Source organism: Paraburkholderia sp. IMGN_8, from assembly GCF_038050405.1.
Lineage (GTDB): Bacteria > Pseudomonadota > Gammaproteobacteria > Burkholderiales > Burkholderiaceae > Paraburkholderia.
In genome coordinates, this window is the sequence record NZ_CP150901.1 from 2,872,403 (window position 1) to 2,987,745 (window position 115,343).

The following is a 115,343-nucleotide window of genomic DNA, read 5'->3' on the forward strand; positions in this document are numbered from 1 at the left end:
GTTGGCGCCGCCGTGCTTCGGGCCGCGCAGCGCGCCGATCGCACCGGTAATCGCCGAGTAGATGTCCGATCCCGTACCCGCGATCACGCGGCCGGTGAAGGTCGACGCGTTGAATTCATGCTCGGCGTACAGGTTCAGCGACACGTGCATCGCGTCGACCCACGCCTTCGACGGCTCCACGCCGTGCAGCAGGTGCAGGAAGTGGCCGCCGATCGAATCGTCGTCGGTTTCGACTTCGATGCGCTTGCCGTTGTGCGAGTAGTGATACCAGTACAGCAGCATCGAACCGAGCGAGGCCATCAGCTTGTCGGCGATATCGCGCGCGCCCGGCAGGTTGTGGTCGTCCTTCTCGGGCAGCACCGTGCCGAGCACCGACACGCCGGTGCGCATCACGTCCATCGGATGCGCGGCGGCCGGAATCCATTCGAGCGCGGCTTTGACGTTCGCGGGCAGGCCACGCAGCGCCTTGAGCTTGGTCTTGTAGGCGGTCAGTTCGGCCTGGGTCGGCAGCTTTTCGTGCACCAGCAGATACGCGATCTCTTCGAATTCGCAGGTGCTCGCGATATCGAGAATGTCGTAGCCGCGATAGTGCAAATCGTTGCCGGTCTTGCCGACCGTGCACAGCGCAGTGTTGCCCGCCGTCACGCCTGACAGGGCGACGGATTTCTTCGGTTTGAATGCGCCGGCGGTCGGCGTGCTGTTGTCTGCTTCGCTCATGTTTTTGTCTCCAACTGCGGGGGTTACTTTTCGCGGTCTGCCACGCGTCGAGCTTGTCTTCGCACGCGTGCTAGCCAAGGTATTGGGTACAGGCCGGCGCGCGGCCTCATGGTGTCCTGTGAAACGGATGCTTATAACGCAAAGAACGGGCCATGCGCGGCAGCTCGAGCTAAGTGCCTGATTTAACAAAAAATTGCTCCGGGATCATGGCCGCATGATATTTCATAAGTGAAATCTCGATTTCGAATTAGAAACAGTTACGCGCATAATAGGCGAACGCCTGAACCCTTCCAGACCTCTTCCTGAACTGTCAGCGAGCCGCCTGCCGTGAGCACCCCACCCTTCGACCCCGCGCAGCGCCCCCGGATCTGGGCCGTCAGTATCAGCCGGTTGCGCGATCTGTTTTTCGACATCGCCGGCGAGTACGTCGAACGCGCGGACCTGCGCATCGTCTCGCACGGCTTCGAGGATGCCGTGCATGAGATCGACGTCGTGGGCGCGGGGCGTCCGGATGTCGTGATTGCCGGCGGTTCGAACGGCGCGTACCTGAAAACACGCGTCTCGGTTCCGGTCGTGCTGATCAACCCGACCGGCTTCGACGTGATGCACGCCCTCGCGCGAGCACGGCGCGACGGCGCGTCAGTGGCCCTCGTCACGCACGGCGACACGCCCGACGAAGTACGGCGCTTCACCGCCGCGTACGGAATCGATGTCGTGTTCGCTTCGTATCAGTCGGCGCAAGACGCGGAGAGTGTCGTCCTCGATCTGCGCGATCGGGGTATCGACGTCATTGTCGGCCCCGGACTCGTGACCGATCTTGCCGCCAGCGCCGGCATGGGCGCGGTGTTTCTTTATTCGCGTGCGTCGGTGCGTGCCGCGTTCGATACAGCGCTCGAAGTCGCGCAGGCAACCCGTCGCGAAACGGTTCGCCGTCAACGGCTCGACAATCTGCTGCAGCATCTGCGCGATGGCGTCGTCGCGCTCGATGCGCAAGGGCGCGTCGAGGCGATGAACCAGCGTCTGGCTGCCGTGCTCGGCATCGACGCGGCGAAGGCGGTGGGCCGCTCCCTGCTCGAACTGGCACCCGATCTCGCAGGCGCGCTGCCGGACTCGGACGACGACACGTTCGTTTCTGTCCGCGGCGTGAGCTATGCCGTGCATCGCGGGCCGCTTGCGGGCAACGGCGCGGCGGCCGGCACGGTGCTGACGTTTCAGGAATCGCGCGCGGTCGAACGGCTCGACCGCACGTTGCGCTCGCGTCAGCGCGTGCAGCAGTTCACGGCGCGTTACCGGCTCGAGGATATCGTCGGCGCATGCGCGTCGATCGAGCGGGTGCGCACGCTCGTGCAACGCTACGCAAAGTCCGACGCTACCGTGCTGATTCTCGGCGAGAGCGGAACCGGCAAGGAAATGGTCGCGCAGAGCATGCATCAGCTCAGTTCGCGGCGCGACTTTGCGTTCGTCGCGATCAATTGCGGCGCGTTTCCTGAGGCATTGCTCGAGAGCGAGTTGTTCGGCTATGAAGAAGGCGCGTTCACTGGCGCACGCAAAGGCGGCAAGGCGGGGCTGATCGAAGTGGCGCATCGCGGCACGCTGTTTCTCGACGAAATCGCTGAAATGCCGTTGTCGTTGCAAAGCCGTCTGCTGCGTGTATTGCAGGAGCGCGAAGTCGTGCGGCTCGGCTCAACGGAGCCGACGCGAGTCGACATTCGTGTCGTCGCGGCGACGCATCGCGCGTTGACCGAGGGCATCGAGGCGGGCCGGTTCCGCGCGGATCTCTACTACCGGCTCAACATCCTGAGCATTGCCCTGCCCCCGCTGCGTGAGCGGCCAACCGATCTGCAACCGCTTGCCGTCGAACTGCTGTTACAGGCCGCGACACGCGAGCCGCGGCTTGCCGCTCGCATCGCCGACGCGGATGCCGCTGCCCGTGTCCTTGCCGGTATCGGCGAGCCGTTGCGACGTTATGCGTGGCCAGGCAACGTGCGTGAACTGCAGAACGTGATCGAACGGATCGCGGTTGAACTGGCCGATGCGGATCCTGACGAGGCAGGAGAAACCGTCCTTACGGGCGACGTGCTGCGCACTGTGGCACCTGAAATCTTCGAATCGTCCGCGCGCATCGAGCAAGCGGCACTGACGTTGCGCGAGCGCAGCCGTCATGTGGAGGCGGATGAAATCCGCGCGGCGTTGGCTGCGTGCGACGGCGATCGCGACGCGGTCTGCAAGGCGCTCGGCATCAGCAAGACGACATTGTGGCGGAAGTTGAACGCGGCGCAGTAGTAGCGACATTACGTGTATTGCACACGGGTCACTTCTGATCCGCAGGACGTGCAGCCCCGAGCCCCTCCAGCAGCGGCCGAAGCGCATCGAGTTCCGAGCCGAACCCGGCCCAATCTCCCGCCTTCAGTCTCTCGATCGCACGGTCATAATGAGCAAGCGCCTCGCGGGCGCGCGCGTCCGGCGTGCCCCGGGCCGTACCTTGAGCCGGCGCCGTCGGAGCGGTTTCCTTGAAGAGCGCAGCCAACGCTTCACCCAGGGTCTCCTCCATCACCACACGGTCGCCATAGGCGGCAATCACCCGCTTCAACTCGGGCAACTGACCGGACGCCGCGCGTAAGTAGAGCGGCGAGATGTAGAGAATCGAGTTCTCGATGGGCACGACCAGAAGATGGCCGCGAATGACGCGCGAGCCCATCTGGTTCCACAACGAAATCTGCTGCGAGATCTCGGTATTCTGCTGGATGCGCGCTTCGATCTGGAACGGCCCATAGACCAGCTTGTCCTTCGGAAACGCGTAGACGATCAGCTTGCCGTACTCGGGTGGATCGCAACGCGCCGCCAACCAGGCGATCATATTTTCACGCTGGCTAGGCACCATCGGCAGCATGAGGACGAACTCGGCGCGCGGCGCCCCAGGCAGCCGCATGATCATGTAGTAAGGCGTCATCGTCGTGGGGGCACTGCCACCGTCGATGCCGCCCAGTCCCCGCGGAAACTGCCAGAGATCCTCGCGGTTATAGAAAACCTCCGGCGCATCCATGTGATACGCGCGGTAGAGTTGCGCCTGAATCAGGAACAGATCTTCGGGGTAGCGGATATGCTGTTGCAGGTCCTGCGGCATCGCTTGCAAAGGCTTGAATAGGCCCGGGAAAATGCGCCGGTATGTCCGCAGGATCGGATCTTGAGGATCGCTAACGTAAAAATCAACCGTGCCGTTGTACGCATCGACCACCACTTTGACCGCGTTGCGGATGTAATTGGCGCCGTCGCCGATACCGGGCTGGGAGTAAGGAAACCAGTGGCTGATCGTATACGCGTCCTGCATCCAGAAAAGGCGTCCGTTGCTCGCGACGATATAGGGGTCGTGGTCGAGGCTAAGGAACGGGGCGATCGTGCGCACCCGGTCCTGAATGTTCCGGTGAAGCAGGATCCGGCTATCGTCCGTGATGTAGCCGGTCAGCAGGATGTTGGGGTCGTCGAGCTGCCAGGCGAAGAGGCTGCGTCGCGCCGTGCTGCCGATAGCGACACCGTCGCGCCCGCTGTAAGCGGTGTAGACGTTGTCCTTTCCCTTGGGGTAGTCGAACTCGGGTACGCTGCCCTTCACGATGACGTAGCCCTGCCCGCCCTCGCCGAAATAGAGGCGCGGCTCGTGGATGGCGGGGCCGCCATCGGCGGCAGGCGGAATATCCCGCAGATAGAGTGACGGTAAACCTTCCGTGGATTTCTCGGTGACCGGCGACATCACGACGCCGTTGCCGTGGGTAAACAGCAGATGCAGGTTCACCCAGGTCTGCGCGTTGGCCGGAAGCATCGCCGGCTCCAGTTCGCGCGCCGACAACATCACTTGCCGGTAACCGGCGTCGAGCCGGTAGCGGTCGATGTCCACCGCGAAGAATTTGTAGTAAGTCCTGATCTCCTGTAACTGCGCGTAGGTATCCATCAGCGGCTGCACATCCCACAGGCGGATGTTGTCGATGGTCGCGCGATTAGTCTGCAGCGAGGCGAGATTCAGCCCCTCCTCGGCCGCAAACGGCTTGACTTCGATTCGCGCAAGGCCGTAGGCCTGTCGCGTCAGCGCGATATTGTGCTCGATATAGGGCGTCTCCAGCTGTAGCTCGCTCGGCTTGACATAGAAGCGCTGGAACAGCGCCGGGTAGATCACAGCAAACGCAAACGAACTGCCGAACACCAGCACCGCCGCGGCAGCAGGCAATCGATAACTCCGCAGGCGCACATTGGCCCACAAGGCGACGGCCGCCGCAGTAGCCAGGCCGACGAGCATCCATAAGACCGGCAAATCGACGTGGAGATCGGTATAGCCTGCGCCGACCACGACGCCGTTATCGTCGTAGAGCAGCAAAAAGCGGTCGAGCCAATAAGACCAGGCCTTCAGTAAAAAGAACAGGCCGAGCAGTGCCGAACCATGAGCGGTAGCGGCGGGCGAGAGTCCCCGCGATGGCTGTTCGAGCACGATGTCGCCACGCGCGCCGTAGATGATGCCTGCAACGACCACGCAGGCGAACAGCACCCGCAACAGCCAGTTCTTGAGCACGAGATAGGCGGGCAGCGAGAAGAGATAGAAGCCGATGTCCTTGTCGAAGATCGGATCGCGCTCGCCAAAGGGCACCTGACGAAGGAAGCGAAGCGCCACGTCCCAGTTCGACATTTCGCTAGCGGCGATCACCAGCCCGATGAGGACGGCGCCGCCCGCGATGATCGAGCGCCACGGAATACCCGGCGCAACCTGGTCGGCCAGTTCGCTGATGATCTCGTGCGTGCGCGACGAAAAGGCTGCGCCCGCTAGCGAGGGTTTGAAGCTGAAGCGCCGCGCGTAACGATGCGCGACAAACGCCGACATCCATATCGCACCCGCCGAGGCAGCGAACACGGCGGCAAACAGCCACGCCTTGGCGGAAAAGACCGTCCAGAACACGTCGACATAGCCGATCGAAGAAAACCACAACCAGTCGACCAGGATGCCGGTGATGCGCCCGACAACGATCAGGCTGGCGATGACGACCGCAGCCGCGATGCCATAGCGTCTCCAGCGCACGCCGGATCTCACTTGCGACCGCATCGATCCTCCCTTGCTGGCTCACCGCACCTTGCCAGCGCCGACCGAACCATTGTGCACCGCCGGTAGCAACCGGTACAGCCGGGATGGACCCTCGCTACCGCCACGCCGAATGCCGTCGCCGCCGCTCAGCAGAGTGTATAAATAAAGCGCCAGGCTGCGGAAACGACAGCACCGGCTTACAGGATCGATGCGAGGGTCGATGCGCGATGGGCTAGCGGCAATCGGAGGTAGCGATGACCGATCTCTATCATCAGATCACGATCGAAGCGCCAGCGGACCAGGTCTTCGCCGCGCTGGCCACCCAGGAAGGGCTGAGGGCGTGGTGGACCGAAGACAGCGTCGTCGACGCGCGTCCCGGCGGCATGGCCGAATTCGGTTTCATGGAACGCAGCGTGGTTTTCCGCATGCGTTTCGACGAGCTGGATCCGCCGCACCGGCTGGTGTGGTCGTGCCTCGGCGGACCGCCGGAGTGGGTCGGCACCGCCATCAGTTTCGAACTGGCCGCGCTCGACGCCGGCAAGACCCAAGTCTCTTTCCTGCACGCCGACGCCCACTCGGCGGCCAAGGCAATCGCGGAACGCAACACGACCTGGGGATGCCTGATGCGCCAGCTCAAGCACCATCTTGAAGGCATGCCTTTCAATCCGGTGTTCAAGGTGTCGGCGCAATAACGTTGTGCGCCGCAACGGAACCGCGGCGCACGATATCACTTTTTGCAACAGGAGCCATGATGGAACGCTCAATGCATGCCATCCGCTTTCCGGGCGAGAGCGATGAGTACCGGGCGGCGCGCAACCGCCTGCTCGAGGCCGAAGCCGATCTGCGCAGACAGACTGAACAGGTCGCCGCATTGCGGCGAAGTCTGCCGGACGGTGGCCTGTTGAAGGAGGATTACGTTTTCGACGAGGCCAGCCCGGGAGCCGCAGGCCGGGTCAAACTTTCGGAACTGTTCCGCGACGGTAAGGACACGCTGATTCTCTACAGCTTCATGTATGGCCCGGACATGAAGCAGGCCTGCCCGTCCTGCACGGCGATCCTCGATGGATTGAACGGTGTCGTGCCGCACGCGCTTGAACGCACGAATATCGCCGTCGTGGCCAGGTCGCCAGTCGAACGCATCAGCAGTTACGCCCGCGAACGCGGCTGGAACCGACTGCGGCTACTCTCGTCAGCCAACAACAGCTACAACGCGGACTACCAGGGCGAGACAGCCGAAGGCAATCAGAGGCCGGCACTCAACGTATTCGTGCGGCGCGACGGCGCGATCCGGCATTTCTACTGCACCGAGCTGCTCTTCACCACACCCGACCCCGGGCAGGATGCCCGGCATGTCGATACGATCTGGCCGCTCTGGAATCTTTTCGACATGACACCGGAAGGACGCGGTACCGACTGGCGTCCGGCGCTGGCTTATGGGTCCAGCTAAAACTAGCGGCATCAGGCGACGCGCCAAAGTACCGCGCGTTGCCTGAATTCAGACCGAGGGGCAATGTGTGCCCCAAGCCGCAAGCAATTTCTGAGCGGTCCTTCAGTGTTCTCTCAATCGACTCGGCGTTTTTTTCGGCCAGTCTGCATCCGGCGATCCGTTTGATCCGTAAACGTCGTTGAGGACTCGCCGCTTCCCCGTGAAGTGACTTTGTTCTTCGTTGAAGGACGGTCTGTCTTTGTGACTGCGATTCACGTTGACGCATCGCCAAGGGTGTCCTTGCTGTCAGTTTTATGCTCAGAAAGAGTCTCAAGATGCGATGGCAACTACCACAGGAAGCACTCGTTTCGAATGACCGCCGCACTGCTACACTACCTCTTACCCCTATCGTGCGCGGCCAACCTGCAGAGAACGCGATGCACATGCAAGGAGATGCAGCGGCCGACGGCGACCGTATGGCGGATAGCGCCGAAGTCCGACGTCGCGACGAATTGAACCGGCTTCTGCTCCTGACCGGCGAAGGCGACCAGGCCGCATTCGCCACGCTCTATCAGCGCACCTCTGCAAAGCTGTTCGGAATCTGCGTGAAGATGCTGCGCGATCGCAGTGAAGCCGAGGACGTGCTTCAGGACGTCTATGTCACGGTATGGCGCCGCGCCGCGATCTTCGACCCGGGACTGGCCGGCGCCGTCACCTGGCTCGCGGCGATCGCGCGCAACCGGGCGATCGACCGCTTGCGCCGCCGCCGTGAGGAATCGATGGATGAGTCAACGGAAGAGGAAATCGTCGACGAAACGCCTTCACCGGCCGCGATGGCCGAGCGCAGCCAGGAGCGGCGGCGTCTGGAGCATTGTCTGGAGTTGCTGCCTGCCGAGCACGGCAAGATCGTGCGGGACGCATTTTTCACGGGCGCGACGTACGCCGAGCTGGCGGAGCGCCTGAGCGTGCCGCTGGGTACCATGAAAAGCTGGATCCGGCGTAGCCTGATCCAGCTCAGAGCGTGCCTCGATCAATGAATACGCCATTACACGACCCCGACGACCTGCGGTGTGCCGAGTACGCACTGGGCGTGCTCGACGCTGCTGAGCGCAAGCAGATCGAAGAGGCCATGCAGCACGATCCTCAGTGGGCGGCGAACGTGGCTCGCTGGCAGAACCGCCTGATGTCGCTGAGCGAGGATATGGGCGAGATGACGGCGCCTCCGCAGGTGTGGGCGCGCATCCAGTCCGAACTGGGGTTCGCCCGGTCCGCGCCGCGTGGGTCACGCGTCAGGCTATGGGACAACATTCGTTTGTGGCGCCTCATCGGCATCGGTTCGAGCGTCGCGGCGGTGGCGCTCGCCATCGTGTCCGTGGTGTCCGTGGTGCCTTTCGGGCAGGCACCCGTTACGGTGCCGGGCAATCGTGACTACATGGTCGCAAGCCTCGTCCGGCAAGGCGGCGGTGCAGGATGGACCGCCACCGTCGATGTTCAGCGTGCCCGCATGGTGATCGTTCCCGCAGGCGGCGTACCGGCGGCGGCCGACCGTTCCACCGAACTATGGATCATCCCGCCAGGCGCGCGACCCATCTCGCTTGGCGTCATTGCCGCAGACCGGCCGACTATCGTGTCGCTGCCACAGGACCGGCTCGCACAGTTGAATCCTCGTACGATCCTGGCTGTGTCGCTGGAACCGCATGGCGGGTCGCCTACCGGACAACCGACCGGGCCGGTACTGGCGAAAGGGCTCGTCGGCGGGACGTGAGCTGTTCCTGCCGCCATGTTCTTCGCGTGTATCCGTATTTAATCGAAGCGCGTGCATCCGCTGGTCCGTTTGACCCGTATCTTCGATTGCTTCCAGTCCGGAAGCGTCGATCTTTCGGGGAGAACCGAAATGCAATCCTGCAACGATATGAAGACCATCGGCGCGATGCTCGCGCTCGCACTGACCTTGGGCGTGGCGACGCCGGCCGCTACGGCCGGATCGATGTCCACGGATAACACCGTGGAAGTCGGCGGTGCGCCGATGTACCCATCAAAAAATATCATCGATAACGCGGTGAAATCGAAGGACCACACAACCCTGGTTGCGGCCGTCAAGGCCGGCGGTCTCGTGGATACGCTCTCTAGCAAGGGGCCATTTACGGTCTTCGCACCGACCAACGAAGCATTCGCGGCATTGCCGGCCGGGACGGTCGAAACGCTGCTCAAACCCGAGAACAAGACGACCCTGGTGAAGGTGCTCACGTATCACGTCGTGCCGGGCCGGGTCACCGCACACGACCTCGCCATGGCAGTCGAACAAGGGGGCGGCAAGGCAAGCCTGAAAACGGTCGAGGGCGATTCGCTTATCGTCAGCAAGGACGGCAAAGGTTGGGCCATCACCGATGACAAAGGGGATGTCGCCCATGTGACGATTGGCGACGTCATGCAATCCAACGGTGTGATTCATGTCGTCGACACGGTGCTGATGCCTTGACGTCCGTGTGAAAATCTCGGGGCACCGAAACGTAAGTGGCGTCATCATGATCGCGGGCCGCGCGCAACCGGCCCGCGACGATCATCGCGACTCGAAGACGCCCTGCCCCGCGGGCGCGGCACACACGGCGCGACTCGCCTCTGCCTCGGGCATGACCGCCTCCGGTTGCGTGCTCACGGCCAAGGTCGCAAGCGGCAAGCGAACCACGAATTCGGAGCCCGTGCCCGGACCGTTGGAGAACGCCTCGACAGTACCGCCGTGGTCCGCGACGATATCGCGGACCACCGACAAACCGAGCCCGAGACCGTTCACGGCAAGCGCGTGGCCCGCGAGACCGCGAGCGTACGGCTTGAAGATCGTCGCGAGTTCGCCGGGCGCGATGCCGATGCCGTTGTCGCGCACGCTGATGTAGCAGTAGCGCCCGGCGCGCGCCGCCATCACCTTCACGGAATCCGTGGCCGCGGAATATTTGAGCGCGTTCAACATCAGGTTGACGAACACCTGAGTCAGCTTGCCGAAGTCACCTTGCACCAGCAGCGGCGCGCTGCTTGCCGTCAGATGAATCGGCGCATGCGCAGGCACGCCCAATTCGGCGACCTGACTGCAATGCGCAAGAAGGTCGTCGACATCCACGCATGTAGGATGTGCAGCTTGCGTATCCGGCAACGGATGCATCGGCGCCTCGTCGGCTTGCTCATGTGTGCTCGCATGCTGAGCGTGGGCCGGCGCCATCAATTGCTCGGCTAACTGACCCAGCAGGCTCGCTTGCCGCGATAGCAGAAGCGCGTATCGAGAGAGCTGCTCGTCGTGGCCGTAGTGAGCGTTCAGCAGACGAGCGAGCAGGCCGAGTGGCGTGATCGCGTTGCGGATCTCATGGCCGATCATCGGCCCGATGGCGGGTTGGTTCGCTTCGTCGTCAGTGTCAGTCTGGTCGCGAGCGGTCGCGATCCGGGGGCATGAAGTTTCCGCGGTCTCCGGGCCGCCTTGTTTGTGCGGCCGTTCTGCGCGTTCGGCACGCTGCGGCTCCACCATCGCATCATGCAAGCGTTCGATTTCGCGAGTCTGCGCGGTGCGAAGCTGCTGCACGCAGTAGGTGCACATCCCGATGATCGGACAAGCGGCCAGCCGATGCTTCAATGCCGCTTCATAGTCGAGCAATGCGGCCCAATCGGTGGTTTCGTTGCAGACAGCGTCGCCGGCTACCCTCAGCCCTTCGAAGCCGCGCCCGAGCGCGTCGTTGATCGCCGCGGACCACAAGCTGACCGTGGCGCCGCCGTCGAATCCGCTTTTAGGGCGGGCGTAGAGTTGCGCGCCATCGAGAATCTGCAATTGGCCCGATGCGACGTATTCAGCGAGCGCGGGTGCCGTCCGCGTGAGCATATAGCGAGCTTTGTCCGGTCCCAGCAGCGCCGGCGCGACCCACACGCCTACTTCGCGATTGGCGAGTCCCGCATGCAGGAATTCCGCCGTGACGCTGAGTAGTTCGCTACGCGATTCGTAGAAGTGACACAGATGAGTGCCCCATGAGATAGGGCCAAGCGCGGCAAAACCGCTTTTACGAGATCCGGTGGTCATCGTTTCCCTGAAAGTGCGTGGGTCAAGAACCACAGTCGCGCTAGTCGGCACGTTTGCCTGCGCGCTCGAATATGAATATCACGGCACCTCGCGCGCAAGTTCGTCAATCCTGAAGACAGGGGACGAAACAGCCGCAGTCGGTTCGTGATGCTGAATCAGCAGGAAATCAAGGTACGTGAGGGGAATATTTAAAAACATACTTGTTTTCCCTAGCCGCATCTTTGCTGCTAAAACGCATGTTTGTCATACGCGTGTCATGGTGGCGAAGGGTGGCACTGGGTGACGACGTCGACGCCGAACGTCCACACGCCTGAGCTGGCACCGGGTGAAAACGGCTGACCGGGGGCCGGCACGCACCGAATGCCAATCAAACGTGCGAGGGCGCGTTGTACGGGACACGAGAGTCAGCGCGCCTATTGCAACATGACTGGCGCGATAGACTTCACCGCTCGTAACGGATGCCCGCTAGTGCGTCCTGGAGCTTGCCGAGCCCTGCGCATACGTCCTGGGTGCCATCGAACAGCAACGCTTGCAGATGGTTGCTCAGGATTTGCGTCAGGTCGTGGTATCGCGGCGCAGCCGGGCATGGACAAGCCTGAATCCCGCCGGTCTTGGCGAGCTGATCCATCACCGCAATGACGCGATTGCGCTGCAATACGTAGCGATCTTCCGCGACCGAGTGACGGGCGTTACCCGCAGCGCCGTGGAGAACAAAATACTTCATCAATTCTGGCGAAGTCAGCGTTTCGACCGCGTTCCATGCCCACGTTGCCGCGACTTCCCCGTTTCTCGACGGAATCGCCAGGAGCGCGCCGCCGAGCGGCGAAACCGGCGTCATGCCGGGCGCAAACGTCGGATGCAATTGCAGCCCGATGCGACCGCCTTTCTGCAACAGCGCGTGGCTGTCGAGCATGCCGTACCGATTCGACCAGTGGTAGCACATGGCCGCGTGCCCGGAGCCGAATATCTGGGCGTTGCGCACCCAGTGAACGCTGCGCACCTGAACGGGCGAATAGGGAATCAACTCTCGAAGATATTCGATGACGCGCCTGCCGGCTTCACTATCGACCTGCAGAACATCCTCCTCGACCGAAAGCGCCCCTTGCGCCCCGAGAATCTGCAGAAACGATTCGGCCAGCGGCAAGCCCGGTGCCGCGTTCCACGAGATACCCGCACGATTCTGGCTCGGCCGCTGCAAGCGGCGCGCGCAGTGAACGACCTCCTCGAAGCTGCTGGGAGGGCTGAGGCCTTCGGCCTCGAACAGGTCCTGGCGGTACCAGAGAAAATCGAGAGTCGGTTGCAGCGGAATCGCGTACAACTGTCCGTTGCTCCATCCGGCGCGCCAAACTGCGTCGCAGAAGTCCGCGCCGGAAAACCGTCCGCCTGCTTTTAACGCCTGTAGTTCGAGCAAGTGTCCGTCCCCGGACAATTCGGCCAGCCACGGAAACGGAATGGCGACGATTAGCGGAGCCAGCGCCTGGACGCGAGGCTCGCCTGCCAGCGCGTCATTGAGCGCCTGACGGTACGCGTCCTGCGGATACGTCATCACACGCAGGCGAACCCCCAGGAAGCGTTCGATGTCGGTGCGATTGTGCTTGACGATGTCGAAAACCGGATCCTCATAGGCGACGAGCGTCAATTCAATCGCATCGTTGAAACCCTGGGCCGCGGCGCGCGGCCATGCAATGCCCTGCGCGGGCGCGAGGCTCGCTGCGTCAAAACGATCGAACGAACCGGTATCGCTGACTCCCATGATGAGGCGGATAGTCTGCTCGGTGATGCTGTCGAGGCGCTCGAGCAGCGCAGCGGACGGGATCACCGCGGCGCGGCTGCCGGTGCCGGAACGGGGGCGAAATTGCAGCCAACCTTTGGCTTTCAGAGCGAACACGGCGCGGCGCGCACTCGTGCGAGGCAAGCCGGACAGATCGGCCAGCGCAGTGATCGTGGTGTGCCTGTCGCTCAGATGGCTCTGCAGCAGCGCGCCAAGCACCGGCCACATGGCCTGCGCATCGTCGCCGAGTTCGCTGCGCAGTATCTCCGATAGCTTGTCGATGACGGCGATCGCGGCACGGCGATCATGGGTATGCATGGCAAGGCTCTCCCGCAACTGTCCGGATAGCCGGGGGATGGCTTTATCCGCTCGCAACATAATACGATAACCTGTTGATTAATATGCAAATAACCATAATGGATATTTCCGCGCACTAGTTCGGCGACGGCTCCGTCATAGGATGCAGACACGCAGCGGTTCTACGGCCGCACGCGGACAAAAACGAACCGGAGACGACGCATGAGACGAGTGGCACGCTTAACAGCCGCATGGGCCGTGCTGGCATTCAGCCTGCACGCGGTAGCCGATACGCGATTCGTGGTGGTAACGCACGCGCCCGACGCGGACCCGTTCTGGAATGTGGTCAAGAGCGGTATCCGGGACGCCGAGAAGGATTTCGGCGTGGCGGCGGACTATCGCAATCCTCCCAACGGCGATCTCGCCGACATGACTCACCTGCTCGACCAGGCCGGCGCCCGCCGCTATGACGGCGTGGCGACGACGATCGCCGATCTCGACGTGGTCAAGCGCCCAGTAAAAGCGATCGTGGCCAAGGGCGTGCCGGTCATCACGTTTAACTCGGGGACGGCGAAGCAAAGCGACGAGTTGGGTGCGCTGCTGCACGTCGGCCAGCCCGAGTACGAGGCCGGCAAGGAGGCCGGTCAACGGGCGAAGGCGGCAGGCGTCAATAGCTTCCTGTGCGTCAACAACAACGTAACCAACCCGGAGTCGTTCGAGCGTTGCAGGGGATTTGCTGAAGCCATCGGCGCGGACTTCAGGAAGTCGACCCTCGATTCCGGCAACGACCCGACCGAAGTCGAGAGCAGGGTGTTCGCAACGTTGCACAAACGGCCCGGGACGCAGGCTGTGCTGACACTAGGGCCGACGTCAGCCGTGCCCGCGTTGCGCGCGGTCCAGAAGCTCGGGTTGACAGGGAAGATCTATTTCGCGACGTTCGACCTGACGCCCGAAGTCGACAAGGCGATCGAGGGAGGCACAGTCGCATTCGCGATCGACCAGCAGCCGTACCTGCAGGGCTATATCCCTATCGCGCTCCTCGCGATCATGAAGCGGGACAACTCTCGCGACGTCGGCAACGCATGCGCCACGCTCGCCGCCGACCCGAAGTTCAAGCAGCGTCTTGCGACCTACGGCCTCACGCCGCATTTCGGGCCACGCGGCGTGGATACCGGTCCCGGCTTCGTCACGCGCGAGAACGTGCGGCTGGTCGAAAAATACGCAGGACAGTATCGCTGACAGGACGCACCGCCGCGACGACGGTCAGGCTGGGCCGCGCGACGGCATGAAATCCAGCCGTGGATGATCAGGAGGATCACGCATGTTTCAACTTGCAGTATGTGCGGAAATGGTTTTCCGCGACCTGCCGTTCGTCGAGCGCGTCAGAAAGATTGCCAGGATGGGCTTCCAGGTCGAGATCTGGGATTGGACGAGGCACGACATCGACGCGCTGCTCGGTACGGGGGCAACGTTTTCGTCGATGACAGGTTACGTCGAAGGCGATCTGATCACGGCAGACGGGGCACAAGCGCTGCTGCGTACCGCCGCGCAATCCATCGAGGTCGCGGCGCGACTGCGCTGCCCGCGCCTGAATCTGCACGGTACCGGACTGGACGGGACCGGCATGCCCGTGAAGCCGACACCGGTCGTATCGGGCGCGATGTGGCTTGCCGCGCAGCGCACGCTGGCGAAGGTGGCCGACCTCGGGCAGCGTGCAGGCGTCACTTTCTGCCTCGAGAACCTCAACACCGAGGTAGACCATCCTGGGGTGCCGTTTGCGCGTGCAGCCGATACGCTCGCGCTGGTTGAAGCGGTAGATAACCCGCATCTTCGGCTCAATCTGGATCTCTATCACGCGCAAATCGGCGAAGGCAACCTGATCGAACTGGTTCGCCGCGCACTCCCCTTCGTTGGCGAAATCCAGGTTGCCGATGTTCCCGGACGCTGCGAACCTGGCACCGGCGAGATTAATTACCCGGCGATCGCGCGGGCGCTGGCGGAGGCCGGCTACCGAGGCACGGTCGCGCTGGAGGCCTGGGCGAGCGGAAACGACGAACAGGCCTTGCAGCGATTCCGTGACGCCTTCCCGGCGCACGCGGGCGTCACCGCCTGAATTGGCAGCCTGATCACAGGTTGACGCAACCATCTTAAACATAGGATTACGTATGAATAAGCAGAAACCCGTTCGTGTAGGTCTTATCGGTGCCGGCGCCATTGGTTCATTTCACGGCGAGAGCATTGCCCGTCGACTCCACAATGCGCAGCTCGCGGCGATTGCCGACCCCTCGCTCGGCGCAGCCCAGCGGCTTGCAGAACGACTCGATTGCCCCGTTGCGCTGACGCAAGCCGAAGCAATCATCACGAATCCGGATATCGATGCGGTGGTCATCGCCGCGCCAGCCCGCTTTCACGCCGGCCTCGTCGTGTCGGCCGCACGAGCGGGAAAAGCCGTGTTCTGTGAAAAACCGATGGCGTTGACACTCGACGAAGCCGACATGGCGATCGAGGCCGCCCGTGCGGCGGGCGTCCCGCTGCAGGTCGGCTTCAACCGGCGCTACGACAAGGCGTGGGCCGAAGCGCGCGAGACCATCGTCTCGGGCGGGCTGGGAACCCCGCAACTGCTGCGCTCGCTGACCCGCGATCCGGGTCTTGCCGATCCCGCGCGCGTTCCGGTGTGGGCGATTTTCTTCGAAACGCTGATTCACGATTTCGACACCCTGAGATTTCTGAACCCAGGCGCCGAAGTCACTGAGGTTTATGCCGTCGCGGACGCACTCGTTCGGCCCGATTTCAAGGAACGCGGCCTGCGTGATACCGCTCTTGTCAGCATGAAGTTCGACAACGGCGCGATGGCCACTGCGGAAGCAAATTTCCATGCGGTCTACGGATACGACGTTCGCGGCGAGGTTTTCGGTTCCGGCGGGATGGTAACGATGGGAGACGTCCGGCGGTCGAACATGGCCCGGTTCGCGGCGGATGGCGTGTGCAGTGCCACCACCCGGCTCAACGTCGACCTCTTTCACGACGGATACACGGCCCAGCTTGCGTCCTTCATGGAAGCGGTGAAATCCGGAGTGGTCCACGGGCCAGGTGGAGAGGATGCGCGCGCCGCGTTGGCGATCGCGCTTGCATGCGTGCATTCAGTCGACGAAGGACGACCGGTACGCCTCGCAGAAATTTTCGAATCGCCGCCCGTTTTGGCGCCGTACGGCGTCGCGTGATTGTGAAACTCCGTCATCGGTTAAACACCTGATCCACGACCAACCGGCCACTTTCCCTGAGGATCGGCACAGGTAATTGGGCAGCCCATATCTGGCGACAGTTGTCGCCAGATGCACGCGCCAGACACCACACTTTTTGACATGTTATGATGCGAATCATTCTCATTTACAAAGACGCCGCATCAGTCGATCTGGCGCGGACGGTGGCCCATGGCGGCAGAAAAATCGCTCTCGCACCACGAGATGCAGGTGCTCTACAGCAATCATCACGGCTGGCTTCACGCATGGCTGCGCAAGAAGCTCGGCTGCGCGCATCGCGCGGCCGACCTCGCGCACGACACGTTCGTGCGCCTGCTCGCACGCGATGAGCCGCTTGCTCTGGAGGAACCGCGCGCCTTCCTGACCACCGTCGCGCAACGCGTGATGGCCAACTACTGGCGGCGCGAACAGATCGAGCGCGCCTACCTCGACGCGCTCGCACTCGTTCCGGAAGCGCTCGCACCCTCTCCCGAAGAACGCGCGCTACTGCTCGAAGCGCTGTGCGAAATCGACAGTCTGCTGGAGCGCTTGCCGCTCGCCGTCAAGCGCGCTTTCCTGCTCGCTCAGCTCGACGGCCTGGGTCATGCGGAAATCGCCGCGCAACTGAAAATTTCCATCTCCACCGTGAAACGTCATCTGGTCCGCGCAGGTGCGCAGTGTTTCTTCGCACTGAGCGCGACCTGACGCATGAACGCCAACGCAAGACCCGATATTCCGCAACACATCGCGCTGCGTGCCGTCGAGTGGTGGATGGAACTGCAGTCCGGTGAAAACACGCGTGAGCAGAAGCTTGCGCTCGCACGCTGGCGCGCCGAGCATGCCGACCACGAACGGGCATGGCAGCATATTCGCAGCGTCAGCAATCGCTTCAAGGACCTGACCGGCACCGCCGATGCAACCGGGGCAGCCGCCGCGCGCGCCGCGCTGACGCGCTCAAGGCCGGCAACGCGCCGTGCCAACGTCAAAGCACTGGCGATGCTGTTGTTCACCGGGGGCGCGGCATGGATCGCCGGCGAACACGTGCCGTGGCGCGCATGGAGCGCGGACGTGCGCACCGCCGTCGGCGAGCGCCGCACCCTCACACTGGCCGACGGTACGCGCGTCACACTGAACACCGACAGCGCCATCGAGATTCGTTTCAGCAGTACCGAGCGGCGCGTGCACCTCCTCAGAGGTGAAATCATGGTCGCGACCGGTCACAGCGATGCTGGCGGACCGCTGCGTCCGTTCGTCGTAGAGACTGCGCAAGGCAGGCTGCAACCGCTAGGCACGCGTTTCGCCGTCAGACAGCAAAGCGCGCTCAGCCGGATCGACGTATTCGAAGGCGCTGTGCGGATCAATCCATTCGACGCCCACGGCGCCGCGCCGATAATGCATGCCGGCGAACGTGCGCGGTTTACGCGCGACGAGGTCAGCGCGATGGAAGCGATCAGCGAGAACGACGCGGCGTGGGCGGACGGCCTGATCGTCGCGAGCGGCATGCGTCTCGCCGATTTTCTGAACGAACTCGACCGCTATCGCCCGGGGTATCTGAGCTGCGATCCCGCCGTGGCCGGCTTGCGGCTCTCGGGTACGTTTCCGCTCGCCGACACCGATCGCGTACTGGAAACCGTGGCCGGAACCTTGCCGGTCGAACTCGTATTCATCACGCGCTACTGGGTCACGGTGCGCGCGGCGCAGTCATAAATTGGGTCTGCGCTACCGGCGCTAAAAAAATCTTCGTCTGCTGTGAGCTGTTTTCGATTCTCGCGTGACATGGGAGATGAGAGCAACACATCGTCTATCTTCCTGCGAGCTTTGAACATGGGACAGTATCGAAAGACCGGCGTCAGCCAAGGTAGCCGTGGCGGCCGCGGCGCGCCACTCGCGCGGCCGCCGGCACACATCGCGCGGCATATCGCAACGGCCGCACTGATTTCGGCAGGACTGCCGTTCAATGTCGCGTTCGCCGCCGATGCGCCGCCCGCTGCCGAGGTGTCGACACGCAAGAGCTACGACATTCCGGCGGGACCGCTCGAAGCCACGCTCAATCGTTTCGGCCGCGAAACCGGGCTGCTGCTGTCGTTTCCGGCGGCGCTCACGGCCGGCCGCACGAGCGAAGGCCTGCACGGCGATTACGACGTACCGCAAGCCTTCAATCGAATCCTGCGCGGAACCGGACTTGGCGCCGTTCAACAGCCCAACGGCAGCTATACGCTGATCCAGCACGCTGAAGCGGCAGCGGATGACAGCGCCCACGACGCCACGCTTCCCGCCGTCACCGTGAGCACCACGGCGTGGAAAGCCGCTGGCTACCAGCCGGCCGCCGAAGCGATGGTGATGCGCTCGGACACGCCGCTGCTCGACACGGCGCAAGCCGTCAATATCGTGCCGGCGCAGGTGCTGCGCGATCAGCGTCCGCGGAATCTCGACGACGCGCTCGCGAATGTCAGCGGCATCGTGCAGGGCAATACGCTGGCCGGCACGCAGGACACCATCCTGAAACGCGGCTTCGGCGGCAATCGCGACGGCTCGATCATGCACAACGGCATGCCGCTCGTGCAGGGACGCGGCCTCAATGCGGCCGCCGACAGCGTCGAAGTGCTCAAGGGGCCGTCTTCTTTGCTGTACGGAATCATGGATCCGGGCGGGGTCGTCAACGTGGTGAGCAAGCAGCCCTTGCTCAAGCCCTACCACGCGATCTCCGTGCTCGGTTCGACCTACGGACACGGCCGCAACGGCAGCGGCGCGACGCTCGATACGACCGGGCCGATCGGCGATTCGGGCCTCGCTTACCGGCTGGTCGTCGGCCAGTCCGAAGAACAGTACTGGCGCAACTTCGGCGAGAGCCGCGAAACGCTCGTGGCGCCGTCGCTCGCGTGGTATGGACGCGATACGCAGGTCGTGGTGTCGTATGAGTATCGCAAGTTTCTCTATCCGTTCGACCGCGGCACGGCCCTCGATCCGAAGACCAACAAGCCGCTCGCGATCTCGAGCCGCGAGCGGCTCGACGAACCGTTCAACGAGATGGACGGCGAATCGCACCTGGCGCAGATCAGCATCGATCATCAGATCAACGCTAACTGGAAGGCGCACGTCGGCTATAGCTACAACCGCGAGACTTACGACGCGAACCAGTTGCGCGTGCAGGGCGTGAACAGCACGACCGGCGTCCTGTCGCGCAGCAACGACGCGACCCACGGCGCGCTCAGCACGGACAGCTACGGGATCGCCTATGTGGACGGCCACTTCAACGTGGCCGGTATGCGCAACGACCTGCAGGTCGGTATCGACGACGAATACCGGCGCATCTATCGCAAGGATCTGCTGCGCCAGGCCACGAAATACACCTTCAACTATTTCAATCCCGTGTACGGCCGGGAGAGTCCGTCGAGCACGGTGTCGGCGAGCGACAGCGATCAGACCGACACGCTGCACGACAGATCGCTGTTCTTTCAGGACAGTTTGCATCTCACCGACAAGTGGATTCTGATCGGCGGCGCGCGTTTTCTCAGCTACAACCAGATCGCCGGGCGCGGCCGGCCGTTCGTCGCGAACACCGATATCAACGGCACCAAATGGCTGCCGCGCGCCGGCGTGGTCTACAAATGGACCGACACGGTGTCGCTATACGGCAGCTATACGCAGTCGCTCAAGCCGACCTCGACGATCGCACCGCTCGCCTCCGGGGTGGTGATCGACTCGTCGGTGCAGCCTGAAGAAGCCACGTCGTGGGAACTCGGCGCCAAAGTGGCGATGCCGGGCGGTCTGAGCGGCACGCTGGCGCTCTTCAATATCGACAAGAAGAACGTGCTGGTGCAGCAGTACAACGACACCACCAAGCAGACCGACTGGCGCACCGCCGGCAAGGCGCGCTCGCGAGGCGTCGAGCTCGATGTGGCCGGCCAGATCGGCCAGCATTGGAGCGTGATCGCCAGCTACGCCTACATCGATGCGAAGACCACGCAAGATCCGCTGTACGCGGGCAATCGCCTGTGGAACGCGGCGCAGAACACGGCATCGCTCGCGGCGGTGTACGACTTCGGCACGATATTCGGCGGCGACCAGTTGCGCGTGGGCGCGGGCGCGCATTACGTGGGCTCGCGCCCCGGCGATTCGGCCAACAGCTTCACGTTGCCCGCGTACACCGTGGCCGATGCATTCGCTACCTACGATACGAAGCTCGGCAACCGCCGGCTCTCGTTCCAGCTCAACGTGAAGAACCTCTTCAATAATACCTACTACCCATCGAGCGTCAACAAGTACTTCGTGTCGATTGGCGACGCACGCCAGGTATCCCTGCTCTCGACGCTCGAGTTTTAATGCGCGGCAGGATTGCGCGCGGCAGCGCTTTTGATCGATCAACGTGAGACCAAACCCCTATGAAGCTTCTGAATCGCCGGACTGAAACTGAAATCAAACCCATCCGGAAGCGCCGCGCGTTGTTGACCGCAGCCGGCCTCGGCGCGTGGCTGGCCTGCACGGCGCCCGTCGCACAGGCCGCGTCGAGCGGAGCCGGCGCGGGCAGGAAAGTCGTCATGGTCGTGCAACTGAACGGCCCCAACCTGGCCGTCGACCAGAAGATCGCCGCGCATCTCGGCGCGCGAGGCTACAGCGTGCGCATGCTGGATCAGGCGCAACCGCCTGAGGCAATCGGCGACGCCGATCTCGTCGTGATCTCGTCGACGGTTTCGTCCAAGCAGGTGCCGAGCGGCTGGCGCTATCTCGCCAAACCGTTGCTGACGTGGGAAAACGATCTGCTCGACGACTTCGCAATGACCGGCAAGCGGCACGACGTCGACTTCGGCGAAGCGGAGAAGGAACGCTATCTGTGGCTCGTCAATGCGCCCCATCCGATCGCGGCGGGTTTGCCCGCCGGCGTCACCAACGTCTACGGCAAACAGGCCGCGATGAGTTGGGGCAAGCCCGGACTCGGCGCAACCGTCATTGCGACGCTTTATGGCCAACCGGAGAAGGCAGCAATTTTTGCCTACGAGAAAGGCGCGACGATGGACTACGAATCACTGGCCCCGGCACGGCGCGTCATGTTCTTCCTGAACAACGACACCTTCGGCAACCTGTCGGCGGCTGGCAGCAGTCTGTTCGATGCGGCAGTGGATTGGGCTGCCGGGCTGAGTTGATCCACGCTCGAGCACGCAGCGTCGTGCGCTGAAGCGGCTTCGTCGCTGTTCGCGCCGGGCTTGTATAATCTGCCGCGCCCGCCGACTGTACGATCCCTATCCGTGACCCTCGCCCCGCCTGCCCTCACTTTCCGCAACGCCCTCTTCGCGATGCTCGGCATCGGCCTCGTCAACATGCTGGTCGCACTCGACCAGACGGTCGTCAGCACGGCGCTGCCATCGATCGTCGCGGAACTGCATGGCTTCGAGTACTACGCATGGATTGCGAGCGCGTACCTGCTGGCCTCGGTCGTGACGGTGCCCGTGTTCGGCCGGCTCGGCGACTATTTCGGCCGCAAGCGCTTCGTCATCGCGGCGGTCGTCACGTTCACCGCCGCATCCGTGCTGTGCGGCCTTGCCAACAACATGCTGTTCCTCGCGATCGCGCGAGGTCTGCAAGGCGTCGGCGGCGGAATGATGGTGGGCACCGCCTTCGCCTCGATACCCGACCTCTTTCCCGATCCCCGCGCGCGGGTTCGATGGCAGGTGGTGATGGCGGCGGCGTACGGGATCGGCACCGCGGCGGGACCGTCGCTGGGCGGCTGGATAAGCGAGCATTGGGGTTGGCGCGCCACCTTCCTGATCAACCTGCCGGTGGGTGCCGCCGCGTTCTATTTCATCTGGGCGCATCTGCCGAACTTTCATCGTCCTCGCGAAGGCGAGGTGCGTATCGACTGGCTCGGCGCCGGACTTGTCGCGCTCGCGCTGGGCGGCCTGCAGACATTCATCGAGGCGGTGCCGAAGGATGGCCTGACGACCGGCAACCTCGTGCTCGCAACGTGCGTGGTGGCCGCCGCGATTGCGTTGCTGATCTGCGAAAAACGCGCCACGCATCCGATCATTCCGCTCGACCTGTTCAGGGATGCGCAACTGGTCACGCTATTCGCGCTGTCGCTGCTGTCCGGCTTCGTGATGTTTTCGCTGATTTTTTTCGCGCCGCTTCTGTTGCAGGGCGGGTTCGGCTTGTCACCGCAACAAGCCGGTCTGCTCGCCACACCGATTGCAGCGTGTATCGCGATCGGCAGCCTGGTGAATACGCGCATCGTCATTCATCTGCGCCGGCCCACGAAAATACTGTCGACCGGGTTTGCGCTGCTGCTGTTCGCCTCCATCGGCCTGGCATTTGCCAATGCATCGACCCGGCATCTCTGGATCGAGCTGCCGATGGCCGCGGTAGGCATCGGACTCGGATTCATCCTCAACAACCTGAACGTGTTCGGGCAGGAAATTGCCGGGCGCGAACGCTTCGGCATCACAACGGCGCTATTGCAGTCCACCCGCATGGTGGGCGGAATGCTCGGCACGAGCATCGTGGCCACGGTCGTCTCGCATCACTACAGCAACGTGGTGACGCGCACCATGAGTGTGCTTGGCGAACCGGTGGCCGCGCAGTGGCTGCCGCGCTTTGTCGATTTGCGAATCCTCATCGACGAAGCGTTGAGAGCAAAGCTGGTCGCCGATATGAAGCCGTCCGGACTGAACCCGTTGGTCTTCATCGACGCCGCACGCGATGCGCTGGTTCAGTCGATTCATATCGGCGTCTGGTTGACCGCGGTTGCGTCGCTGGCGGCGGCGCTCCTTGTGCAAAGGATTTCGCACGTCGTGTTTCGCCGCAGTTGAGCACTTGAGCCCACGTCTGGGCCCGAATCACCGCTCAACGCTGCCAGGGCAGGAAACGTCATTGTCAAGGAGTCTGAAGCGTTCCATCCTTCAGCCGTGTTTGTGTCCAAGTGGTCACGGCGTTTTCGCACGGATATTTGGCGGCCTCGGCTTCGTCGATGTCCACGCCCAAACCCGGTTTGTCGTTGGCGTAAACGTATCCGTTCCTGAACTCAGGAAGGCCGGGAAATACATCCAGCAAAGCTGCCCTCGGCCCTTTGAGTTCCTGGATCACGAAGTTGGGCGGCTCGGTTCCGGACCATTCCTGCACGCCGAAATTGCGTGAAGCGAGATCGATGTGGATGTTCGCTGCATGCGCCAGCGGCGACATGTCGCCCGGACCATGCCACGCCGTCCTGACGCCGAATTGCTCGGCAAAAATTTGCAGCTTGCGTCCCGCCGTGATGCCGCCGATCTGGCTAAGGTGAACCCGGATAAAGTCGATCAAGCGCTCGGTGATCAGAAATCGCCATTCGGACGGATTGTTGAAGAGCTCGCCCTGCGCCAAAGGCGTGGTCGTCTTCGCCCGTAACTGACGCATCCAGTCGCCTTCTTCGAGCGCGATCGCGTCTTCGAGAAAGAACAGGTCGAACTGTTCCAACTCGCACGCGAAACGGATCGCGTCAACCGGCTTAAGACGTTCATGCGCGTCGTGGCACAAGGCAACATCGAAACCTATCTTGCTGCGAATGCCGTCGAACAGCTTGAGCGTTTCCCGCATGTATTTTCTGCTGTCGAGATAGACGCCGTCCGGGGCACCGTGGGGCGCACCCGACGGCGCCTTGCCATAGCCTCCTCCGCCGTAGCCGCCGCTCTGGCAGCGGATGTGGATGATGCCCTGCTCGCGATATTTCTGGATGTTCTCGCACAACTCGTTCAGGTCGCGGCCATCCGCATGGCGATAGATGGGCACACCCTCGCGGCACTTGCCGCCGAAGAGCTGGTAGAGCGGCATGTTCGCCATCTTGCCCTTGATGTCCCACAACGCCATATCGACGCCGGAGATCGCATTGTTCTCGATCGGACCGTTGCGCCAGTAAGCGTTCTGATGCATCAGTTGCCATAGTTCTTCGATCGCCTCGGCGTCCCGGCCGATCAGCAGCGGCCGCAGATATTCCTCGATCAGACACTTGACCGCGACATGCCGGTAGGCGAACGTCGCGCATCCGAGGCCGTACAAACCGTCCTGGCTGGTCTCCACCTTGACGACAATCAGGTTGATGCCTTCCGGCGCGGTCAGGATGACTTTTACATCGGTAATAAGGGTTGCCATTTTCTGTCTGCCAAAATCGAATCAATGAATTAGACGCCGCTTGTGTGGTTCTTCGTCAGAACGTGATCTGCACTTTCATCTGCGCGCTGCGATCCGCCGCAAGATCGAATGCCTCGATCGCGCGCTCGACAGGCAGCGTGGCGGTGATGATCGGCTTCACGTCAATGCGGCCTTCCTTGATGAGCCTTGCGGCCAGGGCATATTCGCCATGAAAGCGAAACGCGCCCTGCAGGCGGATTTCCTTGCCGACCAGCGCGTTGATCGGAATCGGCACGTCGCCGGTGACGCCGACCTGCACGATGGTGCCGCGCGGACGCAACGCCGGGATCACGTCCTTCAGCACAGCCGCCGCGCCGGTACATTCAATCGCGACATCGAAATAGCCCTTCTCCGCAGTGAATTCGTCCGCCTTCAGACCCCGCTCCATCGAGACGTTGAGCGTGCGACTGGCGCCCATTTCCGTGGCTTTCGCGAGCGGCGCGTCGTGGATGTCGGTGGCTACCACTTCGAGCGCGCCGGCATAGCGGGCGGCCGCCACCACCAGCGCGCCGATCGGGCCAGAACCAGTCACCAGCACACGCTTGCCGGTCACAGAACCGGCCTGACTGACCGCATGCAACGCGACAGCCAAAGGTTCAGCGCAGGCCGCCTCGCCAAGCGAGACCGCGGTCCCGACAGGTTCGCATTGATATTCCTCGGCCGCGATCAGTTCGCGAAACGCGCCTTGACTGTGCGGGACTCGCATTGCGCTGCCGTAGAACCACATGTCCGCGCAATGCTGCTGTTCTCCTGCCAGACAGAACTTGCAATGTCCGCACGGGCGGCTCGGATTCAGCGCAATGCGATCGCCGGGTTTGACGCGGGAGACCTTGCCGCCGACAGCCTCGACTGTCCCCGCGACTTCATGACCGAGCACGATCGGTTGCTTCACGCGTACCACACCGAAGCCGCCATGCAGGTAATAGTGCAGGTCGGACCCGCAGATTCCGCCGGCGCCGATGCGAACCAGCACCTGGTTCTCCCCGATGTCCGCCACATCGACGGACTCTATCCGCAAATCCTTTTCTGCGTGCAATACGCAGGCGCGCGCTTCCATGAAAAACTCCTGTTTCAATAATTTCGTTGGAGCCAAAGACCTCGCTGCTTCACGCGGCTCATTCGGGCAGCACGATGCGTTCGATCTTGCCGACGATAAACACATAAGACAGCGCGCCGATCAGCGCCAGTGAACCGATAAATACCAGCGCTGATTCGAAGTGTCCGTCCTTGACCAGCACGCCGATCATGATCGGCACGGCGACGGCCGAGAGATTGCCCATGAAGTTGAACATGCCGCCGGTGAGGCCGATCAGGCTCTTCGGCGCGAGCGCTGAGACAAACGCCCAGGTGATCGACGCCATGCCGTTACCGAAGAACGCCAGTGACATGAAGAGAATGATGGCGGTCTGGTCCTGAACATAGTTGGCGCCGACGATCGACGTGGCGAGCACGAGGCCGGTAATGACGGGCACCTTGCGCGCAAAGCCGACCGAGAACCCGCGTCTAAGCAAAAAGTCCGACAGAAACCCTGAACAGAGAATCCCGACATAGGCCGCGAGGAACGGAACCGATGCCATGAAACCCATTTTGATGGTCGTCATCCCGCGATACTTGACGAGATAGGTTGGGAACCATGTGAGGAAGAACCACAGGATCGACGACAGGCAAAACTGGCCGATGAACACGCCCCAGATATTGCGGTTCTTCAGCACATGTTTGAAATCGGCCCAACCGCCGTTCCTCGCGCTGCCCTGCTCGCCGACATCGACCAGAGCGCCGCCCTGGCGGATGTAATCGAGTTCGGCGGCGTCAGCTTTGCTGTCCTTCGGATCGCGGTAGAAAATGAACCACACAATGCTATACACGACACCTGCTGCGCCCGTGAAGAACAGCATGCCGCGCCAGCCGAACGTGGCCTGAACATAGACGAGCAGCGGCATGAAAAACGCGATGCCGACGTACTGCCCAGAGGTGTAGAACGCAATCGCAGTCGCTCGCTCACGCTCGGGAAACCACGTTGTGACGACACGGTTATTGGTCGGATACGAAGGCGCTTCGAACGTGCCGAGCAACACCCGCAAGCCGAAAAGCATCGAGAAGCCATTCACGGCCGCCTGCAGGCAGGTCGCCACAGACCATCCGCACAGCAGGATCGCATACAGGAGGCGCGGCTTCACGCGATCGACAAGCATCCCGCCTGGAATCTGCAGAATCGCGTACGACCAGCCGAACGCCGAGAAAATCAGCCCGAGTTGCACAGGACTCAGATTCAGGTCGCGTCCGAGCAGCGGAGCCGCCAGCGAAAGATTGCTGCGGTCCATGTAGTTGACCGCGATGCCGAGGAACAGTAGGAAACCGACAACGAAACGTCTTTTCGTGGCTTTGGCCGCGACCGCGGATCGCGCCTGCCCGTTGCTCAAGGTGGATGTGCTTTGGAATTTCATCAGCGGTCCCTTTGATTTGCTTGCCTGCCGCACAGGCAGGCGGCTGCCAGTCCTGCCCGGCTTGATGCGCCGGGAACGCAGGACTGGCGCGGGCAATTCGTTGAGCCTTACGTGCGACGCAGCGAGAGCGATCCTTCACGCTTCGCCTGCTCCTCCGAATACGCGGGCACGGTGATCATCAGGATGACCGAGAGCAGCAGAGCGCCCGCCATGAAGATGTATGAAACGGCGGGGCTGCCGGTCGCGCCGTTCAGATAGCCGACCACCCACGAACCGCAGAACGCGCCGAGCGCTCCGCACGCGTTGATAAGGCCAATCGCGCCGCCCAGCACGTTGCTAGGAATCAGCTCCGGCACGAGCGCGAAGAACGGACCATACGGTGCATACATCGTCGCACCCGCCACCACCAGCAGCGCAAACGAAATCCAGAAGTGCGACCCGCCGATCAGATACGAAGCCACGAATGCGATGGTCCCGATCAGCAGCAGCGGCCAGACGAACAGCTTGCGATTGCGCGTCTTATCCGAAAGCCAGGACGCGAGCAACATCAGAATGATCGCGGCAAGATACGGAACGGCGGCCAGCCAGCCGACCGACACGATATCGATCGTCGAAGCGGCCTTGAGAATCGACGGCAGCCACATGATGAAGCCGTACACGCCGACGCTCCACAGCGCGTGAATCGCGCAGCACTTCAGCACGATCGACGAACGGAACGCCGCCTTGTAATCGCGCACCGGCGCGATGTGCGCCTGCTCGGCCTTCAGACGCGCGTCGAGTTCGGTCTTTTCGGCGGCGGTCATCCAGGGCGCGTCGGCCGGCCGATCCTTCACCGTGAACCACCAGACCACCGCCCATGCGAGCGCCGGCAAGCCTTCAAGGACGAACATCTCGCGCCATCCGAAACTGTGCACCAGATAGCCCGATACCACCGACATCCACAGCACCGTCACCGGATTGCCGAGAATCAGGAACGTGTTGGCGCGCGAGCGTTCGCTGCGCGTGAACCATCGGCTGATGTACATCAGCATCGACGGCATCACGGCCGCCTCCACCACGCCAAGCACGAAGCGCAAGGCCATCAGCATCGGAATGTTGCTGACCATGCCGGTTGCCGCGGCGCACAGTCCCCACAGGATCAGGCTGAAGAAGATCAGCTTCTTCACGCTGTTGCGCTGCGCGTAGATCGCGCCGGGCACCTGGAACAGGCAGTAGCCGAGAAAGAACAGCGAGCCGATCAGCGACGACGTGCCGTGCGTGATGCCGAGATCCCTGTCGATTCCGGCCGCCGCGGCGAAGCCGTAGTTCGCACGATCGAGATAGGCGAGGCTGTAAGTGATGAAGATGATGGGCATCAGATACCACCATCTTTGGGTTGCTACGGGTTTGACGCTTTCCATGATGTCTCCAGATCGGTGCGGCGTACGGACTATCTGATGCGAGTGGCTGTTTGTTTTGCTCTACTCGCGTGGACCTGCATTTAAAGAACGGCCAGCCAGCCGCCGTCGACGTAGATAATCTGGCCGTTCACATAGCTCGACGCCTGCGAAGCCAGATACACCGCCGTGCCGACGAGTTCTTCCGGCTTGCCCCAGCGTTGCGAAGGATTGCTGCTCTTGACCCAGGCGTCGAAAGCGGCGTTTTCGATCAGCGGCTTGTTCATGTCGGTCAGGATGTAGCCCGGAGCGATCGCGTTCGCCTGAATGTTCGACGCCGCCCACTCGGCGCTCATCGCGCGGGTCAGCATCTTGACGCCGCCCTTCGCCGCCGTATAGGCGCCTACGGTCGCGCGCGCGGCTTCGCTCGTGAGCGAGCCGATGTTAATGATCTTGCCGCCGGTGCCGCGCGCAATCATCCGTCGTGCGGCTTGCTTCGCAACGATGAATGCACTCGTCAGGTTCGTATCGATCACACGCTGCCAGTCGTTCAGTTCGAGTTCGACGAGCGGCTTGCGAAACTGGATACCGGCGTTGTTGATCACGATATCGATCTGCACACCGTCCTTGTCCCATTGCGCGAATGCGTCGACGACAGCCCGTTCGTCGGTGACGTCGAACGCGCGGCCTTGTGCGTTGAATCCTTTGCTTTTGAGCCGGTCGACGGCTTCGTCAACCGTATCGGCGCGTGTGCCATTCAGGACGACGCTGGCGCCCGCAGCCGCGAGTCCTTCTGCCAGTGCGAAGCCGATGCCGCGCGCCGAACCGGTGACGAGCGCCGTGCGGCCGCTCAGATCGAATAACTGTGTCATGTGCTGATCCTCTCGATTCAGTTGCGAGGCGCGAGTGCGCCCCTCGCGACCATTGATACGTTCGCGATAACGTTAGTGTGGGGTCCTCGTTGGCGAGGCTGCCGGGCAGGCCGTTAGGCAGACCGCCTGGCAGCTAGCCAGGCAGTCAGCTAGGCGGGCTGGTCGTTGGCGGTGCGATTCAGGGCGGCGCGGTCCTCGAAATCCTTCTCGGCACGCTCGATGAGTGTCAGCACAGCCTGTTCAGCCGCTGCCGGATCGCCATTCTCGATCGCGACGCAAAGCGCTTCGTGCATCGGCAGCGAACGGGCCGGTCCACCGGCGATCTCGGAGCTGAGTTCGAAGCTCGTACGCAAGATCGCCGACAACGCGTTCTGCATCTGCTGGATGAACTGGTTGTGGCAGGCAGTGAGGACGGCGCCGTGAAACGCGAGGTCGGCGGGAACGTACTCGCCCCGGCCGGCGACCGCACGCTCCATTGCCTTGAATGCGCGCCGCACCGCGACGCGATCCTCTTCGGTCGCGCGCTTCGCAGCGAGCTTGGCCGCGTTCGGCTCGATGATCAGGCGCAGTTCCATCAGGTCTTCGACGAGACTCGGCTCGGTGGCGCCCGCTCGCGCACGCCACGTGATCACGTCCGGATCGAACAATTGCCATTGCGAGCGCGGCAGCACGACCGTGCCGTAACGGCGGCGCACCTCGAGCATGCCCTTGGCGGAGAGCGATTTCATCGTCTCGCGGATGGTGATGCGGCTCACCTGCATCTGCTCGGCGAGAACGGGCTCGGCCGGCAGAATATCGCCGGGCATGAATTTGCCTGAGCAAATCTGCTCGCCCATCTGATTTAGAACCTGCCTGTGCAAGGTTGCCACGATTTACTCTCTAGATCATACGTATGATGTAGAAAGATAGGCGCATGGAGGCCTCGCTGCAATTCGGGTTGACCCCAGGGTTTAGGCGCGGCGCCCGGCAGGTTGGCGGTTGACGCGGCAGAGGAACACCACTTACCCCGAACCGCCCGGCGGCTCGATCAGCGCCTTGTAGAAACACGGCGCCGCGCTGTCAGTCCCGTCCCGTGCAACGAAGCGCAACGCGTTGTGGCCCACCCAGTTGCCGTTCACGTAGAGGTCGGCGATGTACTCGCCAGGTTGCACCGGATTGCCGCGCTCGAAGCGCGATACGTCGACGCTCTGGCGTCTCGGCTTCATCAGGAACTGATCGTTGAACTGTACGTCGGCAACTATAGTCGAATCGGCGAACGCCAATGTCGGCCCCCAGGCCGCCAGCGCGCCGAGAATCAAGGCGTGGCTGCGCCTGAGCGCGTGAATTTCATTGTCATCCCCATTGATAAGTAATGGCCTGCTATTGAAAAACGTATGTACGGCGGGTTCAGAAGTAGCGTTGCGCTCAAACCGACCGCGCCGGTGACTATTATCTGGATGGGGCAAAAAGCGGACGGTTAAACAATGTCATGCGGGGATGGGGGAAGTTTGAAATAATGTTAAATAATTGATAATAAAGGATAAATTTTAATATCAAGGCTGAATTGGGTCGTATATAAGGCCGCCAGAGCCTCTCTGTCGCATCGAAAACCGGTAATCGCGTCGCCGCCTCAAGCTGACAAGACCGTATGGTTCGCTGAAATTTGGTTGTAAGTCGCCGTTGCTAGAGTCTCCGAGGTATTTTTCCGCTGAATGCAGGACGGTTTTCTTGCGGACACGCAGAAAGGACAGGAGCGACAACCCATGAATACAGCTCGTGCATTCTGGCTTATTCTGACGCTGCTTTTTACGAACCCTGCTTGGGCATTTCAGTCCAGGGTCGTCGCCATTCCCAGCGCCGCGATGCATAAATCGTTCGAGGCGACCGTGGTGCTGCCCGACCAATATATCCGCGGCAAAGAAGCCGCCCGCTTCCCCGTTGTCTATCTGTTGCACGGCTCCGGCGGTGACTACACCGACTGGACCACGAATTCGCACATCGCCAGGTTGGCGGACCGCTATCACGTGATCCTCGTGATGCCGGACGGCGGTCATGAAAGCTGGTACATCGACAGCCCGGTCGATCCGCGCAGCCGTTACGAAACGTACGTGGGTGCGGAAGTCGTGGCGTATATCGACTCGCATTTCCGCACGATTGCCGCGCGACAGTCACGCGCGATCACCGGTTTGAGCATGGGTGGCTTCGGCGCCTTGCACATCGCGCTGGACCGGCCGGACGCATTCGGTGCCGCCGGGAGCATCAGCGGCGCGGTCGATCCGCGCGGCTGCGAAGACGAGCCCGGCATCAACGAGGTATTCGGCGACCCCGCTCGACACGCTGCCTTCTGGAACAGCAAGGCGATCGTCGAAAATGCCCGCAGCTTTGAAAATGCCCATATCGCGCTGACTATCGATTGCGGCGTCAACGACTCTTTCGTCACTTCGAATCGCACGCTGCATGAGCGGCTCGTCGAGCTCGGCGTGCCACACGATTACGCGGAACGTCCAGGCGGACATACCTGGACGTACTGGGCGAATGCGGTCCAGTATCAGGTTCTCTTCTTCGCGACTTCATTCAAACGCAACGGCGGGTACGCGCAAAGTGCGTAGACGTGATGGGTTGGTTCGTTGCGCCGGCGCTGGGTAGCGCAACGAACGTGACGTGCGGCGTTGCTGATTGACCTTCTGCGGCGCTCTCCCGCTCCTGCTATCAAGGCAGAATACGCCCGGGTGCTTGCAACTCATTGGGTACGATGCGGAACGTCGTCCGGGAAGGGGTATGGCGCGTGGGGGCCGGGCCATTCCGCTACCGGTGGTCCGCGCAACGCATCGCATCCAGCGAGACCGACCAGAAAGCCGCACGTGAGTAAACCGGCGAAAACGCGCCACATCGTCGCTCGAGCGTTCATCGCACACCTCCTGCCATATGACGCAACGCTATTGCCTGGACCGCCGTTCGCTTCAAGGGAAACTTTCCTGGGCTCACCAGCAATGATCAGACAATTGACATCCGCGCCGGGGCAGGATGAATGCCGGGACTACACACCCCGACGCAGAAGACCATGATCTGCCGAAAATGAAAAAGCGGCGAGCGGATAAAATCCGTCGCCGCCATTCGGAGCACCTCGGTCAATGGAGGTGCTACGAGGAAATACCCCCGGTTAGAAGCGCGTGCGCACGCCGGTGGTCAGCTCGAGCTGGTTGGTCGCGCCAAAGGTGCTCCCCACCGTATAACCGCCATGCAGCTTCATGTAGTCGCCGGCGAGATACACTTCGGTTCGCTTGGACAGGTGATAGAAGACCGAACCGTACAGCGTTTCCTTGAAGCCGTTGTGGAGACCCGAGGTCGGATCGAACGCGCCGACGTTCGCGTTCGGAATATCGCCGCTGCTGTTGTACGCGGCGTTGTGCACGCGCATCTGCTGATAACCGAGTTCGTAGTCGAGCGGACCCTTCGGCGACAGTTTGAGCGACACCGTCCAGGCGTTGTCCTGGCGCTGGCCGAGCGCGCCCTGGTTGCCCAGGTAACGGAAGTAACCCGCGTTGGCGCGCAGAATGCCGAACGTGTAGTTGCCACCCACTGAGAACGACTGGTTGGTAAAGCCAACGCGGTTCACGTGGCTATAGAAGCCCGACACGTTGAACGGTCCGCCGTTGTAGCCGAGCGCAGCCTGATAGGTCGAGTTGGAGCCGAAGCTCGTCGAGTTGCCGAATGCGTAGCCTGCGCTGGCGAAGATACCGTTGCTGAACAGCTTCTTCCACGCCACGCCATTGCTATAGCGCGTACCGGTCGGGCCGGCCGCGTAGAAAATCATCTGCTTGAAGTTGTTCGAATTAGTAAAGCCACCTTCTTCCGTCGACAGTCTGGGGCTGCCATAGGCATCACCATAAATGGCTGCCGCGTCGCGGGCGATTGTATTCTGGAACCCTGCCGTGATCTTGCCGAACGTGTCGTTCTCGATACCGACCCATGCGTCACGGTCGAAGATCTGGCCCGGATCTTCCATCTGGCCGTTGGCGACCACGAATTCACTCTCCAGGCGGAAAATGATCTTCGAACCGCCGCCGATATCTTCCGCGCCCTTCAGGCCCCAGCGGCTGCCGCTGAACCACGGTTCGCCGTCGTTGCCCATGCCGATGACGTGATTGCCGTTCGCATCCGCGTGCGTCCGATAGGTCGGGAAGCTCAGGTCCATCAGGCCGTAAAGCTGGACGCTCGACTGTGCGTGCGCGCCGGTCGCGGCGAATGCGCCGGCCGTGACGGCCATCGCCAGATACTTTTTCTTCAAGATCGTCTCCTCAGATTACTACATTGAAATTTTCGTTTTTGCTGCACGCAGCGACGGCCAACCGATGAGTGCAATCCTAGTTACCTCAATCCTTCACGCTCCTTTCCCGTCTCACCTGTACAACTAAGTGAAATTACCGATGTACGAAGTAGCACCGGTGGCGCGTTATGAGGGGATCCCCGGCCGTCATGCTGAAATCGCGCAACGCGATCGGTGGCTTGCTGTCCTGCGAAATAAGACACATAAAAACGATCGGCAGGCGCCGGCTTATTTCCCACCGACAAACTCGTTGGTGTAGGTTTTCCCCAGCTCGATATGCTTGCCCTTGACCGACGGATTGAACGCCGACAACACCTTGAGCACGGTCGCCGGTCCATCCGCCGGCATCCTGCCGTCCGCCGTGTACATCGGCAGCGACGCCTTCAACGCGCTCACGTAGAGCGGCTTGTCCTTCTGATAGTCGTCGGGCATCTTCGCGGCGATTTCTTCCGCGCTATGCGTGTGGATGAACTGCATCGTGCGAACGAACGCGTGCGCGAGCTTCGCGGCTTCAGCCTTGTGCGAATCGGCCCAGGCCGCCTGCACATAGAGGCTCGACGCCGGGTAGGTGCCGCCCAACGCCGCCTTCGTGCCCTCGACCGAGCGCATATCGACCAGCACCTTGGCATCACCGGACTTCTGCAGTGCCGATACGGTGGGCTCCGTCGTCATGCCCGCGTCGATCCGGCCTTGCTTGATCGCCGCGATGAAGCTGGCGTCAGCGCCCACCGGCAGCATCGTGTATTCGGTCGACTGGATGCCGTGCTGGCCCGCGAGGTATTGCGTGAGGAAACTGGTCGACGATCCGAGGCCCGTGACACCGAGTGTCTTGCCCTTGACGTCAGCCATCGATTTGATCGTATCCGCGGCCTTCGTCGAGACCAGCTCCACCTCGCCCGGCACCTGCCCGAACACCACAATCGCCTTGACGTCCTTGCCTTTGGTTTGCAGGTCGATCGTATGATCGTAGAAGCCGACGACCGCCTGGACCGCGCCGGCCAGCAGTTCGTTTTCAGCGTCGACGCCAGCCGGCTGCGACAGCAGCTCGACGTCGAGCCCTTCGTCCTTGAAATAGCCGAGCTGTTCGGTCAGGCGCGCTGGCAGGTAAATCAGCTTTGTGATGCCGCCCACCATGATGGTGATCTTGCCGCTGTCAGCCGCCGTCGCCTGTTGCGAGGCAAGGCCGAACAGCAGGCTGGAAGCGATGGCGATATGGCGCAGCGTGCGAAAGCTCGGGGTCATCGATTGTCTCCGTTATTGTCTGCGGCGGCGGAATGCCGCCTGTCTACATTGACGGAGCGATTCTAGGCGCGCGAATCCTTCCCTCGGCTTTCACGGAGGGCGATGCGTAATACGGGATTTCCATTAGCTGCCGCTTGATTCGACCTCAGGTTTCGGCCCTTTGCGCGGCCTTTCCGGACGCTCGCCGGCATACGACGAGCGTCCGCTACCAGATCGGTCAGCGGCGATCAAGCTTGCGCGAAGCGCGCCAGATTCACGATCCCAAAGGCGGCTTCGATGTCATTCCAGCCGCGGCTCTCTAATAGACGGCAATGGTTGTCGGTATTTCCCTACAACAAAATCAGCAATTCCTGCTTTGAGTGTTTTAGTGGAAAAGCGTATTTCAACCTGTAGCATTGACGATCTGCAGAAAGCTAAATTATGCTAAGCAAAATCTCAATAGATCTACGTTTTATATTTTTTACTTGATGACCGGCAATCGCCCCTTCAGTAGCAGCAAGTCCTGCCGTATACCCTTGGAGGTGTCGTGGCCCTGAACCCTTCCCGCACGACCTTGCATACCCAAGCTACGAAGGAAGCAACGTGAACAGCTTTGTACAAACAATCAAATTCAAGATCGTCTTCGCGTTCGGTGTATGCGTGACGCTCATAGCTGTCATTGGACTCTTCACGACATTAGGACTTTCCAGATTAAACTGGAACATGAGCAACTCCTATTCCGGCAATACTGTTCCAATTGCCGATCTAACAGACGTTCGTACGGCCGAGCTCAATGCACGCCTTATGCTGAGGCGCATTCAGGTATTCCGGGAGCCAACTAAAACGGCAGAATCCGTCTCTGCAATTCAAGCCGATTTTGAACGTCTCAATAAGTCGTGGAACCAATATTACCGGGGCGGCATATCCAGCGACAAGGAACGTGAGATCGCAGAGCGGATCAGAAGCGCCCTATCCCAGTTCACAGCAATAACGAACGAAGCGATAGCTGCTGCCAAAGCGGGCAATTTCGACACGGTCTCTTCTTCAATCGAAAAACTTTCCCCGGTATCCAGGTCATTGGATGACGCGGTGGACCAGGACACCACGCTCAATCTGGCTCAGGCCAAACAGTTTGCCGACGATAGCGAATCGACCTTCAGAACGATCCTCTGGATTGCTGTCACGCTTGTCGGCGTCGGCATCATCATCGCCATTGGTGCGTCCGTCTATCTGCTACGCGCGATCTCGAAGCCCCTCAACAAAGCCGTAGACGTTGCAAACCATATCGCGGCTGGAAAACTGGAAAATCAGATTACCGTGGATTCGCGAGGTGAGTTCGGCCAGCTTCTCGAAGCATTGAGGAAAATGGATCGGCAGCTCAGCGATACGGTGCGCGGGATCAAGGCCACCACTGAATCGGTCTCGGTGGCATCGCGGGAAATCGCTAGCGGCAACACCGATCTGTCGGCGCGGACGGAGGAACAGGCAGCGTCGCTTGAAGAAACCGCGGCAAGCATGACGCAGTTGACGGAAACGGTGAAGCAGAACGCCGACAATGCACGTCAGGCGAATGCACTGGCAACGCATGCCACCGATATCGCCGACGCAGGTAACGAGGCTGTCCAAGGCATGGTAGGAACGATTGAAAAGATCAGCAGCAGCTCAACCAAGATTTCGGAAATCACCGGTGTGATCGAAGGCATTGCCTTCCAGACGAATATCCTTGCACTGAATGCCGCCGTTGAAGCGGCCCGTGCTGGCGAACAGGGGCGCGGCTTTGCTGTCGTTGCCAGTGAGGTTCGCAGTCTGGCCCAACGCTCTGCCACCGCCGCGAAAGAGATCAAGGAGCTGATCGGCTCGTCCGTCGCCATGATTCAAGACGGGTCAAAACAGGCGTTCGAAGTTAGCTCGACCGTGGGGCAGGTCAAGCAGGCAATCAAGCAGGTCTCCGATATTGTCGGCGAGATCGCAGCAGCTTCTGAAGAACAGAGCCGCGGCATTGAACAGGTGAATCAGGCTGTCGGTCAAATGGATGAAGTGACGCAACAGAATGCCGCGCTCGTTGAACAGGCTGCGGCAGCCGCACAGTCACTCGAAGACCAGGCAACCAGGCTGACGGACGCAGTATCGGTATTCAACCTCGCCGACACGGGGCAATCTACGCCACGAGCGGTTATTCCGCAAAGCAAACCGCGCCCGTCCACCGCGAAGACTCCAACCACCCGTCGTACGGCACCGGCCAAACCGAAAACAGCTTCTCAATCAACCACCGCCACGACTAGCACCGGCATGACCGTCTCGGCGGATTCAAGTAGCGCCGACTGGGAAACGTTCTGAGGATTCATGGTTTTGAATAATCCTGACGCGCTTCTGCAATCACTGACTGATCTGTTGATGTCGAACGGCAAGGCCGTTTCCCGTTTCGGTGCACAGGTTGTGGTGATGAGAAAATTCATCGATGCCACGTTCCCACTCCTCACGGCAACTCAACGCGAGGAGATCGCGAAGGCATTTCGCCACGGGATTGAAGACACAATGTCGCTCATGGATGACCTACCCCTACCAGCCGAATATCACTCAACGCTGCTGGAACAGACCAATACCCTATTGAACATGCTGCAGACGACGAGCACAACTCGCCAGTAGCGCCCTTTCCGGAACCGCAAGATCGCACTGTCTCTCACGTTCTGGCATAGCTCCGGTCATCCACGGAGCGAGAACGTTCTAGCGTCGTGTTCGGTTCTCACGACGCCCTTTTTCATTTGCGGAATCGCCCGCATACAACACCTGTATCACAATGGACAGCACCACTTCGCCAACGAAATCCGAACTGTCCGCGCTTTCCGAAGCGTGCGCCACTTTTGACCCCTCACAAAGGGATCAGCGGATGGTCATTCGCCTCAAGGTCGTGCCAATGCTCACTCGTAAATTGGACGATCTGCGCGTCGCACTTCGCGCGAATGCGCACGACGAATCCACTCAGGCGATGATCGACGAAATTACGCGTGCGCTTAACCACGCCTGTGTCAGACTCGACTGTACTTTCAATTCAGCTACCGATGCCATTGGCTCCGCCGACGAAACCCGAATGGAAGCAATTCTGACCACCCTCGGAGCGCGCAAGAAGCCCGTGGCCAAAAGAAACCTCAAACTAGATTCGAATCCTGAAAAATAAGCATATCGAACGAAATTCGCTGCGAACTTCATCGTTGCAGGCAGATCATGGTGCAGGCACTTCTCCAGTCATCGCGCGAACGCGTGCCCGCGCCGAAGGCCTGGTCGACGGCTCTGATACCGATGAAGCCGATCGACTTCGACGATCGACGCGATCAGGCACTCGCGAAGGCGTGGACAAGCCGGTTGAATACCCCCGGATTCGCGACGTTCATCCCATGCGATGCGCCCGCAATGGTTTGTTTGTCCGCGTAATCGATCCAATCCGCGAGCTTTTCAACGTTGTTGCGAAACATGCGAGGGCTCTTTTGCCCCTCGATCAGCAACGTCCTGCACTTCACGTCACGCGCTGTGTCACGTGAGTACGCAGGCAAAGGATCGCGAAACTGCTTTGGAAGCGTGCCGGCGTTGTCGATCGCCATCGCGCGGAAACTGGGGGGACTTTTGCGCCAGAAGCCGGGCATGCTCACCGAGTCGACGAAAAGCTCCAGTCCGGCGTCAATCGCACCGCTTACAATCAGGTCGGCGGCTTTGGTGCGAAGTGCATTGGTCGCAGGTGGCAACGATGCTTCCGACATCCCATCGATTTGCAACGGGCCACCCGGATCCGCGAGCGTCAGCGTTTTCACCAACCGCGGATACTCGCGCGCCACGTGGAATGCCACGCACCCTCCTCGCGAGTGCCCGACCAGATGCACCGGCGCGAGGTCCATTGCAGCAATGAACTCGGCGAGTTCCGCGACGTGTGTCTCCCAGCCAAATTCTCCTTGAATGCAAGCCTCGGCCGCCGGCCAGTAATGGCTGAGGCTGACCGAGATGCAGAGGAAATGCTTCGAAAGGAAGGCTGTTTGACTGCTCCAATAGCGGTAATCGCAAAGCGATCCATGCACGAACAGCAACGGCTCTCCGGAACCGCAGGCCACATAGGGCACGCTAATGCCGGACGGGACGGTCACAAAGCACAACTCCGGGACTGCAAGGATTGAGGGGTCGGTTCGCGCATTCATACATTGGCTCCTTTCCCGCACTATGCACGACGCAGCCACCTAAGAAAATCGCGTAATATTGATGGTATCTATCGATTTATCTGATACCAATGAAGACCCTTGATCTCGACGTTCTGACGATGATTGTGGCTGTGGCCGACACGGGGAACATTAGTCGCGCGGCGGAAGTCGTCCATCGCTCGCAATCGGCGGTGAGCATGCAGATCAAGACGCTCGAAACCGCGCTCGGCAAGCCGCTTTTCGTGCGCAAGCCGAGAAGCGTTATCCCGACGCAAGACGGCGAGGTCCTGCTGGCGTTCGCGCGGCGTATGCTCGCGCTGCGCGAAGAAGCGTGGGCGGCGGTAGTCCGTCCCGACGTGACCGGTCGAGTCGTCATCGGCGTGCCCGACGACTACGCGTCGTCGCTGCTGCCGTCGATCCTCAAGAAATTTTCCGGCACATACCCGAAGGTCGAGATTCAGGTCGTCGGACTGCCGAGCGTCGCGCTCGCACCCATGGTGAAGGACGGATCGGTCGACCTGGTCTGCGGGACACGCGTAAAAGGCCTCTCGGGCGAGTTCATCCGACTCGAACCGATGGTCTGGGCCGCGGCGCCCAGCGCGCATGACATCTGGCGCGAGAGGCCGCTGCCAATTGCCGTGTTCCTGCCGGGCAGCGTCGCTCGAGAAAACGCGATCCGCAGTCTTGAACGGGCGAAGATCACCTATCGGACCTCTTACGAGAGCCCCAGCCTGCTAGGCCTTCTCAGCATGGTCGAAGCGGGACTCGCGGTAGCGCCGCTCGCGCGCTGTGCGGTTCCCCCTCACCTCACCTTGCTCGGCCATGCACAGGGCTTGCCCGAGATCGCCGCGCTGGAAGTCATACTTGCGCGAAGCGCGAAATCGAAGCGGCCGCCATGCGACTTTCTCGCCGAAAAAATCATGTCGGAACTGCGGCGCTAGTAGCAAAGTGCAGCGTGCCGAGATCAGATAGTGTTCGCTGTGGTCGGCTTTCGTCATGCGTGCACGGTTGACGGCTCGATCGCCATCCAGTCCTGCTGCAAGGGTTTCCCGGCAGACGGTTCGATTGTTTCACCCAGTCGGAACACTGCCACTGCATCGTCGAGCGCACGCGCCTGTTCTTCGAGCGACGCCGCAGCAGCAGCGGCCTGCTCGACCAGCGCAGCGTTCTGCTGGGTTGCGTTATCCATCTGCGTCACCGCACGATTAAGCTGATCGATGCCGCGTGACTGTTCTTCCGAGGCTACGCTGATTTCGCTGACAATGCCGGTTACGTTGCGGGCCGCCCTGACGATTTCGGCCATAGTCACGCCGGCGCGAGCCGCAAGTTCGCTGCCGTTCTGCACCTTCGCAACCGAATCGCCGATCAACTCTCTGATCTCTTTCGCCGCTGCTGCCGAACGTTGTGCGAGCGCGCGCACTTCGCCGGCAACGACGGCGAATCCGCGTCCCTCCTCGCCGGCGCGCGCAGCTTCGACCGCTGCATTCAGCGCGAGTATGTTGGTCTGGAATGCGATGCCCTCGATCGCGCCAATGATATCGACGATCCTCTTCGAGCTCGACGACATGTCCGCGATCACGTCGACAACCTGGCCTACCACGTCGCCCCCGCGCGCCGCGATCGCCGACGCGTTTTCCGCGAGCGTGCTGGCCTGCCGCGCATTGTCGGCATTTTGCCGGACCGTCGCAGTCAACTCTTCCATGCTCGATGCGGTCCCCTCCAGGGTCGCCGCCTGCTGCTCTGTGCGGGTCGACAGGTCGGTATTGCCGCTCGCGATCTCGCGCACCCCGTGCGTGATCGCCGCTGTCCCTTGCCGCACCTGGCTCACGGCAGCAGCCAGACTCGCCTGCATTCGCGCGAGCGCAGCCATCAGCCGGCCCATTTCGTTGGCACGCAGTGCGTGGACCGGACTCGTCAGGTCGCCGGCCGCGATGCGCTCGAAATGATGAATCGCAGAATCGATCGGCCGCACGATCGACGCGGTCAGCACAAAGCGCGCGAACAGGCCAAGCACTACAGCAGCAAAGCCGACCGACCCGAACAACCAGACCAGCAGATGGAAATGCCGTTGCGCCGACTCAAAGCGTGCTCTTTGCTGCTCTACCTGGAAATCCTCCAGCGCAAGCGTGGCATTCCTGTAGTCACTGAACACCGCGTCGGGCGCCTGCCGCTGCGTCGTGCGGAACGACATGAAATCGTTCTGGTCAAGCGCCGCGACTTCGGGGGAAATAACCTGCTTCATCAACTGGCCGCGCTTCGCGCGTAGCGCGTCGGTCAGCGCCTTTTCTGCGTCATTCGACGGCGGTTGCGCCATATAGGCAGCCAGCTCGCGCTCGCTGTCAACCAGTTCTGCATGCACGCGCGCGAGCACGGCGTCGGTAGGCTTACCTTGTGCCACGAGCGTTTCGTACGTACCGAGGTCGACCCGCACCTGCAACAGCGCTTCGCTACTGGCGTTGAGATGTCGCAAGGCGGCCGTCTCTTCGCTGTACATCCTGTCAAGCGCCGTATTGGCTGTTTTCAGACCGGCGATCGATGTTGCGATCACGAGCATCAGCGCTGCCGTGTAGCCGGCGATCGTGATCGTTAGAGCGGTCCGGATAGTGGTATTTCTGAACATGGCTGCCTTCCTCGATCCGCTGAACAGAAAAAACGGCCGGCGAACAGGTCCGCGGCCGCAAACAGGAGAACATCGATGAACGGAACCGCTGGGCGGTTCCGGTTTCCGGATCAGAAGCGCGTGCGCACGCCGGTGGTCAGCTCGAGCTGGTTGGTCGCGCCGAAGGTGCTCCCCACCGTATAACCGCCATGCAGCTTCATGTAGTCGCCGGCGAGATACACTTCGGTACGCTTGGACAGGTGATAGAAGACCGAACCGTACAAGGTTTCCTTGAAGCCGTTGTGGAGACCCGAGGTCGGATCGAACGCGCCGACGTTCGCGTTCGGAATATCGCCGCTGCTGTTGTACGCGGCGTTGTGCACGCGCATCTGCTGATAACCGAGTTCGTAATCGAGCGGACCCTTCGGCGACAGTTTGAGCGACACCGTCCAGGCGTTGTCCTGGCGCTGGCCGAGCGCGCCCTGGTTGCCCAGGTAGCGGAAGTAACCCGCGTTGGCGCGCAGAATGCCGAACGTGTAGTTGCCACCCACTGAGAACGACTGGTTGGTAAAGCCAACGCGGTTCACGTGGCTATAGAAGCCCGACACGTTGAACGGTCCGCCGTTGTAGCCGAGCGCAGCCTGATAGGTCGAGTTGGAGCCGAAGCTCGTCGAGTTGCCGAATGCGTAGCCTGCGCTGGCGAAGATACCGTTGCTGAACAGCTTCTTCCACGCCACGCCATTGCTATAGCGCGTACCGGTCGGGCCGGCCGCGTAGAAAATCATCTGCTTGAAGTTGTTCGAATTGGTAAAGCCACCTTCTTCCGTCGACAGTCTGGGGCTGCCATAGGCATCACCATAAATGGCTGCCGCGTCGCGGGCGATCGTGTTCTGGAAGCCTGCCGTGATCTTGCCGAACGTGTCGTTCTCGATACCGACCCATGCGTCACGGTCGAAAATCTGGCCCGGATCTTCCATCTGGCCGTTGGCGACCACGAATTCACTCTCCAGGCGGAAAATGATCTTCGAACCGCCGCCGATATCTTCCGCGCCCTTCAGGCCCCAGCGGCTGCCGCTGAACCACGGTTCGCCGTCGTTGCCCATGCCGATGACGTGATTGCCGTTCGCATCCGCGTGCGTCCGATAGGTCGGGAAGCTCAGGTCCATCAGGCCGTAAAGCTGGACGCTCGACTGTGCGTGCGCGCCGGTCGCGGCGAAGGCGCCGGCCGTGACGGCCATCGCCAGATACTTTTTCTTCAAGATCGTCTCCTCAGATTACTACATTGAAATTTTCGTTTTTGCTGCACGCTGCGACGGCCAACCGATGAGTGCAATCCTAGTTACCTCAATCCTTCACGCTCCTTTCCCGTCTCACCTGTACAACTAAGTGAAATCACTGATGTACGAGATTGAGCATGTTTCTGCTAGAACGTATCCTTGCTGCGCAGGATGTGGCCAAGACCACGCAATGTCATGATCTGCGCGCTCGACGTGCTGAGGTGCTTGCGCAAACGGTGGATATAGAGGTCGATGGCGTCCGCGCTCAGCTCGTCGCCGAAACCGGACATGCTCTCCATCAAGGCCGCCTTCGAGACCGTCTTGCCCTGTCTTGTTACCAGGGCCTCGAGAATGGTGTGCTCGCGGCGTCGTAACACCAGTGGCGTGTTGTCCAGAAGGAATACGCGCGTGGCGGCCAGGTACTGCAGGTTGCCGCAAACGAGGACGTCCGGCATGCCGCCCGATTGCCGGCGAATCAGCGTCTCGATACGCACGACCAGTTCACGTGCATCGAATGGCTTGACGACATAGTCGTCAGCACCCGCACTGAAGCAATCGAGCTTGTCGTCTGTCGAGCCATATGCCGTCAGCATCAGCACGGGCACCTTGTCGCCGCGATGGCGTAACCGTGCCAGCACTTCCTTTCCGTCCATGCGGGGCAGGCGGATGTCGAGCAGCACCGCGTCGTAGCGTTGCGCCGCGAGCACCACATCCGCACGTTCGCCGTCGGGGACGCAATCAACCGTGAAGTTCTGATTGCGCAGCAAGTTGATAATCCAGTGTGCGAGTTCAGCGTTGTCTTCCACGAGCAGCAGCTTCATCGCGTTTCCTCACTTGCGCGACGCACGGGCAAACCGTGGCGTCGAGGCTCATGGGCTCGACGTCCACATCCCGGGCGAACACGCGGCCGGCTTCACGCACGCACTGGAACGCATTGCCGACTACCATGAAGTTGCCGGTACGAAGGCGGTACCGGCATGGCATCTGGGTCAGACGGCACTCGACACGCAACAACGATCGGCAGGCGCCGGCTTATTTCCCACCGACAAACTCGTTGGTGTAGGTTTTCCCCAGCTCGATATGCTTGCCCTTGACCGACGGATTGAACGCCGACAACACCTTGAGCACGGTCGCCGGTCCATCCGCCGGCATCCTGCCGTCCGCCGTGTACATCGGCAGCGACGCCTTCAACGCGCTCACGTAGAGCGGCTTGTCCTTCTGATAGTCGTCGGGCATCTTCGCGGCGATTTCTTCCGCGCTATGCGTGTGGATGAACTGCATCGTGCGAACAAACGCGTGCGCGAGCTTCGCGGCTTCAGCCTTGTGCGAATCGGCCCAGGCCGCCTGCACATAGAGGCTCGACGCCGGGTAGGTGCCGCCCAACGCCGCCTTCGTGCCCTCGACCGAGCGCATATCGACCAGCACCTTGGCGTCACCGGACTTCTGCAGTGCCGATACCGTGGGCTCGGTCGTCATGCCCGCGTCGATCCGGCCTTGCTTGATCGCCGCGATGAAGCTGGCGTCAGCGCCCACCGGCAGCATCGTGTATTCGGTCGACTGGATGCCGTGCTGGCCCGCGAGGTATTGCGTGAGGAAACTGGTCGACGATCCGAGGCCCGTGACACCGAGCGTCTTGCCCTTGACGTCAGCCATCGATTTGATCGTATCCGCGGCCTTCGTCGAGACCAGCTCCACCTCGCCCGGCACCTGCCCGAACACCACAATCGCCTTGACGTCCTTGCCCTTGGTTTGCAGGTCGATCGTATGATCGTAGAAGCCGACGACCGCCTGGACCGCGCCGGCCAGCAGTTCGTTTTCAGCGTCGACGCCGGCCGGCTGCGACAGCAGCTCGACGTCGAGCCCTTCGTCCTTGAAATAGCCGAGCTGTTCGGTCAGGCGCGCTGGCAGGTAAATCAGCTTTGTGATGCCGCCCACCATGATGGTGATCTTGCCGCTGTCAGCCGCCGTCGCCTGTTGCGAGGCAAGGCCGAACAGCAGGCTGGAAGCGATGGCGATATGGCGCAGCGTGCGAAAGCTCGGGGTCATCGATTGTCTCCGTTATTGTCTGCGGCGGCGGAATGCCGCCTGTCTACATTGACGGAGCGATTCTAGGCGCGCGAATCCTTCCCTCGGCTTTCACGGAGGGCGATACGTAATACGGGATTTCCATTAGCAGCCGCTTGATTCGACCTCAGGTCCCGGCCCTTTGCGCGGCCTTTCCGGACGCTCGCCGGCATACGACGAACGTCCGCTACCAGATCGGTCAGCGGCGATCAAGCTTGAGGGAAGCGCCCGGATTCGCAAGCCGGACCCGGGCCTTCAACGCGGGATCAGTCAGAACGCAGGCCGCGGCCCGCGTCGAACAGCAGTTGAATCGCGAGGCGCTAGCGCTTGCGGAACGCGTCCAGCGACGACAACGCGTTCCCGTGGAAGTCGAACAGCGTGTTGTTGTCCCACTGATCGCCGGCGCCGAGTTTCCATCCGACGTTCGGAGTCGGTATCCATTCGGGTTCCCACCAGAACACGCCTTTGCCGTGGCCGCCGGGTATCGCCTGCACGATATCCGTCAGCGCGCCGAGAAACTGCGCCTGGCCGGCAGGCGTCTGCGGAAAGGTCACCGAGCCGGTGTTGGTCATCGCATTCGGTTCAGAATCGCCGTCGCTGGTTGTCCACGGATACGCGGTCTCGACGACGATCACGTCCTTGTCATAGCGCGTCGCGAGGTCGTTCGCATTGTTTTGCAGATCGCTGAGCGACCCCTGCCACTGCGGATAGTAGGACAGACCGATCACATCGAACGTGACGCCGCGCTGTATCGCACTATCGAACCACCAGCGGCTCGTCGCATTGTTTCCGCCGCTGTCGAGGTGCAGCATGACCTTGATCCGCTCATCGACCGATTTGACCGCATCGTGTCCTGCCTTCAGCAACTGCGCGAGGTTGTCCCATTGGTCGTACTTGCCGAGCGGCCACAACATACCGCCGGTGATTTCATTGCCGACTTGCACCCACTCCGGATGGACGCCCTCACTCCTAAGCATCTTGAGGACCCCCGACGTGTAGTCCGACAACAATGCGCAAGTTTGCGCGATATCCTTTCCGGCCCAATCATGCGGCGGAAACTGCTTGCCCGGATCGGCCCACCAGTCGCTGTAGTGGAAATCGATCAACACGCGCATGCCGAGTGCGGCAGCGCGGCGAGCCAGCACACGAACGTGCTCGGCGTTGTTGTATCCCGCGGCGGGACTCTGATCGGCCGGATAAAAGTTCGGATTGCCAGGGTCGTTCCACACCTTGATACGGATCGAGTCGACGCCGTGGCTCTTCAGAATCGCCAGGCAGTCGCGCGGCTCGCCGTGCTCGTAAAAGCGCGCGCCGTTCGCCTCCAGCTCGAGCAACGTCGACACGTCCGCACCCTTTGCGAACCGGTTGCCGCGCTCAAACGCATCAAGCTCACCGGCGACGGCCGGCGTGCCGACCGTTGCGCCGAGACCCGTGGCGGCCGCAGTTGACGCCAACCAGGACAGCATTTGCCTTCTGTTCATGTGTCATCCTCCATTTAATAAATGGCGGCTCATCGGGGGCCGCCCGCCCGAAAAATTGAAGCGCTTAAATTCGCGCCTCCGACAACCCCTTCTCAAACACGATTCACACGATTCAACCTGCCGACGGACGGGCGCAACGACCCGGCCGGCGGGCTCAAGCGCTGGTTCCTACGTCCTCCCACGCGCACACATCGCCGGTTTCAAGCTGCGACTGCCCGAGCACGAAAGTCGCATTCGCCGGCGCCGGAGCGTCGACCTGAGCCGTGCCGAAGTTGAACGCGAAGGTCAGGTTGCCACGCCGACGGATGCGCAAGCCCTCAGCAAGCACGTGCACCCGAATACCGGCGTCCGTCGCGACCTGCTCGAGAACGGCCCGATGCAATGCGTGCGACAACCACCCCGCCACATAGCGGACCCGTCCGTGCGCCAGGACCGCTGGCCATTCGTCGTCGAAATGCGCTTCGACGCGCGTCGCGCCGTTAGCGCGAACGTGCTCGCGCCAATGCACGGCAACCCCGTGCGTCCCGCCAATCGAAGTCGTAGGCCTGAGCGTCGGGCGCAGCGATTCGACTTCGAGCACCTGGATCGGCAGCACCCGTTGCAATGCGCCGGGCGCGAGGCCCGACGGAATGGCGAAGTTCTCCGTCTTCGAGCCACTTCTCGGACCGAATACCCATTGCGCCGAACTCCGTTCGATCTGCCCGATGAGCGCATCGTCGATCACCGCGATGCTCGGCACCACCACGAGCCGGTACTGCGATAGATCGGCTCGACTGGAGACGATGTCGACATCGAGGCCGAGTTCGCGCAGCGCCTCGTAGTAGTCGAATGCGAGCGTCTGATAGTCGAAGCTCTTGCCGTGCCGCTGGATCTCGAACATCCATTGCGTCTCGTAGTCGAACACGACCGCGGTCGCGGCGCGCGCCGGGGCACCGAGCGTTGACAGCGCCCTGGACGCGGCAATCTCGCGCGCCGCCTGCTGCACTTCGAGACCGCCTGGCGACAGTTCGTTGTTCGGCAGATTGAGTCCCGAGTGCATCTGTTCCTGCGCATACGGGCACTGGCGCCAGCGGAAATACGACACGAGTTCCGCGCCGTGCGCGAACGCCTCGTAGGCCCACAGCCTGACCATGCCCTTCGCAGGCACCGGATTCCACGGCGCCCAGTTCACCGGCCCTGCCTGCTGCTCCATGACCCAGAAGCGCCCGCCGCCGATCGCGCGGTACCGGTCATGATCGAACGCGGAAACGTCCGGATGCGCCGTGCGTGCATAAAGCGCCTTCTGCTCGTCTGGCAACGCGATGGACTCGGTTCGCGCAATCGGATAGCTGTCCCACGCGGCCACGTCGATGCTGTTGTCCGCGGCGAAGCGATAGTGATCGAACGTCGTGAAAAAGCCCATGAAGTTGTGCAGCAGATCCGCGTGCGGCGCGAGGCGCCACAGCACGTCGATTTGCTCGCGATGAAAACTCGCCACCTCGTCGGACATGAAGCGGCGAAAGTCGAGCAGATGGATCGGATTGGCGTCGGTGGGCGTCAGGTTCGGCAGGCCGATCGTGTCGAACGATGGATACTCCATGCTCCAGAAAACGTTGCCCCATGCTTCGTTCAAGCCGTGCACGGTTTCGTAGCGGCGTTGCAGCCAGGCCTGGAAACGCCGCAGCGCGGCGGGCGAATAACTCGGCACCGTTTCATGACAACCGAATTCGTTATCGGTTTGCCACGCGACGATCGACGCATGCCTGCCGTAACGTTCGGCCATGGCGGTCACGATCCGCAAACAGGCCTCGCGGTATGTCTCGCTGGAAATGTCGTAGTGCCGGCGCGACCCGAAGTTCCAGCGCGAGCCGTCCGCGCGCACCGGCAACACGTCCGGATGCGCGTCGATCAGCCACTTCGGCGGCGATGCGGTCGGCGTGCCCAGCACGAGCTTCAGTCCGGCGGCCGCGAGTATCTCGACGGCTTCGTCGAGCCACGCCCAAGCGAATTCGCCGGCGCGCGGCTCCATCCGGCTCCACGCGAATTCCGCGATCCGCACATGCGTGATGCCGAGTTCGGCCATACGCTTTGCGTCATCGGCCCACATCGAACGCGGCCATTGTTCCGGGTAGTAACAAACACCAAGTTGCATGAGAAAGTCTCGTTGATAGAAGACGAGAAGACGGCAAGCGGGCGATCAGCCCTTGCTTGCACCGAAAGTAAGGCCGGCAACGAAATGCTTCTGCATCGCGAAGAACATCAGTACGGAGGGCAACGCGGCGAGCACCGAGCCGGCGGCGACCAGATTCCACGCGGTAGTCCATTGCCCCTTGAGCGCGGCGACGCCCACCGTGATCGGCGCGGCCTCGTCGCCCTGGGTGAGGCACAGCGCCCAGAAGTAGTCGTTCCAGACAAACGTGAACACGAGGATGCCGAGCGCGGCGAGCGCGGGCCGGATCAGCGGCAGCACAATGCGCATGTAGATGGCCCATTCGCTCGCACCTTCCACGCGCGCGGCCTCGATCAGTTCGAACGGCAACTGCTTGATGAAATTGCGCAGAAACAGCGTGCAAAAACCCGTCTGGAACGACACATGAAAAATCACCAGCGCCCACACGCTATTGAACAGGCCCACTTTCAGCGCCAAGTCGCGCACCGGAATCATCAGGATCTGGATCGGCACGAAGTTGCCGGCGACAAAGGCGAACAGCACGGCGGTGTTGCCCGGGAACCGGTAGGTCGCGAGCGCGAAGCCCGCCATGGACGCCAGCACGATCGCGCCGATCACCGACGGCACGGTGATCAGCACACTGTTGGCGAAGTAGTGCAGCATCGGCGTTTGCGTGAGCGCCGTGCCGTAATTTTCGATGAGCGCGAAATGCTTCGGCCAGCCCCAGTAGTCGCCTTGCGACAGTTCGTCCGAGGAACGAATCGACGTGACGAGCACGGCCAGCATCGGCATCAGCCAGATCAGCAACGCAATGGGCAAGGATGCCTTGTAGAGCGTGCGATTGATCGGCTTCCAGCGTTCGACGGGAAGTGGATACATGAGAAGTGCCTCCCAGCAATCAACGTTCTTCGCGCAGCATGCGGCGCAAATGAAACACGATGTAGACGAGCATGATGGCGAACAGCACGACAGCAATCGCCGCGGAATAGCCTTCGCGGTAATACTTGATCGCCTGGTCGTACATGTAATAGGCCAGCACGGTGGAGCTATCGAACGGACCGCCGCCGCTCATGACGGCGATCAGGTCGAAGCTGCGCAGCGCGCCGATCACGGTGAGCACGACGGCCATAAAGGTGGCCGGCCGCAGTTGCGGCAGGATCACGTGCCACAGCAGACGCACGCCCTTCGCGCCTTCCATGCGCGCCGCCTCCACCACCTCCGGATTGATGCCCGTCAGGCCGGTCAGATACAGCACCATGCAGAACGGCGTCTGCGGCCACAGTGCGGCGAAGATGATCCCGAACGTCACCGTGTGCGCATCGCCGAGCACGGGAATGCCGTGCCCGACGATCAGGCGCAGCAGCCCGAAGCCCGGATCGTAAAACCAGCTGAAAACAAGACCGACCACGACACCCGAGAGCACGAACGGCGCGAAAAACAGCGACTTCACCGCACGCATGCCGCGGATATGCTGGTTCAGATACAACGCGAACAGCAAGCCGAGCGGCGGTGCAAGCAGGAACAACGCAAGCCAGATCAGGTTGTTTTTCAGCGCCGTATAGAACGTGTCGGAGTGAAACAGCTCGATGTAGTTGTCGAGTCCGGCGAAGGTCTTCGGCGTCATTCCGTCCCAGTTATAGAAGCTGAGCGAGATGCTGCTGATGATCGGATAGACCACGCACAGACAAAACAACGCACAACCCGGCAACAGAAAGAAAAACGCGGCGCGGTGCTGGTGACGGCGGGTCGTGGAGACGTGCCGGTGCTGGGCCGCCGGTAGGCGGCCCGCTGCGGGATGAGACATGATTGGCCTCGTCAGGGATCGAAGGCGAGCGTCAGTCGTCGAAATCTGGCTAACTGACGCTCACCGGCTTACTTCTTGTAGATGCGCTTGCGGGTCGCTTCGAGGCGCACGAGCAGCGCATCGATTTGCGAAGGATCGCTATAGAATTGCTGCATCGCCTTCATGCCTTCGTCGGCCATTTCCTTCGTCATGTCGCGATCGTAGAACTGCGCGATGCCGCCTTTGGTGTTGGCGAGCGTCTGGAATCCAACCTTCGAGATCGCATCTTCAGGCTCGGCCGCCTGGCTGTTGGACGGTAACGTGCCCCAGCCCTTCGCAAGATCCGCATTGATTTGCGGCTGCTCCATGAACGCCAACAGCTTGCGCGCATCGGCCTTGTTCTTCGCCTTCGCCGGGATCAACAGCACATTCACCGGCCCGTCTTCGGCCATCGGCACATTGGCATCGATCACGGGGAATCGGAAGTAGCCGGTCTCGGGTTTGACGGAGGCCGGGATGCTCGCCGAGAAGAACGTGCCCATCAGCATCATCGACGCCTTGCCGTTCACGAGAAACGGTGCGATCGAATCGAGATCGTAGGACAGCGCGTTATCAATGAAATAGCGATCGTCGATCAAGGTTTTCCACGCGGTATAGACCTTCTTCACGCGCGCATCGGTGTACGGAATCTCGCCGGCCATCAATTGCTGATGGAACGCGTTGCCGTTGATGCGCAGGTCGAGATAGTCGAACCACGCGGCAAGCGTCCAGCTATCGCGCGCGGCGACGGCGATCGGCGCGACGCCGCTTGCCTTCAGCTTCTTGCAGGCGTCGAGGAATTCTTCCCACGTCTTCGGTTCGCTCTTGATACCGGCCTTGTCGAACAGATCCTTGCGATAGAAGAACCCGTACGCGTCGTAGCCAAGCGGCGCTGCGTACTGCTTGCCCTTATAAGTGGACGCTTCCTTGACCGACGCATACTGCTGCGACCAGCCGTTCTTGTTCCAGTCCGGCGACAGGTCCTCGAGCAGACCACGCTGGGCGTAATACGCCATACGCTCGCCGTCGTGCCACGACACGACATCAGGCGGATCGGTGGCAAGCCAGCCGCCCATCTGCACCTTGTACGCCTCTTCAGTGATGTAGGTCACCTTGAGATCGGCATCGGGGTTGGCTTTCTTGAACTTGTCGAACGCGTCCTGCCAGGTCGAGCGCTGATTACCGCGCGCCGATACGTTGACCGCGAGCGTTGCGGCGTCGGCCGCGGCGCAAGAGAGCACGCCGGCAAGCACAGCGACCGCAGCGGATGCGTGAGCCAGACGGCGAAGGCGATGTGCAATCATCTTTTGTCTCCTTAACTACCTTGTTAGCTGACAGCGCACTGCCGTCAGACGATGTAATCCGAACTATGGCGGAGTTTGACTTTGATCAGGCCGCGACTCGCTCAGGCTCGAGCGCACTGCGCCGCAGTGCGATACCTTCGGCATCGAACAGGTGACATGCGGCGGCCGGAACGTGAATGCGGATGCGCTCGCCCGAACCGATCGGCGAATCGCCCGGCGCTTTTGCTACCAGCGTGCCGGCCGCATGTTCCGCGTGGATATAGCTGTGTTCGCCGAGCCGTTCCGATAGCACCGTGGCGCACTGAATGGACTGCTCGTCGCCATGAAGGCGCAGATGTTCCGGACGCACGCCGAGCGTGACCGGCTGACCGGGCTGCAGGCGCCGGCCGTCGACGTGCGCGGCCAGTCGTTCGCCGCTTTGCGCGAGCGACACCGTCACACTGCCCGCGCCGATCGAGTCGACCACGGCGTCGATGAAATTCATCCGCGGCGAACCGATGAAACCCGCCACAAAGCGCGACTTCGGATGGTGATACAACTCGAGCGGCGCGCCGGTCTGCGCAATGCTGCCGAAGCGCTCGGCATCCGCGCCCGCATGCAGCAGCACGATCCTGTCGGCGAGCGTCATGGCCTCGACCTGATCGTGCGTGACATACACCACACTCGCATTCGCAAAGCGCTGGTGCAGCCTGGCGATTTCAACGCGGGTCTGGCCACGCAGCGCTGCGTCGAGATTCGACAACGGCTCATCGAACAGGAACACGCCAGGCTCGCGCACAATCGCCCGGCCAATCGCGACGCGTTGCCGCTGTCCACCGGACAAGGCTTTCGGATGGCGATCGAGGAGCGTGTCCAACTGCAGAATGCGCGCGGCTTCGCGCACCTTCCGGTCGATGACGTCCTTGGGTTGCTTCGCGAGCTTCAGACCGAACGCCATGTTCTCGAACACGGTCATGTGCGGGAACAGCGCGTAGCTCTGGAACACCATCGCGACACCCCGCTCGGCGGCGGGCACGTCGTTCACGAGGCGCCCGCCAATGCGCAATTCGCCTTCGGTCAGGTCTTCGAGACCGGCGATCATTCTCAGCAAGGTCGACTTGCCGCAACCGGACGGCCCAAGAAAAACACAGAACTCGTGTTGCGCGATGTCCAGGTTGACACGCCGGATCACCGGCGGATGGTCGCCGTACGATTTCTGCACATTCGCGAGATGGATTGTGGCCATGCTGCCTCCGGATTTAAACGCTTAAATTTGTTTCAAAAATAATCGGCAAACCCTTGTGTGACAGGAGTTTAATCGCTTAAATTCGAGATTCGCGGAAGGACGCATGATTTTGTCTCCTGTGTGTTTGCATGAAACTTAGCAAACGTCACGAGATGTTTGCAACATTTGAATCGCATTCCCTGAATATGGGATAAAGAGAAATGGTCACCTTGTCCGAAGTCGCCAAACGCGCGCGGGTTACCGCTGCGACGGTTTCCAACGTTCTGCGCAATCGCGAAAAGGTCCGCCCGGAAACGGCGGAACGTGTATTGAGAGCGATCGCCGATCTCGGCTACCGGCCGAATCTGAACGCGCGTGCGCTGGCAGAGGGCCGCTCGTCGACTTTGGCGTTGATGTTGTCGAACATCTCGAACCCGTTCTATCCCGAGTTCGTGCTGGCGGCCGAGCGCGCGGCGCGCAAGGCAGGCCACTTCCTGATGGTGTGCAATACGGACGACGATGCGGAGATCGGCCGGGCCTACCTGAACCAGATCGCGGGAACGCTTGCCGACGGCGTCCTCGTCATGAACACGGATATCGCGATCAACGAGCTCTGCATTTCGGCGATGCAGAATGCGCCGATCCTGTTGACGATGTGGGAGCACCCTGAAACACCGCCTGCGCTGCCGTGCATCGCCGTGGACTTCGCGCATGCGGGCGCGCTTGCCGCCACGCATCTGCTCGAACTGGGCCATCGTGACATCGGCATGCTGATCGGCGACGGTTGCGGCGGCTTGCAGGACGCGCGCTCCAACGGCTTTCGCGCGGTGATGCGCGAGGCCGGGATCGAAACCGACGCTGCCGCGGTGCTGCAGATACGCGACTCGATCGACGCCGGCTACGCCGCCTGCATGCAACTGATGGCGAACAGGCCGCGGCTCACCGCGATCTTCGCGACCAACGATCTGCTCGCGATCGGCGCGGCCCAGGCCTTGATCACCCTTCGCCGTGCGGTGCCGGATGACGTGTCGGTCATCGGTATCACGGACATTCAACTGGCGCACCAGGTGCATCCAGCATTGACGACAGTGGCGATCCAGACCGCAGCGCTCGCCGAGCTGTCAGTCGATAGACTCATCCGCCTTATCGAGGCACCAGCGCAGCAGCCGTCGATGGTGATTGCTCCGCCGCCTGAGCTTGTCGTGCGTGCTTCGACGGGCCCGCGGCGCGCAGGAAATTGAGTCGCGTTCGGCAGGGAAGCCCGTTTCACTGCCGCATCGCTTTATTCGCCGCTACAGCGATATCGCTCGCCACGGACGCGAGCGCCCTACTGTGCGCGCTGACCAGGGCGTCATAGCCTGACCCGTTCACGACCTCGTGTACAACACTGTGTCCGCTGACCTGCTCCCCTCGTTTCGGCGGACGCACCGACCAGATGACGGCCAGCGTCACCGTACCGCTCGTCGACGAATCGAAGTTCTGGACGTCAACCGATATGCGGTAGGCGTTATCGTCCACACGTTGTGGATAACTGGACACGATCGCTCCCGGTATTAGCTGCGTGAGATCCGCAGCTAATACGCGTGAAATCTGACTCTTAAGGGGATCGGCCCAGCGAGCGAACTCATCAATCGACACGCGGTTCGCGTCCACCGTGGAGACTATTTGCGGCCGGTCAACCAGTTCCGGAACCGTCACCGGATCGATCGCGATCGCGACCGTGATCGGCTTGACGCCCGGCCGCTGCTCGACCACCTGGACAGGGCTCAACGTGTAGAACTTCGACGCCGGCGACGTTGCACATCCCGCGAAAAGACCCAGCACAATGATTGCCAAAGGTAACGATAGATATCGGCTCATCACTTGTCTCCGGTCTTGCCACGGATCAGCGCTTCTGGATGGAGTTGCAGATACTCCGCAAGCGAACGGATCGAGACTGCAGCCCGCGACAACTCGTGCATTGTTTCGGCGGTGCTTTGCTGCAACGGCGAGTCGCTTTGCAACGTGCGATTCGCTGACGTGAGCGCCTCGCGAGCCGCTGCCAGCGTAGCTTTTGCGTCAGGCGCCAAATCTGTGTTGATCGTGTTCAGCATCGTGTCCGCGTCACCGAGCGTTTTGCGCAGATCCTTGCTGATGCCCTCAAACGGAATCGCATTCAGCTTCGCGACGAGACTGGTGATGGAGTCTTGCAAGCCTTGCAGGTTGCCCGGCACCGTTGGCAGTTGCGGTGTCTTCTTACTCCAGTCCACGGTTGCCTTCGGCGCAGCAGGAAAGAAATCGATTGCGATATACAGTTGGCCGGTAAGAAGGCTCGCTGTCCTTAGCTGCGCCCGCAGGCCTTTCGATACCAGTGAGTTTGCAAACTCTCTTCGCTGCGACGCTACGTCCCCATTGTTGCCGCCCCAGTCGTCGCGCGAGATCAAGCGCTCGGGATAAATGCTCACCTCGACCGGGATGCTAAATTCCTTACTGGCTGGATCAAAGTGTGCACGGATCGCCGATACCTCGCCGATGACGATCCCTCTGAAGTCGATAGGCGCACCGACGGTCAACCCGCGCACAGACTCGTTAAAGTTCAGCACGTATTTGTCGACGATCGTGTCATGCTGCTTCATCGCCTCGGCCCGATCGACAAAAAGTTTGTACTGGTGCTGCGCGTCTGCTTCAACCTTGTTCGTTGTATCAGGTGGATTCTCGAATGCAAGGCCGCCAATCAGGATCGAGACCAATGATTCGGTGTTCACCTTCACACCGGTCGTATCCAAAGTCACATCAACGCCGCTCGCGTGCCAGAAGCGGGTGTCATTCGTTACGTACTTATCGTAAGGCGCATTGATAAAGACGTGCATGGTCATTCCCGCGCCGTCAGGGTCAAGTGCGTAGGAGACAATCTGACCGACCTGAAGCCGCCGGAAGAATATTGGCGAACCTATATCGAGTGAGCCAATGTTGCCGCTCCTAAGCACGAACTCTCGCCCGGGCGCGCCTGAGGCGAGGACTGGCGGCGACTCGAGTCCGACGAAATCGCGTCGCGCCTTTTGCGACGTACCGATGTCCATGCCGATGTGAGAACCCGATAACAGTGTGCTGATGCCCGATACGGTACCTCCTGCGATGCGCGGCCGAACGACCCAGAAGCGCGTATCGTCGACCAGCATGCTGGAAGCGTTGCGCGTCATTTCCGCGCTGGCAAGCACTGTCTTGTGGTCGTCAGAAAGTGCAAGACTTCTGATCACGCCAATATCGACATTCTTAAACTTGATCTTCGTCTTGCCAGCCTCGATACCCTCACCCGTGGCAAAGCTGATTGTGATGGTCGGGCCTTTTTGCATGATTGACTGCACCGCTAGCCAGCCGGCTATCAGGACAGCAACAAGTGGCACCACCCACACAAGCTGCATGCGCCACCTCGACTGTTTGACAGCAACAGCTGTCGGAAAGCTGGACGCATCCTGGCCATCTTTCTGTCCGGACAACTTATTCACTCTCTGGCTCCACTGCGTCCCAAATGAGTCGCGGATCGAATGACAACGCAGCGAACATTGTCAGCACGACTACCGCGCCGAACGCAATCGAACCAGGACCTGCGTCGATGGTGGCAACCGAACCGAATTGCACGAAGGCGACCAGGATAGTAATCACGTAGATATCAAGCATCGACCAACGGCCGACAAGCCCCACTAACCGATAAATACGCGTTCGTTTGTGCGGGATTAGAGAAGAACGCAGCTGAGTGCTCCACGCGAGATAGGCTAAGGACAGAATTTTGAGCATGGGCACCACGACGCTTGCGATGAAAACGATGGCTGCAAGCAACCACGACCCGGAGGTCCAGAGATAGGTAACGCCACTCAGGATCGTGTCGGATTGAGTACGGAATAAGGTGCTTGTGACCATGACCGGCAGGAGAATGGCGGGGATATAAAGGATCATGGCGGCGAACAGAAATGCCCAGGTGCGTGTGAGACTATCGTGCTTGCGCCGATGCAGCACTGCGCCACAACGTGGGCAGATTCCGGCATGAACGTGGGCGAAAAGCGGCTTTGAGATCAAGCCACAATCGTGACAAACGAACAGACCGGCGCGCGCGGCGGTCGCCATCGTGGCACTTGCTTTTACCGCGTGCGACACACCGCCGCCGCTTTGCGCTGAATCGATACGCGCCCATATATCACGCGGATTAAACGTAACGGCCACTGCCGCAAGCAGCACCATCACTGCCCCAAATGCCCAGATCGCGACGCCGGGGACGACTGTTGCGATGTGCTGGAGTTTGACGAGCGCGACCAGCATGCCGAGCATCAGCACTTCGATCATTCCCCATGGCGCAATGTGCCGCAGCACACGCAGAACAATTTCAGGTCTATGGGGAAAACCGCCGGCATGCAGCGGCAAGAGCAGATAGATCACAGCCGCTATGTTCAGCGATGGCATCAAAATCGTTGTCACGAAGACAAGGCCCGCGATGGGCCACATACCGTCTGCGTATAACGACGAAGCCGCCCCGAAAAGCGTGGTTTCGACCAGTGTTCCATTGACCCAGAGTCCAAAGATCGGAAAGCAGTTGGCAACCGCAAACAGAACTGCAGCGGCCAATGTGAGCGCTAATGCGCGATCGTGCGTTGTTGGCACGCTTCGGTAGAGCGTTGCACCGCATCGTTGGCATCTTGCGGTATCGCCCTCGACTAGCGGCGTCTCCCACTGGAGAAAATCGCATTCGTGGCACGCGATCAAGCTGGCTTTATTCATCTTCGGCATCCGCTTGGGGGCGCACGGTCCAGAAGTGTTCCCCTTCATCCGGCTGGTGCGGCTGTGTTCGTATTAGCGCCACAGACATCCGCTAATTCAACGGGATCGCGCCTCGTTGACAGCCGCCTTCGAGGCGTTGCTGCGCATGCAGGCGACATGGGGTCGACCACCGCGGAGGCGCGTTCCCGTTGACAGGTCATTTGAATTGCGCAACCAGCGCGTCCGCGCCCTTCTCGATCCCGGTCTTCGACGCGCCCAGCGACCCGAAACTTGCGCCGAGGTTGAACGCGTTCGGGTATTGCTTGGTCACGTAAGCACTGAGCAGGCGGTTGGTCGAAGCGTCGTATATTTCGACCGCGTAGATAACGGAACCGCTAAAGGCGCCTTCCTTGCCTCGCGCGGCTTGAACGCCGTTGTAGAGGTTGCCGCCAATATCGAAATGGGTAAAGGTGCTAAGCACCGGCGTATTGGTTTTCGCGCCCGTCAGGATGAGCTTCAGGCGCAGCGTGTTGGGAGCGGCCTCATTAGCCAGTTGGAAACGGGTTTGCAGTTTTTCCGCGAACTTGGTTTGCATATAGCTCGCGAGGGCCGCTTTATCTTCGCCACTCATGTCGCCGAACTGGTTATCGGCGCCTTGATAAACCGTCACCGGATCGATGATCAGCTTCGTGTACTTCTGCCACTCTGTCTGAGGCGCAAAGCGATACGGCACGCGGCCGGAATCGTTCTGCGTATTGGGTTTTAAATAGGGTGCCGAAGCAATACCCGAATACGCGACGGGCTGCACGCTCGAGCAACCTATCAAAGCTGTGCAGAAAGCAGCAATCAACAGATGCTGCGCTTTAACTGACTTGACCATTTAACTCTCCGATTCCGGTTTTGAGCCTGTCGTTTCTGGGGGATCCAGCGCCTGACAGCTTCATGTAAGGCGCTAGGCTAACACTGCAAATTCGAGATGTAAACCGACTAGACGGTTTGTTTATTGAGTGCAACGATGAACCGATTGCTATGTCTGTCGCTATGGCGTTCGCGACGCTACGCGACGCGCCAGGGGAACGCTGCTATTTCCTGACGTCAGAGCAAGGCGGCCACTGACGTTCGTCAAGCAAACGATCGAACAAATGCCCACGCTCCTTTTCGGAGAGTGGACAGAGGCCGAGGTGCGCCGTAAATACCAGGCCTCTGGCTGCAGCCCAGCGCAACATCGCCAGTTCCGGGTCGGCGGTCTCGGCCTTGATACGTTTAATTTTCTCTGCACTCCTCTCGCGAGTGGAGGACAGAAGAGCGGGATCTTCGACGATGGCGGCAAGGATGGCAAAGCTCGCGGAATGGGGATTGTCCGTGGCTTCGCGCATGGTGGCGATCTCTGCTGCCAGATTGGGCTCGGACTTCGTCGTGCCCTCCGCAGCGAGGTAGTCCCGAGCGAAGTTCTCGAAATACTCGATCTCATGCTCGAGCAACGCTTTCAGCACAAGCTCTTTGGTGCGGAACTGGTGCATCAGTCCGCCCTTGCTAATACCGCTTTCGCGTGCGATGGCATCGAACGTGAGCTGCCCCGGACCATCGCGCGCGATGATGGTGAGGGACGCCTGAATGGCGGCTCTGCGGGAACGTTCCGAGCGCGTGGGGTTATCCATAGTGTCAGTCAAAAGCGGCTGCGCCTTCACACAGCCAAACAAAACCCAGTGCATCAGCGGCGGTTGCTTTACCTGAGGTCGGAGCGGATCGCATCGTTCACCGACGGTAAGAGCGCTTTGTGTTTCTGCACTGCATGTAGGCCTCGTTCTTCGAGTCCTGGACGAAACACGTATCCCTTTTCGCGCACGGTCTGAATCAAGTTCGGCGCGGCTGTGTCCCGCTCGATCCGCTTGCGCAGACGATGCACCCACACACCCACCGCAGCCATGGGGTTGGTAACACCGGGCTGGACACGCTGCGCGATGGTCTCTTTCGAAAACACCCGGCCTGGCGCGGTCGTGAACAGGTTCAGGATCGCATACTCCGTTTGCGGCAGACGGACGGTTTTGCCGTGGAACGTGAGCGTGCGCGATGCGTAATCCAGCTCAAATCCATCAAAGACGAACGGTGGCCTGGATATCGGGGCATGCAGAGCAACCTGATCGGCCCGCTCCAGCACGCGGCAGATTCTGGCTCGCACCTCACGCGCGTTGAACGGCTTCGAGATGTAGTCGTCGGCGCCGCATTCGAGTGCAACGATGCGTTCCGTGACATCGTCCAGTTCGCCGAGCATGATGACCGGCAAATCGTCACCGCGGGCTCGCAGTGCCTGCAGCGCCGCGAGGCCGCCGCCAAAACCGGGCCCGCGCATCATGACAATCAGCGCCGGCCGCTCCACTTCGACGCGCGCCACCACCTTGTCCGGTTCATACAGGACCGAAACCTCGAAACCGGCCGACTGCAGGCAGGTACGCAACGCGTCGCGACATGCGGCGTCACTATCGACCACCAGAATCAACTGTTTCATGTATCGCCCCTTTAAGCCCATTCTGGGAACTCCAGGCGTGACAGCATCAAATGATGCGCAAGACTAACACTTCAAATCGTACTTGTAAACCGACTAGGCGGTTTGTTTTCTCGATCGACCGTTCGATAGGCGCAATCATGAGCATCGTTTCCACCGGTCACGAACGAAGCCGATAGAATCCCCTTACCGCCACCCAAACAGCCACCCTTTCCTGGCGACAAGTGAGGACACTTATGACTCTGGCAATCGCAACCGCCGTATCAGACGCAGACGCGCCCGACTATCTCGTCAAACTCGAAGCGGGCACACACAGCCTGGTCGGAGATGAAGGAGAGCACGAGGGTGGGCAAAATCGCGGCCCGGCACCTTTCGAGTTCGTGCTCTCGGGTCTCGCCGCATGCACCACGGCAACGCTCAGGATGTATATGCAGAGGAAAGCGTGGCCGGGCGGGCGAATCGAAGTCAGCACCGAATTACACAGCGACCATAACGGCGGTCAATACATCCGGCGTACCGTATCTGTAGATGGTTCCCTCGACGATACCCAGCGGACCCGCCTCGCCGAAATCTGCGAGAAAACGCCGGTAACACTGTTCATCAAGCGGGGAACACGTATCGACACGACCATGCAGTGATGCGTCGCATCGCGAACGTCAGTTGCACGCGCTACGTCAACCGGCGGCGCTCCAGTTCTTCCGATAACACCTCGGCGCCAACAAACTTGTATCCGTGCAGACCGGCAGCGATCGCCCCGGCTACGTTGGCGTGCGTGTCGTCGATGAACAGGGTTTCGGCCGCGCCAACGCCGAGTTGTTCAAGACAGCGAAGATAGGTCTGAGCCGCCGGCTTCGCTGCGCCGAATGAGGCGGATGCATAAACGTGAGGGCAGAAGAGTCGAGCGACGGCGGGATTCAGATAGCCGATATGGTCGGCGACCAGGCAGCAGTTGTTCGTCAGCACCGCAATCCGGTGGCGTTCGGCCACTTTTGCGGCGAGCGCGAGCACTTCCGTGTTGGGCGTGATCGACGCGCGGCGGGCCGCCAGCCAATCGTCGCGGCTGACGCGGCAACTGAGCAGATCGCCCAACGCGCTCAGATACTCGTCGTCGCTGATCTGTCCGGCGTCGGCACGGGCTTCAAGTCCGGACTCCCAGATGGCGTGGCGCACCGTTTCCGGCGCCTGGCCCGATACCGCCGACAAGTAAGCGACTCGCGCCGAGCGGTCGTAGTGAGACAGTACGCCCTCCATGTCGAACAGGACTAGCGTGATGGATGCTGTCATGTCGCCGGCCTCGCATCGAAAGCTTTCAGAAGTCGAAGGGCTCGTCCGGCGATCTTGATCCGGACGGCTGGAGGCTTCCATTGTGCCTCGGAGAGCCGAAGATCCGGCAAGTTTGATGGCTGAATTTCAAGTCGAGGCGAACGCGGCAAACGACCCAGGCTGCCGCCTCACATCTTGTGCGTCGAAAGAAAAATGCTCGTCTCAGTGCTCGCGATTCCGTCAATCAAGCGAATCGCGCCGAGCACGCGGTCGAAGTTCTCCAGCGAATCCGCCCGCAGCTCCGCGACGAGATCCCAGCGCCCGTTGGTGCTGTGAAGCGTCGCGACGTTGGGATGTCCACGCAGTACTTTCACCACGTCGGCCGCGCGGTTGCCTTCGACGGCGATCGACATCAGCGCGCGAATCCGGTGCGCCTCTGCCGCCGGCTTTAGCCGGACCGTGTAGCCCACGATCACCCCGCTCTCCTCCAAACGCGTCAGCCGGTTCTGCACCGTCGCCCGCGCGACGCGCAGCTGCTTCGCCAGCGCTACGACCGACATGCGCGCGTTGTCGCGCAACAGCGCGATGAGCTGCCTGTCGATGTCATCGAGATTGATCATTTTTGGTTGCCCGTTTTTGTTACACGCGAGGTTGCTTACCCGCTCATTGTACAAAACGACAATTTTCCTAAGCATTTTGCTAATCAGACCAACAAATTTGCAAGGTTTGCCATCTTTTTGTTGGCTGGGTCGAAGAGAATAATTCCGTCATCGCTCCCGTGCTGGAGCCCACCTCAACAACGGAGGCATGACCATGACCCGCTTTCTCGACGTACCCGCCACTTATCGACTCGTTGCCGATATCGGCGTGCCGCGATTCCTTAGCGAGCTCGCCGACGCCATCCGCGCGGACTATCTTCGATGGAGCGATTTCGATAAGTCCTCGCGCGTCGCCTGTCACTCCCAGGTAGGCGTGATCGAATTGATGCCCATCGCGGACGCGAAACTGTTCGCTTTCAAATACGTGAACGGGCATCCCATCAACGCAGAGCGCGGCATTCACACGGTGATGGCCTTTGGCGCGCTCGCCTCAGTCGATACCGGTTACCCGCTCTTCCTCTCCGAACTCACGCTGACCACCGCGCTGCGCACCGCCGCGACTTCCGCCCTCGCCGCGCGAGCCCTTGCGCGCCCCGATTCGCGACGGATGGCCCTGATCGGCAACGGCGCGCAAAGCGAATTTCAGGCGATCGCCTTTCACACGCTCCTTGGCATCGATGAGATTCGCGTGTTCGATATCGATGCGCGCGCAACGGACAAGCTGGTGCGCAATCTGGCCGCGTGGCCGGCGTTGCGAATCGTGCGCGCAACGTCCACCGCGGACGCGGTGCGAGGCGCCGATATCGTCACGACCGTCACGGCCGACAAGGCCTACGCGACGATCATCACACCCGGCATGATCGAACCCGGCATGCATCTGAACGCCGTCGGCGGCGATTGCCCCGGCAAGACTGAATTGCACGCGGACGTGCTGAACATGAGCCGCGTAATCGTCGAATACGAGCCGCAAACCCGCATCGAGGGCGACATTCAGCAACTGCCCGCCGACTCGCCCGTGACTGAACTGTGGCGCGTGCTGCGCGGCGAGACAGCCGGCCGGGAGAACGCCGATCAGGTCACCGTATTCGACTCCGTGGGTTTTGCGCTGGAAGACTATTCCGCGCTCCGCTATCTTCACGCGCTTTCGCAGGAGCACGACGTCGGCATCGAAGTCGCGCTGATCCCGCCGCCGGCCGATCCGCGGGACCTCTTCGGCGCACTGGCTACCGTCGCGCCCACGCTGGTTGCCGCCCCGCCGGCACCGGCCGACGCATTCGCATTCGCCCGCTAAACCCGCCGTACCCGCGCCCATTCCAGCCCCGTACTCCCTGCCCTCCATCAGAAATTTCATGAGCCTTCTGTCAATCCAGGCGCCGGCCGCCGTCGTGATGATCCGCCCGCATTGTTTTCATCCGAATCCCGAAACAGCGGCCGACAACGCATTCCAGCGTTCAGGCGAGGTCCAGAGCCAGACCGAAGCGGCGTCGCTCGCAGCGGCGGCACGCGATGAAGTCAGTGCTGCCGTCGCAGCACTGGAGGCAGCAGGCGTACGCGTGCACGTGTTCGACGACAGAGGCGAGAACCAGACGCCGGATTCGGTCTTTCCCAACAACTGGTTCTCGACGCATCCCGGCGGACACGTCGCGGTCTATCCGATGCATTCGATCAACCGGCGACGCGAGCGCAGGACCGATGTAATCGAGATGCTGAAAGCAACGTACCGTGTACAGGACGTCATCGACTACTCAGGTCTGGAACACGACGATATGTTTCTGGAGGGCACGGGTGCCATGGTGCTGGATCACATTGCCCGAATTGCCTACACCGCGCGCTCACGCCGCGCGGATCCGGTGGCGCTCGAGCGGTTCTGCACACATTTCAATTTCGAACCGATGTGCTTCGACACAGCCGACGCCGCCGGCCGCCCGGTGTATCACACCAACGTGATGATGAGCGTCGCGACCGAGTTTGCGCTGATCGGTCTAGACCTCATCCAGGATGAACGCCGGCGCGCTCAGGTCAAAGCGCGCCTGCTGGAGAGCGGCCGCGCCGTCATCGCGTTGGACCGTTCGCAGATCGGCAACTTTGCGGGCAATGCACTGGAACTGTCGGGAAAGGAGGGTCGTGTTCTTGCGTTGTCCGAACGGGCGCTTGCCTGCCTGACGAGACAGCAACGCGCCCTCATCGAGCGTTCCGCGCAGTTGCTGCCGTTGCGCGTTGCCACGATCGAAAGGGCTGGGGGATCCGTGCGTTGCATGCTCGCGGGAATCCATCTCTCCCGGCGTTAGGAAGGTCGTTGGGATGAAATGCGCCGGACACCGGCACTACCTTAAGGATCCCTTCCCCCCGAGGGAGTACCTCTTCGCGCCCCTTGCTCCGTCGATATTGGCCGGTGAATGTCGCCAGAGTGACGACATCTTTGGGGAGACGAACATGAGTTCGGTGAACGATGCAGGTCAGGAGCTTCATCTTGCCGCGCCAGTAGATGCGACAGGACTTCATAGAAAAATTGGCTGGGCAGGCGCATTCTGGGTAGCCAGCGGCGTACCGGCGCTGGTGCTGTTCTCGATTGGCTCGATTGCGGCGACCGTCGGCAAGCCGTCGTGGATCATCTGGGCGATTTCGATCTGTTTCGGCTTCATCCAGTCCTTTTCCTACGCCGAAATCGCCGGGCTGTTTCCGCACAAGTCCGGCGGCGCATCGGTGTATGGCGCGGTCGCCTGGGTGCGCTACAGCAAGCTGCTCGCGCCGCTCTCCGTGTGGTGCAACTGGTTCGCGTGGTCGCCGGTGCTGGCAATCGGCTCGGGCCTGGGCGCAGGCTACGTGCTGAACATGCTGTTCCCGGCAACTGCCGCGATCAACACGTGGCAAATCACGCTGGTCGATCTGGGCTGGCTGTCGACCGGGCTGAGTCTGCGGGTCAATGCCACCTTCGTGATCGGCGCCGCGATTCTGCTGACGACCTTCGCAATCCAGCACCGCGGCATTCTCCAGGCCGCGCGGCTCCAGATGATTCTCGCGATCTCCGCGCTGCTGCCGCTCCTGCTGGTCGGCGTCTATCCGCTGCTGACGGGCGATCTGCCGATGCACAACCTGTTCCCGCTCTCCCCGCTGGCAAAAGACGCCGGCGGCCGTGTTATAGACGGCACGTGGAATCTGAGCGGCATCGAACTGATGGCCGGCGGACTCTTTATCGCGGCCTGGTCCACCTACGGGTTCGAAACAGCGGTCTGCTATACACGCGAATTCAAGGATCCGCGCCGCGATACGGTCAAGGCGATTGTCTATTCCGGACTCCTGTGCCTCGTGTTCTTCACGCTCGTCCCACTCGCGTTCCAGGGCGCCCTCGGTCTCGGCCAACTCGTCTCGCCCGAGGTCAAGGACGCCGCCGGCAACGTCACGCAACCCGCTATCTATGACGGCATTCTTTCGCCGGGCATCTACAGCGGCATGGGTGTTTCCGAAGCGATGGCGAAAATCGTGCACGCCGGCAGCTGGGGCGAATTCATTCTGAAGCCGATGCTGGTGTTCGCGCTCGTGCTCGCCATCATGACGTCGATGGCGGGCTCGTCGCGCACGCTCTACCAGGCTTCCGTGGACGGCTGGCTGCCCAAATATCTTTCGCACGTCAACCACAACGGCGCACCGACCCGCGCCATGTGGACCGACCTCGTGTTCAATCTCGTGCTACTGCTGATGTCCGACTACGTCGTCGTACTCGCGATGTCGAATGTCGGCTACATCATCTTCAACTTCCTGAATCTCAATGCCGCGTGGATCCACCGGCTCGACCGGCCAACCTGGGAGCGCCCTTTCAAGGCGCCGAAATGGGTGCTCGGCGCCGGCGCCGTGTTGTCGTTCGTCAATCTCGCACTGATGGGACTGGGGGCGGATGTATGGGGCAAAGGCACCCTGATTTCGGGCATCGTCTTCTCGGCGCTGATCGTGCCGGTGTTCATCTGGCGCCACTACGTGACTGACAAAGGCCGCTTCCCGGACGCGATGCTGGACGACATGGATCTGTCAAATTCCAGTACCCAGCGGCGCGCGGGTTTCATGCCGTATGCGGCGTTAGTGCTCGGCGTGGTGGTCGTCTTCGTGAGCCACTGGATCACGACCTGATTGCGCACGTTTGCTGAAGATCGAACCCCGTGTTGCGCGAATCTCCGCGCAACACGGGCGAAGTTCATCGCACAGCAAAGATCGCGCCTTCTATACCCAGCACCTCGCTGCTGGCCGAATAAATACCGATGCCGCGCTCCCATACGTTTCTCAGATCGCCATTCGCGCCACGAATGCGATAACGCAGTTCGAACGGCCTGCGATCCGCCAGCGCCTCCTGCACACCACGCCAGACGTAATCGACGTCCTCCGGCACGATCAACTGGCTGTAGCTATGTTCGTGACTGTCGACAAACCAGGCAGCTGGATAGCCCGTCAACTCTTCGCAGCCGTCGCTGACGAATTCCATTGTCCACGATGGGTTGTTGCGGCCGCGATAGATCAATCCCGGCACGCCGTTCAGGAGTCCCATGGCACTACGCAGCCTGGCTTCGATTGAAGTCTCCTGACGCTTTTGCGTCGTGGTGTCGAACGCGGAGACAAAGAAAGCGTCTTCGTACCGGCGACATGCCACCTCCAGCCAGCGAAGCTGACCGTGAGGATGAACAAAGCGTATCCGCTCGCGACTGCAGACACCGGCTTCGTTACGCAGCCGCTCCAGCATCTCGCGCCAGATCAGGCGATCTTCCGGATGGACGTATACGGCGATCTCGGCACCCACTATGCTCGCCTCCATCAGTTCAGCCCACGCAGCGTTCGCGTTGCGGATGCGGCCCTCGTTATCCACTTGAAGCAGCGCGGCCGGATAGGCATCAAGGCTCATCGCGGTTGCGGCCAATTCACTTACAACAGCATTGTCTTGCATTCGTTTACGCCTTCATCATTGACGCGCAAGGGCGTCGCGGTGAACCCACGCCGCCAGTTCAAGCCGGGAACGCAAATTCAGCTTGCGTAGCAGATTCTTTACATAGACCTTGACCGTGCCGTCGCTAATGCCCAACTGCCGGGCGATCTGCTTGTTGCTCATGCCCTCCGAGATGAGCGCCAGTGTCTGCGCTTCACGCTCGGTTAGTTCGACCTGACGGGTGCCTCTTTCACCTTCGGGAACATCGTCGTCTTTCGCGAGGAGCGTGACCAGACAATCGTCGAGCACGATCACGCCCTGCACACAGTTGCGTATGTATAAGCGCAGATCCTCGGGCTCGGTTTCCTTCAGCATATAACCGTCGGCACCCAGGCGAAGCGCAGTCAATAACTCGTTGCGATCGAGCGAGGCGGTCAGCACGACTTTGCGGCTCTCGATCTCAAGCTGACCCAGTTCGTCGAGCACATGCAAACCGCCGAGTCCCGGCATGTGAAGATCGATCAGGATCAGGCCGGGCCTTAACTGCTCCGCGAGTGCTATGCCTTGCCGCCCGCTGGAAGCTTCGCCGACCACCTGAAACTCCCCGGTCGAGTTGAAGTACTCGGCGAGGCCACGCCGGAACAGCGGATGGTCGTCAATCAGAAGCAACGTCGTCGGACCCATCTAGGGACTCCCTTCTGGCATCGTCATTCGGGACAAGCAGGCGTACCCGCGTGCCGTTCGGCTGCACATTCTCGATCGCGACTCGCGCGCCTATCGCACGCGCCCGCTCGCGCATGATCTCCAACCCGTAGTGATTTTCCTCCACCGATGCAGGCCGCAATCCGAGCCCATCGTCAGTCACGGTCACACACAGAGCGCCTGCGGGATCGTCTATCACTTCGATCCGGGCATGTCTCGCATGGGCGTGGCGGACCACGTTCGACAACGCTTCGCGCACGATCTGCAACGCGTGCAGCGCAACATCCGGCGCGAGTTCGATTTCCGGCATGCGGTTATCCAGTTCGAAAACCACGTTGCAGCGGCGCGAAAACTCATCGACGGAGTCAGCCAGCGCCTGGCGCCACGAGCGCCCTTCGAGCGTCAGGCGCGCACCGGTGATCAACTGGCGAACGTCGCGCTGCAGCCGCGTCATTGTGGTTCGCAACTCCGCGATCAAAGGCTCCGCGACCTCGGGATTACGCACCTGCTGTTGCACGCGGCTGACGAGAAACGACATGAAGCCCAGTTGTTGTGCGACCGAATCGTGAAGCTCACGGATAAGCGCACGGGTGCCCCCGTCGCAATCGACCTCATCGCCCCCATCCACCACTTGCGTGGATGCATCTCGCCGCATCGGGGTCCGGCTCAACGCCATGCAGGGCATCCCATAAGAAAAGCCAGTTTAGAGGCAAGAACTATGCCCTTTGCGGCACTACTCCTTTGGGCATACCTCGTTGTCAGGATTGAACGGCGTTTCCCTTTAAGAAACTATTTTGCTTGTGGGGAACGCAGTTTTTCGAGTGTTTTATCCGTCAGACCAGCACTTCGCAACGCACTCGAATGGAGCAGACGCCCCGTTTTAGTTCAGATGCAAATGCACACGTTTGAAGCGAAACATGATCCACGTGCTTTACCCGCATCGACAGAACCGGCGACTAAAGACATGACATCGACGCACGACAGAACACCAAGCTCTCCTCCGAGCCTTCCGCGATATCAGGCGCTCCGGATTTGTGAGGATGCGCGTCAACACATTGTGGTCGTTCAAACCGACGCACTCACGAAGATCGCGGCTTTCATCGCGACACTGCCGGCAGAGCCTGACGTGAGCACACTGCTCATTCAAGGCGACACGTCAGCAACGGTTCGCCGTGCATCGTTCTTCCCGACACACGACGCGCTCGCGCGTCATCTTCTCGCGATCCTGGATCGCGCGGCAATCGGTTTGCGGCTCTATGTATGCGGCGACGAAGCGTTCATCTGGCGCATCCGGCGTCTCGCCTACGACGCGGGGCTGCTGCCGGAAGAAACCCGCGCCGAGCTCAATGCCGCACCGCGCGCCGTGTATTGCGTGCATTGCAGCGCATCGCACGTGTACGACGCACTGTCCGAAGTCGAATGCATCAGCTGTGGCATCAACCTCGGCGTGCGCCAGCATTTCTCGCAGCGCGTCGGCGCGTATCTCGGCGTGTGCGCCGATCCGGATCGTCCTTACCTGGAGCACCGCGCATGAACACGATCGAGGTTCGAGTCGAAGCGACACGGCTGCTGACGCCCGTGGTGCGCGAGTTCACGCTGACCGCCGTGCACGGCCGGTTGCCGAAGTTCTCTTCCGGCAGCCATATCCAGGTGCGGTTGCCGCTGGATGAGCGCCCATTGCGCAACGCCTATTCGCTGCTCGGCGATCCGGCGAACGCGTCCAGCTATCGCATCGCCGTGCGCAAGCAGGATGATTCGCGCGGCGGCTCGGTGTTCATGCATGAGCGGGTCCGTGAAGGGTCGGCGTTGAAAATCACGCCGCCGGCCAATCTGTTTGCACTGCATTCCGGCGCGCACGCTCACATCCTGATTGCGGGCGGCATCGGCATCACGCCGTTTGTCGCGCATGTCACCGCGCTGGAGCGCGACGCCGCCGATTTCGAATTGCACTACGCCTACCGGCAAGGGCTCACCGACGCGTATCGCGCCGAGTTGAGCGAGCGCCTGGGCAGCCGTTTTCATGGTTACGACGGCGAGCGCGCGCGCCTCGATATAGAACGGGTGCTGCGTGGCCGCCCGTTGGGGACGCATGTCTATGTATGCGGTCCGCAAGCGCTTCTGGATGCCGTGCGCGAGACAGCTCGCGCGCTCGGCTGGCCTGACGGCCGCGTGCACTGGGAAGCGTTTGCCGCGCCGCAACCAGGCACGCCGTTCGTCGTGACACTCATGCGCAGTGGCTCGAGGCTCGACGTGGCGGCAGACCAGAGCCTGCTGGAAGCGCTCGAAACGAGCGGACTCGAGATTCCGAACCTGTGCCGCGGCGGGGTCTGCGGTCAGTGCGCGACCCGTCACGTTGCCGGTGAAGTCGACCACCGCGATCTGTTCCTTCACGAATCCGAGCGCGCCACGCATCTGATGCCGTGCGTCTCGCGTGCCCACAGCACCTCCCTTTTCCTGGATCTCTGAGGATCGCCCCATGAGCGTCATTCTGAAGCCCGCCGAAAGCTATCGCGAAGCGTTTTCGTTTCGCAACAGCGATGCCGCCATCGCCCGCTTCCCCTTCCCGTTTCCCGAAGACGCCTACATGTATTCGGTGAATATCGAACCGGCCACGCCGCGCGATCCGGGCTCGGTCTTCGAGCACTGGTTCGATATCGACGAGCACTATCGCTCCGAAGTTGCCGAGCGCGCGATCGTGCTGCAAAACGATCCGCGCCGCTGCATGGTGATGCCGCACATGCAGAAAGCGTCGTGGGACGCGCTGGAAATGATCATGGAGCATCTCGCCCAGGATTATCCCGAACTGTTTTCGCTCACCCGCGCAGGCGACCAGTGGTTCTGGCGCAATCGCGCACTCGGCATTGAGCAGGCATTTCGTTTCGGCGATGCGGAAACGCTGCCATGCGAGCCGCTTGAATACATCATGCGGCAGACGCAAGGCGATATCGCGCTGCTCGATCAGCGCGACGGCGACCTCTTCATGGATGCCGGTGTCATCACCGGCCCTGCCGACTGGTCGCTCGCATTCGATGCGGGGATGAGTTTCAAGCAATGGCATTCGCCGGTGCCCATGGCGCACGACATGGGCATCTTCGATCGCGCGCTGAAGTATCTGCTGCATATCCAGGTGGGCCGTCCAGTACGGCGTCTGAACTGGACGCTCACGATCAACCCGCGCCTCGATACTGCGCCCGAGAACTACCACCTGTGGGGCGCGGAGCGCGGCCAGGTCACGCCGGAGAACGTCGCGCAATGCATGCATCTGCGCGTCGAACTGCAATTCATGGCGCGACTGCCGCAGAGCAACGCGCTGATGTTCAGCATCCGCACGTATCTCGCCAGCATGGCCGAGCTCGTCACCCATCCCGCGTGGGCGCGCCGTCTTCATCGGGTCCTGCGCGACCTGCCTGAACCGATTGCCGACTACAAGGGCATGACGCGTTACCGCAAGACCCTGGTCGACTGGTTGAGCCAGTTCGACAACTGCATCTGATGCCTTGCTGATTTTGCACCCCCCTCACCTCTGGAGTAGCAGACATGGCTAATTCATGGCGTATTTCCGCACTCGCGGACCGTCATCGCGCATTGGGCTCGAACCTCGAAGACTGGAACGGCATGGGCACCGCCTGGACCTATTCCGGTGATCTCGCCGATCAGCACGAGGCGATTCGCACCAAGGCGGGCTTGATGGATGTATCCGGCCTGAAGAAGGTCCACTACGTCGGCCCGCACGCGGAAAGCCTGCTCAACTGGGCAATCACGCGCGACGTCGGCAAGCTCTACCCCGGCAAGTCGGTGTATGCGGCGATGCTGAATGAAGACGGCAAGTTTATCGACGACTGCATCGTCTACCGGACCGGGCCGAATGCGTTCATGGTCGTGCATGGCTCCGGAACCGGTTATGAACGCCTCGTTCGCTCCGCGCAGGGCCGCCAGGTCGCAGTGCTGTTCGACGACGACCTGCATGATCTGTCTTTGCAGGGTCCTGCCGCCGTGGACTTCCTCGCGGAACACGTGCCGGGCATTCGTGATCTGCCTTATTTCCATCACCTGCAAACGCGGCTCTTCGGCAAGCCGGCGATGATCTCGCGCACCGGCTACACCGGCGAGCGCGGCTACGAAATCTTCTGCAAGGCCGCGGATGCACCCTTCATCTGGGACACCGTCCTCGACAAAGGCGCGGCGTTCGGCATCATCCCGTGCGCGTTCACGGCGCTCGACTGGTTGCGCGTCGAAAGCTATCTGCTGTTCTTCCCTTACGACAACTCCGAGATGTACCCGTTCGCGAACGAAAAGGCGGGCGACACGCTGTGGGAACTCGGGCTCGACTTCACCGTATCGCCGGGAAAAACCGAGTTCTGTGGCGCGGGCGAACACTTCCGTCTGCAAGGCAAGGAGCGTTTCAAGATCTTCGGCGTGCTGGTGGACTCCACCGAAGCGGCCAACGGCGGCGACGCATTGTGGAACGACGGCAAGCAGGTCGGCGTCGTCACATGCGGCATGTACTCACGGCTGACCGGCATCTCGATGGCGATCGCACGCCTCGACGTGGACTACGCACGCCCCGGCGCGCCGCTCGAAGTGCGCGGCAGCATCAAGGCCCGTGCAAGCGCCGCCGAACTGCCGTTCGACGATCCGGAAAAGAAGAAACGCACCGCGATCGGCTAATCCTTAGCGGGTCTCCCGTTACATCTCTCACGCCGTCTCTCACGTATTTTCAGGAGTGTCGCAGTGACCCAGAACTACATACTGACGATCAGTTGCCCGGCCACCTCCGGCATCGTCGCGGCCGTCTCGTCCTATCTCGCGCAATCGGGCTGCTATATCGGCGAGCTGGCGCAATTCGACGACGAATCCAACGGCACGTTCTTCATGCGCGCGGTGTTCCGCTTCAACGAAGCGAAGACCGGCAGCATCGACAAGCTACGCACCGACTTCGGCAGCATCGCAAACGACTTCGCGATGCAATGGAAGCTCTACAGCGCCGCGCAGCCGATGAAGGTGCTGCTGATGGTCAGCAAGTTCGATCATTGCCTCGCCGACCTGCTGTACCGGCATCACAAAGGCCAGTTGCACATGCAAATCACCGCCATCGTCTCCAACCATCTGGACCTGCGACCGATGGCGGAACGCGAAGGCATCCGTTTCATCTATCTGCCGGTAACGCCTGAAACCAAGGACCAGCAGGAAGCCGAACTGCTGAAGATCGTCGCCGAGACGGAGACGGAACTCGTGGTGCTCGCGCGCTACATGCAGATTCTCTCCAACAACCTCTGCAAGCAGCTCGCCGGCCGGGCCATCAACATCCATCACTCGTTCCTGCCGGGATTCAAAGGCGCGAAGCCGTATCACCAGGCATTCGAACGTGGCGTCAAACTGATCGGTGCCACTGCGCACTACGTCACGTCGGATCTCGACGAAGGACCGATCATCGAGCAGGAAGTGCAGCGCGTCGATCACGTCCTGCAACCGGACGGTCTCGTGGCGATCGGGCGCGATACGGAAACGGTGGCGCTGTCGCGCGCAGTGAAATTCCACACCGAACACCGCGTCTTCCTCAACCGCGACCGCACCGTGATCTTCCGATGAGCCAGGCCCAACTCATTGACGGCAAGGCCGCCGCTGCGGGATTGCTAGAGACGGTCAGGCAGGACGTGGCGCAGCTGCGGGCCGCCGGCGTGACGGCCACGCTCGCTGTCGTGCTGGTGGGCGACGATCCCGCGAGCCATGTCTATGTGCGCAACAAGGTGCTGCGCGCAAACGAAGTCGGCATCCGTTCGATCGAACACCGCCTGCCCGCCGACACCGCGCAGGACACGCTGCTGTCGCTGATCGGCACGCTGAACGCCGATCGCGGCGTAAACGGCATTCTCGTGCAGATGCCGTTACCCGCGCAGATCGACGAGGGCGCGGTGATCGACGCGATCGCCCCGGAAAAGGACGTGGACGGTTTTCATCGCGAGAACGTCGGCCGGCTGGTGCTCGGTGAACCGGCATTGACGCCGTGCACGCCGAGCGGCTGCCTGTTCCTGCTGGAACAGACACTGGGCGATCTGTCCGGCAAGCATGCGGTGGTGATCGGCCGATCGAACATTGTCGGCAAACCGATGGCGTCGCTGCTGCTGCAGGCGAACTGTTCGGTGACGGTGCTTCATTCGCACAGCGTCGGCGCACGCGAATTGTGCCGCCAGGCCGATATCGTCGTCGCCGCTGTCGGGCGGGCGCAGATGGTCGACGCGAGCTGGATCAAACCTGGCGCGACGGTTATCGACGTCGGCATCAATCGCATCGAAATCGACGACAAAACGCGCCTCGTCGGAGATACGGAGTTCGAGAGCGTCTCGCGCGTGGCCGGCGCCATTACGCCCGTTCCCGGCGGTGTGGGTCCGATGACGATCGGCTTTCTGATGAAGAACACCGTTCTGGCTGCAAGACGTCAGTCGCGGCAATAGGCGCTGACGCGGCGGCGTATCGGTGAATCCGCTTTCCTGACTGGCGTATCAGCATCGCTTTCCAGCGGGAAATCCTGTGTTGTCGTACGAGATATCTAGTGAGTGAAAGACCATGAAAAAGCGCGTCGCAATCATCGGTGCGGGCCCTTCCGGGATGGCGCAATTGCGCGCTTTCCAGTCCGCGAGAGAAAAAGGTGCAGACATTCCCGATATCGTCTGCTTCGAAAAGCAGACGGACTGGGGCGGCATGTGGAACTACACGTGGCGCACCGGCACCGACGAAAATGGCGAGCCGGTGCACGGCAGCATGTATCGCTACTTGTGGTCCAACGGGCCGAAGGAATGTCTGGAGTTCGCGGACTACACGTTCGAGGAGCATTTCGGCAAACCGATCGCCTCGTATCCGCCGCGCGAGGTGCTGTGGGACTACATTCGCGGACGTGTCGAGAAAGCAGGCGTACGGCCTTATATCCGCTTCAATACGGTCGTCCGTCAGGTGAGCTTCGACGCGGCAACCCAAAAATTCACCGTCGCCGCGCAAGACTTTTCCGCCGGCACGACCACGTCGGAGGAGTTCGACTACGTCATCAACGCGTGCGGCCACTTCTCGACACCGAATGCGCCGACCTTCCCCGGCTTCGAGAGTTTTGGCGGCCGCATCCTGCATGCACACGATTTCCGCGACGCGCTGGAGTTCAAGGACAAGGATGTGCTTCTGGTCGGCAGCAGCTATTCGGCGGAAGACATCGGCTCCCAGTGCTATAAGTACGGCGCGAAGAGCATCACGAGTTGCTATCGCACGGCGCCGATGGGTTATCACTGGCCCGACAACTGGGAAGAGAAACCGTTATTGCAGCGCGTGCGCGGCAATAACGCTTACTTCGCCGACGACACGCACAAGTGCATCGACGCGATCATCCTGTGCACCGGGTATCAGCACCACTTTCCGTTCCTGCCCGACAAACTTCGCCTGAAGACCGGCAATCGGCTGTGGCCTTTGAATCTCTACCAAGGCATCTTCTGGGAAGACAACCCCGGCCTGATCTACCTCGGCATGCAGGACCTCTGGTATTCGTTCAACATGTTCGACGCTCAGGCCTGGTATGCGCGCGATGTGATCCTCGGCCGCATTGCGCTGCCGCCCAAGGCGGACATGATCGCGCACAGCCTCGCATGGCGCGCAAAGGAAGAGAAGCTCGTCACCAATCAGGAGATGTTCGAGTATCAGGGCAGCTATATCCAGGAGCTGCTCGACGCCACCGACTACCCGAGTTTCGACATCGAAGGCGTGAACCGTACGTTCCTTGAATGGAAACACGACAAGCATCACGACATCATGGGTTATCGCAACAAGTCCTATCGCTCGCTGATGACCGGCACACAATCGCCGCCTCATCACACGCCGTGGCTGTCGGCGCTCGACGACTCGATGGAGGCGTATCTGGGCGAACCCGTCCCGGCGCTGAAAACCGCCAGCTAAGCGGCGCGAACCAGGGAAGAACATGCTGATACGTACCCCCATAAGCTCGCGCCCCGCGGAGCCGGCGCTGTTTGCCCGCGAGACCGGACGCGAACGATATCGCGTGGCGGGCGGCGGCCTCACGGTTGTCGCGCTCACGCCCGGCGATACCTTGCAGATCGTCGATATCGAAGGCCGGCAGCCCTGCGAACTCATGGCTGTCGACGCGCAAGGTAAAGCGGCGCTGGCCGCGCTCGAGCTACAAGCGTCGGCGGGCGCTTCGTTCACTGCGAGTCTGTTGCATAACAGCGAGGCCTCGCATGTGTTAACCGGCCTGCTCAAGCGTGGCGCCGACGCGGGCGCATTGCAGTCCGCAGCGACTATCTGGAACGGCGACACACCGGCGGGCTTTACGCGAAAACTCATTGCCTCCGAAACACTACTCGTCATCGTCGCCGCGCCGGGTGCCGCAACGGCGATCGATTCGCAGAACCCGCCCACCGGCTTGCGTCTCACGATCGATCGCGCGAATCCCGCGCTGCTCGCCGCGCCGCCGCTTCCCGCACCATTGGCCGACACGCTGAACGACTTCACGATCCAGCCCGGCACCGCCACCGCGTACACGGTGCGCGCGGGAGAATACATTCAGGTGCTGGACGTCGCGGGCCGGCAATGTTCGGATTTCGTCGCCTTCGATCTCGCCGCTCTGGACAGAAACAAAGAACTCGACCTCGACCAGACCGTGACGAGAACGCTGAATGGCAATGCGTATCCCGCTCCCGGCCTGTTCTCGAAGTTCTTCAATCGAAACATGCAGCCCATGCTCGAAGTCGTACGCGACACGGTTGGCCGTCACGACTCGTTCGCACTGGCGTGCGCAGCGCGCTATTACGAAAGCCAGGGCTACTTCGGCCATAGCAACTGCAGCGACAACATGAGCCGCGCCCTCGCCGCCTTCGGCGTGGCGCCGCGCCCCGGCTGGCCCGCGATCAATTTCTTCTTCAACACCGGCATCAACGCACATCAGCAGATGACGCTTGATGAACCGTGGTCACGCCCTGGCGACTACGTGCTGATGCGCGCGCTGACCGATCTCGTCTGCGTGAGCTCGTCCTGCCCCGACGACATCGATCCCGCGAACGGCTGGAATCCGACCGATATCCAGATCCGCGTCTATCCGAACAAGGAACGTTTCTCCATTGCCATGGCTACCCGAACCACGCCTGATGCCGAACCGGTCCTGACCCGCGAGTCAGGCTTTCACGCGAAGAGCTCGGCGCTCACCCGCCATTTCACCGATTATCGCGGCTGGTGGCTGCCCACGCACTACGAGGGCTTCGGCACAGTCGAAGAATACTTCGGCTGCCGGGAGCGCGTCGCCATGATGGATCTGTCCGCGCTTCGCAAGTTCGAGATCATCGGTCCCGACGCGGAAGCCCTGTTGCAATACTGCCTGACGCGCGACGTCCGGCGCCTCGCGGTCGGCCAGGTCGTGTATTCGGCGATGTGCTATCCGCACGGCGGCATGCTCGACGACGGCACGCTGTTGCGCCTTGGCCCGGACAATTTCCGCTGGATTTGCGGCGAAGACTACGCCGGTGTCTGGCTGCGCGAGCAGGCGGCGGCGCTCGGCATGAAAGTGTGGATCAAATCGGCATCGGATCAGATTCACAATCTGTCGATTCAGGGGCCGCTGAGCCGCGAGTTGCTGAAGCAGATCGTGTGGACGCCGCCCACCCAGCCGGCGCTCGAAAACCTCGGCTGGTTCCGCTTTCTGGTCGGCCGGCTCGGCAATGACGAAGGCTGTCCGATCATGGTTTCGCGCACCGGCTATACCGGCGAACTCGGCTACGAGGTCTGGTGTCATCCGCAGGACGCCGAACGCGTGTGGGACCGCCTGTGGTCGGTTGGGCAACCGCTAGGCATGGTCCCGCTCGGATTGAACGCGCTCGATATGCTTCGCGTCGAAGCGGGCCTGATCTTTGCCGGCTACGAGTTCACCGACGAAACCGATCCGTTCGAAGCAGGCATCGGTTTCTCGGTGCCGCTGAAGAGCAAAGCTGACGACTTCATAGGCCGCGAAGCACTGCTTGCCCGAAGTGCGCATCCGCGGCACAAGCTGGTCGGACTCGAACTCGCCGGCAACGAACCCGCGCATCACGGAGACTGCGTACACGATGGGCGCGCGCAGATCGGCGTGGTCACGAGCGGCGTGCGCTCGCCGATACTCGGCAAGAACATTGCGCTGTGCCGGATCGATATCACCCATGCCGAACCGGGCACGCATGTGCAGATCGGCAAGATCGACGGGCACCAGAAACGCATCGACGCTCAGGTTGTGGCGCCGATCTTCTACGATCCGGACAAGAGCCGTGTCCGCGCTTGAACGGCAGCAGCACGGGCCCCGGCGTGGGCAATGGCACGCGGCTTGCGCCAAGCAGCGCGCGGCGGGGCCGCGCCACCAACCCCGCTCAATGCCGCATCAAGGACCACAACAGCAGCGCCAGCAACAGCACCACGACCACCTGCCAGAACAGCACCGGATCGCTCTCGAGCAAGGGCTTGCGCCGAACCGGCGCCATCGCGTCCCGACCGCTCGAAAAACGTTCGAGATCAGCGCAGACTTCGAGCACGTCCTGATACCTGCGCGCCGGATCGGGCTGCAGCGCTTTCTCCAGCACCAGGTCGAGCCATTCCGGCGCGTCGGGCCGGTACTGATAGAGCGGCACGCGGCCATTAAAGCCGTAGGGCAGCTTGCCGCCGCTGAACAGCCGGTACAGGGTCACGCCATACGCGAACACCTCGGAGCGCGCATCGCCCTGTGCGCCCTTCATCAACTCAGGCGCCATATAAGCGGGCGAGCCCGGTGCGGCGTCGGGGCCCGGCAACTGCATGCCCGGCATATAACCAAAACCGAGATCGAGCAGGCGCGTGCTATCGCCCCGTATCACCAGCACGTTCTCGGGTTTGATATCGCGATGGAAGATATTGCGGCGATTCAGCGCGTCGATCGAATGGCCCAGCTGCCGCGCGATCTCGAGCGCACGCGGCAGCGCCATGGGCTGCGGCGCCGCCAGCAGTTTTTCGAGCGTGATGCCTGCGCCGAGCGGCATCACCACATAGAGCCGGGTTTGCCGGTCGGCATCGACCGGCATCGGCGCGAGCACTCCATCGTCGCCGATCTTGCCGGCCAGCCAGCGCTCGCGCACGATCGACTGGCGCACGTTCTCGTCCTGCTCGACACGCGGCTTGGGAAACTTGAGCGCCAGCGGCGTGTTCGGATCGGCCAGATCGTAGCCGGCGAAAATCCGCGAATAGAAGCCATCGCTCAACACGCTCTTGAGCAGATATCCATCGACCACATCGCCGGCGTCGGGCACGGCCAGAATCGGCAAGGCGCCGACCACCCGCTCCAGGTAACCGACATCGAGCAAAGGCAGGCTGCCCACGTCGAGCACCGCGCTCGTCACGTCGTCCTGCGAGCCGCGCGTCACCGCCAGCGCGCCGAGCCGGCGTGCAGTTTCGAGCGCACCGCCGCGCGCCGCCAGCACCGTCTGCAGCTCGCGCATCGGCACGCGACGATAGAGTCCGTCGGAGCACATCAGCAGGCGGTCGCCCTCGCGCAGCTCAAGGGTTTCGATGCGAGTCACCAGCGTCGGAAGCATGCCGACCGCATGCGCCACATAAGAACCGAAGGCAACCGGCACCACGTCGTCGTCGCCAAGCTGGGTCAGTTGGCCATCGCGCAGCAGATAGAGCCGCACATCGCCGGCCGCCACCAGATACGCGGTAGCGCGGCGCACGATCAGCGCCGCAAAGGACGCGGCCATCTGCTTCAGTGCGGGATCGACGCGGCCGATCTGGTGCAGCCAGCCGTGTATTGCCTCGAGCGCGCGCGCAGCGGCCACGCCGGGCTGCAAGGTGTCGGGGAACCCGTAATAGGCATCGATAAAGGTCCGCACCGAAAGTTCGGCCGCGACCCGCCCGCCCTTGCTGCCGCTCACGCCATCGGCGAGAGCGATCACACTGCCACGCGCGGCGCGCGCCGCCAGATCGCCGAGCATCACGCCGACGTAGTCTTCGTTGATGTGATCCTGCCCGCGGGCGCGGGCAGGGCAAGAGACACAACCGATCTCGAGGGCGGCGCACTCGCCGCGCTCCGGCCGCAACTGCAGGTCGATTTCCTGGCCGCCCATTCCGCGACGGCTAGCGGGCCTTCCCTCTGGATCGTCTGGCATCCGGCCCGTGTTCGGTGCGGGCAAGCTATCCGGGGAGAAGGGTTCACTCATTTACTTTTTGCCGTGGGTCATCACGTCGCTTGTTTCCAGATCGTGCTCGATCTTCTCGAGCACCTGCGGCGAGCGCTTCTTGAGCATCATCAACCAGACTGCGCCAACCAGCATATACGCAACGAACAGATAGGGCAGGATGTTATACGGATAATCGGGCACCGGATACACGCTGCCGATCACGGCGCCGACCATCGCCAGTGCGCCGAGCACGCCCCACACGACGTTACTCGTCTTGAGCTCACCCTGCTTCTTCAGATAAACCGGTGCCGCGATTGCGACCAGGAAATACACGACCAGGAAGCCAAAGGTCGCGAACGTGCTGGTATAGCCGAAGGTGTTGAGCGGACCCGTGCCGAGCATCGCAATGCACACCACGAAGGTCACGATCGAGGAAAACGCAACGGCCAGGTACGGCGTCTGGTGCGTGCGGTGCACCATACCCATCGAGCGGTGCACGAACTGGTAGCGCCCCATCGAATACAGCAGGCGGCTGGACGAGTTGATGCACGCAAGCACGCACGAGAACGCGCTGACCGAGGCGATCAGATAAAACACCGGGCCGAGCGGCGAGGCGCCGACGCTCGCGAGCAAGGTGCTGAGCACGGCCGAATCGCCGCCGAGCTTGGCTGTGTCGCCGTGGTAGGCGATCGTCATCGAATAGGCCACAAACATAAAGAACAGGCCCGACAGGATCACACTCCAGATCACCGCGCGCGGAATCACGCGCAGCGGGTTCCTGGTTTCCTGGCCGAGCGAGGCCGCGCTTTCAAAACCCACGTACGAGAAGATGCCGAGCACCATGCCCTGTGCCATGCCCTTGCCGCTCACGCCCTGCAACCCCAGTTGCGTATGGTCGATGATATGGTCCGGATGCAGTGCGAGCACATAGATCAGCACACCGCCCACGATCACCACCGAAGCGGCTTCGATCGCCAGCGACAGGCGCGAGGAGAGCTTCACGTCACGTGCCGAGAAGAACCAGGCCAGCCCGACAAAGATCGTGTAGACCGCCCACGACGGGATATTGATGCCCCAGGCCGAAAAAGCGTTCTGCACGAACACCACGCCTGCGGCGCCCACCCCCATCGCAGTACCCACGTAAGCCGCGATCAAACCCCAGCCGGCGATGCCACCCGCCATCGGCCCAAGCGCGCGTGAGATATAGATAAAGAATGAACCAGCCGTCGCGATCCGGCTCGAGAGCGCGATGATGCTCATGCTCACCAGCAGCAGCCCGAGCGTCGAAAGACCATAAATCAACCAGGTTCCCGCGCCGGCCAGCGCCGCGATCGCGGTCACGTTGATCGAAGGCGTGAAGGTCGGCGAAAGGTTCGCGATGGATTGGCCGATCACCTCGGCAAAACCTAGAGTACCGGCACGCAGGCCGCCGGATGATGCAGGCGCTACTGGCGCTGCTTGCGTGCTGCTTTGCGGAGTGCTCATGTTGGGCTCCTGATAGATTGGTGAATCAAAGTTGAATGCGCTCAACTTTTCCACAGTCAAAAATCTCGAAACAAATTAATTCATCTGGTCCATCCGGGAATCCACGAAGTACCCGCGAGCGGCACGCGCGCCATCGCCGCGGCCTCGACCGTCAACGCGACGAGATCTTCCGGTTCGAGGTGATGGACGTTCTGCTTGCCGCACGCACGCGCGATCGTCGTCAGTTCCATGTTCAGCGTCTTCAGGTAGTTCCGTACGCGGCGCGAGCCTTCATCCGGCTGCACACGCTGTTCGAGCACCGCGTCCTGCGTGGTCACGCCGACCGGGCACTTGCCCGTGTGGCAGTGATGGCAGAAGCCCGGCGACGTGTTCAACGCCGCGTAGTCCGCCGCCGCCGAATGCAGCGCGCCGTTCTGAAAGTACGTGTCGCTGTTGCAGCCGAGCGCCATCAGCATGCCTTGGCCAATCGCCACCGCGTCCGCGCCGAGCGCCAATGCCTTCGCCACGTCAGCACCGGTGCGGATGCCGCCCGATACGATCAGCTGTACCTGGCCTTTCATATTCAGATCTTCGAGCGCGTCCACTGCCTGACGAACCGCGGCCAGCGTCGGAATGCCGACGTTCTCGATGAAGCAGGTTTGCGTCGCCGCCGTGCCGCCCTGCATCCCGTCGATCACGACGACGTCCGCGCCCGCATGCACCGCGAGCTTGACGTCGTTGAACGTGCGGGTTGCGCCGACCTTCACGTAGATCGGTTTTTCCCAATCGGTGATTTCGCGCAGCTCCTGAATCTTGATCGCCAGATCGTCGGGGCCGGTCCAGTCCGGGTGACGACTCGCCGAACGCTGATCGACGCCGGCCGGCAACGTGCGCATCGAGGCGACGCGCGGATTGACCTTCTGCCCGAGCAGCATGCCGCCGCCGCCCGGTTTCGCGCCCTGGCCGATCACGATTTCGATCGCGTCGGCGCGGCGCACGTCGTCCGGGTTGAAGCCGTAGCGCGACGGCAGGCACTGATAAACCAGCGTCTTCGACGAGCGGCGTTCTTCCTGCGTCATGCCGCCGTCGCCGGTGGTGGTCGAGGTGCCCATCGCGGTCGCGGCCTGGCCGAGCGCTTCTTTCACGTTCGCGGACAGCGCGCCGAAGCTCATGCCGGCAATCGTGATCGGAATGTCGAGCACGACCGGTTTCCTGGCGAAGCGGGTACCGAGCACTGTCTGCGTCGCGCATTTCTCGCGATACCCTTCGAGCGGATAGCGCGACAGCGATGCGCCGAGAAACAGCAGATCGTCGAAATGCGGCACGCTGCGTTTCGCGCCCAGACCGCGAATTTCATAGAGGCCGCGCTGCGCGGCCGAGTGGATATAGTCGATCGTCTTGCGGTCGTAGCCTTGCGACTCTTCCTGCTGCAAGCGGGCGAAGTGAACGGGTTTGGCTTCCATGGGGACCTTCTTCGAGAGCGTGTGTTCAATATTCCTGGTTCGCTTCGGCGTTCCAGTGATAGAGCGTGCGAGCGGAGGCGATCCGTTTGAACGAGGCCGGGTCGTGGTCCATGCCGGCGGCGGTGAGCAGTGCGCGCACCGCGTCGAGATCGGCTTGTGTCATCGGTTCGTATTGCGCGTCCGCGCCGAGCGATTTCACTTCGCCGCGCACGTACAGCACCGCTTCGTAAAGCGAGTCGCCGAGCGCATCGCCCGCATCGCCGCAGATCACCATGCGCCCGGCCTGGGCCATGAACGCCGAGAAGCTGCCCACCGATCCGCCCACCACGATGTCGCCGCCCTTGAGCGAAATACCGCAGCGCAGGCCCGCATCGCCGTCGATCACCAGCAGGCCGCCGTGCGCCGAAGCGCCCGCGCCGTTCGATGCAAAACCCTTTACGTGCACCTTGCCGCTCATCATGTTTTCAGCGACGCCGGTGCCGGCGCTGCCGTCGATCTCGATCGTCGCGTGTTTGTTCATGCCGCCCGCGTAATAGCCGGCGTGACCGGCGATCGTCACTTTCACCGGCGCATCCACACCGACCGCGAGGTTGTGCGCACCGTTCGGTGCGACCACGGCAACCACCTGCCCTTCCAGTTCGCCGGCCGGTTTGTGCAAAAACTGATTCAGCTCACGGACCGTCGTGCGCTCCAGATCGAATGTCAGGCTTTCCATACATACATCTCCTCAGGTGCAGGTTCGAAGACCTTGGCGTTCTTGATATCGGGCAGATGCGCGAGCGAACGGAACTCGGAAGCGATGGCAACGTAGTCGTCGTTTTCCGCGACCACCGCCGGCTTGCACGCGAACGGGTCGCGAATCAGCGCGAGTTCGGTCGAGGTGCCCATCAGGAACGTGTAGAAGCCGTCGAGTTCTTCGAAACCTTTTTGCAATGCGACCGGCAGCGTGTCGCCTTCACGCAACCGCCATTCGAGAAAGCGGCAGGCGGCTTCGGTGTCGTTGTCGGTATCGAAGTGAATGCCTTGCGGTTCAAGCTTGCGGCGTACGCCATGCGCGTTCGACAGCGAACCGTTGTGGACCAGACAGAAGTCGTCGCCCGCCGTGAACGGATGCGCGCGGTCCGGCGTCACCGCCGACTCCGTCGCCATGCGCGTGTGACCGACCAGATGCGAGCCCTTCAGATTCGCAAAGTCATAACGCCTGGCGACTTGCGACGGCGAGCCGATATCCTTGTACAGATCGATCGAGCGTCCGCTCGACAGCAGATACAGCTTCGGATAGCGTTCGCGCAGCCACGTCTTCACGCGTTCTACGTTGCCTTGCACCGTCAGCACGCCATGATTGCCTTTCGAGTCGATACGCGCGGTGACGTCCATCGCCGCGTTCAGCGCCTCCACCAACGGCTGCCACGCGAAATCCGCGCCTTCTTCGGTGAAGCCCGCGTAGATGCTCAGCTTGCGCTGGCTCGCATCGACCGATTTGCCGAATACCGCAAGGCCCGCAGAATCCGGTCCGCGCTCGGTCATGCCGATCAGCATCGGCACCATCAGTTCGCCGAGCCGCTCGCGCAGTGCCGGCGTCTTCACCAGCAAGCCTACGATTCCGCACATAGTGGTTCTCCTTAGAAAAATTCGAGGTAGGTCTTCAGTTCCCAGTCCGAAACGTGGCGCATGTATTCGAGCCACTCCATCCGCTTGAGCTTGAGGAATTCATCGGCAACCGGACCGAGCGCATCGCAGATCACGCGGTCGCTTTCGAGTGCGTCGAGCGCCTGCTCGAGGTTTTGCGGTAGCACGCCGATGCCGTGTTCAGCCAGGCGCGCGGGCGACCACTCGTACAGGTTTTCGTTAGCCGGCTCGCCCGGCGACATGCCGCGGTCGATGCCGTCGAGTCCCGCCGCGATCACCGCCGCCGTCGCGAGATAGGGATTGCATGCGCCGTCGGGCAGCCGCAGTTCGATACGCTCGCCAGGCATGCGCACCATCGTCGAACGATTGTTGTCGCCGTAGCTGATGTAGGCCGGCGCCCACGTCGCGCCCGTCAGCGAGCGGCCGACGACGAGGCGTTTGTACGAGTTCACCGTCGGATTGCACAGTGCGGTCAGCGCCGGCGCGTGCGCGAGCAGGCCCGCCGTGAACTGGTAGCCGAGCGACGAGAGGCCCATGCCGAGCTTGTCCGAGGGATCGGCGAACAGGTTGCGCTCGCCGTCGCCGATCGACATATGCATGTGCATGCCGTTGCCGGGACGGTTCGCGAACGGCTTCGGCATGAACGAGCAGATCATGCCGAGTTCATTGGCGATCTCGGAGGCCGCCATCTTGAAGAACACGTAGTGATCGCATGACGTCAGGCAATCGGTGTACGTGTAGTTGATTTCGAACTGACCGTTCGCGTCTTCGTGATCGATCTGATAGACGTCGATCCCGACCGCGCGCATCGACTCGGTGAGCTTTTCCAGGAAGTCGCGTGTACGCGAGAGGCCCTTGTAGTCGTAGCACGGCTTGGCGAGCGTATCGCTCGGATCGCATGGCTCCAGCGCGCCGGACGCCGAACGGCGCAGCAGCGAGAATTCCGGCTCCAGACCCGTGAAGAGCGTCCAGTTGCGCTCCGTCATCCGGGCGACCTGTTTCTTCAACGTGACGCGCGAATCGTATTGCCACGCTTCGCCATCCACGTGACCGTCGCAGACGATCCGTGCCAGGCCCGGCTGCCACGGCACCGGCGTGAGCGTCGCCAGATCGCCGACGGCCATGTAGTCGGGTCCGTTCGGCTCGATGCCGACACCCCAGATCGCAAAACCCGCGAAACCCGCGCCCGCTTTCAACACGCTCTTCAGATGACTGACCGGCACCGATTTCGCCTTGGCCACACCGTGAATATCGACAAACTGCGCCAGCACGTACTTCACGCTCTGCTGCGTCAGATAAGCTTGCGCCTCTTCCGCCGAGCCGAAGCGGGGCACGCATCCGAGTTCGTTGACCGGCAGCTTGCTCGCATCGTTCAGGTTCATCGCCACTCCTTGCAACTACATCCTTCGTGGTTTGGAAAAGCCACGCGCAACGCATGTGGCCAGACTATGCAACACGCTTTTGAACGCCGGTCGCGGCGCGCTTCAAGCTTGTCTTCCATCAAGCTGGAACTTTATTGGCGAGCAACAAAGATTCTCCAGGTGAAACTCTTCGCGCGCGACCCGGCGCTGCAATCTGCTACGCTTTCCTTTTCCGTGAGGCCTACATGCAAACCGGTGAAGACAACAAAACGCCGCTCGAACGCTACCTCGGCATTACCATCCGCGAACTACGCCAGCGTCACGGCCTGACGATCGCCCAGGTCTCCGCGCAGGCCGGCATCAGTCGCGGCATGCTCTCGAAGATCGAGAACGCGCAGACCTCCGCGGGCCTCGAGGTGCTCAACCGCATCGCCCTGGCGCTCGGCGTTTCGCTCTCCACGCTGTTCCGCAATTTCGACGTGCCGCAAGGCGGCGCACAGCTCGTCAAAAAAGGCGCCGGCATGGAGGTGGTCCGCAAAGGCACCAAACGCGGTCACACCTATCACCTTCTTGCTTACGACCAGGGTCCGCGCAAGCTCTTCGAGCCCTTCCTGATCACGATGGAGGACGAGGCCGAACGTTTTCCTGTGTTCGAGCACCCGGGCACCGAATTCATCCACATGCTCAAAGGCGTGATCGAATACCGCCACGGTCAGCAAACCTACATCCTTCATCCCGGCGACACGCTGACCTTCCAGGGTGAGATACCGCACGGTCCTGAGCGTCTGATCAAGACGCCCATTCAATTCCTGTCGATCTTTGTGTATCCGCAGTCGAGTGCTGACTGATCTCTCACTGCTTCCGGTCACGACCGCTGGGTAAACTCAATGCAACGTTTGTGCCATGTTTATCTGCGTGAATCAAAAATTCCCACCAATAAACGCCTTGCGCGCAATAAGGCTTTGTCGGCATTCAGGCTGAAGGGCTCGCCGGCTCGACTGCGGTGCACATCTTCGTTGCGGCTGGTGCGACTTTGCACAAGAACGAGGTGTGCGGTTAAGCAGCGTCAAAAGCAACGCTTATACAAAGCGGCGTTATAGCGCCTGAACTGCGTGCAGCGAAGCCTCGAGCATGCGTTGCAAATCCGGTTGCACCTTCGCGGCGCACGCGTCAACGGCCACTCGCGATCCACGTTCCTCGTGTCACCGCAAGGCGTCGTCCGGCAAATCGGGCAGCGCCCGCGCAAGCGACGGCTGAATCGCGTTATCCAGCACGCCGCGCGTCAGCATGACGATGTCGCCGGCGAACCGGTCCCATTCACCCTGGCGGTGCAACAGAAAGAAATCGCGCCGCCCGAGACGGCTCGGCGGCAACGGCATCACCGCGATATCGTCCAGATAGTGGCGCGCCTGCCACAGACACAATGGCGTCGAAATCGCAAAACCCACACGCGCCGCCACCAGACTCAGCAGCGGATCGGTCGCGTCGAATTCGTACCGCCGCGGGCTGTTGATGCCCAGATGCCGCGCGAAACGCTCGATCTGCTGCCCGATCACCGAGCGCGCCGTATAGCGGATCAGCGGCATTTCCAGCGCGAGCGTGCGCCAGTCGATATTGCGGCGCCCGCTCAGATAGCTGCGCGCAACCACTACGACAAATGCCTCGGAAAACAGCGGCACTTCGACGATCCGTGCGTCGTTCAGCGTAGTCTGCGTGCAAATCGCTATATCCAGTTCCCGGTCGTGCAGTTGCTTGCTCAGGCCCGGCGTCAGGCCGGACCACATCGAAATCTGCCGCTCCGAATTCGACACCGCGCGGATCAACTCTGGGCCGACGGTCGCCGCGAATGAATCGACACAGCCCAGCCGCACCGGCATCTTGCCCGTATGCGACGCATCGCCGATGCGGGCGCTGACCATCTGCGCATGCTCGATCAGCGGACCCGCCAGTTCGAGCAGCGCGCGCCCCGCCACGTTCGGCCGCGGCGGGCGGCTCTCGCGGTCGAACAGCGTCAGGCCCTGGTCGCGCTCCAACGCGGCGATCGACTGGCTGACCGCGCTCTGGCTCACGCCCAACTGTTTTGCCGCGCCCGTCATCGAGCCGCTCTCGCAGACGGCGGCGAATGCCTGCAGCGCGCGCAGGTCGATCGGGGTCGGGGTTCGTCTCATGGAATGCTCCGCTCGCGTTGGTGACTTGCCGGTCATCCTGTGCGGCACGAAAGCATGGTGCCGATGTATGCAGGGCCGGTGTTCAGGATGAGAAATTGCATTGAGTCGCCATAAGTTTGCCTAATACAAAATTGGCGCGCCCGGCGTTTTCCTAGAATTCGCCTCATTGCCCACACAGAGGTCCACATGAGCCACTACGATTTCATCGTGATCGGCGCTGGCGTCATCGGCGCGTCGGTCGCCCATCATCTCGCCGCACAGGGCGCGCAGAGCGTGCTGGTCATCGAGCAGGGCACGATCGGCGCGGGCACCACCTCGCAGTCGTCCGGCCTGCTGCGCACGCATTATTCTGTGCACCAGAATGTGGAACTGGCGCGCTCATCGTGGTGGGCGTTCAATAATTTCGCCGAATATGTCGGCGACGACGAAGCATCCTGCGGTCTCGTCAAATGCGGCTACCTGATCTGCTCGCCCGAGGGCGACAAGCTGGAGCCGCTGCGCGCCTCGCTCGCCACACAGCAGGACATGGGCATCGATGTGCAGTTGCTCGACAAGGGCGAGGCGCGCGAGCGCCTGCCGATCGCGAGCTTCGACGATGCCGCGCTGATCGGTTTCGAACCGGAAGCGGGTTTTGCCGATGCCTATCTTGTCGCCACCGGTTTTGCCCGTTCGGCGCGCCGGCGCGGCGTCAAGATCATGGAAGGCGTCGCGGTAACGGGCCTCATCCGCGAAGGACGCCGGATCACCGGCGTCGAGACGAGCGCCGGAAACTTCGGTTGCGGCACCCTCATCAGCACGCAGAACATCTGGACGCCGGAACTCGCCGGCTGGATCGGCGTGCCGCTGCCGGTCAAGCCGGAGCGTCACACGGTGCTCGCGCTCGAATGCGAAGGCGCCGCGTACTCGTTCAGGATGCCGGCGTTCAAGGACCTGGGCTCGGCCGGCATGCTCTATTACCGCAGCTACGGCGGCAGCCAGATGCTCGTGTCCGAAGGCGTGGTCGGCGAAACGCTGAACTCGCCGGAAACGGAACAGGGCGATATCTCGCTCGACTATGTCGCCGAAGTCGGCGCGCAAGTCGCCGAACGCTTCCCTGCTTACGAAGCCGCGGGTCTGGCTTCCTCGTGGACCGGCGTCTACGACGTGACGCCCGACTGGAATCCGGTGTTGGGCCGGGTCGCCGATATCGAGGGACTCGTGGTCGGCTTCGGCTTCTCCGGGCACGGCTTCAAGCTCTCGCCGGGCATCGGCAAGATCCTCGCGCAGCACGCGCTCGGTCAGCCCACCGATGTTTCTCTCGCGCCCTACGCCCTCGACCGGTTCGCCAGCGGCGCTCTGCTGGTTGGCAAATACGGCTCCGGCGCGGTCTCCTGATTCCCAATCGATGGACGCTCCAGTCATGACAATCAACATTCTGGTTCCAGTCAAACGTGTGGTGGACGCGAATGTGCGCGTACGGGTCGCCGCAAACGGCTCGATCGACACCACCGGTCTCAAGATGTCCCTCAATCCGTTCGACGAATGCGCGGTCGAAAAGGCATTGCAACTCAGGGAAGCCGGCGCCGCATCGAAGGTAACGGTGATCACGTGCGGCACGCAAGCCAGCCAGGATGTCTTGCGCACGGCGCTGGCGATGGGCGCGGACGACGCAGTGCTGATCGACACTTCGACGGCGACTTCCACGTTGGATTCGCTGGCCGTAGCCCGCCTGCTGAACGCCCACATGGCGACTCGCGCATACGGCCTCGTGCTGTGCGGCAAGCAGGCGATCGACGGCGATATCGGCGGCGTCGCCGCGATGCTCGCCGCCCTGCTCGACTGGCCGCAGGCGTTGAACGCCAGCACCCTTTCGGCGGATGGCGCAGGCTGGGCCGTTACGTGCGGCGACGACACCGGCACGGCGACGTGGCTGCTCGAGGGTCCGGCTGTCGTCAGCGCCGATCTGCGCCTCGCCGAGCCGCGCCGCGTGACCTTGCCGAGCATCGTCAAGGCGAAGCAGAAGCCGCTCGCGATCGTCGATGCCACCACGCTGGCCATCGACCTGACGCCGCAAAGCCATATCGTGAAGCTCAGCGACCCGCCGGTTCGTCAGCCCGGCATCAAGGTCGCCGACAGCGCCGCGCTAATTGCAGCGCTCACGGAACGACGTGTGTTCGATCAAGCAGGAGTCCCCGTATGAGAAGCCTTGTCGTAGCTGAAAGCGAAAACGGCCGCGTGGCCGACGCGACGCTTCGCGTCATCACAGCGGTCATGCAACGCGGTCTGTCGGTCGATGTGTTCTTGCCGGATGCCTCGCTGGCATCCGCAGTCGAAAAGATCGCCGGGATCGAGCGCGTTCTCGTGATGGCAGGTGCTGTGAGCGAGTGCGTTGTGCCTGAAACGCTCGCCGCGCAACTGCACGCGATGCACGGACCGTATTCGCTGATCGCCGCGAGTCATCGGACGCTCGGTCGTAGCGCCCTGCCGCGCGCGGCCGCGCTGGTGGGTGGCGCGTTCATTCCGGATGTGATCGCTGTAGAAGGTGAAGGCTCTTATGTCCGCAGCCTCTACGCAGGAAGCGTCGTTGCCAACGTGAACACGGCGAGCGCCGTGACGTTCGCGACGTTTCGCGCATCGTCATTCGCGCCCGCTGCCGACAGCGGCGGCAACGGCCTGCGCGTAACGGTCGAAGCCATCGCGGGCTTTAGCAGGACGAAGCTTGTCGAACGCCAGGCCTCGGCACAGACCGGCCGCGAATTGCCCGACGCGCGGATCGTCGTCGCGGGCGGGCGCGGTCTGGCATCGAAGGACAACATGGAACGGCTCGGCGAACTGGCGGAAAAGATGGGCGCGGCGCTCGGCGCATCGCGCGCCGCGGTGGATGCCGGCTACGCGCCGAATACCGCCCAGGTCGGGCAAACCGGCAAGATGGTCGCGCCCGACGTCTACCTTGCATTCGGCATCTCCGGTGCGATTCAGCATCTGGCCGGGATGAAGGACTCGAAGACCATCGTCGCGATCAATAAAGATCCGGACGCACCGATCTTTTCAGTCGCGGACATCGGGTTCGTGGGCGATCTGTTCAAGGTGGTGGGCGAGATCGAAGCGCATGTCGGCGCGGGAGGCGCGAGCCGATGACGCTTCATCTGCCGGGCAAGTCAAGCTCGTCGAAGACCGCTTCCAGCGCATCCCGCTCTCCCCTTCTACACGCTCGCGAGCAGCGACTGCACCGTACCCGATTCGACATCGCCGACGTAGATACCGAACGCATCTTCGGTACGCTCCTTCACATAGCGGCACAACATCGACTGAACAGCAGGATCGCGAATCTCATCCCAAGGTATTTCGCTGAGCGGGACGTAACGGATCCCGCCAGCGGCGGGCGCCTCATCGACAATACGGCCGCGATAATAGATGTGCGTGACGCCTTTATCCTCGAAGACTGCGAACAGGAAATCCAGATTTGCATTCAGGCGGTAGCCGCCAAGCACACCGCGCAGACTCGCCGCATCGGAAGCAGGTTCGAGGCGCGTGCCGGTCGGCAACTGTAGCCCCGCCGCCGTTTCAATCAGTATCAGCCCGCGTGGATGTTCGAGAATCGCCCCGACCTGAGCACGCTGTGCGGTCGCGGCGAGCGCCTCCTGGGACAGACTGAAGTCGACATACGCGCCCCGGCAGTAGCCCAGCGGCGTCGCGCTCGTATTCGTAAAGTCCGCCACGCGGCCAATCAGAATGATGTGATCGCCCGCATCCACCACCTGATGGGTCTCGCAATCGAAACTCGCCGCCGCACCGTCTATCAACGGGCTTCCAGTCTGACGCGCATGCCAGGCAACCTGCGCGAACTTGTCCGCGCTCTTCGACGCGAACACGCCCGAGACAGGCCTCTGATCTTCGGCCAGCACGCTTACCGCGAAACGCTGCGTTTGCGAAAACACCGGATGGCTCGACGCGGTCTTGGCAATGCACACGAGGATCAACGCGGGGTCGAGCGAAACCGACGTGAACGAGTTCGCAGTAAAGCCGCGCGGCGAGCCGTCCGGTTGAATGGTCGTCACGACGGTCACACCGGTCACGAAGGCGCCCAGCGCCCGGCGGAATTCAGCAACATCGAAAACGGATTCGCCCATGGTCTTGCTCCTCAAGATAAACAACTCCGGTCCGGACCCGGATCACTTACTTCATTTCTCGCTTCGCTTCATTTCACTTCGCTGAAAAAACGCAGGAGCCGCTGATTCACCACCGACGGTGCCGTCACGTTCATCATGTGCCGTTGGTTCGCGACGATCTCGGCGCGCGCGTTGGGCGCTGCGGCCGCCATCGATTGCGACATCGCCGGACTTGAGTTCGGATCGCACTCGCCGGTCATGAAAAGCGCCGGCACGGTAAGTTGCGGCAAGCGGCCAACATGTGCCCGATCGGAACTGGCAAAGAGCCGGTAGGTTCGCGCATAGCCCTCCGGATTGACCGACTCCAGCAACGAACGCACCAACTCCGCGACTTCGGCGAGATGCCCTGGCACCGGATCGTCGAACCAGCGCGCAATCGTCGCGTCGATGCTCGGCTGTTCGATGCCGCCGGTTTCAAGCGACGCCGCTCGCTGCATGACCGCGGCCCGCTGCGTCGGCGTGCGGTCGTAGACCGCATTGAGCGCAACGACACTCGACACCCGCGCCGGATAACGCAACGCGAATTCCAATGCGATCAGCGATCCCATCGAATGACCGACCACATGCGCCGACTCGATCTGTAAATAGTCGAGCAGCGCGGCCAGTTGCGCGGCGTATTCGTCGAGGGTCGGCTCGGCCGCCGGCAGACGGCTCGCACCATGTCCCAGCACGTCGTAAGACACCACCCGAAAGTGCGCCTGCAACTCGGCCACTTGCGGCGCCCACACGCTGCGGTTCATGCCTACGCCGTGAATCAGCACGAGTGCGGCACCCTCGCCTGCCACGTTGTATGCCGTGCCGTCGAACGTTCCGCTCGTCGACGCACGCTCGATGACGGTTTCATGCTTCATTGGATCCGAGCTCCTTCAGATCCTGATAACGGTCGCCGATGCGGTGATGCGGCCGGCCGCCGATCGACGCGCCCAGCGCGATCACGAGTTCGTCGGGCGCGGGCGCATCGACGATTGAGAACTGGACAGTGAGGTAATGCGAGCGCATGCCTTCGTCGCCCTTGTGCATCAGCGGAATCGTCACCGGACAATTGGGGCCGCCGCGCAGATTCGTAAAGCTCAGATAGCTCTTCGCGCCGACAGCCTCACGGAACTTGTTGCCGAAGCGCAGTGTATGGATCAGCGCCGACGCATGCTCGATCTCGCCCGACGTACCGACGATAGCCGCCTTCCCATAGCCTTCCACAGCTGCACCGGACCCGGCGATGCGCAGGATCTCGGCCGTCAGGATCTCGCCCAGTTGCGGCGCGAGCCCGTGAATCTCCGGCTTCAGGTCTTCGACAAAACCGCGTCCCGCCCAGGGATTGCGCAGCACGGCGGCAGCGGCGAAGAGCTTCAGCGGCTTCGAAGCCGCTTTACCACCTTCGATAAACGTGTCTTCCACATAGGTGACCAGCTTGCGAATCTCGAGCTTCATCAGACTTTCTCCGTGGGCAAATGCGCCATGGCCTCATGCGATAGCGCCTTCGATGTATTATGGTATTCCATATTATTGTACGCAAGAATTTTCAGGCGTCGACGGGGTTTACGCGAGGGTTGACGAGAATGCCCCGCAATTCGCGGGCGAAAAAAAGCCGTCGGAATCGACGGCTCGATAGCTTCCTGCCTGCAGCAGCAGTCAGAATCAGTCGCTTGTCGCGGCTTCCTTTTCGGCGAGCGCCGCCATGGCGATGCCGGCGGTACGTCTCACGTGTTCAAGCGACGCGGCAGCCGCCGCGTCACCATCTTTCTTGGCGATGGCCGCGAGCAACTTGTTCATCTCGCGATTCGAATCCGTACCTCGCCCAGGCGATGAAATCGTCATCGAGCGAAGCTGGTTGATTCGCGCGTTCAGCGACTTGACCACCTGATGCATCATCAGCTTCTGGCCGCCGGTGAACATCGTTTCGTAGAACTGTTCGGTGTTGAGCAACACGCGCTTGAAATCCGCCTTGTCGAACGCGTCCTCGATCTCCTTGCGGATGTCGCGCAGTTGCTTCAACAGCGCAGGCGTGGCACGTTCTGCACAAGCACGCGCTGCTTCCGACTCCAGCAGCGCGCGGATTTCGTAGATTTCCTCGACCTGCGCCGGATCGAGTCTTGCGACGATCGGCCCTGAATGTGAGCCGGTTTCGACCAGACCTTCCGTTTCGAGGTGGCGCAATACCTCGCGGACTACGGTGCGGCTCACGCCTAGTTGATCGCACAGCGTACGCTCGATTAAGCGATCGCCGGGTCGATAAAAGCCCTGAGAAATGGCCTCGCGCAATTTCTCAAGAGTCAGTTCGCGCAGCGTCGGCGCACTGCGGTCGACACGCATTTGATCCATCATGGCTCTCTCTCGTCTCCGGGCGACATCCGGATATAGTGGTTTTTGGAATCCCATAGTATCGCATAGGCGACACCTGGAAAATCCATACCTCGCGCTGCTCAGACAGGAAAGACCCGGGCGCTCACGCTATCCCAGTCGAGCCACGCTTGCGCACCAACCGCCAGGTTCGCTTCCCGCAAACCGGCCGGCGCGCGCACAGCGATCTCCTGTGCCCACGGCGTCGCCACCGAATAGTGCATCGTGTCGCCCAGATAGGTGACATCACGCACCGTCACCGGCAAACTGCCGTCGGCGCTTTGCACGGGCTGCGCACGAATCGTTATCTGTTCGGGACGCAGCATCAACGCACCGTTGCTGCCGGCACTCAGCGTGCGATCGAAACTGCCCACCTGTACCGGCTTTCCGTTAGGGAACACCGCATGCGAACCGCCGTTGCTGCCCGCCAGCGTGACCGGCAGAAAATTCGAATTACCGATGAAACTCGCGACGAAGCGCGATGCCGGCTGTGCGTAAAGATCTTCGCCGGTGCCGACCTGCTCGATACGCCCTTTGTTGAATACCGCAATCCGGTCGGACAGACGCAAGGCCTCCTCCTGATCATGGGTCACGTAGAGAATCGTCACGCCGGTTTGCTGATGAATGCGGCGCAACTCGGTCTGCAACTCCTCGCGCAACTTCTTATCCAGCGCGGAAAGCGGTTCGTCCATCAACAGCACTGGCGGATCATAGGCCAACGCGCGGGCGATCGCCACGCGCTGCTGCATCCCGCCCGATAGCTGACCCGGCATACGGTCGCGGCAATCGCCGAGATGCACGAGCTTGAGCATCTGTTCGACCTTCGATTTCACCTGGGCGTCAGACATGCGCCGCACGCGCAGCGGAAAGGCCACGTTTTCGCCGACGGTCAGATGCGGGAACAGCGTGTAGCGCTGAAACACCATGCCGATGTTGCGTCGATTCGGCGCGACCGACAACAACGATTTTCCGTCGAGCAGCACGCGCCCCTCGGTAGGCGACTGGAAGCCCGCGACAATATAAAGCGTCGTACTCTTGCCCGAACCCGACGGTCCGAGAAAAGTCATGAACTCGCCCTTCTTGATGTCGAGCGAAACTTGATCGATGGCCACGACCTGATCGTAGGTCTTGCGAAGCCGTTGAATCTGCAGAAACGGTGAGCTCACGATTTACCTCGCTTGAGTACAAGTCCTAGCAACATCAGCACGACGGTCAGTCCGACCAGCAGCGACGATGCAGCGGCAATCACCGGCGTCAGATCCTGCCGCAACGTGCTCCAGATTCGCACGGGCAGCGTCTGCAGCGTCGGGCTAGCCATGAAAATGGACACCACCACTTCATCCCAGGAAGCGAGGAACGAGAAGATCGCCGCCGCGAACAGGCCGAGACGAATGGCGGGCAGCGTGACGCGCCATTTCACTTCGAACGGCCCCGCTCCGCAAATCAGCGCGGCATCTTCGAGCGTGGTGTCGAAGCTTTCCAGCGAGTTGCTGATCGCGATGATCGAAAACGGCAGCGCGATGATCAGATGCCCGATCACGAAGCCGACCAATGTGCCGGTCAAGCCGATGCGCAGAAAGAACGCGTACAGCGCGACCGCAAGCACGACGACCGGCAACACCATCGGCGTGAGAAAAAAAGACTTGAGCAGCGCCCTTCCGCGGAAATCGCCGCGGGTCAGCGCGAGCGAAGCGAACAGACCTAGCGTGACCGACAACACCATCACGACGAGGCCCAGTTCGACGCTGGTCATCAGCGAATCGAGCCAGCCAGGATCGGAGAGCAATAGGCGATACCACTGGAGGGTCCAGCCAGGCGGCGGAAACATCAGCCATTGCGAATTGCCGAACGACAACGCGACGATGAACAGCACAGGCAACAACAGGAATAGCGACACCGACGCGCCAATGGCCAGGAGCAGCCAGCGCAGCGGTCCGAGACGATCGAAATCGAGCAGCATGTCAGTGAACTCCTGACGCACCGGCCGCGCGCTCGGAAAAGCGCAATTGCAGGGCATAGAGCGAAAGCGTGACGAGCAACAGGACAAAGGCCGCGGCGCCCGCGAGACCCCAGTTCAGCAATTGCTGCACCAGTTGCGCGATCAGTTCGGCGAGCATCATATATTCCGGGCCGCCCAGCAGCGCGGGCGTGACGAAGTACCCAAGCGCCATCACGAACACCATCAGCGCCCCGCTCGCAATGCCCGGCATCGCGAGCGGCACCAGCACCCGCCAGAAGGCTTGCCAGCGGCTCGCCCCGCAGATGGCGGCAGCCCGCAGCGTGGTGGGATCGATCGCGCGCAGGGTGGCGTGCAGCGGCATCACGAGAAACGGCAGCATGATGTAGGTCATGCCGATCGTGACGCCGGTCAGGTTATTGACCAGAGTAAGCGGCGCATCGATCACCCCGAGCCACATTAGCAGACGGTTGATCGGCCCGGTTTGCTGCAGCAGCACCATCCATGCAAACGTGCGCGCCAGCAGGTTGGTCCACATCGAAAGCAGCAGGATCGCGAACACCAGCTTGCCGATCCAGCGCGGCGCGATGGCCAGCAACCATGCAGTCGGAAAGCCGATCACAAGCGTCACTGCCGTCACTACCGTGGCCACGAAGAACGTGTTGCCGAACACTCTCAGGTAAGTCGTCGAACCGAACAGCTGCGTATAGTTCTGCAAGCCTGGGCTCGGTTCCAGCACGCTGTGAAGCAGCAACGACAGCACCGGCAACAGAAAGAACACCACCAGCAGCAGCACGGCCGGCAACACCAGCCGGGCGGTCCTGAATCCGGCGCCTAGCTGCAGCTTGCCCACCGCGGGCTCGGCGACGGTACTCAATGCATTCGACATGACGACTCCCTCGATGTGTTCGGCCCGCAACCGCCTTATTTCGATTGCCACGCATACCAGCGCTTCGCAATCTCGTCGCGATGGTCGGCCCAGTACTTCATGTCGAGGTTGATTTGCGTCGCCTTATATTGATCAGGCTGCGTTTTGGCGACATCGGCGGGCAGCAGCGCCGCCGATTTCAGATTGATCGGCGCATAACCCGTTTCAGCAGCGAAATTTGCTTGCGCCTGCGGGCCGGTTGCGCTCGCGAGGAACTTCATCGCCTCAGCCTTGTGCTTCGCGCCTTTCGGCACCACCAGCATATCGGCGGCTGTCAGGTTCTGATTCCACGACACGCCGACATCCACGCCCGTCTGCTGCAGCGCATGCAGACGACCGTTCCAGAACACGCCGATCGGTGCTTCGCCCGAGGCCATCAGTTGTTGCGACTGCGCGCCGCCGCTCCACCAGACGATCTGGCTTTTGATCGTGTCGAGCTTCCTGAACGCGCGATCGAGATCGAGCGGATAGAGCTTGTTCGGTGGGACGCCGTCGGCCAGCAAGGCGACTTCGAGCACGCCCGGCGCCGACCATTTGTAGAAGGTGCGCTTGCCGGGGAAACGCTTGGTATCGAACAGGTCCGCATAATTGGCAGGGCTGCCGCTCTTGAACGCCGCCTTGTTGTAGCCGAGCACGAACGAATAGTAGAAGCTGCCCACCGCCCCCGTCGACGTGAAACGCGGATCCAGGTCGCTCTTGTTTACCACGGAATAATCGATCGGTTCGACGAGTCCGTCGCGCAGCGCCGCATAGGCGAAATCGCCTTCCACGTCGACCACATCCCATTGCACGTTGCCGCTATCGACCATCGCCTTGAGCTTGCCGTAGTCGGTGGGGCCATCCATCAGCACCTGAACGCCGGACGCCAGGGTAAACGGCTGTGCCCAATTCTTCTGCTGCGCGGATTGCGTCGTGCCACCCCAACTGGCGAACACGATCGGCGCATCGGCTGCGAAAACGGACGCGGCAGCCGAGACGATGGCCGTCATCGCGACTGCGCGGGCAAGACCAAGGGCTCGCCGACGTAGTACTTCTTTCATGAGGATTACTCCTTAAAGTGAAAACGCCGCCTCCGGAAAGGATCGACAGCGAACGGCTTTTTTATTTGAGCGGTGAGAACGAGGCAGGCTTCATGATCTTGCTCTCCATTGTTTCCAGCAGCGCCTGGATCTTCGGTGAGAACGCCTGCCACGCCGGATCTTCGGCGAGGCGCTGACGGCGCGCCTCGCGTTCGTCGAGACTCGGATAGGCCCACATATGAACGATCTGGTTCAGAGGCCCGATCTCCGAAAAGAAGTAACCCACCAGTTCGCCAAGATGGTGCTTCTGCAACTCGATACCTTCTTCTTCGACGAGTTTCAGATAGGCCGGAACGGCACCGGTCCTGATCTTGTAAGTGCGGATTTCGTAAAACATCGTGCCCTCTTCAGCGCATGACGAAAGGATCGGCGATCGGCTCGTCCGAGGTTCGGATCCAGACAGATTTGGTGCGGGTGTAGTCGAGTACCGCGTCGAGCCCGCCTTCGCGGCCCAACCCGCTCAGCCCGTAGCCGCCGAACGGGACGATCGGCGAGACGGCGCGGTAGGTGTTCACCCAGACAATGCCCGCGCGCAGCCGGCGCGTGAGACGGTGCGCGCAAGTGAGATCGCGCGTGAACACGCCCGCGGCGAGCCCATACTTCGTGTCGTTGGCCAGCGCGACGGCGTCGGCTTCCGTGTCGAAGCTCATCACGCTCAGCACCGGTCCGAACAGCTCCTGCGCCACGCTCGGCACCGTGGAGTCAGGACAGTCGACGATCGTCGGCTCGAAGAAAAAGCCTTTCTCGTGCGCTGACGGGCGAGCGCCGCCGGTCAGCAGCGTGGCGCCTGCAGCGAGGCTGGCGGCGAGAACCGCCTCAATATGGTTGCGCTGCCTGAGCGTGGCAAGCGGTCCCATCTCGGTAGCCACATCCTGCGGATCGCCGATTTTGATCGCTTGAGCTTTCTCGACGAGGCGAGCCACCAGACGATCACGAATGCCGCGTTGAACCAGGAGCCGCGAGCCCGCGACACAACTCTGCCCCGTCGCCGCGAAAATCCCGGCGATCACGGCGTTACTGACACTTTCCACGCTGGCGTCATCGAAGACCAGCACCGGCGACTTGCCGCCCAGTTCGAGCGAAGTCGCGGCCAGGTTCTCCGCCGAATTGCGCACGATATGACGCGCCGTTTCCGGACCCCCGGTAAATGCGATCTTCGCCACCAGCGGATGACTCGTGAGCGCGCGGCCGCAGTCCGCACCGAAGCCCGTCAGGATGTTCACCACGCCCGCGGGGAAACCGGCCTGATGCACGAGCTGCGCAAAAGCGAGCAGCGGCGCGGGGCCCTCCTCGGACGCCTTGATCACGATCGTGCAGCCCGCTGCGAGCGCCGGACCGATCTTCACCGCCGAGAGAAACAGTTGCGAATTCCACGGCACGATGCCCGCGACCACACCGACCGGTTCGCGGCGCAGAAACACGTCCATGTCGGGCTTGTCGACCGGCAGGCAGGCCCCGTGAATCTTGTCGGCGATGCCGGCGTAATAACGGTAGTACTCGGCGACATAACCGATCTGGCTGCGCGTCTCACGGATGATCTTGCCGGTATCGGTCGTTTCGAGCTCTGCGAGCTCCTGCGCGTTTGCCGCGACGAGGTCGGCGAGCCGGTACAGCAGCTTGCCGCGCTGACTCGCGGTGAGGCCGGCCCATTCGGGCGCGAACAACGCGCGGTCGGCGGCCTGCACGGCGCGATCGACGTCGGCTGCGTTCGCCGCGGGCATCGTTGCCCACACGTCGCCGGTGGCCGGGTTGATGCTCTCGAAGGTCTCGGCGGCGTCGCTGAACTCGCCGTCGATGTAATGCTGGAAAGACTTCAACATGGAATCGGCTCCTCGTGGCTGGATGTCGTAGCGAAGAACATCCACCTTCAGCCGCGGGCCTCGAACGCGGGCATCACGTTCGAGATGAACAGTTCGAGCGACTTGCGCTTGCGCTCGAAGCTCATATTGCTGTCGAGCCAGAAGCTGTATTGATCGAAGCCGAGTTCTTCATACTGTTTCAGCCGCTCGACGACAGCCGCCGGCTGACCGATCACGAGGTTCTTGCGAATCTGTTCCGGCGCGTATTGCGGGAACGACGCGATGTCCTCTGCCGTAAGCGATTCGATGAAGCCTTGCTTGACCGGCCGCTCGTTCTTGAACCACTTGCTGAAATAACAATAGAAGCGGCTCAGATCTTCCACGGCGGCGTCCACTTCGGCCGGATCCGTGCCCACAAAGGTGTGCATCAACATCATGATCTGCGGCCGCGGCACCTCGGGATTCGCCTTGCAGGCCGCGTTGAAGCGCTCCATCAGACTGACCACTTCGCCATCGCCCGCTGCCAGCGAGGTGACCTGCACGTTGCAGCCGTTGCGGACCGCGAACTCGTGCGAATTCGGATCGCGGGCCGCGAGCCACATCGGCGGAATGGGTTGCTGGACCGGGCGCGGCACCGGCGTGGTGGACGGCCAGGACCAGAATTCGCCTTGATGCGCGTAGTCCCCCTTGAAGAGCTGCCGCAGCGCGGGCACCAGTTCACGCATCCGGGCGCCTGCGCCGAATGCATCGAGGCCCGGCGACAGACGTTCATATTCGAAGGAGTAGGCGCCGCGCGCGATGCCGAGGTCGAGCCGCCCATTGCTTGCGACGTCCACCATGCCAGCCTCCCCGGCGAGACGAATCGGATGCCAGAAGGGGGCGATGACCGTCCCGGTGCCGAGCCGAATTGTTTGGGTGCGCGCCGCGAGATACGAAAGATTGAGGAACGGATTGGGCGCGATCGTGAATTCCATCGCGTGATGCTCGCCTATCCAGGCGGTCTCGAACCCGCCTTTCTCCGCGATCTGGACCAGCTCGGTGAGCTCATCGAAGAGTTGCCGGTGCGGTGTTGCCGCGTTGTACCGCTCCATGTGCAGAAACAACGAGAATTTCATGATCGACCCTGTATGCAGGAAAACGACGAATCAGTCGTGCCGCGGGCGCTGTGGACCTGGGCGCCCCGCTTCGTGTCGACCGCTAGAATGTCGCGGTTGGTATTACGGTATTCCACCAAATGGCTCGGCGCAAGCATTTCAATATTATGGTATTCCATAATATTGAATGTGGGTGTCTGCTGATCTGGCACCGTTAGAGTGGCTGCCCTGCGCCGGTAGCGGAACCGCGCCGTGCGTCAGTGGTGGGAGCACGCGGACAAGATTTGCACTCCGGATCAATCACCCGCGTGAAGAGGTCACCCCGGACCGATTTCGCCCGCAAGCTCAGCGAACAACGCCTCCTGCGGCGACAGTTCACCCGCGCGCAACACCAGCCACATCGCGGAGCGCGCGCCTTTCTCGCGCAGCGGCCGGTACGCCACGCCATTGACGTCGATGCTGCGCAGGGACGCCGGCACGAGCGCAACACCGAGGCCGGCCGCCACCAACCCTACGATTGTCGGCGCCTCCCGTGCTTCCTGCGCAACCTGCGGTGCAAAGCCGGACTGCCGGCAAAGGGCGATGATCTGGTCATACACGCCGGTGCCGCTCTCGCGTGGATACATGACGAACGCCTCATGCTTCAGCGCGTCCACGGAAAGCGCCGCCCGGCTCGAAGCCAGCGGGTGTTGCGGCGGCAGCACCGCCACCAGGGAGTCTTCGAAAAGACGTGTCGCCTGTAGCGTCGGCGGCAGGTCCGGCCGTTCCGTGCCGCGCACGAACGCGACCTCCAGTCGCCGTTCGAGCATCGCCGTCAATTGCTGCCGAGTGGTCAACTCTTCCAGCCGCAAGTGCATCCCCGGCAAACGACGCCGGTATTCAAAAATCAGTTGCGGAATGATGGTGCTGAATGCAGCCGAGCCGGTGAAGCCCACCCGGAGCTCGCCGAGTTCGCCGCGCTGGGCCCGCTGCGTCACGATGCCGGCCCGCTCCGCCTGCGCAACCAGTGCGCGTGCTTCGGGCAGCAGCGCCTTGCCCGCCGCTGTCAACTCCACGTGCCGGTTACTGCGCTCGAAAAGCCGTGCGCCCAACTCCTCCTCGAGCACACGAATCTGCTGGCTGAGCGGGGGCTGCGCCATGTTCAGACGCACGGCTGCCCGCCCGAAATGCAACTCCTCGGACAGCACGATGAAATAGCGAATACGGCGTAGATCCATGATATGAATTATGTATCATTTCCTGCGAAATCGATATTGGACATCGATATAACGCGGTTCGATCATTCATGCTTGAAAGCAACTTTTTCGGTTGGAGTGATCGAGTCATGCAACAACAGAGCGTCGATATGGCGGAAGCGGTGATCAAGGCAGCCGGGTCCATACCGCGCGAGGTGGCGGAGAAAATCGAACACGGCACGCCCGCATTCCGGCGCACCAATTTCTCCCTGTTTGCCGCCGGCTTCGCGACCTTCGCCCTGCTCTACTGCGTGCAGCCGCTGATGCCGCTGTTCTCCGCGGATTTCGGCGTGAGCGCCGCGGGTGCCAGCCTGGCCCTGTCGTTGACGACCGGGTTTCTGGCGGTTTCGATGCTGGCCGCGGGCGTGCTGTCGGAAGCGTGGGGCCGAAAGCCGATCATGGTGGTTTCGCTGCTGCTCTCGGGTGTTCTCACGGTCGTCTGCGCGGTGTTGCCGCATTGGCCGACGCTGCTGGCCGTCCGCGCGCTAATGGGCGTGGCGCTTAGCGGATTGCCGGCGGTTGCGATGGCTTATGTCGGCGAAGAAATGCACCCGCGTTCGCTGGGTCTGGCGATGGGGCTGTACGTCGGCGGTACGGGTTTTGGCGGAATGGCAGGCCGTCTGCTGACCGGTGTGATCACCGATATCTGGGGCTGGCGAGCCGCAGTGATGGTAATCGGCGTCCTCGGCGTACTGTGCGCCGCGATCCTCTGGCGCTACCTGCCGGCATCGCGTCACTTCACGCGGCGCGCGCTTCGCTTCGCGCCGCTGTCACGGGCATTCAGCACCCACTTGCGCGACGGCATCCTGCCGCTGCTGTTCGTGGAGGGCTTCCTGCTGATGGGCGCCTTCGTGACGGTGTACAACTATGTCGGCTACCGGTTGATCGCGCCGCCTTTCTCGCTTAGCCAGACAAAAATTGGCCTGATCTTCGCGGTCTATCTGTGCGGCATCGTCAGCTCGGCGTGGATGGGCAGCCTGTCGGGATGGCTTGGCCGCCGCGCCGTGCTGCCGGTCACATTTGCGCTGATGCTGGCCGGAACGCTGATCACGCTGTCCGGCGAGCTCTGGTTGATTGTCGTCGGCGTTGCCGTGCTGACCATCGGATTCTTCGGCACGCATTCGGTCGCGAGTGCGTGGGTCGGCGCCCGCGCGCAGACGGGCAAGGCACAGGCGTCGTCGCTCTATCTGTTTGCCTACTACCTGGGATCGAGCGTGGTCGGCTCACTCGGCGGCGTGTTCTGGAACCTGTGCGGCTGGCATGGGGTGATCGCCATGACGAGCGCGCTGCTGCTGGCGGCAATTGCCATTGCGCTGCGGCTGCGCGCACGGTCGGCGTGAGGCTCGTCGAAACCGGCACCCGCGCCCGACCACCCCAATAGCCTTAGAACTGGTGTCGAATACCCACGCGCGCGATGACCTGATTCGCCGTCGATGACGGGGCATCCGCACCCGTGATAAACGCGGTGTTAAGCGGCGCAGCGGAAGCGGTTCCTCCCGCGAGGTGTTGATACATGCCCTGCACATACACGTCGGTGCGCAACGACAGGTTGTAGTCCGCCATCAGGCCGACTTGATGCCACTTCGGCTTGGAATCGCCGGCCGCGCTATTGAAGTGACCTAGCGTGTAGTTGTACATCGCGCCGACATAGGCGTTCTTCGCAAACTGGTACTTCGCATTCAACTCGAAATTGTCGAACTTCAAGCTGCTCGCGGTATTCGCGAAGTTGCCGACATACACGGATCCCGTTGCGTTGTTGAGTGTCGTGTGGCTGTACACAAAGCCGAGCACTGTCGAGCCGATCGTATAGTTGATGCCTGCTCCCCAGACCTGCTGACGGCCAGCGAAGAAGTCCGTATCGTCGGCTGCGAGCGAACCGCCGGCGTTTCCACCAGGATTGTTGATCTGCATATACGCCGCGGCAACCGAAACGGAACCGCCCACGTATTGCGCGCCGAGGCTATACGAGCGGTTATTCGCAAAGCCGCCGGCCTGATTGCTGAAACCGTAAAGGCCACCGAACGAAAATCCGCCGTAGGTGTTGCTCGTGTACTTGACGCTGTTGTTCAGGCGAAACGAATTGTCGGTGTTGTCGTTGTCATACGGATGCGACATCAGATAACCCGCCCAATTGCCGTTCGCGGTGAGCGGCGCGAGAAAGTCGACGACAGAATCGTATTGGCGCCCCATCGTCAATGTTCCGAATTGCGCCGAACTGAGGCCGACATAAGCCTGCCGGCCAAACATCCGCGAACCTTGCCCAAGCGCGCCCGAATTGACGTCGAAGCCGTTCTCCAACTGAAAGACCGCCTTGGTTCCGCCGCCCAGATCTTCGGTGCCTTTCAGGCCCCACCGGCTGCCTTGTGCAAAGCCGCTTTCCATCTGCACAGCGGAATGGCCTTTGGTGTTGTTCGTGTAGTTCAGACCTTCGTCGATCAGGCCATACAGTGTGACGCTGCTTTGTGCCATAGCCGCCATCGGAGCAATAGCACAACCGAGCGCTGCACCCGTAATGAGAAGTCGCTTCATGAATGTAGCTTCCTAAATGTGTGTAAGTACCGCACCGGAATCTCCATCGCGCGATGGCGCAAATGACAGATTGTCCGGTGACAGGTGTTCGCACTTTAGGACCTACAAAAAACGGCTCTACAGCAACTCAGTATTGCCAAAATGGTGTTGTATCCGTCCCACGGGCGCCAGGATCTTCCCCTTGTCTTCCGCCGCCCTTTGGCGGTAGCGTTCGACCACGAAGTCGACAAAACTTCTGAGCGCCAGCGCCATGTGCGGCTGTCCGGAGTAAAGAACCCATACGGTGCGCTCATCGCCGCACAATTCGACATGCGTCAGCAGCGGTCGCAATGTACCGTCCGACAACTCGCTTTGAATGAGCGACGTTGACAGACGCGCTATGCCGAGGCCCGCCAGCACCGCGCGCTTCACCAGAAGCGGCCTCTGCATGTTCAGGATAGGCCGCACGACCACGCGTTGCGTGCCGTGCATGTCGCGGAACTCCCAGTAACGGCTAGGGGCGTCCGAGGCCACGAGTACATCATGCGAAGCGAGCTCCGCCGGTGTGCCCGGCGGGCGCCGGCGCGACAGGTATGCCGGGCTCGCGACAATCACATCCCGTGTGTGCGCGAGCGGACGGCAGACCAGCGAGGAGTCGCGCAAGCGGCGCTCGGCGCTGAAGCAAAGATCGAAGTCCGTCGCGGTGACATCTGCCATGTTGTCGAATACCGTCAACTCGAACTGCATGCGCGGCTCTTGCAGCCGGTAAGCCGCCAGCACCTCCGGCAAATCGGTCGTGGCATAAGACGACGACGACGCGATACGTAGCAATCCTCCCGGTTGGCTTGCGGTCGTTGCCACGCACTCGTCCATCGCGGCAAGCTGCCTTAGCAATTCCGCGCAATGCTCCCAGTACTGTTGGCCCGCCGGCGTAAGCGACACACGACGCGTGGTCCGGTTAATCAGGCGAACACTGAGATGTTGCTCAAGCACCGCGATGCTACGCGTGGCGACCGAGCTCGATATGCCGAGCTGTTTGGCCGCCTCCGCGAAGTTCAAACACTCGGCGATCTTGGCGAATATACGAATTGCCGCGAGCTGGTTCATCAGTCCGCAGCGGAACTGTCGGAAGTCCGCGGCGCGCTCGCCACGGCTGAAGTTGTGCCACCGCTCTCCTGGTGCCGGATAGCGTAGAGTTCCCGGTTGCGCGCGACGGTCTGGGCGCTTGGCGGATAGTCGTTTTTGGGTGCGGGAACCAACCCGTCCGCTTCAGCCTCGATGAGCTGCGCGTGAACATCGGCGCGTGTGAGACCGGATGTCGAGGTTTGCGCGAACGCATTGGCACCGAACGGCAGACTGAGTGCTGCAAGGGCGACGGCGGTAAGCAATTTCATGGTGCTTCTCCTGAGAATCGTGACGAAACGCTCTTGTTACGATTCCCATTGTTGTAGAGGCACCTTGACCCGACTCTTACCCCGGGATTACGTTTTTGTTATCTTGGCAACGCGCTGACGCCAGGCGTTTTCGTGGAAAGACACTTCCTTTCAGAATGTCGGCTTCGCGAGCCTCGGGTATCGCCCACTGGCCGACAGCGCCAAACTGGCTTACATTTTCCTCGATCAGATGTCGCTAACCGCGGGAATGTTCGCTAAGTGTCATTAGCCCGGCGCTCGGTCGCCGGCACATGCAGTCACGCTCGCATGCCTGTTCTGACCGGGAGGGGACATGGCCACCTTCGAGAGCATTTGGCGTCTGATTTTCGGTAAGCCTCTGGATCCGCTCGATCCCCGGACACGTCACGCGATCGCTGTGACGCCACTATTGGCGTGGGTGGGTCTCGGCGCCGACGGACTGTCATCGTCATGCTACGGACCAGAGGAAGCCTTTCTGGCGCTCGGTCAGCACACTCAACTTGCCCTGTTTCTTGCGCTAGCCACCGCAGCGACGGTCTTCATTATCGCAATCGGATATAACCAGGTCATCCAGCTGTTTCCCACCGGCGGCGGCGGATACCGGGTTGCCAGCGCTTTACTGGGCCCGCACCCTGGGCTGGTTTCAGGCGCCGCCCTGCTCGTCGACTATGTCCTGACCATTGCGACGTCGCTCGCGAGCGGCGTCGATGCGTTTTTCAGCCTGCTGCCGGTGAGCGCACAGGCGTTCAAGCTCGCGACCGAATTGACGCTCATCGTTCTAATGACGGGCCTCAACTTTCGCGGCATGCGCGAATCGATCATAGTGCTGTTGCCGATTTTCCTAGGCTTTGTAGTGCTGCATCTGGGACTCATCATTTATGGCGTAGCCGTGCACGGCGATCATCTGGCCGCCATCGTTCCAGGCGCTGTCGGGGAGGCGCGCGGCATGTCGCACGCTCTCGGCCCGCTCGTCGTGGCGGCACTGCTGATGCGCGCGTTCTCGCTGGGCGGCGGCACCTACACCGGCCTCGAAGCGGTATCGAACAATGTCAACATGCTGGCCGAGCCGCGGGTGCCGAACGGCAAGGTGACCATGTTCTATATGGCCACTTCGCTGGCATTCACGGCCGGCGGCATCATCCTGTTGTACATGCTCTGGCATGCGCAAGCTGTGGAAGGTCAGACGCTCAATGCGGTGGTATTCGGCAGCGTCATCGATCACCTTGGGCTCGGCTCATCGTTCGCACGGCATGCGCTGCTTGCCGCCGTGCTGGCATTCGAGGCGGGCCTGCTTCTCGTCGGCGCGCAAACCGGCTTCCTCGACGGGCCTGCCGTGTTGTCGAACATGGCGTCCGATTCGTGGGTGCCGCGCCATTTCCGCGACCTGTCTACGCGTCTCGTACGGCAGAACGGCATTGTCGTGATGGGCATCGCGAGCCTCGTTATCCTGCTTTGGACGCACGGCGACGTTTCGGTCCTGGTGGTGCTGTACAGCATCAACGTCTTCCTGACGTTCAGCCTCTCTCTATTCGGCTTGTGCGTCTACTGGTGGCGCCACCGCCGCGACGGCGATCACTGGCTGAGACACTTCGCGCTTTCCGCGCTCGGGCTATCGGTTACGAGTACCGTGCTGGTCATTACGCTGATCGAGAAATTCACTGAGGGCGGCTGGCTGACGGTACTGGTGACGAGCGCGGTCGTGGCACTGTGCCTTCTCATCAAACGGCATTACAGCACAACGCGCGCGCAGCTCGCGAAGGAAGATGCACTGTTTGCCGGCACGCCTCCAGAGGCAGGCGATGTGCCGGTCGCAGACAAGCCGGACCCATCGCTGCCGACGGCCATCCTGCTCGTGGGAAAGCACCGCGGCGCAAGCATGCACGCGCTGCTGTGGGTGAACCGGCTGTTTCCGGATCACTTCAAAAACATGATATTTCTTGCTGTCGGCGAAGTGGATGCACAAAGCTATGAAGGCACCGAGCACCTGGAGCGTTTGCGGCGAACGATATCGTCATCACTCGACTATTACGTGGCGCATTGCCGCCGGCATGGAATCACCGCGGAATACCGAATAGCTTTCGGTACGCATCCGGTTGGCGAGTTCATGAAACTGGCCGATTCAACGATGGACGATTATCCGAACAGCGTTTGCTTCGCCAGCAAGTTGATCTTCAAACAGGTCAATTTTCTGACCGCGTGGCTGCACAATCAAACGCCGGTCGAGATACAGACTCGTCTGCATTTACAAGGGCGGCAGATGGTACTGCTGCCGATGAACGTCGGATAAGGATCCCGAACCCGAACCGTCCTAGTGAACCATCGTCACCGGTGTGATCGTCCGCCGCGATAGGCCGGCAAACATCGCCAGTCTTCGAAAGAATCCCATATGACTGGCGTCGATCACCATCACGTCCGGCTGGGTCTTCGCAGCGTAGGCGGCCACTGCCTTTGTGCTGTGTCCGAATACCCGCTTCCATTTGTACGGGACGCCGGCTTCTTCGAGAATCGCGCGCGCGTCGATCAGCGCGCTTAGCATGGCCTGCTTTTCATGGCGTACCAGCGAACTGCGAGTGTGAAAGGCTGCCGCGCGCCCTTGATCGATAGGCTCGAGCACTTCCAGCAATTCGACCTCGGTCACGCAACGCTCCAGAAACATGAACGCTGCAAAGCGCGCGGCCTGCACCGCGCCGCCGCGGTCGAGGACAGGAATCAGCATCCGTAACATCGAGAGCTCCTATCCGGTGCGCCAAACGAATACGATGCTTTCATTCTAATCTCCCTGCTGTGAATGCGCAGCCGCAACAACTCGTTGAACGACTGTTGCATGCCGCGTTTGTACCGTCCTTCATCTACCTTGAGGGTAGCCAAAGCCGCGTTAACGTGGCGTAAAATTTGCGGCGAAAAGTAGCTGCATGTCATCGAACGGCGACGGCAAATCCGGTGGCGACGAAACCGTACCGCTACGCGCGGATCGCCGCGGGATTCAGTTCGATATGCAAAATCACGAGCCACCGCTTCGGACAGTCGTCGGCGATCTGCAGGTCCTGACTCTTGTCGCCGGGCACCTTCACAAAACCCTTTTCACGCGCGACGCCAAACGCGCGCCGTGCATCGGACTGAAGCCAAAGCGTCAGCAATCCGCACGTTACGCAGCTAAAAATCCAGATCGTTTGGCGAGGAAGCGCTGTATCAAGCTGCTGCGCGACGTACGTAAAAATAGTCGTGAGAACCTGGTTCATCACGAAGGCGATGGCAACGACTTTGCACATCCCTCTGAACATCATGGCTTGCCTGGAGGCTGTCATCGGGCTGTTTGACTGATCTGGGGGTGTCACCGGCGCTCGCATCGCCATGCAAGCGCATGAGCCCGACGCGAATCGATCGGTAAAGCATGTCCACGGTTCAAAGCCCGAGCATGCGGCGAGCCTCGGCTTCGGCCAACTCCAGCGCCTGGGCGGAACTTCGCATCGGGCGGCCGCAGCCACGTCCGGTGACCCGCTGAATCTGTTTGTTGTTCCGTGTCGTCGTCACGCGCAGCGCACCTTTGAACATGTTGCCCGGCGCCGGGAAAACGCAAGCCTCCACGGTCACGTCTCCCTTCGTTTGTTTGAATGCCATACAACCTCCAGCAAAAACGCAGTTTTTTGCGACGGAACGCCAGCCTCAAAATATACGGATCATCCGGTAAAGGCCGCGAAACGATTTGCCAAGCCGTTATAAAAATTCTGTGAATATCACCGCACGCCGACCAGCCGGTAACCCACGCCCGATTCAGTGATGATGTGCTCCGGGCGCGCCGGATCGCGCTCGAGCTTGTGGCGCAGATGTCCCATGTAGATCCGCAGGTAATGGTGGTTGTCTGTTTGGGCGGGGCCCCATACCTCGCCAAGCAGTTGCTGATGAGTCAATACCCGTCCCGGATTGCGCACTAGCGCCGTGAGAAGGCGATATTCGATCGGGCTGAGATGAACGATGCGGCTGTCGCGTACGACCTTCCGTTCGCCAAGGTCGACTGTGACGAGGCCAAACTGAACCTGAGGCGCACCGACCCGGCCGCCGGAGGCTTCCCGGCGCAAATGCGCGCGAATCCGCGCGGTCAGCTCGGGCAGCCCGAACGGTTTTGTCAGGTAATCGTCGGCGCCGGCGTCGAGCGCCGCGACCTTGTCATCCTCGCTGCTTCGCGCCGATAGCACGATCACCGGTATGGCGGACCAGCTTCGCAACTCGCGGATCACGTCGATGCCGTCCATGTCCGGCAAGCTGAGATCGACGATCACGAGGTCCGGCAGCCGCGTTGCGGCATGAGCGAGGCCCTGCGCGCCTGTCTGCGCCTCGAAAACCGTCATGCCGCCCGCTTCGAGATGCGCGCGAAGGAACCGGCGTATGTATTTATCATCGTCGATCACAACAACTGTAACTGTAGGATCGCTCATGAATTTGTCACGTTGACTGCCCCGACCGCTGCAACAACTTTCGCCAAAACGCGCTCTCCATCGATTACGGGACAAACACGCGCTCCTTGCACGCGTCTGCGAAAAAACGACCGCTCAGCCGGGGTCAATGCATCGGCTTGAGATCGTCCAATGCGAGGTTAAGCTTCAGCACGTTCACGCGCGCCTCGCCGAAAATACCGAACTGCCGCCCTGACGTATTGCTGGCGACAAGGTTGGCGACCTGATCGGCCATCAGGCCGCGCGCTTGCGCGACGCGGGCGATCTGATAAGCGGCGGCAGCCGGGCTGATCTCGGGGTCGAGCCCACTACCTGAGGACGTCACCAGGTCCACCGGCACCGGTTTCGACATGTCGGTACCGGCTGCTTTCAACGCGTCGATGCGGCCTTTGATTTCGTCAGCCAGCGCCGGGTTGGTCGGGCCGAGGTTCGAACCGCCCGAATTCTGCGGGTTATACGGCATCGGGCTGGTCGCCGACAGCCGCCCCCAGAAATAGTACGGTGCGTCGAAGTGCTGGCCGATCAGCGCAGAGCCGACCGGCTTGCCGTTCTTCTCGATCAGACTGCCGCCTGCCTGCCGCGCGAATGCGGCATGGCCGATTGCAGTCACGACAACTGGATAGATCACCCCGGTTATCACGGTCATCAGGACGAACAGCACGAGTACGGGACGAATCAGCGTTTTCATGATGTTTACTCAGTCTGGTCAAACCCAGCCAAAGACGTTTAGAACCATGTCGATCAGCTTGATGAACGGGAATGGCAGCAGGATCCCGCCCAGCCCGTAGACCAGCAGATTGCGGCGTAGCAGCGACGCCGCACCGAGGGGCCGATACTTCACACCTTTAAGCGCGAGCGGGATCAGCGCGACGATGATCAGCGCATTGAAAATCACCGCCGACAGAATCGCCGACGACGGCGAACTCAGGTGCATCACATCGAGCACACGCAGTTGCGGATAGGTGGTCGCGAACGCGGCCGGGATGATCGCGAAGTACTTGGCGACGTCGTTGGCGATCGAGAACGTCGTGAGCGAGCCGCGCGTCATCAGCATCTGCTTGCCGATCTCGACGATCTCGATCAGCTTGGTCGGATTCGAATCGAGGTCGACCATGTTGCCGGCTTCCTTCGCTGCCTGCGTGCCGGTGTTCATCGCTACCGCGACGTCGGCCTGCGCGAGCGCCGGGGCGTCGTTGGTGCCGTCGCCGGTCATCGCGACCAGCCGCCCTTCGGCCTGATGGGCGCGGATCGTCGTCAGCTTCGCCTCCGGCGTGACTTCGGCAAGGAAGTCGTCGACACCTGCTTCAGCGGCAATCGCCGCGGCGGTCAGACGGTTGTCGCCGGTCACCATGATGGTTTTGATGCCCATCTTGCGCAGTTCGGCGAAGCGTTCCTTGATGCCACCCTTGACGATATCTTTCAGCTCGATCACGCCGAGCACGCGTGCGCCGCTTCCGCCCACGCCCTGTTCCGCGACCACGAGCGGCGTGCTGCCGCGGCGCGCGATGTCCGCGACCGCGGTCGTCGATTCCGTGGGGAAATGGCCGCCGTGCGCCTCGACGTAGTGTTTGATCGAATCGGCTGCACCCTTGCGAATCTGACGGTCGGGCAAATCGACACCGCTCATGCGCGACTGCGCACTAAACGAAAGGAACGTGGCGTGCAGCGAGTGCAATTCGCGTTCGCGGATATTGAAGCGTTGCTTGGCGAGCACAACGATGCTGCGGCCCTCGGGCGTTTCGTCAGCCAGAGAAGACAGCTGAGCAGCGTCGGCGAGCTGTTCTTCCGTGACACCTGGAGCCGGCATGAAGGCCGAGGCCTGGCGGTTGCCGAGCGTAATCGTGCCGGTCTTGTCGAGCAACAGCACGTCGACGTCACCCGCGGCTTCCACAGCACGGCCCGAGGTCGCGATCACGTTCGCCTGCATCATCCGGCTCATGCCGGCCACGCCGATTGCCGATAGCAGCCCGCCGATGGTGGTCGGGATCAGACAGACGAGCAGCGCGACGAGTGCCGTGATTGTCACGGCGTGCCCCGTCTTCATCGAGGCGACCGCGAACAGCGAGAAAGGCAGCAAGGTCGCGGTAGCGAAAAGCAGAACGAGCGTCAACGCGACCAGCAGGATCGTCAGCGCGATTTCATTAGGCGTCTTCTGACGCTTCGCGCCTTCGACCATCGCGATCATCCGGTCGAGGAAGGCCTCGCCCGGATTGACGCTGACTCGCACCACGATCCAGTCCGACAGCACCCGCGTGCCGCCCGTTACCGACGAAAAATCGCCGCCCGACTCGCGGATCACCGGCGCGGATTCTCCCGTGATCGCCGACTCGTCAACCGACGCGACACCTTCCACCACTTCGCCGTCCGCCGGAATCACGTCGCCCGTCTCGACCAGTACGACATCGCCTTTGCGCAGATCGGTCGCCGTGGTGATGCGGATCGGCGCCTTCGGATGCGCCTCCTGAAGTTTTTTCGCCATCACATCGCGCTTCGCGCTGCGCAGCGACGCGGCCTGCGCTTTCGAGCGGCCTTCGGCGAGCGCCTCCGCGAAATTGGCAAACAGCACGGTGAACCAGAGCCAGAGCGCGATCGCCAGGATGAAACCAGCGGGCGCCTCAGCCTGTCCGGACAGCGCGGCAATCCAGAGGACCGTCGTCAGGATGCTGCCGATGTAGACGCAGAACATCACCGGATTGCGCAATTGATGACGCGGCGCGAGCTTCCTGAACGAATCGACCAGCGCCGGCCGGGCAATGGCCGGATCGAACATTGAACGCGCCGCGTTGCGTGCCTGACCGATGTTGCCAGGTTGATGAACCGGCTGTTGGATGGGGTTGCTCATGCTGTCCTCACAATCAATGGCTCGCGACCATCGTCAGATGTTCGACAACGGGGCCGAGCGCCAGCGCCGGCACATAGGTCAGCGCGCCGACCAGCACCACCGTGCCGAGCAGCAGCACGACGAATAGCGGGCCATGCGTTGGAAGCGTCCCGGCGGTGGCCGATATGCGCTTCTTCGCCGCCAGCGATCCGGCGATGGCGAGCACCGGCACAATCGAACCGAATCGGCCGAACCACATGGCGATTGCCAGCGTCGAGTTGTAGAACGGCGTATTGACCGACAGGCCGGCAAAAGCGCTACCGTTGTTATTGGCAGCCGAACTATAGGCGTAGAGGATTTCGGAAAATCCGTGCGGCCCGGGATTCGCGATCCCCGCTGTGCCGGCGGCCGTCAACACGCCGATCGACGCGCCGACCAGCACGAGCAGCGGCGTCAGCAGCACGGCGATCGAAACCATCTTCATCTCATACGACTCGATCTTCTTGCCGATGTACTCGGGCGTTCGTCCGATCATCAGGCCGGCGACGAATACGGCGAGCAGTGCGAAGACGAGCATGCCGTAGAGACCGGAGCCGACGCCGCCAAAGATCACTTCGCCAAGCTCGATCAGCAGGAGCGGAATGAAGCCGCCCATCGGCGTCAGCGAATCGTGCGCGTTGTTGACGGCGCCGCAAGACGCGGACGTGGTCGCCACGGTAAAGATGCCGGATTGCGCGATGCCGAAGCGGGTTTCCTTGCCTTCCATGTTGCCGCCTGCCTGCAAGGCCGACGCGGTTTGATCGACATGCAGCGACGTAAATAGCGGATTGCCGCTTTGCTCGGAAGAAATCTCACCCCAACAGCCGATCGCGAATGCGATCGTCATCGCGGCGAGTACCGCATAGCCCTGACGCTGGTCGCCGACCATCCGGCCAAACACGAGACACAACGCTGCCGGGATGACCAGCATCGCAATCATCTGAACGAAGTTCGCGAACGGCGTCGGGTTCTCATAGGGATGCGCGGAATTGGCGTTAAAAAAGCCGCCGCCGTTGGTGCCGAGCATCTTGATGGCTTCCTGCGATGCAGCAGGGCCCATCGATAGGGTCTGCTTGTCGGCCTTGTTGTCCACCATCACCGGGTTGCCTTTTGCGTCCTTGACAGGATTGCCCTGGGCATCGGTCTTCGGCGTCTGATACGTCGTCACCTGTACCGTTGCGACGTCCTTATACGATTCGAAGTTCTGGATCACGCCCTGGCTGATGAATACGAGGGCAATGACAGTCGCGAGCGGCGCGAGGATATACAGCGTGATGCGCGTCAGGTCGACCCAGAAATTGCCGATCGTCGCCGCCGTATGGCGTGCAAAACCGCGAATCAGCGCGACTACGACTGCAATGCCGGTAGCGGCCGAAAAGAAGTTTTGCACGGTAAGCGCGGTCATCTGCGTCAGGTAGCTGACAGTCGATTCCGGCGTGTAGTCTTGCCAGTTCGTGTTGGTCACGAAGCTGACTGCCGTATTGAACGCGGCGTCGGGCGTCATCGGGCCGAAGCCCTGCGGATTAGCCGGCAACCATTGTTGCAAGCGCAAAAATCCATACACCACGAGCACG

At 61.6% G+C, this 115,343-nt stretch carries 103 protein-coding genes (2 of these 103 running past the window's edge); 38 read left to right on the plus strand and 65 right to left on the minus strand.

Annotated elements, in window-relative coordinates; all coding sequences use genetic code 11:
* Positions 1-717 carry the 5' portion of a 2-methylcitrate synthase gene (gene prpC / locus WN982_RS34120; RefSeq protein ID WP_341316417.1) on the minus strand. The gene continues 453 nt to the left of window position 1, outside the view, so the window shows 717 of its 1,170 coding nt (coding positions 1-717); the start codon lies at positions 715-717; its stop codon lies beyond the left edge, outside the window.
* Positions 718-1,044: 327 nt separating this feature from the next.
* On the opposite strand from prpC, the gene prpR reads away from it, so the two are divergent.
* On the plus strand, positions 1,045-3,000 hold the full coding sequence (gene prpR, locus WN982_RS34125; RefSeq protein WP_341316418.1) for a propionate catabolism operon regulatory protein PrpR: 1,956 nt from the start codon (positions 1,045-1,047) through the stop codon (positions 2,998-3,000).
* Positions 3,001-3,028: 28 nt separating this feature from the next.
* Here prpR and WN982_RS34130 read toward each other — a convergent pair whose 3' ends face one another.
* Positions 3,029-5,797 carry a UPF0182 family protein gene (locus tag WN982_RS34130; protein ID WP_341316419.1) on the minus strand — a complete coding sequence of 923 codons (2,769 nt, stop codon included), beginning with the start codon at positions 5,795-5,797 and terminating at the stop codon, positions 3,029-3,031.
* Between the two features lie 233 nt (positions 5,798-6,030).
* On the opposite strand from WN982_RS34130, the gene WN982_RS34135 reads away from it, so the two are divergent.
* From WN982_RS34135 to WN982_RS34155, 5 genes are all read left to right on the plus strand, one after another.
* Complete coding sequence (locus tag WN982_RS34135) at positions 6,031-6,468, plus strand: SRPBCC domain-containing protein (RefSeq protein WP_341316420.1); 438 nt, start codon at positions 6,031-6,033, stop codon at positions 6,466-6,468.
* A 59-nt stretch (positions 6,469-6,527) separates the two neighbouring features.
* Positions 6,528-7,223, plus strand: coding sequence for a DUF899 family protein (locus WN982_RS34140; protein ID WP_341316421.1), 696 nt, complete (start codon positions 6,528-6,530; stop codon positions 7,221-7,223).
* Positions 7,224-7,639: 416 nt separating this feature from the next.
* The gene (locus tag WN982_RS34145) at positions 7,640-8,239 is read left to right on the plus strand and encodes a sigma-70 family RNA polymerase sigma factor (protein ID WP_341316422.1); all 600 of its coding nucleotides are present in this window, start codon (positions 7,640-7,642) and stop codon (positions 8,237-8,239) included.
* Positions 8,236-8,967: an anti-sigma factor gene (locus WN982_RS34150; RefSeq protein WP_341316423.1), complete on the plus strand. Its 732-nt coding sequence runs from the start codon at positions 8,236-8,238 to the stop codon at positions 8,965-8,967. Before WN982_RS34145 ends, WN982_RS34150 begins: the two co-directional genes overlap by 4 nt.
* A gap of 222 nt (positions 8,968-9,189) precedes the next feature.
* Positions 9,190-9,681 (plus strand): fasciclin domain-containing protein, encoded by a 492-nt coding sequence (locus tag WN982_RS34155; protein ID WP_341319508.1) that lies wholly within the window; start codon positions 9,190-9,192, stop codon positions 9,679-9,681.
* A gap of 81 nt (positions 9,682-9,762) precedes the next feature.
* On the opposite strand, the gene WN982_RS34160 is transcribed toward WN982_RS34155, so the two are convergent.
* Together WN982_RS34160 and WN982_RS34165 are read right to left on the minus strand one after the other, a co-directional pair.
* Positions 9,763-11,256: an MEDS domain-containing protein gene (locus WN982_RS34160; RefSeq protein ID WP_341316424.1), complete on the minus strand. Its 1,494-nt coding sequence runs from the start codon at positions 11,254-11,256 to the stop codon at positions 9,763-9,765.
* A gap of 442 nt (positions 11,257-11,698) precedes the next feature.
* The gene (locus tag WN982_RS34165) at positions 11,699-13,345 is read right to left on the minus strand and encodes an extracellular solute-binding protein (protein ID WP_341316425.1); all 1,647 of its coding nucleotides are present in this window, start codon (positions 13,343-13,345) and stop codon (positions 11,699-11,701) included.
* Between the two features lie 201 nt (positions 13,346-13,546).
* Between WN982_RS34165 and WN982_RS34170 the strand changes: the two genes are divergently transcribed.
* Together WN982_RS34170 and WN982_RS34175 are read left to right on the plus strand one after the other, a co-directional pair.
* Positions 13,547-14,563 carry a sugar ABC transporter substrate-binding protein gene (locus tag WN982_RS34170; RefSeq protein WP_341316426.1) on the plus strand — a complete coding sequence of 339 codons (1,017 nt, stop codon included), beginning with the start codon at positions 13,547-13,549 and terminating at the stop codon, positions 14,561-14,563.
* An 82-nt stretch (positions 14,564-14,645) separates the two neighbouring features.
* Positions 14,646-15,437 (plus strand): TIM barrel protein, encoded by a 792-nt coding sequence (locus WN982_RS34175; protein WP_341316427.1) that lies wholly within the window; start codon positions 14,646-14,648, stop codon positions 15,435-15,437.
* Positions 15,438-15,543: 106 nt separating this feature from the next.
* Here the strand turns inward: WN982_RS34175 and WN982_RS34180 are convergent, their stop codons facing one another.
* Complete coding sequence (locus WN982_RS34180; protein WP_341316428.1) at positions 15,544-15,735, minus strand: hypothetical protein; 192 nt, start codon at positions 15,733-15,735, stop codon at positions 15,544-15,546.
* 84 nt (positions 15,736-15,819) lie between these two features.
* Between WN982_RS34180 and WN982_RS34185 the strand changes: the two genes are divergently transcribed.
* The 6 genes from WN982_RS34185 to WN982_RS34210 all read left to right on the plus strand — a co-directional run bounded on the left by WN982_RS34185 (position 15,820) and on the right by WN982_RS34210 (position 23,363).
* Positions 15,820-16,545: a Gfo/Idh/MocA family oxidoreductase gene (locus WN982_RS34185; RefSeq protein WP_341316429.1), complete on the plus strand. Its 726-nt coding sequence runs from the start codon at positions 15,820-15,822 to the stop codon at positions 16,543-16,545.
* A 210-nt stretch (positions 16,546-16,755) separates the two neighbouring features.
* Positions 16,756-17,268, plus strand: coding sequence for a sigma-70 family RNA polymerase sigma factor (locus WN982_RS34190; RefSeq protein WP_341316430.1), 513 nt, complete (start codon positions 16,756-16,758; stop codon positions 17,266-17,268).
* A 3-nt stretch (positions 17,269-17,271) separates the two neighbouring features.
* Positions 17,272-18,270 (plus strand): FecR family protein, encoded by a 999-nt coding sequence (locus WN982_RS34195; protein ID WP_341316431.1) that lies wholly within the window; start codon positions 17,272-17,274, stop codon positions 18,268-18,270.
* Positions 18,271-18,387: 117 nt separating this feature from the next.
* A complete protein-coding gene (locus WN982_RS34200) occupies positions 18,388-20,886 on the plus strand; it encodes a TonB-dependent receptor (protein WP_341316432.1) in 2,499 nt (832 codons plus the stop codon).
* Positions 20,887-20,945: 59 nt separating this feature from the next.
* Complete coding sequence (locus WN982_RS34205) at positions 20,946-21,704, plus strand: hypothetical protein (protein ID WP_341316433.1); 759 nt, start codon at positions 20,946-20,948, stop codon at positions 21,702-21,704.
* Between the two features lie 150 nt (positions 21,705-21,854).
* Positions 21,855-23,363 (plus strand): MFS transporter, encoded by a 1,509-nt coding sequence (locus WN982_RS34210; protein WP_341319509.1) that lies wholly within the window; start codon positions 21,855-21,857, stop codon positions 23,361-23,363.
* 64 nt (positions 23,364-23,427) lie between these two features.
* On the opposite strand, the gene WN982_RS34215 is transcribed toward WN982_RS34210, so the two are convergent.
* The 7 genes from WN982_RS34215 to WN982_RS34245 form a co-directional block, all read right to left on the minus strand.
* Positions 23,428-24,675 (minus strand): enolase C-terminal domain-like protein, encoded by a 1,248-nt coding sequence (locus tag WN982_RS34215; protein ID WP_341316434.1) that lies wholly within the window; start codon positions 24,673-24,675, stop codon positions 23,428-23,430.
* A 55-nt stretch (positions 24,676-24,730) separates the two neighbouring features.
* Positions 24,731-25,771 carry an L-idonate 5-dehydrogenase gene (locus WN982_RS34220; RefSeq protein ID WP_341316435.1) on the minus strand — a complete coding sequence of 347 codons (1,041 nt, stop codon included), beginning with the start codon at positions 25,769-25,771 and terminating at the stop codon, positions 24,731-24,733.
* A gap of 58 nt (positions 25,772-25,829) precedes the next feature.
* Positions 25,830-27,158, minus strand: coding sequence for an MFS transporter (locus WN982_RS34225; RefSeq protein ID WP_341316436.1), 1,329 nt, complete (start codon positions 27,156-27,158; stop codon positions 25,830-25,832).
* Between the two features lie 107 nt (positions 27,159-27,265).
* Positions 27,266-28,558: an MFS transporter gene (locus WN982_RS34230; RefSeq protein ID WP_341316437.1), complete on the minus strand. Its 1,293-nt coding sequence runs from the start codon at positions 28,556-28,558 to the stop codon at positions 27,266-27,268.
* Between the two features lie 80 nt (positions 28,559-28,638).
* Entirely contained in the window at positions 28,639-29,406 is a 768-nt protein-coding gene (locus tag WN982_RS34235) for an SDR family oxidoreductase (RefSeq protein WP_341316438.1), read from the minus strand.
* Positions 29,407-29,555: 149 nt separating this feature from the next.
* A complete protein-coding gene (locus tag WN982_RS34240; protein ID WP_341316439.1) occupies positions 29,556-30,275 on the minus strand; it encodes a FadR/GntR family transcriptional regulator in 720 nt (239 codons plus the stop codon).
* Positions 30,276-30,407: 132 nt separating this feature from the next.
* Positions 30,408-30,704: a FimD/PapC N-terminal domain-containing protein gene (locus WN982_RS34245; protein ID WP_341316440.1), complete on the minus strand. Its 297-nt coding sequence runs from the start codon at positions 30,702-30,704 to the stop codon at positions 30,408-30,410.
* Positions 30,705-31,148: 444 nt separating this feature from the next.
* Here WN982_RS34245 and WN982_RS34250 point away from each other — a divergent pair, with 444 nt between their 5' ends.
* Complete coding sequence (locus WN982_RS34250; RefSeq protein ID WP_341316441.1) at positions 31,149-31,994, plus strand: alpha/beta hydrolase family protein; 846 nt, start codon at positions 31,149-31,151, stop codon at positions 31,992-31,994.
* A gap of 551 nt (positions 31,995-32,545) precedes the next feature.
* On the opposite strand, the gene WN982_RS34255 is transcribed toward WN982_RS34250, so the two are convergent.
* Together WN982_RS34255 and WN982_RS34260 are read right to left on the minus strand one after the other, a co-directional pair.
* On the minus strand, positions 32,546-33,673 hold the full coding sequence (locus WN982_RS34255; protein WP_341316442.1) for a porin: 1,128 nt from the start codon (positions 33,671-33,673) through the stop codon (positions 32,546-32,548).
* 267 nt (positions 33,674-33,940) lie between these two features.
* Positions 33,941-34,954 (minus strand): ABC transporter substrate-binding protein, encoded by a 1,014-nt coding sequence (locus WN982_RS34260; protein ID WP_341316443.1) that lies wholly within the window; start codon positions 34,952-34,954, stop codon positions 33,941-33,943.
* 582 nt (positions 34,955-35,536) lie between these two features.
* Here WN982_RS34260 and WN982_RS34265 point away from each other — a divergent pair.
* The 3 genes from WN982_RS34265 (at position 35,537) to WN982_RS34275 (ending at position 38,108) form a co-directional block, all read left to right on the plus strand.
* Positions 35,537-37,270 carry a methyl-accepting chemotaxis protein gene (locus WN982_RS34265; protein ID WP_341316444.1) on the plus strand — a complete coding sequence of 578 codons (1,734 nt, stop codon included), beginning with the start codon at positions 35,537-35,539 and terminating at the stop codon, positions 37,268-37,270.
* A gap of 12 nt (positions 37,271-37,282) precedes the next feature.
* A complete protein-coding gene (locus tag WN982_RS34270) occupies positions 37,283-37,579 on the plus strand; it encodes a hypothetical protein (protein WP_341316445.1) in 297 nt (98 codons plus the stop codon).
* Between the two features lie 151 nt (positions 37,580-37,730).
* Entirely contained in the window at positions 37,731-38,108 is a 378-nt protein-coding gene (locus WN982_RS34275; RefSeq protein ID WP_341316446.1) for a hypothetical protein, read from the plus strand.
* 154 nt (positions 38,109-38,262) lie between these two features.
* Here WN982_RS34275 and WN982_RS34280 read toward each other — a convergent pair whose 3' ends face one another.
* On the minus strand, positions 38,263-39,114 hold the full coding sequence (locus WN982_RS34280) for an alpha/beta hydrolase (protein WP_341319510.1): 852 nt from the start codon (positions 39,112-39,114) through the stop codon (positions 38,263-38,265).
* A gap of 89 nt (positions 39,115-39,203) precedes the next feature.
* On the opposite strand from WN982_RS34280, the gene WN982_RS34285 reads away from it, so the two are divergent.
* Positions 39,204-40,055 carry a LysR substrate-binding domain-containing protein gene (locus WN982_RS34285; protein WP_341316447.1) on the plus strand — a complete coding sequence of 284 codons (852 nt, stop codon included), beginning with the start codon at positions 39,204-39,206 and terminating at the stop codon, positions 40,053-40,055.
* Between the two features lie 53 nt (positions 40,056-40,108).
* Here the strand turns inward: WN982_RS34285 and WN982_RS34290 are convergent, their stop codons facing one another.
* The 10 genes from WN982_RS34290 to ugpC form a co-directional block, all read right to left on the minus strand.
* The gene (locus WN982_RS34290) at positions 40,109-41,734 is read right to left on the minus strand and encodes a methyl-accepting chemotaxis protein (protein ID WP_341316448.1); all 1,626 of its coding nucleotides are present in this window, start codon (positions 41,732-41,734) and stop codon (positions 40,109-40,111) included.
* 110 nt (positions 41,735-41,844) lie between these two features.
* A complete protein-coding gene (locus WN982_RS34295; RefSeq protein WP_341316442.1) occupies positions 41,845-42,972 on the minus strand; it encodes a porin in 1,128 nt (375 codons plus the stop codon).
* Positions 42,973-43,136: 164 nt separating this feature from the next.
* The gene (locus WN982_RS34300) at positions 43,137-43,811 is read right to left on the minus strand and encodes a response regulator (protein ID WP_341316449.1); all 675 of its coding nucleotides are present in this window, start codon (positions 43,809-43,811) and stop codon (positions 43,137-43,139) included.
* Between the two features lie 211 nt (positions 43,812-44,022).
* Entirely contained in the window at positions 44,023-45,036 is a 1,014-nt protein-coding gene (locus WN982_RS34305; protein ID WP_341316443.1) for an ABC transporter substrate-binding protein, read from the minus strand.
* 338 nt (positions 45,037-45,374) lie between these two features.
* Entirely contained in the window at positions 45,375-46,535 is a 1,161-nt protein-coding gene (locus tag WN982_RS34310) for an arabinogalactan endo-1,4-beta-galactosidase (RefSeq protein ID WP_341316450.1), read from the minus strand.
* A 154-nt stretch (positions 46,536-46,689) separates the two neighbouring features.
* Positions 46,690-48,666: a beta-galactosidase gene (locus tag WN982_RS34315; protein WP_341316451.1), complete on the minus strand. Its 1,977-nt coding sequence runs from the start codon at positions 48,664-48,666 to the stop codon at positions 46,690-46,692.
* Between the two features lie 45 nt (positions 48,667-48,711).
* Positions 48,712-49,563: a carbohydrate ABC transporter permease gene (locus tag WN982_RS34320; protein ID WP_341316452.1), complete on the minus strand. Its 852-nt coding sequence runs from the start codon at positions 49,561-49,563 to the stop codon at positions 48,712-48,714.
* Positions 49,564-49,582: 19 nt separating this feature from the next.
* Positions 49,583-50,488, minus strand: a complete 906-nt coding sequence (locus tag WN982_RS34325; RefSeq protein WP_341316453.1) for a sugar ABC transporter permease — start codon at positions 50,486-50,488, stop codon at positions 49,583-49,585.
* A 68-nt stretch (positions 50,489-50,556) separates the two neighbouring features.
* Complete coding sequence (locus tag WN982_RS34330; protein ID WP_341316454.1) at positions 50,557-51,810, minus strand: extracellular solute-binding protein; 1,254 nt, start codon at positions 51,808-51,810, stop codon at positions 50,557-50,559.
* An 85-nt stretch (positions 51,811-51,895) separates the two neighbouring features.
* Positions 51,896-53,035, minus strand: a complete 1,140-nt coding sequence (gene ugpC / locus WN982_RS34335; protein WP_341316455.1) for a sn-glycerol-3-phosphate ABC transporter ATP-binding protein UgpC — start codon at positions 53,033-53,035, stop codon at positions 51,896-51,898.
* Between the two features lie 200 nt (positions 53,036-53,235).
* On the opposite strand from ugpC, the gene WN982_RS34340 reads away from it, so the two are divergent.
* Entirely contained in the window at positions 53,236-54,255 is a 1,020-nt protein-coding gene (locus WN982_RS34340) for a LacI family DNA-binding transcriptional regulator (RefSeq protein ID WP_341316456.1), read from the plus strand.
* A gap of 25 nt (positions 54,256-54,280) precedes the next feature.
* On the opposite strand, the gene WN982_RS34345 is transcribed toward WN982_RS34340, so the two are convergent.
* The 6 genes from WN982_RS34345 to WN982_RS34370 all read right to left on the minus strand — a co-directional run bounded on the left by WN982_RS34345 (position 54,281) and on the right by WN982_RS34370 (position 60,248).
* On the minus strand, positions 54,281-54,874 hold the full coding sequence (locus tag WN982_RS34345) for a PqiC family protein (RefSeq protein ID WP_341316457.1): 594 nt from the start codon (positions 54,872-54,874) through the stop codon (positions 54,281-54,283).
* On the minus strand, positions 54,874-56,415 hold the full coding sequence (locus WN982_RS34350; protein ID WP_341319511.1) for an MlaD family protein: 1,542 nt from the start codon (positions 56,413-56,415) through the stop codon (positions 54,874-54,876). The genes WN982_RS34345 and WN982_RS34350 overlap by 1 nt, the downstream gene beginning before the upstream one ends.
* A gap of 76 nt (positions 56,416-56,491) precedes the next feature.
* Positions 56,492-57,763 (minus strand): paraquat-inducible protein A, encoded by a 1,272-nt coding sequence (locus tag WN982_RS34355; protein ID WP_341316458.1) that lies wholly within the window; start codon positions 57,761-57,763, stop codon positions 56,492-56,494.
* Between the two features lie 196 nt (positions 57,764-57,959).
* Positions 57,960-58,622, minus strand: a complete 663-nt coding sequence (locus WN982_RS34360) for a DUF3313 domain-containing protein (RefSeq protein ID WP_341316459.1) — start codon at positions 58,620-58,622, stop codon at positions 57,960-57,962.
* Positions 58,623-58,824: 202 nt separating this feature from the next.
* Positions 58,825-59,400, minus strand: a complete 576-nt coding sequence (locus tag WN982_RS34365) for a TetR/AcrR family transcriptional regulator (RefSeq protein ID WP_341316460.1) — start codon at positions 59,398-59,400, stop codon at positions 58,825-58,827.
* 68 nt (positions 59,401-59,468) lie between these two features.
* Positions 59,469-60,248, minus strand: a complete 780-nt coding sequence (locus WN982_RS34370; protein WP_341316461.1) for a response regulator transcription factor — start codon at positions 60,246-60,248, stop codon at positions 59,469-59,471.
* Positions 60,249-60,481: 233 nt separating this feature from the next.
* Between WN982_RS34370 and WN982_RS34375 the strand changes: the two genes are divergently transcribed.
* Entirely contained in the window at positions 60,482-60,883 is a 402-nt protein-coding gene (locus WN982_RS34375; RefSeq protein WP_341316462.1) for an OsmC family protein, read from the plus strand.
* A 31-nt stretch (positions 60,884-60,914) separates the two neighbouring features.
* On the opposite strand, the gene WN982_RS34380 is transcribed toward WN982_RS34375, so the two are convergent.
* Entirely contained in the window at positions 60,915-61,529 is a 615-nt protein-coding gene (locus tag WN982_RS34380; protein WP_341316463.1) for an HAD family phosphatase, read from the minus strand.
* A gap of 167 nt (positions 61,530-61,696) precedes the next feature.
* Positions 61,697-62,128 (minus strand): Lrp/AsnC family transcriptional regulator, encoded by a 432-nt coding sequence (locus WN982_RS34385; RefSeq protein ID WP_341319512.1) that lies wholly within the window; start codon positions 62,126-62,128, stop codon positions 61,697-61,699.
* A gap of 193 nt (positions 62,129-62,321) precedes the next feature.
* Between WN982_RS34385 and WN982_RS34390 the strand changes: the two genes are divergently transcribed.
* The 3 genes from WN982_RS34390 (at position 62,322) to WN982_RS34400 (ending at position 66,229) form a co-directional block, all read left to right on the plus strand.
* Entirely contained in the window at positions 62,322-63,398 is a 1,077-nt protein-coding gene (locus tag WN982_RS34390) for an ornithine cyclodeaminase (protein ID WP_341316464.1), read from the plus strand.
* Between the two features lie 58 nt (positions 63,399-63,456).
* Positions 63,457-64,395, plus strand: coding sequence for an arginine deiminase-related protein (locus tag WN982_RS34395; RefSeq protein ID WP_341316465.1), 939 nt, complete (start codon positions 63,457-63,459; stop codon positions 64,393-64,395).
* Between the two features lie 145 nt (positions 64,396-64,540).
* Positions 64,541-66,229, plus strand: a complete 1,689-nt coding sequence (locus tag WN982_RS34400) for an APC family permease (protein WP_341316466.1) — start codon at positions 64,541-64,543, stop codon at positions 66,227-66,229.
* Between the two features lie 64 nt (positions 66,230-66,293).
* On the opposite strand, the gene WN982_RS34405 is transcribed toward WN982_RS34400, so the two are convergent.
* From WN982_RS34405 to WN982_RS34415, 3 genes are read right to left on the minus strand one after another with little or no spacing between them, the layout of a single operon-like run.
* Positions 66,294-67,034 carry a PAS domain-containing protein gene (locus tag WN982_RS34405; RefSeq protein ID WP_341316467.1) on the minus strand — a complete coding sequence of 247 codons (741 nt, stop codon included), beginning with the start codon at positions 67,032-67,034 and terminating at the stop codon, positions 66,294-66,296.
* A gap of 15 nt (positions 67,035-67,049) precedes the next feature.
* Positions 67,050-67,697 carry a response regulator gene (locus WN982_RS34410; protein WP_341316468.1) on the minus strand — a complete coding sequence of 216 codons (648 nt, stop codon included), beginning with the start codon at positions 67,695-67,697 and terminating at the stop codon, positions 67,050-67,052.
* The gene (locus tag WN982_RS34415) at positions 67,669-68,391 is read right to left on the minus strand and encodes an ATP-binding protein (RefSeq protein WP_341316469.1); all 723 of its coding nucleotides are present in this window, start codon (positions 68,389-68,391) and stop codon (positions 67,669-67,671) included. The genes WN982_RS34410 and WN982_RS34415 overlap by 29 nt, the downstream gene beginning before the upstream one ends.
* A 450-nt stretch (positions 68,392-68,841) precedes the next feature.
* Between WN982_RS34415 and WN982_RS34420 the strand changes: the two genes are divergently transcribed.
* The 8 genes from WN982_RS34420 (at position 68,842) to WN982_RS34455 (ending at position 78,012) form a co-directional block, all read left to right on the plus strand.
* Complete coding sequence (locus WN982_RS34420) at positions 68,842-69,249, plus strand: dimethylamine monooxygenase subunit DmmA family protein (RefSeq protein WP_341316470.1); 408 nt, start codon at positions 68,842-68,844, stop codon at positions 69,247-69,249.
* A complete protein-coding gene (locus tag WN982_RS34425) occupies positions 69,246-70,181 on the plus strand; it encodes a PDR/VanB family oxidoreductase (protein ID WP_341316471.1) in 936 nt (311 codons plus the stop codon). The genes WN982_RS34420 and WN982_RS34425 overlap by 4 nt, the downstream gene beginning before the upstream one ends.
* A 10-nt stretch (positions 70,182-70,191) precedes the next feature.
* Positions 70,192-71,208, plus strand: coding sequence for a DUF3445 domain-containing protein (locus WN982_RS34430; protein ID WP_341316472.1), 1,017 nt, complete (start codon positions 70,192-70,194; stop codon positions 71,206-71,208).
* 44 nt (positions 71,209-71,252) lie between these two features.
* The gene (locus WN982_RS34435; RefSeq protein ID WP_341316473.1) at positions 71,253-72,383 is read left to right on the plus strand and encodes an aminomethyltransferase family protein; all 1,131 of its coding nucleotides are present in this window, start codon (positions 71,253-71,255) and stop codon (positions 72,381-72,383) included.
* A gap of 63 nt (positions 72,384-72,446) precedes the next feature.
* Entirely contained in the window at positions 72,447-73,304 is an 858-nt protein-coding gene (purU, locus tag WN982_RS34440; RefSeq protein ID WP_341316474.1) for a formyltetrahydrofolate deformylase, read from the plus strand.
* Positions 73,301-74,167 carry a bifunctional methylenetetrahydrofolate dehydrogenase/methenyltetrahydrofolate cyclohydrolase FolD gene (folD, locus tag WN982_RS34445; RefSeq protein WP_341316475.1) on the plus strand — a complete coding sequence of 289 codons (867 nt, stop codon included), beginning with the start codon at positions 73,301-73,303 and terminating at the stop codon, positions 74,165-74,167. The genes purU and folD overlap by 4 nt, the downstream gene beginning before the upstream one ends.
* A gap of 112 nt (positions 74,168-74,279) precedes the next feature.
* Complete coding sequence (locus WN982_RS34450) at positions 74,280-75,647, plus strand: NAD(P)/FAD-dependent oxidoreductase (protein ID WP_341316476.1); 1,368 nt, start codon at positions 74,280-74,282, stop codon at positions 75,645-75,647.
* Between the two features lie 22 nt (positions 75,648-75,669).
* On the plus strand, positions 75,670-78,012 hold the full coding sequence (locus tag WN982_RS34455) for a DUF1989 domain-containing protein (protein ID WP_341316477.1): 2,343 nt from the start codon (positions 75,670-75,672) through the stop codon (positions 78,010-78,012).
* Positions 78,013-78,097: 85 nt separating this feature from the next.
* Here the strand turns inward: WN982_RS34455 and WN982_RS34460 are convergent, their stop codons facing one another.
* From WN982_RS34460 to glnT, 6 genes are all read right to left on the minus strand, one after another.
* A complete protein-coding gene (locus tag WN982_RS34460; RefSeq protein ID WP_341316478.1) occupies positions 78,098-79,915 on the minus strand; it encodes a bifunctional protein-serine/threonine kinase/phosphatase in 1,818 nt (605 codons plus the stop codon).
* The gene (locus WN982_RS34465) at positions 79,916-81,361 is read right to left on the minus strand and encodes an APC family permease (protein ID WP_341316479.1); all 1,446 of its coding nucleotides are present in this window, start codon (positions 81,359-81,361) and stop codon (positions 79,916-79,918) included.
* An 80-nt stretch (positions 81,362-81,441) separates the two neighbouring features.
* Positions 81,442-82,803, minus strand: coding sequence for an FMN-binding glutamate synthase family protein (locus WN982_RS34470; RefSeq protein WP_341316480.1), 1,362 nt, complete (start codon positions 82,801-82,803; stop codon positions 81,442-81,444).
* 25 nt (positions 82,804-82,828) lie between these two features.
* Positions 82,829-83,518 (minus strand): protein glxC, encoded by a 690-nt coding sequence (locus WN982_RS34475; RefSeq protein WP_341316481.1) that lies wholly within the window; start codon positions 83,516-83,518, stop codon positions 82,829-82,831.
* On the minus strand, positions 83,506-84,414 hold the full coding sequence (locus tag WN982_RS34480) for a glutamine amidotransferase family protein (RefSeq protein WP_341316482.1): 909 nt from the start codon (positions 84,412-84,414) through the stop codon (positions 83,506-83,508). Before WN982_RS34480 ends, WN982_RS34475 begins: the two co-directional genes overlap by 13 nt.
* Before the next feature lie 11 nt (positions 84,415-84,425).
* The gene (glnT, locus tag WN982_RS34485) at positions 84,426-85,814 is read right to left on the minus strand and encodes a type III glutamate--ammonia ligase (RefSeq protein WP_341316483.1); all 1,389 of its coding nucleotides are present in this window, start codon (positions 85,812-85,814) and stop codon (positions 84,426-84,428) included.
* A gap of 224 nt (positions 85,815-86,038) precedes the next feature.
* Between glnT and WN982_RS34490 the strand changes: the two genes are divergently transcribed.
* Entirely contained in the window at positions 86,039-86,641 is a 603-nt protein-coding gene (locus WN982_RS34490) for an XRE family transcriptional regulator (RefSeq protein ID WP_341316484.1), read from the plus strand.
* A 354-nt stretch (positions 86,642-86,995) separates the two neighbouring features.
* Here the strand turns inward: WN982_RS34490 and WN982_RS34495 are convergent, their stop codons facing one another.
* Entirely contained in the window at positions 86,996-87,961 is a 966-nt protein-coding gene (locus WN982_RS34495; RefSeq protein WP_341316485.1) for a LysR family transcriptional regulator, read from the minus strand.
* Between the two features lie 186 nt (positions 87,962-88,147).
* Between WN982_RS34495 and WN982_RS34500 the strand changes: the two genes are divergently transcribed.
* Genes WN982_RS34500 through WN982_RS34510 form a run of 3 tightly spaced genes read left to right on the plus strand, consistent with a single transcriptional unit; the run spans position 88,148 to position 91,078 of the window.
* The gene (locus WN982_RS34500) at positions 88,148-89,335 is read left to right on the plus strand and encodes an FAD-binding oxidoreductase (RefSeq protein ID WP_341316486.1); all 1,188 of its coding nucleotides are present in this window, start codon (positions 88,148-88,150) and stop codon (positions 89,333-89,335) included.
* A gap of 31 nt (positions 89,336-89,366) precedes the next feature.
* Entirely contained in the window at positions 89,367-90,140 is a 774-nt protein-coding gene (locus tag WN982_RS34505; RefSeq protein ID WP_341319513.1) for an electron transfer flavoprotein subunit beta/FixA family protein, read from the plus strand.
* On the plus strand, positions 90,137-91,078 hold the full coding sequence (locus tag WN982_RS34510) for an FAD-binding protein (RefSeq protein WP_341316487.1): 942 nt from the start codon (positions 90,137-90,139) through the stop codon (positions 91,076-91,078). The genes WN982_RS34505 and WN982_RS34510 overlap by 4 nt, the downstream gene beginning before the upstream one ends.
* 65 nt (positions 91,079-91,143) lie before the next feature.
* On the opposite strand, the gene WN982_RS34515 is transcribed toward WN982_RS34510, so the two are convergent.
* The 12 genes from WN982_RS34515 to WN982_RS34570 form a co-directional block, all read right to left on the minus strand.
* Complete coding sequence (locus WN982_RS34515) at positions 91,144-92,070, minus strand: flavin reductase (protein WP_341316488.1); 927 nt, start codon at positions 92,068-92,070, stop codon at positions 91,144-91,146.
* Between the two features lie 68 nt (positions 92,071-92,138).
* A complete protein-coding gene (locus WN982_RS34520; protein ID WP_341316489.1) occupies positions 92,139-92,960 on the minus strand; it encodes an alpha/beta fold hydrolase in 822 nt (273 codons plus the stop codon).
* Positions 92,950-93,537 (minus strand): amino acid synthesis family protein, encoded by a 588-nt coding sequence (locus tag WN982_RS34525; RefSeq protein WP_341316490.1) that lies wholly within the window; start codon positions 93,535-93,537, stop codon positions 92,950-92,952. Before WN982_RS34525 ends, WN982_RS34520 begins: the two co-directional genes overlap by 11 nt.
* Before the next feature lie 207 nt (positions 93,538-93,744).
* Positions 93,745-94,428 carry a GntR family transcriptional regulator gene (locus WN982_RS34530; RefSeq protein WP_341319514.1) on the minus strand — a complete coding sequence of 228 codons (684 nt, stop codon included), beginning with the start codon at positions 94,426-94,428 and terminating at the stop codon, positions 93,745-93,747.
* Between the two features lie 101 nt (positions 94,429-94,529).
* Positions 94,530-95,612: an ABC transporter ATP-binding protein gene (locus WN982_RS34535; RefSeq protein ID WP_341316491.1), complete on the minus strand. Its 1,083-nt coding sequence runs from the start codon at positions 95,610-95,612 to the stop codon at positions 94,530-94,532.
* Entirely contained in the window at positions 95,609-96,406 is a 798-nt protein-coding gene (locus tag WN982_RS34540) for an ABC transporter permease (protein ID WP_341316492.1), read from the minus strand. The genes WN982_RS34535 and WN982_RS34540 overlap by 4 nt, the downstream gene beginning before the upstream one ends.
* Position 96,407: 1 nt before the next feature.
* The gene (locus WN982_RS34545; protein ID WP_341316493.1) at positions 96,408-97,292 is read right to left on the minus strand and encodes an ABC transporter permease; all 885 of its coding nucleotides are present in this window, start codon (positions 97,290-97,292) and stop codon (positions 96,408-96,410) included.
* Positions 97,293-97,327: 35 nt separating this feature from the next.
* Positions 97,328-98,320, minus strand: a complete 993-nt coding sequence (locus tag WN982_RS34550) for an ABC transporter substrate-binding protein (protein ID WP_341319515.1) — start codon at positions 98,318-98,320, stop codon at positions 97,328-97,330.
* A gap of 112 nt (positions 98,321-98,432) precedes the next feature.
* Entirely contained in the window at positions 98,433-98,747 is a 315-nt protein-coding gene (locus WN982_RS34555) for an NIPSNAP family protein (RefSeq protein WP_341316494.1), read from the minus strand.
* A 10-nt stretch (positions 98,748-98,757) separates the two neighbouring features.
* Positions 98,758-100,230 carry an aldehyde dehydrogenase gene (locus WN982_RS34560; protein WP_341316495.1) on the minus strand — a complete coding sequence of 491 codons (1,473 nt, stop codon included), beginning with the start codon at positions 100,228-100,230 and terminating at the stop codon, positions 98,758-98,760.
* 47 nt (positions 100,231-100,277) lie between these two features.
* Positions 100,278-101,324 (minus strand): LLM class flavin-dependent oxidoreductase, encoded by a 1,047-nt coding sequence (locus WN982_RS34565; RefSeq protein WP_341316496.1) that lies wholly within the window; start codon positions 101,322-101,324, stop codon positions 100,278-100,280.
* A gap of 296 nt (positions 101,325-101,620) precedes the next feature.
* The gene (locus WN982_RS34570) at positions 101,621-102,520 is read right to left on the minus strand and encodes a LysR substrate-binding domain-containing protein (RefSeq protein ID WP_341316497.1); all 900 of its coding nucleotides are present in this window, start codon (positions 102,518-102,520) and stop codon (positions 101,621-101,623) included.
* Positions 102,521-102,627: 107 nt separating this feature from the next.
* Between WN982_RS34570 and WN982_RS34575 the strand changes: the two genes are divergently transcribed.
* Positions 102,628-103,878, plus strand: a complete 1,251-nt coding sequence (locus WN982_RS34575) for an MFS transporter (protein ID WP_341316498.1) — start codon at positions 102,628-102,630, stop codon at positions 103,876-103,878.
* A gap of 43 nt (positions 103,879-103,921) precedes the next feature.
* Here the strand turns inward: WN982_RS34575 and WN982_RS34580 are convergent, their stop codons facing one another.
* The 3 genes from WN982_RS34580 to WN982_RS34590 form a co-directional block, all read right to left on the minus strand.
* Positions 103,922-105,067, minus strand: coding sequence for a porin (locus WN982_RS34580; protein ID WP_341316499.1), 1,146 nt, complete (start codon positions 105,065-105,067; stop codon positions 103,922-103,924).
* Positions 105,068-105,184: 117 nt separating this feature from the next.
* Positions 105,185-106,153 carry a LysR family transcriptional regulator gene (locus tag WN982_RS34585; RefSeq protein WP_341316500.1) on the minus strand — a complete coding sequence of 323 codons (969 nt, stop codon included), beginning with the start codon at positions 106,151-106,153 and terminating at the stop codon, positions 105,185-105,187.
* Positions 106,153-106,440 (minus strand): DUF4148 domain-containing protein, encoded by a 288-nt coding sequence (locus WN982_RS34590; RefSeq protein ID WP_341316501.1) that lies wholly within the window; start codon positions 106,438-106,440, stop codon positions 106,153-106,155. The genes WN982_RS34585 and WN982_RS34590 overlap by 1 nt, the downstream gene beginning before the upstream one ends.
* A 331-nt stretch (positions 106,441-106,771) precedes the next feature.
* Here WN982_RS34590 and WN982_RS34595 point away from each other — a divergent pair, with 331 nt between their 5' ends.
* Positions 106,772-108,745 (plus strand): APC family permease, encoded by a 1,974-nt coding sequence (locus WN982_RS34595; RefSeq protein ID WP_341316502.1) that lies wholly within the window; start codon positions 106,772-106,774, stop codon positions 108,743-108,745.
* A gap of 21 nt (positions 108,746-108,766) precedes the next feature.
* On the opposite strand, the gene WN982_RS34600 is transcribed toward WN982_RS34595, so the two are convergent.
* The 7 genes from WN982_RS34600 to kdpA form a co-directional block, all read right to left on the minus strand.
* Entirely contained in the window at positions 108,767-109,183 is a 417-nt protein-coding gene (locus WN982_RS34600; RefSeq protein ID WP_341316503.1) for a universal stress protein, read from the minus strand.
* Positions 109,184-109,418: 235 nt separating this feature from the next.
* On the minus strand, positions 109,419-109,811 hold the full coding sequence (locus WN982_RS34605; protein ID WP_341316504.1) for a hypothetical protein: 393 nt from the start codon (positions 109,809-109,811) through the stop codon (positions 109,419-109,421).
* Between the two features lie 49 nt (positions 109,812-109,860).
* On the minus strand, positions 109,861-110,076 hold the full coding sequence (locus tag WN982_RS34610) for a hypothetical protein (RefSeq protein WP_341316505.1): 216 nt from the start codon (positions 110,074-110,076) through the stop codon (positions 109,861-109,863).
* 116 nt (positions 110,077-110,192) lie between these two features.
* Positions 110,193-110,891: a response regulator gene (locus WN982_RS34615; RefSeq protein ID WP_341316506.1), complete on the minus strand. Its 699-nt coding sequence runs from the start codon at positions 110,889-110,891 to the stop codon at positions 110,193-110,195.
* A 124-nt stretch (positions 110,892-111,015) separates the two neighbouring features.
* A complete protein-coding gene (gene kdpC / locus WN982_RS34620; protein ID WP_341316507.1) occupies positions 111,016-111,597 on the minus strand; it encodes a potassium-transporting ATPase subunit KdpC in 582 nt (193 codons plus the stop codon).
* Positions 111,598-111,615: 18 nt separating this feature from the next.
* Positions 111,616-113,679 carry a potassium-transporting ATPase subunit KdpB gene (kdpB, locus tag WN982_RS34625; protein ID WP_341319516.1) on the minus strand — a complete coding sequence of 688 codons (2,064 nt, stop codon included), beginning with the start codon at positions 113,677-113,679 and terminating at the stop codon, positions 111,616-111,618.
* Between the two features lie 85 nt (positions 113,680-113,764).
* Positions 113,765-115,343, minus strand: the 3' portion of a protein-coding gene (gene kdpA, locus WN982_RS34630; protein WP_341316508.1) for a potassium-transporting ATPase subunit KdpA. 230 nt of this gene lie beyond the right edge of the window; 1,579 of the gene's 1,809 nt are visible here — the last part of the coding sequence; the start codon falls outside the window, past its right edge; it ends in the stop codon at positions 113,765-113,767.

What these genes read in the sequence shown, in the direction of transcription:
- WN982_RS34130 (WP_341316419.1), bottom strand. Translation starts at nt 5,797, where the DNA reads ATGCGGTCGCAAGTGAGATCCGGCGTGCGCTGGAGACGCTATGGCATC.
- WN982_RS34135 (WP_341316420.1), top strand. Translation starts at nt 6,031, where the DNA reads ATGACCGATCTCTATCATCAGATCACGATCGAAGCGCCAGCGGACCAG.
- WN982_RS34140 (WP_341316421.1), top strand. Translation starts at nt 6,528, where the DNA reads ATGGAACGCTCAATGCATGCCATCCGCTTTCCGGGCGAGAGCGATGAG.
- WN982_RS34145 (WP_341316422.1), top strand. Translation starts at nt 7,640, where the DNA reads ATGCACATGCAAGGAGATGCAGCGGCCGACGGCGACCGTATGGCGGAT.
- WN982_RS34150 (WP_341316423.1), top strand. Translation starts at nt 8,236, where the DNA reads ATGAATACGCCATTACACGACCCCGACGACCTGCGGTGTGCCGAGTAC.
- WN982_RS34155 (WP_341319508.1), top strand. Translation starts at nt 9,190, where the DNA reads ATGTCCACGGATAACACCGTGGAAGTCGGCGGTGCGCCGATGTACCCA.
- WN982_RS34160 (WP_341316424.1), bottom strand. Translation starts at nt 11,256, where the DNA reads ATGACCACCGGATCTCGTAAAAGCGGTTTTGCCGCGCTTGGCCCTATC.
- WN982_RS34165 (WP_341316425.1), bottom strand. Translation starts at nt 13,345, where the DNA reads ATGCATACCCATGATCGCCGTGCCGCGATCGCCGTCATCGACAAGCTA.
- WN982_RS34170 (WP_341316426.1), top strand. Translation starts at nt 13,547, where the DNA reads ATGAGACGAGTGGCACGCTTAACAGCCGCATGGGCCGTGCTGGCATTC.
- WN982_RS34175 (WP_341316427.1), top strand. Translation starts at nt 14,646, where the DNA reads ATGTTTCAACTTGCAGTATGTGCGGAAATGGTTTTCCGCGACCTGCCG.
- WN982_RS34185 (WP_341316429.1), top strand. Translation starts at nt 15,820, where the DNA reads ATGGCGATCGAGGCCGCCCGTGCGGCGGGCGTCCCGCTGCAGGTCGGC.
- WN982_RS34190 (WP_341316430.1), top strand. Translation starts at nt 16,756, where the DNA reads ATGGCGGCAGAAAAATCGCTCTCGCACCACGAGATGCAGGTGCTCTAC.
- WN982_RS34195 (WP_341316431.1), top strand. Translation starts at nt 17,272, where the DNA reads ATGAACGCCAACGCAAGACCCGATATTCCGCAACACATCGCGCTGCGT.
- WN982_RS34200 (WP_341316432.1), top strand. Translation starts at nt 18,388, where the DNA reads ATGGGACAGTATCGAAAGACCGGCGTCAGCCAAGGTAGCCGTGGCGGC.
- WN982_RS34205 (WP_341316433.1), top strand. Translation starts at nt 20,946, where the DNA reads ATGAAGCTTCTGAATCGCCGGACTGAAACTGAAATCAAACCCATCCGG.
- WN982_RS34210 (WP_341319509.1), top strand. Translation starts at nt 21,855, where the DNA reads ATGCTCGGCATCGGCCTCGTCAACATGCTGGTCGCACTCGACCAGACG.
- WN982_RS34215 (WP_341316434.1), bottom strand. Translation starts at nt 24,675, where the DNA reads ATGGCAACCCTTATTACCGATGTAAAAGTCATCCTGACCGCGCCGGAA.
- WN982_RS34220 (WP_341316435.1), bottom strand. Translation starts at nt 25,771, where the DNA reads ATGGAAGCGCGCGCCTGCGTATTGCACGCAGAAAAGGATTTGCGGATA.
- WN982_RS34225 (WP_341316436.1), bottom strand. Translation starts at nt 27,158, where the DNA reads ATGAAATTCCAAAGCACATCCACCTTGAGCAACGGGCAGGCGCGATCC.
- WN982_RS34230 (WP_341316437.1), bottom strand. Translation starts at nt 28,558, where the DNA reads ATGGAAAGCGTCAAACCCGTAGCAACCCAAAGATGGTGGTATCTGATG.
- WN982_RS34235 (WP_341316438.1), bottom strand. Translation starts at nt 29,406, where the DNA reads ATGACACAGTTATTCGATCTGAGCGGCCGCACGGCGCTCGTCACCGGT.
- WN982_RS34250 (WP_341316441.1), top strand. Translation starts at nt 31,149, where the DNA reads ATGAATACAGCTCGTGCATTCTGGCTTATTCTGACGCTGCTTTTTACG.
- WN982_RS34260 (WP_341316443.1), bottom strand. Translation starts at nt 34,954, where the DNA reads ATGACCCCGAGCTTTCGCACGCTGCGCCATATCGCCATCGCTTCCAGC.
- WN982_RS34275 (WP_341316446.1), top strand. Translation starts at nt 37,731, where the DNA reads ATGGACAGCACCACTTCGCCAACGAAATCCGAACTGTCCGCGCTTTCC.
- WN982_RS34280 (WP_341319510.1), bottom strand. Translation starts at nt 39,114, where the DNA reads ATGAATGCGCGAACCGACCCCTCAATCCTTGCAGTCCCGGAGTTGTGC.
- WN982_RS34285 (WP_341316447.1), top strand. Translation starts at nt 39,204, where the DNA reads ATGAAGACCCTTGATCTCGACGTTCTGACGATGATTGTGGCTGTGGCC.
- WN982_RS34290 (WP_341316448.1), bottom strand. Translation starts at nt 41,734, where the DNA reads ATGTTCAGAAATACCACTATCCGGACCGCTCTAACGATCACGATCGCC.
- WN982_RS34300 (WP_341316449.1), bottom strand. Translation starts at nt 43,811, where the DNA reads ATGAAGCTGCTGCTCGTGGAAGACAACGCTGAACTCGCACACTGGATT.
- WN982_RS34305 (WP_341316443.1), bottom strand. Translation starts at nt 45,036, where the DNA reads ATGACCCCGAGCTTTCGCACGCTGCGCCATATCGCCATCGCTTCCAGC.
- WN982_RS34310 (WP_341316450.1), bottom strand. Translation starts at nt 46,535, where the DNA reads ATGAACAGAAGGCAAATGCTGTCCTGGTTGGCGTCAACTGCGGCCGCC.
- WN982_RS34315 (WP_341316451.1), bottom strand. Translation starts at nt 48,666, where the DNA reads ATGCAACTTGGTGTTTGTTACTACCCGGAACAATGGCCGCGTTCGATG.
- WN982_RS34320 (WP_341316452.1), bottom strand. Translation starts at nt 49,563, where the DNA reads ATGTATCCACTTCCCGTCGAACGCTGGAAGCCGATCAATCGCACGCTC.
- WN982_RS34325 (WP_341316453.1), bottom strand. Translation starts at nt 50,488, where the DNA reads ATGTCTCATCCCGCAGCGGGCCGCCTACCGGCGGCCCAGCACCGGCAC.
- WN982_RS34330 (WP_341316454.1), bottom strand. Translation starts at nt 51,810, where the DNA reads ATGATTGCACATCGCCTTCGCCGTCTGGCTCACGCATCCGCTGCGGTC.
- ugpC (WP_341316455.1), bottom strand. Translation starts at nt 53,035, where the DNA reads ATGGCCACAATCCATCTCGCGAATGTGCAGAAATCGTACGGCGACCAT.
- WN982_RS34340 (WP_341316456.1), top strand. Translation starts at nt 53,236, where the DNA reads ATGGTCACCTTGTCCGAAGTCGCCAAACGCGCGCGGGTTACCGCTGCG.
- WN982_RS34345 (WP_341316457.1), bottom strand. Translation starts at nt 54,874, where the DNA reads ATGAGCCGATATCTATCGTTACCTTTGGCAATCATTGTGCTGGGTCTT.
- WN982_RS34350 (WP_341319511.1), bottom strand. Translation starts at nt 56,415, where the DNA reads ATGCAGCTTGTGTGGGTGGTGCCACTTGTTGCTGTCCTGATAGCCGGC.
- WN982_RS34355 (WP_341316458.1), bottom strand. Translation starts at nt 57,763, where the DNA reads ATGAATAAAGCCAGCTTGATCGCGTGCCACGAATGCGATTTTCTCCAG.
- WN982_RS34360 (WP_341316459.1), bottom strand. Translation starts at nt 58,622, where the DNA reads ATGGTCAAGTCAGTTAAAGCGCAGCATCTGTTGATTGCTGCTTTCTGC.
- WN982_RS34365 (WP_341316460.1), bottom strand. Translation starts at nt 59,400, where the DNA reads ATGGATAACCCCACGCGCTCGGAACGTTCCCGCAGAGCCGCCATTCAG.
- WN982_RS34370 (WP_341316461.1), bottom strand. Translation starts at nt 60,248, where the DNA reads ATGAAACAGTTGATTCTGGTGGTCGATAGTGACGCCGCATGTCGCGAC.
- WN982_RS34375 (WP_341316462.1), top strand. Translation starts at nt 60,482, where the DNA reads ATGACTCTGGCAATCGCAACCGCCGTATCAGACGCAGACGCGCCCGAC.
- WN982_RS34380 (WP_341316463.1), bottom strand. Translation starts at nt 61,529, where the DNA reads ATGACAGCATCCATCACGCTAGTCCTGTTCGACATGGAGGGCGTACTG.
- WN982_RS34385 (WP_341319512.1), bottom strand. Translation starts at nt 62,128, where the DNA reads ATGATCAATCTCGATGACATCGACAGGCAGCTCATCGCGCTGTTGCGC.
- WN982_RS34390 (WP_341316464.1), top strand. Translation starts at nt 62,322, where the DNA reads ATGACCCGCTTTCTCGACGTACCCGCCACTTATCGACTCGTTGCCGAT.
- WN982_RS34395 (WP_341316465.1), top strand. Translation starts at nt 63,457, where the DNA reads ATGAGCCTTCTGTCAATCCAGGCGCCGGCCGCCGTCGTGATGATCCGC.
- WN982_RS34400 (WP_341316466.1), top strand. Translation starts at nt 64,541, where the DNA reads ATGAGTTCGGTGAACGATGCAGGTCAGGAGCTTCATCTTGCCGCGCCA.
- WN982_RS34405 (WP_341316467.1), bottom strand. Translation starts at nt 67,034, where the DNA reads ATGCAAGACAATGCTGTTGTAAGTGAATTGGCCGCAACCGCGATGAGC.
- WN982_RS34410 (WP_341316468.1), bottom strand. Translation starts at nt 67,697, where the DNA reads ATGGGTCCGACGACGTTGCTTCTGATTGACGACCATCCGCTGTTCCGG.
- WN982_RS34415 (WP_341316469.1), bottom strand. Translation starts at nt 68,391, where the DNA reads ATGGCGTTGAGCCGGACCCCGATGCGGCGAGATGCATCCACGCAAGTG.
- WN982_RS34425 (WP_341316471.1), top strand. Translation starts at nt 69,246, where the DNA reads ATGAACACGATCGAGGTTCGAGTCGAAGCGACACGGCTGCTGACGCCC.
- WN982_RS34430 (WP_341316472.1), top strand. Translation starts at nt 70,192, where the DNA reads ATGAGCGTCATTCTGAAGCCCGCCGAAAGCTATCGCGAAGCGTTTTCG.
- WN982_RS34435 (WP_341316473.1), top strand. Translation starts at nt 71,253, where the DNA reads ATGGCTAATTCATGGCGTATTTCCGCACTCGCGGACCGTCATCGCGCA.
- folD (WP_341316475.1), top strand. Translation starts at nt 73,301, where the DNA reads ATGAGCCAGGCCCAACTCATTGACGGCAAGGCCGCCGCTGCGGGATTG.
- WN982_RS34450 (WP_341316476.1), top strand. Translation starts at nt 74,280, where the DNA reads ATGAAAAAGCGCGTCGCAATCATCGGTGCGGGCCCTTCCGGGATGGCG.
- WN982_RS34455 (WP_341316477.1), top strand. Translation starts at nt 75,670, where the DNA reads ATGCTGATACGTACCCCCATAAGCTCGCGCCCCGCGGAGCCGGCGCTG.
- WN982_RS34460 (WP_341316478.1), bottom strand. Translation starts at nt 79,915, where the DNA reads ATGAGTGAACCCTTCTCCCCGGATAGCTTGCCCGCACCGAACACGGGC.
- WN982_RS34465 (WP_341316479.1), bottom strand. Translation starts at nt 81,361, where the DNA reads ATGAGCACTCCGCAAAGCAGCACGCAAGCAGCGCCAGTAGCGCCTGCA.
- WN982_RS34470 (WP_341316480.1), bottom strand. Translation starts at nt 82,803, where the DNA reads ATGGAAGCCAAACCCGTTCACTTCGCCCGCTTGCAGCAGGAAGAGTCG.
- WN982_RS34475 (WP_341316481.1), bottom strand. Translation starts at nt 83,518, where the DNA reads ATGGAAAGCCTGACATTCGATCTGGAGCGCACGACGGTCCGTGAGCTG.
- WN982_RS34480 (WP_341316482.1), bottom strand. Translation starts at nt 84,414, where the DNA reads ATGTGCGGAATCGTAGGCTTGCTGGTGAAGACGCCGGCACTGCGCGAG.
- glnT (WP_341316483.1), bottom strand. Translation starts at nt 85,814, where the DNA reads ATGAACCTGAACGATGCGAGCAAGCTGCCGGTCAACGAACTCGGATGC.
- WN982_RS34490 (WP_341316484.1), top strand. Translation starts at nt 86,039, where the DNA reads ATGCAAACCGGTGAAGACAACAAAACGCCGCTCGAACGCTACCTCGGC.
- WN982_RS34495 (WP_341316485.1), bottom strand. Translation starts at nt 87,961, where the DNA reads ATGAGACGAACCCCGACCCCGATCGACCTGCGCGCGCTGCAGGCATTC.
- WN982_RS34500 (WP_341316486.1), top strand. Translation starts at nt 88,148, where the DNA reads ATGAGCCACTACGATTTCATCGTGATCGGCGCTGGCGTCATCGGCGCG.
- WN982_RS34510 (WP_341316487.1), top strand. Translation starts at nt 90,137, where the DNA reads ATGAGAAGCCTTGTCGTAGCTGAAAGCGAAAACGGCCGCGTGGCCGAC.
- WN982_RS34515 (WP_341316488.1), bottom strand. Translation starts at nt 92,070, where the DNA reads ATGGGCGAATCCGTTTTCGATGTTGCTGAATTCCGCCGGGCGCTGGGC.
- WN982_RS34520 (WP_341316489.1), bottom strand. Translation starts at nt 92,960, where the DNA reads ATGAAGCATGAAACCGTCATCGAGCGTGCGTCGACGAGCGGAACGTTC.
- WN982_RS34525 (WP_341316490.1), bottom strand. Translation starts at nt 93,537, where the DNA reads ATGAAGCTCGAGATTCGCAAGCTGGTCACCTATGTGGAAGACACGTTT.
- WN982_RS34530 (WP_341319514.1), bottom strand. Translation starts at nt 94,428, where the DNA reads ATGGATCAAATGCGTGTCGACCGCAGTGCGCCGACGCTGCGCGAACTG.
- WN982_RS34540 (WP_341316492.1), bottom strand. Translation starts at nt 96,406, where the DNA reads ATGCTGCTCGATTTCGATCGTCTCGGACCGCTGCGCTGGCTGCTCCTG.
- WN982_RS34545 (WP_341316493.1), bottom strand. Translation starts at nt 97,292, where the DNA reads ATGTCGAATGCATTGAGTACCGTCGCCGAGCCCGCGGTGGGCAAGCTG.
- WN982_RS34550 (WP_341319515.1), bottom strand. Translation starts at nt 98,320, where the DNA reads ATGACGGCCATCGTCTCGGCTGCCGCGTCCGTTTTCGCAGCCGATGCG.
- WN982_RS34555 (WP_341316494.1), bottom strand. Translation starts at nt 98,747, where the DNA reads ATGTTTTACGAAATCCGCACTTACAAGATCAGGACCGGTGCCGTTCCG.
- WN982_RS34560 (WP_341316495.1), bottom strand. Translation starts at nt 100,230, where the DNA reads ATGTTGAAGTCTTTCCAGCATTACATCGACGGCGAGTTCAGCGACGCC.
- WN982_RS34565 (WP_341316496.1), bottom strand. Translation starts at nt 101,324, where the DNA reads ATGAAATTCTCGTTGTTTCTGCACATGGAGCGGTACAACGCGGCAACA.
- WN982_RS34570 (WP_341316497.1), bottom strand. Translation starts at nt 102,520, where the DNA reads ATGGATCTACGCCGTATTCGCTATTTCATCGTGCTGTCCGAGGAGTTG.
- WN982_RS34575 (WP_341316498.1), top strand. Translation starts at nt 102,628, where the DNA reads ATGCAACAACAGAGCGTCGATATGGCGGAAGCGGTGATCAAGGCAGCC.
- WN982_RS34580 (WP_341316499.1), bottom strand. Translation starts at nt 105,067, where the DNA reads ATGAAGCGACTTCTCATTACGGGTGCAGCGCTCGGTTGTGCTATTGCT.
- WN982_RS34585 (WP_341316500.1), bottom strand. Translation starts at nt 106,153, where the DNA reads ATGAACCAGCTCGCGGCAATTCGTATATTCGCCAAGATCGCCGAGTGT.
- WN982_RS34590 (WP_341316501.1), bottom strand. Translation starts at nt 106,440, where the DNA reads ATGAAATTGCTTACCGCCGTCGCCCTTGCAGCACTCAGTCTGCCGTTC.
- WN982_RS34595 (WP_341316502.1), top strand. Translation starts at nt 106,772, where the DNA reads ATGGCCACCTTCGAGAGCATTTGGCGTCTGATTTTCGGTAAGCCTCTG.
- WN982_RS34600 (WP_341316503.1), bottom strand. Translation starts at nt 109,183, where the DNA reads ATGTTACGGATGCTGATTCCTGTCCTCGACCGCGGCGGCGCGGTGCAG.
- WN982_RS34605 (WP_341316504.1), bottom strand. Translation starts at nt 109,811, where the DNA reads ATGGCGATGCGAGCGCCGGTGACACCCCCAGATCAGTCAAACAGCCCG.
- WN982_RS34610 (WP_341316505.1), bottom strand. Translation starts at nt 110,076, where the DNA reads ATGGCATTCAAACAAACGAAGGGAGACGTGACCGTGGAGGCTTGCGTT.
- WN982_RS34615 (WP_341316506.1), bottom strand. Translation starts at nt 110,891, where the DNA reads ATGAGCGATCCTACAGTTACAGTTGTTGTGATCGACGATGATAAATAC.
- kdpC (WP_341316507.1), bottom strand. Translation starts at nt 111,597, where the DNA reads ATGAAAACGCTGATTCGTCCCGTACTCGTGCTGTTCGTCCTGATGACC.
- kdpB (WP_341319516.1), bottom strand. Translation starts at nt 113,679, where the DNA reads ATGTTCGATCCGGCCATTGCCCGGCCGGCGCTGGTCGATTCGTTCAGG.